Annotated in this window: 106 protein-coding genes and 3 pseudogenes (2 of these 109 only partly in view); 51 read left to right on the top strand and 58 right to left on the bottom strand. The window is 73.0% G+C overall.

Annotated elements, in window-relative coordinates; all coding sequences use genetic code 11:
• Positions 1-490, top strand: partial view of an NAD-dependent epimerase/dehydratase family protein gene (locus tag ACFWFZ_RS02245; RefSeq protein WP_387115265.1) — the final stretch only. 509 nt of this gene lie to the left of the window's left edge; 490 of the gene's 999 nt are visible here — the last part of the coding sequence; its start codon lies beyond the left edge, outside the window; the stop codon is at positions 488-490.
• A gap of 23 nt (positions 491-513) precedes the next feature.
• Here the strand turns inward: ACFWFZ_RS02245 and ACFWFZ_RS02240 are convergent, their stop codons facing one another.
• The 3 genes from ACFWFZ_RS02240 to ACFWFZ_RS02230 all read right to left on the bottom strand — a co-directional run bounded on the left by ACFWFZ_RS02240 (position 514) and on the right by ACFWFZ_RS02230 (position 4,836).
• Positions 514-1,362, bottom strand: coding sequence for a class I SAM-dependent methyltransferase (locus ACFWFZ_RS02240; protein WP_387115262.1), 849 nt, complete (start codon positions 1,360-1,362; stop codon positions 514-516).
• Between the two features lie 389 nt (positions 1,363-1,751).
• A complete protein-coding gene (locus ACFWFZ_RS02235; RefSeq protein WP_387115259.1) occupies positions 1,752-3,779 on the bottom strand; it encodes a prolyl oligopeptidase family protein in 2,028 nt (675 codons plus the stop codon).
• A complete protein-coding gene (locus ACFWFZ_RS02230; protein ID WP_387115256.1) occupies positions 3,769-4,836 on the bottom strand; it encodes an AI-2E family transporter in 1,068 nt (355 codons plus the stop codon). The genes ACFWFZ_RS02235 and ACFWFZ_RS02230 overlap by 11 nt, the downstream gene beginning before the upstream one ends.
• 76 nt (positions 4,837-4,912) lie before the next feature.
• Between ACFWFZ_RS02230 and ACFWFZ_RS02225 the strand changes: the two genes are divergently transcribed.
• Complete coding sequence (locus tag ACFWFZ_RS02225) at positions 4,913-6,193, top strand: MFS transporter (protein ID WP_387115253.1); 1,281 nt, start codon at positions 4,913-4,915, stop codon at positions 6,191-6,193.
• 22 nt (positions 6,194-6,215) lie between these two features.
• On the opposite strand, the gene ACFWFZ_RS02220 is transcribed toward ACFWFZ_RS02225, so the two are convergent.
• From ACFWFZ_RS02220 to ACFWFZ_RS02210, 3 genes are all read right to left on the bottom strand, one after another.
• Positions 6,216-6,389, bottom strand: coding sequence for a hypothetical protein (locus tag ACFWFZ_RS02220; RefSeq protein WP_158879779.1), 174 nt, complete (start codon positions 6,387-6,389; stop codon positions 6,216-6,218).
• A 295-nt stretch (positions 6,390-6,684) separates the two neighbouring features.
• The gene (locus tag ACFWFZ_RS02215) at positions 6,685-7,482 is read right to left on the bottom strand and encodes an MBL fold metallo-hydrolase (RefSeq protein WP_387115249.1); all 798 of its coding nucleotides are present in this window, start codon (positions 7,480-7,482) and stop codon (positions 6,685-6,687) included.
• 107 nt (positions 7,483-7,589) lie between these two features.
• Entirely contained in the window at positions 7,590-8,552 is a 963-nt protein-coding gene (locus ACFWFZ_RS02210; RefSeq protein WP_387115246.1) for an aldo/keto reductase family oxidoreductase, read from the bottom strand.
• Positions 8,553-8,624: 72 nt separating this feature from the next.
• Between ACFWFZ_RS02210 and ACFWFZ_RS02205 the strand changes: the two are divergent.
• Positions 8,625-8,813: pseudogene (locus ACFWFZ_RS02205) on the top strand (MerR family DNA-binding transcriptional regulator); the annotation flags it as partial.
• Between the two features lie 301 nt (positions 8,814-9,114).
• Positions 9,115-10,074 carry an endonuclease/exonuclease/phosphatase family protein gene (locus tag ACFWFZ_RS02200; protein ID WP_387115243.1) on the top strand — a complete coding sequence of 320 codons (960 nt, stop codon included), beginning with the start codon at positions 9,115-9,117 and terminating at the stop codon, positions 10,072-10,074.
• On the opposite strand, the gene ACFWFZ_RS02195 is transcribed toward ACFWFZ_RS02200, so the two are convergent.
• The 5 genes from ACFWFZ_RS02195 to ACFWFZ_RS02175 all read right to left on the bottom strand — a co-directional run bounded on the left by ACFWFZ_RS02195 (position 10,058) and on the right by ACFWFZ_RS02175 (position 17,919).
• A complete protein-coding gene (locus ACFWFZ_RS02195; protein WP_387115240.1) occupies positions 10,058-11,578 on the bottom strand; it encodes a hypothetical protein in 1,521 nt (506 codons plus the stop codon). The two genes, ACFWFZ_RS02200 and ACFWFZ_RS02195, sit on opposite strands and share 17 nt — an antisense overlap.
• Positions 11,571-15,425, bottom strand: a complete 3,855-nt coding sequence (locus ACFWFZ_RS02190) for a CDP-glycerol glycerophosphotransferase family protein (RefSeq protein WP_387116272.1) — start codon at positions 15,423-15,425, stop codon at positions 11,571-11,573. The genes ACFWFZ_RS02195 and ACFWFZ_RS02190 overlap by 8 nt, the downstream gene beginning before the upstream one ends.
• Positions 15,426-15,783: 358 nt before the next feature.
• On the bottom strand, positions 15,784-16,938 hold the full coding sequence (locus tag ACFWFZ_RS02185) for a hypothetical protein (RefSeq protein ID WP_387115237.1): 1,155 nt from the start codon (positions 16,936-16,938) through the stop codon (positions 15,784-15,786).
• A 176-nt stretch (positions 16,939-17,114) separates the two neighbouring features.
• Positions 17,115-17,363: a hypothetical protein gene (locus ACFWFZ_RS02180; protein ID WP_030848285.1), complete on the bottom strand. Its 249-nt coding sequence runs from the start codon at positions 17,361-17,363 to the stop codon at positions 17,115-17,117.
• 43 nt (positions 17,364-17,406) lie between these two features.
• Positions 17,407-17,919: a hypothetical protein gene (locus ACFWFZ_RS02175; protein WP_387115234.1), complete on the bottom strand. Its 513-nt coding sequence runs from the start codon at positions 17,917-17,919 to the stop codon at positions 17,407-17,409.
• A 183-nt stretch (positions 17,920-18,102) separates the two neighbouring features.
• On the opposite strand from ACFWFZ_RS02175, the gene ACFWFZ_RS02170 reads away from it, so the two are divergent.
• The gene (locus ACFWFZ_RS02170; protein ID WP_387115231.1) at positions 18,103-18,477 is read left to right on the top strand and encodes a toxin Doc; all 375 of its coding nucleotides are present in this window, start codon (positions 18,103-18,105) and stop codon (positions 18,475-18,477) included.
• A 30-nt stretch (positions 18,478-18,507) separates the two neighbouring features.
• Here the strand turns inward: ACFWFZ_RS02170 and ACFWFZ_RS02165 are convergent, their stop codons facing one another.
• From ACFWFZ_RS02165 to ACFWFZ_RS02120, 10 genes are all read right to left on the bottom strand, one after another.
• Positions 18,508-18,879: a hypothetical protein gene (locus tag ACFWFZ_RS02165; RefSeq protein ID WP_387115228.1), complete on the bottom strand. Its 372-nt coding sequence runs from the start codon at positions 18,877-18,879 to the stop codon at positions 18,508-18,510.
• A 352-nt stretch (positions 18,880-19,231) separates the two neighbouring features.
• Positions 19,232-20,152 carry a MurR/RpiR family transcriptional regulator gene (locus tag ACFWFZ_RS02160; RefSeq protein ID WP_030029731.1) on the bottom strand — a complete coding sequence of 307 codons (921 nt, stop codon included), beginning with the start codon at positions 20,150-20,152 and terminating at the stop codon, positions 19,232-19,234.
• 64 nt (positions 20,153-20,216) lie between these two features.
• A complete protein-coding gene (locus ACFWFZ_RS02155; RefSeq protein ID WP_387116269.1) occupies positions 20,217-20,849 on the bottom strand; it encodes an NADPH-dependent FMN reductase in 633 nt (210 codons plus the stop codon).
• Positions 20,850-21,080: 231 nt separating this feature from the next.
• Positions 21,081-21,422 (bottom strand): TcmI family type II polyketide cyclase, encoded by a 342-nt coding sequence (locus tag ACFWFZ_RS02150; protein ID WP_387115225.1) that lies wholly within the window; start codon positions 21,420-21,422, stop codon positions 21,081-21,083.
• A gap of 49 nt (positions 21,423-21,471) precedes the next feature.
• Entirely contained in the window at positions 21,472-21,951 is a 480-nt protein-coding gene (locus ACFWFZ_RS02145) for an SRPBCC family protein (protein WP_387115222.1), read from the bottom strand.
• A gap of 1 nt (position 21,952) precedes the next feature.
• A complete protein-coding gene (locus ACFWFZ_RS02140; protein ID WP_387115219.1) occupies positions 21,953-22,207 on the bottom strand; it encodes an acyl carrier protein in 255 nt (84 codons plus the stop codon).
• Between the two features lie 44 nt (positions 22,208-22,251).
• The gene (locus ACFWFZ_RS02135; RefSeq protein ID WP_387115216.1) at positions 22,252-23,490 is read right to left on the bottom strand and encodes a beta-ketoacyl synthase N-terminal-like domain-containing protein; all 1,239 of its coding nucleotides are present in this window, start codon (positions 23,488-23,490) and stop codon (positions 22,252-22,254) included.
• Complete coding sequence (locus ACFWFZ_RS02130) at positions 23,487-24,758, bottom strand: beta-ketoacyl-[acyl-carrier-protein] synthase family protein (protein ID WP_387115213.1); 1,272 nt, start codon at positions 24,756-24,758, stop codon at positions 23,487-23,489. Before ACFWFZ_RS02130 ends, ACFWFZ_RS02135 begins: the two co-directional genes overlap by 4 nt.
• Positions 24,755-25,198, bottom strand: coding sequence for a cupin domain-containing protein (locus tag ACFWFZ_RS02125; RefSeq protein WP_030965476.1), 444 nt, complete (start codon positions 25,196-25,198; stop codon positions 24,755-24,757). The genes ACFWFZ_RS02130 and ACFWFZ_RS02125 overlap by 4 nt, the downstream gene beginning before the upstream one ends.
• Positions 25,199-25,329: 131 nt before the next feature.
• Positions 25,330-26,427: a SchA/CurD-like domain-containing protein gene (locus ACFWFZ_RS02120; RefSeq protein WP_387115210.1), complete on the bottom strand. Its 1,098-nt coding sequence runs from the start codon at positions 26,425-26,427 to the stop codon at positions 25,330-25,332.
• Positions 26,428-26,700: 273 nt separating this feature from the next.
• Here ACFWFZ_RS02120 and ACFWFZ_RS02115 point away from each other — a divergent pair, with 273 nt between their 5' ends.
• Positions 26,701-28,335 carry an FAD-dependent oxidoreductase gene (locus ACFWFZ_RS02115; RefSeq protein WP_387115207.1) on the top strand — a complete coding sequence of 545 codons (1,635 nt, stop codon included), beginning with the start codon at positions 26,701-26,703 and terminating at the stop codon, positions 28,333-28,335.
• Positions 28,336-28,385: 50 nt separating this feature from the next.
• On the opposite strand, the gene ACFWFZ_RS02110 is transcribed toward ACFWFZ_RS02115, so the two are convergent.
• Positions 28,386-28,652 (bottom strand): acyl-CoA carboxylase epsilon subunit, encoded by a 267-nt coding sequence (locus ACFWFZ_RS02110; protein ID WP_387115204.1) that lies wholly within the window; start codon positions 28,650-28,652, stop codon positions 28,386-28,388.
• 260 nt (positions 28,653-28,912) lie between these two features.
• On the opposite strand from ACFWFZ_RS02110, the gene ACFWFZ_RS02105 reads away from it, so the two are divergent.
• Complete coding sequence (locus tag ACFWFZ_RS02105) at positions 28,913-29,131, top strand: hypothetical protein (protein ID WP_031157523.1); 219 nt, start codon at positions 28,913-28,915, stop codon at positions 29,129-29,131.
• A 139-nt stretch (positions 29,132-29,270) separates the two neighbouring features.
• Here the strand turns inward: ACFWFZ_RS02105 and ACFWFZ_RS02100 are convergent, their stop codons facing one another.
• The 4 genes and pseudogenes from ACFWFZ_RS02100 to ACFWFZ_RS02085 all read right to left on the bottom strand — a co-directional run bounded on the left by ACFWFZ_RS02100 (position 29,271) and on the right by ACFWFZ_RS02085 (position 32,386).
• Positions 29,271-29,570 (bottom strand): hypothetical protein, encoded by a 300-nt coding sequence (locus ACFWFZ_RS02100; protein ID WP_387115201.1) that lies wholly within the window; start codon positions 29,568-29,570, stop codon positions 29,271-29,273.
• Between the two features lie 49 nt (positions 29,571-29,619).
• The gene (locus ACFWFZ_RS02095) at positions 29,620-30,204 is read right to left on the bottom strand and encodes a GNAT family N-acetyltransferase (protein ID WP_387115198.1); all 585 of its coding nucleotides are present in this window, start codon (positions 30,202-30,204) and stop codon (positions 29,620-29,622) included.
• A 78-nt stretch (positions 30,205-30,282) separates the two neighbouring features.
• Positions 30,283-30,828, bottom strand: a complete 546-nt coding sequence (locus tag ACFWFZ_RS02090) for a MepB family protein (protein WP_387115196.1) — start codon at positions 30,826-30,828, stop codon at positions 30,283-30,285.
• A gap of 124 nt (positions 30,829-30,952) precedes the next feature.
• Positions 30,953-32,386 (bottom strand): annotated as a pseudogene (locus ACFWFZ_RS02085) (PHP domain-containing protein).
• A 194-nt stretch (positions 32,387-32,580) separates the two neighbouring features.
• Here ACFWFZ_RS02085 and ACFWFZ_RS02080 point away from each other — a divergent pair.
• Positions 32,581-33,123: a hypothetical protein gene (locus tag ACFWFZ_RS02080; RefSeq protein ID WP_387115193.1), complete on the top strand. Its 543-nt coding sequence runs from the start codon at positions 32,581-32,583 to the stop codon at positions 33,121-33,123.
• A 1-nt stretch (position 33,124) separates the two neighbouring features.
• Positions 33,125-33,655, top strand: coding sequence for a hypothetical protein (locus ACFWFZ_RS02075; protein ID WP_387115190.1), 531 nt, complete (start codon positions 33,125-33,127; stop codon positions 33,653-33,655).
• Positions 33,656-33,717: 62 nt separating this feature from the next.
• Here the strand turns inward: ACFWFZ_RS02075 and ACFWFZ_RS02070 are convergent, their stop codons facing one another.
• Positions 33,718-36,162, bottom strand: coding sequence for a SpoIIE family protein phosphatase (locus ACFWFZ_RS02070; protein WP_387115187.1), 2,445 nt, complete (start codon positions 36,160-36,162; stop codon positions 33,718-33,720).
• Positions 36,163-36,287: 125 nt separating this feature from the next.
• On the opposite strand from ACFWFZ_RS02070, the gene ACFWFZ_RS02065 reads away from it, so the two are divergent.
• The 7 genes from ACFWFZ_RS02065 to ACFWFZ_RS02035 all read left to right on the top strand — a co-directional run bounded on the left by ACFWFZ_RS02065 (position 36,288) and on the right by ACFWFZ_RS02035 (position 42,337).
• Positions 36,288-37,124: a class II glutamine amidotransferase gene (locus ACFWFZ_RS02065; protein ID WP_387115184.1), complete on the top strand. Its 837-nt coding sequence runs from the start codon at positions 36,288-36,290 to the stop codon at positions 37,122-37,124.
• Positions 37,125-37,292: 168 nt separating this feature from the next.
• Positions 37,293-38,480, top strand: a complete 1,188-nt coding sequence (locus tag ACFWFZ_RS02060; RefSeq protein WP_387115182.1) for a glutamate--cysteine ligase — start codon at positions 37,293-37,295, stop codon at positions 38,478-38,480.
• Between the two features lie 33 nt (positions 38,481-38,513).
• Positions 38,514-38,759, top strand: a complete 246-nt coding sequence (locus ACFWFZ_RS02055) for a hypothetical protein (protein WP_387115180.1) — start codon at positions 38,514-38,516, stop codon at positions 38,757-38,759.
• A 10-nt stretch (positions 38,760-38,769) separates the two neighbouring features.
• Positions 38,770-39,372 (top strand): hypothetical protein, encoded by a 603-nt coding sequence (locus ACFWFZ_RS02050; RefSeq protein ID WP_387115177.1) that lies wholly within the window; start codon positions 38,770-38,772, stop codon positions 39,370-39,372.
• Positions 39,373-39,827: 455 nt separating this feature from the next.
• Positions 39,828-40,181: a PRC-barrel domain-containing protein gene (locus ACFWFZ_RS02045; RefSeq protein WP_387115174.1), complete on the top strand. Its 354-nt coding sequence runs from the start codon at positions 39,828-39,830 to the stop codon at positions 40,179-40,181.
• A gap of 8 nt (positions 40,182-40,189) precedes the next feature.
• On the top strand, positions 40,190-41,200 hold the full coding sequence (locus ACFWFZ_RS02040) for a glutathione S-transferase family protein (protein ID WP_387115171.1): 1,011 nt from the start codon (positions 40,190-40,192) through the stop codon (positions 41,198-41,200).
• A gap of 93 nt (positions 41,201-41,293) precedes the next feature.
• Entirely contained in the window at positions 41,294-42,337 is a 1,044-nt protein-coding gene (locus ACFWFZ_RS02035; RefSeq protein WP_387115168.1) for a LacI family DNA-binding transcriptional regulator, read from the top strand.
• Between the two features lie 43 nt (positions 42,338-42,380).
• On the opposite strand, the gene ACFWFZ_RS02030 is transcribed toward ACFWFZ_RS02035, so the two are convergent.
• A complete protein-coding gene (locus ACFWFZ_RS02030; protein WP_387115166.1) occupies positions 42,381-43,031 on the bottom strand; it encodes a DUF4360 domain-containing protein in 651 nt (216 codons plus the stop codon).
• Between the two features lie 267 nt (positions 43,032-43,298).
• On the opposite strand from ACFWFZ_RS02030, the gene ACFWFZ_RS02025 reads away from it, so the two are divergent.
• Positions 43,299-45,101, top strand: coding sequence for a galactose oxidase-like domain-containing protein (locus ACFWFZ_RS02025; RefSeq protein WP_387115163.1), 1,803 nt, complete (start codon positions 43,299-43,301; stop codon positions 45,099-45,101).
• Between the two features lie 35 nt (positions 45,102-45,136).
• Here the strand turns inward: ACFWFZ_RS02025 and ACFWFZ_RS02020 are convergent, their stop codons facing one another.
• From ACFWFZ_RS02020 to ACFWFZ_RS02010, 3 genes are all read right to left on the bottom strand, one after another.
• On the bottom strand, positions 45,137-45,517 hold the full coding sequence (locus tag ACFWFZ_RS02020) for a hypothetical protein (RefSeq protein ID WP_387115158.1): 381 nt from the start codon (positions 45,515-45,517) through the stop codon (positions 45,137-45,139).
• Positions 45,518-45,621: 104 nt separating this feature from the next.
• Positions 45,622-46,068 carry a hypothetical protein gene (locus ACFWFZ_RS02015; protein ID WP_387115155.1) on the bottom strand — a complete coding sequence of 149 codons (447 nt, stop codon included), beginning with the start codon at positions 46,066-46,068 and terminating at the stop codon, positions 45,622-45,624.
• A 132-nt stretch (positions 46,069-46,200) separates the two neighbouring features.
• The gene (locus tag ACFWFZ_RS02010; protein ID WP_387116266.1) at positions 46,201-49,404 is read right to left on the bottom strand and encodes a BTAD domain-containing putative transcriptional regulator; all 3,204 of its coding nucleotides are present in this window, start codon (positions 49,402-49,404) and stop codon (positions 46,201-46,203) included.
• Between the two features lie 249 nt (positions 49,405-49,653).
• Between ACFWFZ_RS02010 and ACFWFZ_RS02005 the strand changes: the two genes are divergently transcribed.
• From ACFWFZ_RS02005 to ACFWFZ_RS01975, 7 genes are all read left to right on the top strand, one after another.
• Positions 49,654-50,319: a M15 family metallopeptidase gene (locus ACFWFZ_RS02005; RefSeq protein ID WP_387115151.1), complete on the top strand. Its 666-nt coding sequence runs from the start codon at positions 49,654-49,656 to the stop codon at positions 50,317-50,319.
• 24 nt (positions 50,320-50,343) lie between these two features.
• On the top strand, positions 50,344-50,922 hold the full coding sequence (locus ACFWFZ_RS02000) for an RNA polymerase sigma factor (protein ID WP_387115148.1): 579 nt from the start codon (positions 50,344-50,346) through the stop codon (positions 50,920-50,922).
• 65 nt (positions 50,923-50,987) lie between these two features.
• Positions 50,988-51,860, top strand: a complete 873-nt coding sequence (locus ACFWFZ_RS01995; protein WP_387115145.1) for a C40 family peptidase — start codon at positions 50,988-50,990, stop codon at positions 51,858-51,860.
• Between the two features lie 68 nt (positions 51,861-51,928).
• On the top strand, positions 51,929-52,702 hold the full coding sequence (locus tag ACFWFZ_RS01990; RefSeq protein ID WP_387115142.1) for a M23 family metallopeptidase: 774 nt from the start codon (positions 51,929-51,931) through the stop codon (positions 52,700-52,702).
• Positions 52,696-53,103: a hypothetical protein gene (locus tag ACFWFZ_RS01985; protein ID WP_387115139.1), complete on the top strand. Its 408-nt coding sequence runs from the start codon at positions 52,696-52,698 to the stop codon at positions 53,101-53,103. Before ACFWFZ_RS01990 ends, ACFWFZ_RS01985 begins: the two co-directional genes overlap by 7 nt.
• Before the next feature lie 217 nt (positions 53,104-53,320).
• A complete protein-coding gene (locus tag ACFWFZ_RS01980) occupies positions 53,321-54,508 on the top strand; it encodes a hypothetical protein (protein ID WP_387116263.1) in 1,188 nt (395 codons plus the stop codon).
• Between the two features lie 88 nt (positions 54,509-54,596).
• Entirely contained in the window at positions 54,597-54,968 is a 372-nt protein-coding gene (locus ACFWFZ_RS01975) for a peptidase inhibitor family I36 protein (protein ID WP_387115136.1), read from the top strand.
• Between the two features lie 47 nt (positions 54,969-55,015).
• Here ACFWFZ_RS01975 and ACFWFZ_RS01970 read toward each other — a convergent pair whose 3' ends face one another.
• The 3 genes from ACFWFZ_RS01970 to ACFWFZ_RS01960 are packed head-to-tail and all read right to left on the bottom strand — an operon-like array spanning position 55,016 to position 56,432.
• Positions 55,016-55,591, bottom strand: coding sequence for a HutD family protein (locus tag ACFWFZ_RS01970; protein ID WP_387115133.1), 576 nt, complete (start codon positions 55,589-55,591; stop codon positions 55,016-55,018).
• Positions 55,588-55,983, bottom strand: coding sequence for a DUF4180 domain-containing protein (locus ACFWFZ_RS01965; protein WP_387115130.1), 396 nt, complete (start codon positions 55,981-55,983; stop codon positions 55,588-55,590). Before ACFWFZ_RS01965 ends, ACFWFZ_RS01970 begins: the two co-directional genes overlap by 4 nt.
• 11 nt (positions 55,984-55,994) lie before the next feature.
• On the bottom strand, positions 55,995-56,432 hold the full coding sequence (locus ACFWFZ_RS01960; RefSeq protein ID WP_030654374.1) for a MarR family winged helix-turn-helix transcriptional regulator: 438 nt from the start codon (positions 56,430-56,432) through the stop codon (positions 55,995-55,997).
• Positions 56,433-56,585: 153 nt separating this feature from the next.
• On the opposite strand from ACFWFZ_RS01960, the gene ACFWFZ_RS01955 reads away from it, so the two are divergent.
• Positions 56,586-58,160, top strand: a complete 1,575-nt coding sequence (locus ACFWFZ_RS01955) for an MFS transporter (RefSeq protein ID WP_387115126.1) — start codon at positions 56,586-56,588, stop codon at positions 58,158-58,160.
• Between the two features lie 80 nt (positions 58,161-58,240).
• Positions 58,241-58,759, top strand: a complete 519-nt coding sequence (locus tag ACFWFZ_RS01950) for a DinB family protein (protein WP_387115123.1) — start codon at positions 58,241-58,243, stop codon at positions 58,757-58,759.
• A gap of 77 nt (positions 58,760-58,836) precedes the next feature.
• Here ACFWFZ_RS01950 and ACFWFZ_RS01945 read toward each other — a convergent pair whose 3' ends face one another.
• A complete protein-coding gene (locus tag ACFWFZ_RS01945; protein WP_387115120.1) occupies positions 58,837-60,198 on the bottom strand; it encodes an FAD-dependent oxidoreductase in 1,362 nt (453 codons plus the stop codon).
• 216 nt (positions 60,199-60,414) lie between these two features.
• Here ACFWFZ_RS01945 and ACFWFZ_RS01940 point away from each other — a divergent pair, with 216 nt between their 5' ends.
• The 3 genes from ACFWFZ_RS01940 to ACFWFZ_RS01930 all read left to right on the top strand — a co-directional run bounded on the left by ACFWFZ_RS01940 (position 60,415) and on the right by ACFWFZ_RS01930 (position 62,251).
• Complete coding sequence (locus ACFWFZ_RS01940; RefSeq protein WP_030654357.1) at positions 60,415-60,606, top strand: DUF5302 domain-containing protein; 192 nt, start codon at positions 60,415-60,417, stop codon at positions 60,604-60,606.
• A 178-nt stretch (positions 60,607-60,784) separates the two neighbouring features.
• The gene (locus tag ACFWFZ_RS01935; RefSeq protein WP_387115117.1) at positions 60,785-61,198 is read left to right on the top strand and encodes a rodlin; all 414 of its coding nucleotides are present in this window, start codon (positions 60,785-60,787) and stop codon (positions 61,196-61,198) included.
• Positions 61,199-61,339: 141 nt separating this feature from the next.
• Positions 61,340-62,251 (top strand): glycoside hydrolase family 19 protein, encoded by a 912-nt coding sequence (locus tag ACFWFZ_RS01930; protein WP_387115114.1) that lies wholly within the window; start codon positions 61,340-61,342, stop codon positions 62,249-62,251.
• Between the two features lie 18 nt (positions 62,252-62,269).
• On the opposite strand, the gene ACFWFZ_RS01925 is transcribed toward ACFWFZ_RS01930, so the two are convergent.
• From ACFWFZ_RS01925 to ACFWFZ_RS01915, 3 genes are all read right to left on the bottom strand, one after another.
• Positions 62,270-64,972: an AAA family ATPase gene (locus ACFWFZ_RS01925; protein ID WP_387115111.1), complete on the bottom strand. Its 2,703-nt coding sequence runs from the start codon at positions 64,970-64,972 to the stop codon at positions 62,270-62,272.
• 307 nt (positions 64,973-65,279) lie between these two features.
• A complete protein-coding gene (locus ACFWFZ_RS01920; protein ID WP_387116260.1) occupies positions 65,280-67,043 on the bottom strand; it encodes a S8 family serine peptidase in 1,764 nt (587 codons plus the stop codon).
• Between the two features lie 452 nt (positions 67,044-67,495).
• Complete coding sequence (locus ACFWFZ_RS01915; protein ID WP_387115108.1) at positions 67,496-68,269, bottom strand: DUF1838 family protein; 774 nt, start codon at positions 68,267-68,269, stop codon at positions 67,496-67,498.
• 213 nt (positions 68,270-68,482) lie between these two features.
• Here ACFWFZ_RS01915 and ACFWFZ_RS01910 point away from each other — a divergent pair, with 213 nt between their 5' ends.
• The 3 genes from ACFWFZ_RS01910 (at position 68,483) to ACFWFZ_RS01900 (ending at position 70,924) form a co-directional block, all read left to right on the top strand.
• Positions 68,483-69,490 (top strand): DUF1996 domain-containing protein, encoded by a 1,008-nt coding sequence (locus ACFWFZ_RS01910; RefSeq protein ID WP_387115105.1) that lies wholly within the window; start codon positions 68,483-68,485, stop codon positions 69,488-69,490.
• Positions 69,491-69,590: 100 nt separating this feature from the next.
• Positions 69,591-70,202, top strand: coding sequence for a sigma-70 family RNA polymerase sigma factor (locus ACFWFZ_RS01905; RefSeq protein WP_030032794.1), 612 nt, complete (start codon positions 69,591-69,593; stop codon positions 70,200-70,202).
• Positions 70,199-70,924 carry an anti-sigma factor family protein gene (locus ACFWFZ_RS01900; protein ID WP_387115101.1) on the top strand — a complete coding sequence of 242 codons (726 nt, stop codon included), beginning with the start codon at positions 70,199-70,201 and terminating at the stop codon, positions 70,922-70,924. The genes ACFWFZ_RS01905 and ACFWFZ_RS01900 overlap by 4 nt, the downstream gene beginning before the upstream one ends.
• A gap of 469 nt (positions 70,925-71,393) precedes the next feature.
• Here ACFWFZ_RS01900 and ACFWFZ_RS01895 read toward each other — a convergent pair whose 3' ends face one another.
• Both ACFWFZ_RS01895 and ACFWFZ_RS01890 read right to left on the bottom strand, forming a co-directional pair.
• Positions 71,394-72,125 (bottom strand): hypothetical protein, encoded by a 732-nt coding sequence (locus ACFWFZ_RS01895; protein WP_387115098.1) that lies wholly within the window; start codon positions 72,123-72,125, stop codon positions 71,394-71,396.
• A gap of 9 nt (positions 72,126-72,134) precedes the next feature.
• Complete coding sequence (locus ACFWFZ_RS01890) at positions 72,135-72,566, bottom strand: hypothetical protein (RefSeq protein WP_387115095.1); 432 nt, start codon at positions 72,564-72,566, stop codon at positions 72,135-72,137.
• Positions 72,567-73,040: 474 nt separating this feature from the next.
• On the opposite strand from ACFWFZ_RS01890, the gene ACFWFZ_RS01885 reads away from it, so the two are divergent.
• From ACFWFZ_RS01885 to ACFWFZ_RS01875, 3 genes are all read left to right on the top strand, one after another.
• Complete coding sequence (locus tag ACFWFZ_RS01885; protein ID WP_387115092.1) at positions 73,041-73,970, top strand: RimK family alpha-L-glutamate ligase; 930 nt, start codon at positions 73,041-73,043, stop codon at positions 73,968-73,970.
• Positions 73,967-74,770 carry a RimK family alpha-L-glutamate ligase gene (locus ACFWFZ_RS01880; RefSeq protein WP_387115089.1) on the top strand — a complete coding sequence of 268 codons (804 nt, stop codon included), beginning with the start codon at positions 73,967-73,969 and terminating at the stop codon, positions 74,768-74,770. Before ACFWFZ_RS01885 ends, ACFWFZ_RS01880 begins: the two co-directional genes overlap by 4 nt.
• A gap of 102 nt (positions 74,771-74,872) precedes the next feature.
• Positions 74,873-75,727 carry a DMT family transporter gene (locus ACFWFZ_RS01875; protein WP_387115086.1) on the top strand — a complete coding sequence of 285 codons (855 nt, stop codon included), beginning with the start codon at positions 74,873-74,875 and terminating at the stop codon, positions 75,725-75,727.
• Here ACFWFZ_RS01875 and ACFWFZ_RS01870 read toward each other — a convergent pair whose 3' ends face one another.
• The gene (locus ACFWFZ_RS01870; RefSeq protein ID WP_387115083.1) at positions 75,728-78,079 is read right to left on the bottom strand and encodes a bifunctional polysaccharide deacetylase/glycosyltransferase family 2 protein; all 2,352 of its coding nucleotides are present in this window, start codon (positions 78,077-78,079) and stop codon (positions 75,728-75,730) included.
• 89 nt (positions 78,080-78,168) lie between these two features.
• Positions 78,169-78,708 (bottom strand): hypothetical protein, encoded by a 540-nt coding sequence (locus tag ACFWFZ_RS01865; RefSeq protein ID WP_387115080.1) that lies wholly within the window; start codon positions 78,706-78,708, stop codon positions 78,169-78,171.
• Between the two features lie 241 nt (positions 78,709-78,949).
• On the opposite strand from ACFWFZ_RS01865, the gene ACFWFZ_RS01860 reads away from it, so the two are divergent.
• Positions 78,950-79,348: a hypothetical protein gene (locus ACFWFZ_RS01860; protein ID WP_387115077.1), complete on the top strand. Its 399-nt coding sequence runs from the start codon at positions 78,950-78,952 to the stop codon at positions 79,346-79,348.
• 349 nt (positions 79,349-79,697) lie between these two features.
• Here the strand turns inward: ACFWFZ_RS01860 and ACFWFZ_RS01855 are convergent, their stop codons facing one another.
• Complete coding sequence (locus ACFWFZ_RS01855) at positions 79,698-80,792, bottom strand: DUF2330 domain-containing protein (RefSeq protein ID WP_387115074.1); 1,095 nt, start codon at positions 80,790-80,792, stop codon at positions 79,698-79,700.
• An 85-nt stretch (positions 80,793-80,877) separates the two neighbouring features.
• Between ACFWFZ_RS01855 and ACFWFZ_RS01850 the strand changes: the two genes are divergently transcribed.
• Complete coding sequence (locus tag ACFWFZ_RS01850) at positions 80,878-81,387, top strand: hypothetical protein (protein WP_387115071.1); 510 nt, start codon at positions 80,878-80,880, stop codon at positions 81,385-81,387.
• A gap of 10 nt (positions 81,388-81,397) precedes the next feature.
• Here the strand turns inward: ACFWFZ_RS01850 and ACFWFZ_RS01845 are convergent, their stop codons facing one another.
• Positions 81,398-82,327 carry an NAD-dependent epimerase/dehydratase family protein gene (locus tag ACFWFZ_RS01845; RefSeq protein ID WP_387115069.1) on the bottom strand — a complete coding sequence of 310 codons (930 nt, stop codon included), beginning with the start codon at positions 82,325-82,327 and terminating at the stop codon, positions 81,398-81,400.
• Positions 82,328-82,398: 71 nt separating this feature from the next.
• On the opposite strand from ACFWFZ_RS01845, the gene ACFWFZ_RS01840 reads away from it, so the two are divergent.
• Together ACFWFZ_RS01840 and ACFWFZ_RS01835 are read left to right on the top strand one after the other, a co-directional pair.
• Entirely contained in the window at positions 82,399-83,346 is a 948-nt protein-coding gene (locus ACFWFZ_RS01840; protein WP_387115066.1) for a LysR family transcriptional regulator, read from the top strand.
• A complete protein-coding gene (locus tag ACFWFZ_RS01835; protein ID WP_387115063.1) occupies positions 83,343-83,987 on the top strand; it encodes a hypothetical protein in 645 nt (214 codons plus the stop codon). Before ACFWFZ_RS01840 ends, ACFWFZ_RS01835 begins: the two co-directional genes overlap by 4 nt.
• A 39-nt stretch (positions 83,988-84,026) precedes the next feature.
• Here ACFWFZ_RS01835 and ACFWFZ_RS01830 read toward each other — a convergent pair.
• Positions 84,027-84,338 (bottom strand): annotated as a pseudogene (locus tag ACFWFZ_RS01830) (response regulator transcription factor); the annotation flags it as partial.
• A 302-nt stretch (positions 84,339-84,640) separates the two neighbouring features.
• On the opposite strand from ACFWFZ_RS01830, the gene ACFWFZ_RS01825 reads away from it, so the two are divergent.
• Together ACFWFZ_RS01825 and ACFWFZ_RS01820 are read left to right on the top strand one after the other, a co-directional pair.
• On the top strand, positions 84,641-85,054 hold the full coding sequence (locus ACFWFZ_RS01825) for a hypothetical protein (protein ID WP_387115060.1): 414 nt from the start codon (positions 84,641-84,643) through the stop codon (positions 85,052-85,054).
• 70 nt (positions 85,055-85,124) lie between these two features.
• Entirely contained in the window at positions 85,125-86,621 is a 1,497-nt protein-coding gene (locus ACFWFZ_RS01820) for a condensation domain-containing protein (protein WP_387115057.1), read from the top strand.
• Positions 86,622-86,641: 20 nt separating this feature from the next.
• On the opposite strand, the gene ACFWFZ_RS01815 is transcribed toward ACFWFZ_RS01820, so the two are convergent.
• The 3 genes from ACFWFZ_RS01815 to ACFWFZ_RS01805 all read right to left on the bottom strand — a co-directional run bounded on the left by ACFWFZ_RS01815 (position 86,642) and on the right by ACFWFZ_RS01805 (position 88,744).
• Positions 86,642-87,862, bottom strand: a complete 1,221-nt coding sequence (locus ACFWFZ_RS01815; RefSeq protein ID WP_387116258.1) for an RNA polymerase sigma factor — start codon at positions 87,860-87,862, stop codon at positions 86,642-86,644.
• Between the two features lie 67 nt (positions 87,863-87,929).
• Positions 87,930-88,286, bottom strand: coding sequence for a YciI family protein (locus ACFWFZ_RS01810; protein ID WP_387115054.1), 357 nt, complete (start codon positions 88,284-88,286; stop codon positions 87,930-87,932).
• A gap of 188 nt (positions 88,287-88,474) precedes the next feature.
• Entirely contained in the window at positions 88,475-88,744 is a 270-nt protein-coding gene (locus tag ACFWFZ_RS01805; RefSeq protein ID WP_387115051.1) for a hypothetical protein, read from the bottom strand.
• Positions 88,745-88,859: 115 nt separating this feature from the next.
• On the opposite strand from ACFWFZ_RS01805, the gene ACFWFZ_RS01800 reads away from it, so the two are divergent.
• From ACFWFZ_RS01800 to ACFWFZ_RS01790, 3 genes are all read left to right on the top strand, one after another.
• Entirely contained in the window at positions 88,860-89,198 is a 339-nt protein-coding gene (locus ACFWFZ_RS01800; protein ID WP_387115048.1) for a thioredoxin family protein, read from the top strand.
• Between the two features lie 234 nt (positions 89,199-89,432).
• The gene (locus tag ACFWFZ_RS01795; protein WP_387115045.1) at positions 89,433-89,786 is read left to right on the top strand and encodes a DUF1304 domain-containing protein; all 354 of its coding nucleotides are present in this window, start codon (positions 89,433-89,435) and stop codon (positions 89,784-89,786) included.
• Entirely contained in the window at positions 89,783-90,412 is a 630-nt protein-coding gene (locus ACFWFZ_RS01790; RefSeq protein WP_387115043.1) for a TetR/AcrR family transcriptional regulator, read from the top strand. The genes ACFWFZ_RS01795 and ACFWFZ_RS01790 overlap by 4 nt, the downstream gene beginning before the upstream one ends.
• A gap of 83 nt (positions 90,413-90,495) precedes the next feature.
• On the opposite strand, the gene ACFWFZ_RS01785 is transcribed toward ACFWFZ_RS01790, so the two are convergent.
• Positions 90,496-90,702 carry a cold-shock protein gene (locus ACFWFZ_RS01785; RefSeq protein ID WP_030032248.1) on the bottom strand — a complete coding sequence of 69 codons (207 nt, stop codon included), beginning with the start codon at positions 90,700-90,702 and terminating at the stop codon, positions 90,496-90,498.
• A 346-nt stretch (positions 90,703-91,048) separates the two neighbouring features.
• Here ACFWFZ_RS01785 and ACFWFZ_RS01780 point away from each other — a divergent pair, with 346 nt between their 5' ends.
• Entirely contained in the window at positions 91,049-92,536 is a 1,488-nt protein-coding gene (locus ACFWFZ_RS01780; RefSeq protein ID WP_387115040.1) for a DEAD/DEAH box helicase, read from the top strand.
• Positions 92,537-92,573: 37 nt separating this feature from the next.
• Here ACFWFZ_RS01780 and ACFWFZ_RS01775 read toward each other — a convergent pair whose 3' ends face one another.
• From ACFWFZ_RS01775 to ACFWFZ_RS01760, 4 genes are all read right to left on the bottom strand, one after another.
• Positions 92,574-93,335: a GNAT family N-acetyltransferase gene (locus tag ACFWFZ_RS01775; protein ID WP_387115037.1), complete on the bottom strand. Its 762-nt coding sequence runs from the start codon at positions 93,333-93,335 to the stop codon at positions 92,574-92,576.
• Positions 93,336-93,367: 32 nt separating this feature from the next.
• Positions 93,368-93,856: a hypothetical protein gene (locus ACFWFZ_RS01770; RefSeq protein WP_387115035.1), complete on the bottom strand. Its 489-nt coding sequence runs from the start codon at positions 93,854-93,856 to the stop codon at positions 93,368-93,370.
• 288 nt (positions 93,857-94,144) lie between these two features.
• The gene (locus tag ACFWFZ_RS01765; protein WP_387115032.1) at positions 94,145-94,654 is read right to left on the bottom strand and encodes an SRPBCC domain-containing protein; all 510 of its coding nucleotides are present in this window, start codon (positions 94,652-94,654) and stop codon (positions 94,145-94,147) included.
• 78 nt (positions 94,655-94,732) lie between these two features.
• Positions 94,733-95,758 carry an NUDIX domain-containing protein gene (locus tag ACFWFZ_RS01760; RefSeq protein ID WP_387115029.1) on the bottom strand — a complete coding sequence of 342 codons (1,026 nt, stop codon included), beginning with the start codon at positions 95,756-95,758 and terminating at the stop codon, positions 94,733-94,735.
• A 355-nt stretch (positions 95,759-96,113) separates the two neighbouring features.
• Between ACFWFZ_RS01760 and ACFWFZ_RS01755 the strand changes: the two genes are divergently transcribed.
• The 4 genes from ACFWFZ_RS01755 to ACFWFZ_RS01740 all read left to right on the top strand — a co-directional run bounded on the left by ACFWFZ_RS01755 (position 96,114) and on the right by ACFWFZ_RS01740 (position 104,103).
• Entirely contained in the window at positions 96,114-97,265 is a 1,152-nt protein-coding gene (locus ACFWFZ_RS01755) for a DUF418 domain-containing protein (RefSeq protein WP_387115027.1), read from the top strand.
• 451 nt (positions 97,266-97,716) lie between these two features.
• Positions 97,717-98,754 carry a helix-turn-helix domain-containing protein gene (locus ACFWFZ_RS01750; RefSeq protein WP_387115024.1) on the top strand — a complete coding sequence of 346 codons (1,038 nt, stop codon included), beginning with the start codon at positions 97,717-97,719 and terminating at the stop codon, positions 98,752-98,754.
• A gap of 683 nt (positions 98,755-99,437) precedes the next feature.
• Positions 99,438-101,228 carry an RNA ligase family protein gene (locus tag ACFWFZ_RS01745; RefSeq protein ID WP_387116255.1) on the top strand — a complete coding sequence of 597 codons (1,791 nt, stop codon included), beginning with the start codon at positions 99,438-99,440 and terminating at the stop codon, positions 101,226-101,228.
• A complete protein-coding gene (locus tag ACFWFZ_RS01740) occupies positions 101,215-104,103 on the top strand; it encodes a poly(A) polymerase (protein WP_387115021.1) in 2,889 nt (962 codons plus the stop codon). Before ACFWFZ_RS01745 ends, ACFWFZ_RS01740 begins: the two co-directional genes overlap by 14 nt.
• A gap of 38 nt (positions 104,104-104,141) precedes the next feature.
• Here the strand turns inward: ACFWFZ_RS01740 and ACFWFZ_RS01735 are convergent, their stop codons facing one another.
• From ACFWFZ_RS01735 to ACFWFZ_RS01725, 3 genes are all read right to left on the bottom strand, one after another.
• Positions 104,142-105,059, bottom strand: a complete 918-nt coding sequence (locus tag ACFWFZ_RS01735) for an NADP-dependent oxidoreductase (protein ID WP_387116252.1) — start codon at positions 105,057-105,059, stop codon at positions 104,142-104,144.
• A 437-nt stretch (positions 105,060-105,496) separates the two neighbouring features.
• Positions 105,497-106,573, bottom strand: coding sequence for an RNA ligase (ATP) (locus ACFWFZ_RS01730; RefSeq protein ID WP_387115019.1), 1,077 nt, complete (start codon positions 106,571-106,573; stop codon positions 105,497-105,499).
• A 267-nt stretch (positions 106,574-106,840) separates the two neighbouring features.
• Positions 106,841-107,611 carry a peptidoglycan-binding protein gene (locus ACFWFZ_RS01725; RefSeq protein ID WP_387115016.1) on the bottom strand — a complete coding sequence of 257 codons (771 nt, stop codon included), beginning with the start codon at positions 107,609-107,611 and terminating at the stop codon, positions 106,841-106,843.
• A 656-nt stretch (positions 107,612-108,267) separates the two neighbouring features.
• Here ACFWFZ_RS01725 and ACFWFZ_RS01720 point away from each other — a divergent pair.
• Positions 108,268-108,717 (top strand): hypothetical protein, encoded by a 450-nt coding sequence (locus ACFWFZ_RS01720; protein WP_387115013.1) that lies wholly within the window; start codon positions 108,268-108,270, stop codon positions 108,715-108,717.
• Between the two features lie 2 nt (positions 108,718-108,719).
• On the opposite strand, the gene ACFWFZ_RS01715 is transcribed toward ACFWFZ_RS01720, so the two are convergent.
• The gene (locus tag ACFWFZ_RS01715) at positions 108,720-109,043 is read right to left on the bottom strand and encodes a hypothetical protein (protein WP_387115011.1); all 324 of its coding nucleotides are present in this window, start codon (positions 109,041-109,043) and stop codon (positions 108,720-108,722) included.
• 92 nt (positions 109,044-109,135) lie between these two features.
• Here ACFWFZ_RS01715 and ACFWFZ_RS01710 point away from each other — a divergent pair, with 92 nt between their 5' ends.
• Complete coding sequence (locus ACFWFZ_RS01710) at positions 109,136-109,600, top strand: hypothetical protein (protein ID WP_387115008.1); 465 nt, start codon at positions 109,136-109,138, stop codon at positions 109,598-109,600.
• 108 nt (positions 109,601-109,708) lie between these two features.
• Here ACFWFZ_RS01710 and ACFWFZ_RS01705 read toward each other — a convergent pair whose 3' ends face one another.
• Positions 109,709-110,355, bottom strand: partial view of a helix-turn-helix transcriptional regulator gene (locus tag ACFWFZ_RS01705; protein WP_387115005.1) — the 3' portion only. It continues 319 nt past the right edge of the window; 647 of the gene's 966 nt are visible here — the last part of the coding sequence; the start codon falls outside the window, past its right edge; it ends in the stop codon at positions 109,709-109,711.

Genomic DNA, 110,355 nt, shown 5'->3' with positions numbered 1-110,355 from the left:
CGCCGCCCGGACGGTGGACCAGCCCATGCTCGTACCACACTCCCCCGGCCTGCCGACGCAGGTGGTGGACGTACGGGATCTCGCGGGCTGGCTTCTGGACCTCGCGCGGGCGGGCACGGTCGGGACCTACGACGCCGTGGGGCCCGTGGTGCCGTTCGACGAGTGGGTCAGTATGTCGCGGCGGGTGGCCGGCCACACCGGGGAGGTGGCGGCGGCCGACCCGAAGTGGGTCCTGGACCAGGGGGTGGGGCCCTTCATGGGCCCGGAGTCGATGGCCATGTGGATGCCCGAGCCGGGCTGGGAGGGCTTCTGCGCCCGCAGTGGAGCCGCAGCGCGTGCGGCCGGGCTGCGGCACCGGCCTCGTGCGGAGATGCTCGCGGACCTGCTGGAGTGGGAGCGCGCCGAAGGCCTGGACCGCTCCCGCCGGGCCGGCCTGAGCACCGCCCGCGAACGCGAACTGCTCACCGCGCTCACCCCGCTCGGCGACTGAGGCCCCGGCGCGGCCGGGCGCCGTCAGCGCCGCGGCCTCGTCGCGAGGGCGGCCCCGATCCGCAGGGTCCGGTCGTACGTGCCGCGGGGGTCGTGGTCGAGCAGGGCCCGGCGCAGTTCCGCCCCGAAGGCTGCCATGCGGTCGCCCAGCACGGCCGGGCTGGTGGCGGGGAGGGAGAGCTGGAGGCCGATCACCTCGTCCACGGTACGGCGGACGGGCTGGTCCCACTGGTGGGTCTCGACGCGGGAGAGCGGCGACTTCGCCAGACGCTCGACCAGATCGTCCCAGTCGGCCCCCTCGTCCGCCGGGCGCGCCCCGGTTCCCGGGTCGTGTCCGCTCAGGTCCGTCCGCCCGACGGGACCCGGCGCTCCTTCGCGGACACCTCCCAGGAACCGGGCGCGCACCTCCTCGACGACGGTCAGCCAGGCCGGCCGCGGGTCACCGGGCCGGTGCAGGGAGGTGACGACGGCGATCCCGCCCCGGGGTGCGAGCACCTCGTCCAGGTCGGCCGGTACCCGTCCGCGGTCCATCCGGTGGAAGGACCTGCCCATGACGCAGAGGTCGATCCGGGGCAGGCACAGCCGGGTGACGGCGGCGTCGTCGCCGCGCAGCCACGAGATGTTCGTGAGGCCGCGCTCCTCGGCCAGCCGGATCCCCTCGGCGAGCATCGCCGGCTCCGGGTCGACCGCGTAGACGTGGTCGGCCAGGGGGGCCAGGGGCAGGCTGAGCGTGCCGGGGCCGGCGCCGAGGTCCAGGACGGTCTGTGAGCCGTCGAGCGCGAAGCGGTCCGCGAGCAGGGTGTGGAACTCCCGCGGGTACGGGGGCCGGTAGCGGGCGTAGTAGGGGGCGGCGGACGCGAACGGGGTGCTCATGGGGTCCTCCCTGGCGGTGGTGCACCCGCCGATCGTGGAGCACGGAAGCGGATTCGGCGGCGACTGGCGCCCCGAATCCCCCGAACGGATGTCTGCGCGGCGCCCCCGAGGTGCCTTGCTCCGGCCACCCGGTGTTTCCTCGGCGTTCGTCCGCCGTACCACTGGGCGGGCCCCCCGCGCTGGCAGATGCTCTCTGCTCGCGACATCGCCGGCCGCCGAACGTCGGGCGCGGCAGCACCCGCGGTGCGCCCTGGTCCTGCCGGGCTTCGTCGTGCCGATCGCCGGCGTGGCCCTCCTCCCCGGGGCGGACTCCGGACACCGCCGCCGCGCCGCCGCGCGGACCCGCGTGAGACGGGCCGGGTGCGCCGCGCGCGCACCTGGCCCGCCGCTCACTTCGACGGGGTCAGCCGCTCCCACAGGAAGGTGTGGACGAGGGCCTCGTTGAAGGCCGTCTGCCGGTGGTCGGTGGCACCGGCGTGGCCGCCGCCGATGTGCTCGTGGAAGAGCACGGGATGCCCGGCCTCGCGCAGCCGCGCGGCCATCTTGCGGGCGTGCCCCGGATGGACCCGGTCGTCGCGGGTGGAGGTGAGCAGGAGCAGCGGCGGGTACGCGGGCCCGTCCGTCCGGATCCGGTGGTAGGGGGAGATCTCCTCCAGGTGGGGCCGGTCCGCCGGGTCGTCGGGATCGCCGTACTCGGCGATCCAGCTGGCGCCGGCGAGCAGCTTGTGGAAGCGGAGCATGTCCAGCAGCGGCACGTGCGCGACAACCGCGCCGAACAGTTCCGGTTCGCGGGTGAGCATGGCGCCCATGAGCAGGCCGCCGTTGCTGCCGCCCTCGATGCCCAGCTGGGCCGCGGTGGTGATGTCCCGGGCGACGAGGTCCCGGGCGACGGCCGCGAAGTCCTCGTACGCCCGGACCCGGTTCGCGCCGAGGGCCGCCCGGTGCCAGCCTGGCCCGTACTCGTGGCCGCCCCGGATGCCGGCGACGACGTAGGTGCCGCCGCGCGCGAGCCATGCGCGGCCGGTGACCGCGCTGTAGGAGGGGACCATGGAGATCTCGAAGCCGCCGTACCCGTAGAGCAGGGTGGGTCCGGGGCCGGAGCGCTCCTCGGGTCCGACGACGAAGTAGGGCACCCGGGTGCCGTCGGCGGAGGTCGCGAAGAACTGGCTGACGGTGAGACCGGCGGTGTCGAAGAGCGCCGGGCTCTGCTTGACGGGCTCGCTGTCGTCCTCGCCGCCCGCCGTGCCCCGGTAGAGGGTGGGGGGCTGGAGGAAGCCGGAGACGTGGTGGAAGTACTCGTCGCCGACGTCCGGGTCGGTGCAGGTGACCGAGGCGGTGGACAGGGGCGGCAGGCCCGGCAGCGGCACGCGGCTCCAGCCGTCCGGGCCGGGGGTGAGCAGTTCCATGGCGGAGGAGACGTCGGCGCGGGTGCTGAGGATGAGGTGGTTGCGGGTCCAGCTGTATCCGGCGAGCGCGGTGTGCTCGTCCGGGGTGAAGAGCACTTCGGCGTCCCGCGCCCCCTCCTGGAACGCTGCGAAGTCGAAGGCGAGCAGGCTGCCCGCGGGGTGGCCGAGCCAGGGCGTCTTGGTGGTGACGGTGAGCCACTCCCGGTGGACGCAGGCGTCGGCGTCGTCCGGCACGCCGATCTTCACGGGCGGGCCGGCGGCGTCCTCGGGCAGGAGGAACAGCTGCTGGTTCCAGAAGTCGATCTGCCGGTGGACGAAGTCCCGCTCGAAGCCGGGGGTGTCGTCGTGCCAGCCCGAGGCGGACAGGTCCGAAGGGCGGCCCGCGTAGACGAGCTCGGCGTCTGCGAGGGGCGTACCGCGGCGCCAGCGGCGGACCTGGAGCGGGTAGCCGGAGGTGGACATCGAGCCGGGGCCGAAGTCCGTCCCGATCCAGACCCGGTCGTGGTCGATCCAGCCGATCCGCGTCCTGGCCTCGGCGACCGTGAACCCGTCGGTGACGAACTCCAGGGTCTCCAGGTCGAACTCGCGCACGACGCAGGCGTCGGCGCCGTCCCTGGAGAGCCGGACCAGGGCGCGGTGGTGCTCGGGCGCCAGGACCCTGCTGCCTGCCCAGGCCCACTTCTCCCCTTCGGCTTCGGCCAGCGCGTCGAGGTCCAGGAGGGCCTCCCAGGCCGGGCGGTCCGTGCGGTACTCCTCCAGGGTGGTCCGCCGCCACAGGCCGCGTACGTGGTCGGCGTCCTGCCAGAAGTTGTAGAGGTGGGGGCCGCGGCGGACGACGTACGGGATCCGCCCGTCGTCGTCCAGCACCTCGCGCATCTCCTGTTCGAGCACCTTGAAGCCGGGGTCGCCGGTCAGCGCGTCCACGGTCTCGGCGTTGCGCTCCCGGACCCAGGCGAGGGCGGTCTCGCCGGATACGTCTTCCAGCCACAGATAGGGGTCTTCATCGCTCATCAGGCGATTGTGCAGGAAGCGGCCGGCGGGCGTCGCGCAGGGCCGAGTGGACCGACCAGAGGACGGAGACCAGCGGGACCGCGACCACGGCGCCGACGACTCCGGCGGCGATCGCGCCCGCGACCACCGAGATCGCCACGACGAGCGGGTGCAGGCGGACCGCCCGGCTCATCACCAGCGGGTGCAGCAGATGGCCCTCGATCTGTCCGATGACCACGATCAGCGCGGCGACGATCGCCGCGACGACCGGCCCCTTCGCGGCGAGGGCGACGACCGCGGCCACCCCCAGCGCGACCGGTGATCCGATGAGGGGGACGAAGGCCGCGAAGAACTCCAGCAGCGCCAGGGGTACGGCCAGCGGGACCCCGAGGAAGTACAGCGCCAGCCCGACGAGGACCGCGTTCGTCGCCGCGACCACCACGATGCCGTGGGTGTAGCCGGTGAAGGTGCGCCAGCCCGCGCGCCCGGCGATCGTCACGCGTTCCCGCGCGGTCTGGGGCAGTTGGTCGCAGAACCACGCCCACTGCCGGTCGCCGCCGTGGAGGAAGAAGAAGGAGCAGAAGGCCGCGAGGGCGAGGACGGTGAGGACGTGGACGAGCCGGCCGGCTCCGCTGACCGCCTGGCTGAGGACGGTGGAGCGGTGGCTGCCGAGGTACTCGCCGATGCGGGACTGGACGTCGGAGAGCGCCTGCGGGTTCAGCCGGAAGGGCGGCTTCTCCAGCCACGTCTCGATGCTGGCGAGTCCCTCGCGGAACTCGCGGGCCAGGGTCGTGCTCTCCCCCGCCACGGCCTCGCCGACCAGGGTGAGCACGCCCAGCAGGAGCAGCGCGCTGCCGAGGAGGGTCAGGGCGACGGCGATCGTGCGGGGCACGGCCGTGGCGAGGCGCCGGGTCGGCGTCCAGAGCAGCGCGGTGACGACGAGGCCGAGGAAGACGGCGACGGCGATCTCGTGGAACCGGCCCAGCAGGGCGAAGACGACGTAGACGGCGGCGCCGACGACCAGCAGGCGCCAAGCGTACGACGCGGCCGTACGCAGGAACGGTGACACCGGCGGCATGGTCCATGGGTGCCACGGCGGGCCCTGAAGAAAACCCTTTGCCCGGATCGTCGGCGGCGGCGCACGATGGCCTGCCGTGAGCACCTCCCGGCTGAGCGCCGTACTGCCCGACCTCGCCCCGTGGCGTTCCAGCCGCGACTTCCGGCTCCTCTTCTACCAGGGGACCGTGACGTACTTCGGCTCCTTCATGGCGATGATCGCGCTGCCGCTGCAGATCAAGCACCTGACGGAATCTCCGCTGGCCGTCGGCGCGATGGGCGCGGTGGAGCTGGTCCCTCTGGTGGTCTTCGGGCTGTACGGGGGCGCGCTCGCGGACGCGGTCGACCGGCGGCGGATGATCCTGCTGACCGAGGCGGGGCTCGGAGTGCTGGCCCTGGTGCTCCTGGTGAACGCACTGCTGCCCGACCCGCTGCTGTGGCCGCTGTACGTGGTCGCCGCGGGGGTGTCGGCTCTCGCCGGCCTGCAGCGGCCGGCCCTGGACTCGCTGATGGCGCGGATCGTGCCGCACGACCAGCTGACCGCCGCCGCAGCGCTCAACGGCCTGCGCTACCAGTTCGGCGCGATCGTCGGCCCGGCGCTGGCCGGCCTGGTCGTCGCCTACGCCGGTCACGCCTCGGCCTATGCCGTCACCGTGGCGGGTCTCCTGGGCTCCGTGGTGCTGTGCTCGCGGCTCAGTCCGGCCCCGCCCGTCGAGGGCGCCGAGCGTCCGTCGCTGCGCGGGATCGCCGAGGGCGCGCGCTATGCCTGGAGCCGGCCGGTGCTGCTGGGCACGTACGCCGTGGACCTCGCGGCGATGTTCTTCGCCTTCCCCCACACGATCTTCCCGTTCCTCGCGGACGAGCTGGACGCCGTATGGGCGCTGGGTCTGATGTACGCGGCCGGGGCGGCGGGCTCGATGGTGCTGGGGCTGACCAGCGGCTGGGTGTCCCGGGTACGCCGGCACGGGCTGCTGGTGGTCCTCGGGGCCGCGGTCTGGGGCCTGGCGATCACGGCGGCCGGCGTGTCGCCCGGCATCTGGCTGGTGCTGCTCTGCCTCGCCGTGGCGGGCGCGGCCGACATGCTGAGCGGGCTGGGCCGCTCCACGATCTGGAACCAGACGATCCCCGAGGAGCTGCGCGGCCGGCTCGCGGGCATCGAGGTGCTCTCGTACAGCGTGGGACCGCAGCTCGGTCAGGTCCGGGCGGGCACCATGGCCGGCTGGACGGGAACCCGGCCGGCCTTCTGGAGCGGCGGTCTGGCCTGCGTGGCCTCGGTGGCGGTGCTGGCCGCGCTGCTGCCGAAGCTGATCTCGTACGACGCGGACACCGACGAGGACGCGCTGCGCCGCCGGGCCGCGCGGGAGGCGGAGCCGGTGTGACGCGGGCCGGGTGCGGGCGCGGTCAGCCCTCCTTCTCGGCGAGGATCCGGTCGGCCGCGTAGTGCGGGCAGTTCAGGGCGTGCCAGGTCACCGAGAGGGAGCCCGTGCCCGTCCGCAGCGTGCGCACCGCGCCGTCGGCGGCGGTGGCCTTGCAGAAGGGGCACATGACGGTCTCCGGGCGTAGTAGATCGAACATGCCCTGTCCTTCCCGCAGGTTTCTCACACCGGACCTGTCCAGAACTATCAAATCCGGCGGCATTCGGCCGCAGTACCCGCAAGTACGGATGAATATCGGGTCCGGTGACCACGCGGCGGGAGCGATGGAACCGGGACGGGGCGCCGCCCCCGGGCGGCCCCCGTCACCCCGCGGGGACGCAGGACGTCGTACGGGTTACGCAGGATCGGCGTGCTGACGCGTGCCGACGACAGCCCTGCGTCGGTCGCCCGAAGGGGGCCCGGGCCTGCGACCACCGCCCCGCACACCGCCGGCCTCAGGGTTCGAAGGTGGCGAGCATGTGTTCGAGGGCAGCCTGGTCCGGTCCTGTGAACGGGTCGAGGCCGGGGACCGCGGCGATGGTGTCGAGGAGCTGCGGGGTGAGCCCCACCGCCGGTGGCAGGTGGGTGCACAGGACGGTCTGCGGATCCATCGAGCGCAGCGGATCCACGGTGGCCAGGAAGCGATCCGGGTCCACCAGCTGCACCCAGGGGCTGTCCACGCTCGCCCACAGCCGCTGGGACGCCCGCAGCTCCTCGGCCGGCAGCTGCGCGACGTCGCCGCTCACGGCCATGTCCGCCGTGGGCATCACGCTGCCGAAGCAGTCCGAGCTGAAACAGGTCCGCGAGCGGTCGTCGTAGAAGCCGACGGTGGCCGGGTTGTCGAACAACGGCGGCCGGAACGCGTGGAGCGTACGGTCGCCCACGTCCAGGGTCTGTCCGGGGTTGAGGAAGTACAGCCGGTCCATGGGCAGCGGCCGCTCGGTGGACATGATCCCGGCGCCGAGGAACGTGGTCACCAGGCGGGCCTCGGGAGCGGCGTCGAGCAGGGCGAAGAGTCCCCCGGTGTGGTCGCGGTCGGGATGGGTCAGCCAGATCCACCGCACGTCGGCGGGATCGATCACCGACCCGAGCACGTTGAGGAAGTCCCGGTCGGGCAGACCGAGGCCGGTGTCCACGACCACCGGCTGCTCGGCATGCAGCACGAACGCGTTGACGGGGAGGAATCCGAGTCCCGGAACCTCCAGGCAGTCCGCGAGGACGGTGGTCTCGGGTCCCACCTTGTGCGTGCTCATGGCGATCTCCACAGCTCTGCGGGGTTCGGGTCCTCCTTCCATCGTGGCGCCGTCCTGGCGCCCCCGCGCGCGGGGGCACTGCCGGTCCGCTCCGGGCGGCGTCGGGCTCAGGGCAGGGGGAGACCGCGGGCCGTGCCCCAGAGCTCGTACCACTCCTCGTGCGTGAGGTCGGGTTCACGCACGGCCGCGTCCCGGCAGGCGCGGATCCGGTCGGGGCGGGCCGTGCCGATGACCGGCGCGATCCGCGACGGATGCCGGATCAGCCACCACAGCAGGACCGTCTCCGGCGTCGTCCCCTTGCGCCGGGCCAGCTCGGCCAGCAGCTCGGCCGTGGCCCGCTCGGCCGGCGTCTGCTGTCGGCCCGTGTACCTGCCCTGTGCCAGCGCGCCCCAGGCCTGGAGGCGGATGCCGTGGTCGCGGCAGTGTTCCAGCGTGCCGAACGGGAATCCGTTGGCAGCGGACGCGGCCGTGTTGAGGAGGACCCCGGCCTCGACCCAGTCGCGGCTGTGCAGGCTCATCTCCAGCTGGTTGGCGACGAGCGGCTGGTCCAACCGGGCCTGGAGGTGGGCGATCTGCGCGGCGCCCATGTTGGACACGCCGAAGCGCCGTACGAGGCCCTGCCGGTGCAGGGAGGTCAGCGCCGACGCGACGGAGTCCACGTCCGCCAGCGGGTCGGGGCGGTGCAGCAGCAGTACGTCGATCACGTCGGTCCGCAGCCGGGTGAGGCTCTCCTCCACCCGGCGCGTGATGGTCTGCCCGCGCAGGTCGTACATGCCCGGGCGGTCCTCGTCGCCGAGCCGGATCCCGCACTTGGTCTGGAGCGTGATGCGTTCGCGCAGGCCGGGCGTCCGCGCGAGGACCTCGCCGAAGACGGCCTCGGCCTTGCCGTGCCGGTAGATGTCGGCGTGGTCGAAGACGGTGATCCCGCTGTCGAGGGCGGCCTCGACGGCCGCCTCGGCGGCGTCGATGTCGCCGGCCCCGTACGGTCCGGGGTTCCAGCTCCCACCGAGGCCCATGCACCCGTACAGCACCCGGTCGTCGTCACCGATGCCCACGCCGTCGTTCGTCACCACGCCACCCTACGGGTTCCCGGTTGAGTCTCCCGTGGGGGGAGACACCAAGGTGGGGGCATGGACATCGACATGCCCTATTCCACTCTCTGTTCCATCGGACAGCTATCGCGCCGGACCGGGCTGACCGTGAAGACCATCCGGTTCTACTCCGACCAGGGCATCGTCCCGCCGACCGGGCGGAGCCCTGCCGGTTACCGGCTCTACGGCCCCGACGCACTCGCGCGCCTGGACCTGGCCCGCACCCTGCGCGATCTCGGCTCCTGGCGACGGTCAACGGCTGGCCCGCTTCGCCGACTCTCGCCCCTGTGCGCTTCTGGTTCACCAGCGCCCTCGCCCACAGCGGTGGCGACCGTGGCGAGGGACCGGTGCCATGAAGGCGCGCCGCCGCCTGAGGTTCGATGCGTACGCGGACGAGCGGGGGCCGGCCATTCTGCTGTTCAGCGGCGTTCGTCGGGCGTCTGCCGATGGCGCGCCCTGCATCGTGCTCCGGCGGTGATCCGGAACGGTTGGGACCGGGGGCGGTGGGGCGGCTGACCGGCGGATACCCAATGATGTCGGAATGCAGAAGCACAAGGAGACCGGGTGGCGGTCGATCCGCCGCCGGTTCGGCCGCACGGCGACGGCCCTCGGCCTGTTGACGTCGGTGGCCTGTACGTCCGCCCAGGCGCCGGCCTCGGTCGCCGGTGCGGGCTTGGGTCCCGCGAAGCCGGACGAGGTCTCCGTCGCGACCTGGAACATGTGCGGGGTGCGGCAGTGGAACTGTGAGCGCACGGGCAGCCCGAAGGACAAGTTCCAGCAGCTGCGCGACCTGATCGGCGACTCCGGCGTACGCGTGCTGCTGCTGCAGGAGGTGTGCTCGGACGACCTGTCGTCCTCGGCCCTGCGCCTGGGCCCGGAGTGGCAGTCGGTCTTCGAGCCGTACGCCGAGGTGGACTCCGCAGGCAGGCGTTCCGCCGTCGAGTGCACCGGACAGGGGCGGGGGCGGGCCGGCTTCGCACTGCTGGCCGCCTCCCGGCTGACGGACGTGGAGGTGATCCCGACCGAGCAGCCGACGGTGGGGCTGCACCGGGGGATCCTGTGCGCCCGTGTTCCGGCGCAGGGGCTGCGGGTGTGCAACGCGCACCTCTCGTTGCGGGAGAGCGACAACGAGCACCCCGAGTGGGACTTCCGCGACGACCAGCTGAGCTCGTTGTTCGCCGCCGCCTCGACGGACGAACGTACGGTCGTCGGCGGGGACTTCAACTCCCCGCCGCCGGTGGGCAAGGCGAACACCTCCGCCTGGATCTGGCCGTCGGAGGCATACACCACCTACCGCGAGTGCGACCAGAAGGGCGAGTCCCGGACCGGACGCCCCACCCAGGCCGACAGCTCGAAGATCGACTACCTCTTCACCGCGCTCCCCCGCACCGGCTGCGAGGTGGTGGACACCAAGGCGTCGGACCACCGGCCCCTGGTGATGCGGGTAAGCCGCCCCGCGGAGACGGCCCCTGCGACGCCCGGGGTCAGTACGCCGAGTTGAAGTAGACGTCCTGGGCGGGCACGGGGTACCCGCCCAGCTTGGTGAAAGGGACCGCCGCCCAGGGGGACACGTTGCCGACGGCGTCCACGGCGATGGCTTCGACGAAGTGGTCGCCGTCGTTCCAGGGCCATCCCGGCTCCCACATCCAGCTGCCGTCGGGCCGCACCTCGCACGCGCCCAGGGCCGCTCCGCCCTCGTGGAAGTCCACGCGGACGGCGCCGGGAGCGTACCCGGCGAAGCCGACGGCGGGACCGGGCACCTGCTGGTGCGGGGCGGGTGCGGTCACCGTCAGCACGAGGTGCTGCGCCGGCATCGACAGCTGGGGGGCCGGCTCGTACTCGGGCGTGGCCGCGTACTCGGGCGTGGCCGCGTACACGTGCTCGACGGCCGTGAAGGCGACTTCGGAGCGCTTGGTCTGGTAGTTGTTCGCGTCAGCGGCGAAGAGCCGGATGGTGTGCTTCCCCTTGGGCCAGGGGTCGGTGCGCTCCCAGATCCATGTGCCGTCGGGAGCGACGGGCGCGGTGCCGCGGTACTTGCCTTCCTCCCAGAAGCTGACACGCACGGCGCCGACGGCGGTGCCGCTGAAGCGGACGGTGTTCGCCGGTAGCCGTTCCCCAGGTGCGGGTGTGTGGACGACCGGCTTGGGGAAGGAGTCGCCCCGCACCTGCGAGGTCCGCGTGAGGTAGGTGTCAATGGCGGACGTGTCCCGCTTCGGCTGCTCGTAGCCGTTGCGCACCATGCCGATCCGTGGGGCGATTCCGTCGACGAGGAGGTTCAGCAGCCCCATGAGGGCCGGGAGGTTGTGCCGTGTGACCTTCCCGGCGTCGGTGATGAGGGGTGACTCGTTGTAGACGAAGTTGAAGTTCTCGCGTCCCTGGAAGTGCCCGAGGAAAGGTTCCATCTGCTGCTGGTACTGCGTGTCGCGGGGGGATGTGAGGACGTAGATGTTGGCCGACGGGTTGACCCCGCTGCCCACGAGGTCGGGCAGGACGGAGTCGAGGATGCGGACGTTCTGGTCCGTCGGCTCGCCCATCATCACTCGGGCCGCGTCGGGGTTGCTCTCCCTGACACGGCTGCCGATGCGGAACTGCGGCGTGCCGGCCACGATGTTCCGGAAGCCGTACTTCAGTCCGAAGAACAGTGCCGCGCTGCCGCCCTCGGATGTGCCGAACACGGTCACCTGGTCCGGCGAGAGGGCCAGTGCGTTCATGACGTGCGAGACGAGGCCGGCGACGGACTGCTCCAGGGAGAAGTCCATCCCCCTGCACAGGTGATAGGTGTTGGCACCGTCGACCAGGTCCCGCACCCAGAGGATGTTCGACCGGAGGTCCTCCAGCTGTCCGTTCGCCCAGCCGTACCCGCCGGGCGCATGACGGTGCGAGAGGACGACAACCAGGTGGCGGTTGCCGTTCCGTGCGTGGGAGAACCTGTACTCGACGGGCACCGGCCCGGAGCAGTCCACGCCGCTGAAGACGCGGCGCGCTTTCTGAGCTGCCTCAGACATGCTCGGAATCCATCCTTCTCACCGGCTGGCGCGGCACCTGGCCGAGGGCGCCTCGGTTCCAGGTCCCGGCCTGGCCGGCGGGGTGGCCCGCCTGGCCCGGGTGCCCTCCCTGGCCATGACCCGGGTGGCCTGTGTGGTCTGTGTGACCCGGGTGGCCTGTGTGACCCAGGCGGCCTGCGTGATCCGGCGCGCGGCCGCCGACCGTGCCCACGGCGGGTGCCTGGGCCCGTGCCGGGTCGAGGTCTCCTCCGGCGATGAGGATGCGGTCGGCCAGCCGGGCCGAGGCGTATCCGTCGTCGAGGTCGCAGAACTCCTGCTGGAACCAGCGGTAGCGGGCGGCGTAGCCGTGCTGGATGCTGTCGATGTTGCGGATCGCCCCGATCAGTTCGGGGGACGTGAAGACCAGCGGACCCGGCGCGGACTGCTCAAAGTCGAAGTAGAAACCGCGCAGGGTGTCCCGGTAGTGGTCCAGGTCGTAGGTGAAGAAGAGGATCGGGCGCCCGGTGTTGACGAAGTCGAACATCAGGGAGGAGTAGTCCGTGATCATCACGTCGGCGATGAGGGACAGGTCCGCCATGTCCGGGTAGTCGGACACGTCGAAGACGAAGCCGTCGCCTGCTCCGGGCACCGGGTCCACCACGTTGGGGTGGCGCCGGACGAGCAGGACGTGGTCGTTGCCAAGGCGGGCCCGGGCGTCGTCGAGGTCGATGCGGAAGTCGAGCTTGTACTTGCCGGGCGCGTAGAACTGGTCGTCGCGCCAGGTCGGCGCGTACATGATGACCTTCTTGCCCGGTGGCAGGCCGATGCGCCGGCGCACTTCCGCCGCGCGTCCCGGCTCCGCGCGGCGCAGGATGTCGTTGCGCGGGTAGCCGCTCTCGACCATCTCGCCCGGGAACTGGAAGGCCCGCTTGAGGATCGGGGTGCTGAAGCTGTTCGGGGACACCAGCATGTCCCAGTTCTGCACCTCCTTCTCCACGCGCTCCAGGTACCGCTTGTCGGCGAAGTGCACGGCCTCGATGTCGTGTCCGATGCGCTTGAGCGGGGTGCCGTGCCAGGTCTGTACGACCACCTGCCCGTCGCGCTTCTCGAACCAGTCGGGCAGGTGGTTGTTGGCGACGATGTACTTCGCCCGGCCCATGGCCTCGTACCAGTCGGGGGACCACATGCGGACGGGGCGGGCGGTGGGCGGGACGGCGACCTGGTCGTCGCGCACCACCCACAGGTGCTCCAGGTCCGTGCCGCGGCGGACCATCTCCTCGTGCAGGGCGCGCGGGCTGTCGGAGTACTGGGTGCCCTTGAACGCGTCGAAGAGCACGGCGGCGGTGACCGGCTTGCGCCGGGCGTCGGGGTAGGTCTTGGTGCGCATCAGCTTCTGCCGGTACGGGCCGCGGGCCTCGTCCGGCATCGCCGAGTGCACCAGGAGCGAGAGCCGGTCGTAGGCCTCCGCCTGGAGTTCGTAGCGCCGCTCGTCACTGGTCATGTCGCGGGGCAGGGTGGGGATCAGGTCCTGCGTCATCTTGACCATGAGGTCGCCGGAGCGGTTCTCGGGGTCGACGGCCGAGGGGTCCTGGCGGCGCAGGAAGAAGTCCCAGCGGCCGGCAGCGAGCGGTATGTCGCCTGCCAGGGTGCGCATCGCGGCGGGGGTGACGACGAAGCTGAAGTCGTCCCCGTGCCAGGTGATCGGGACGGTGCGCTCCGCACCGTGGGCGCGGGAGCGTACGACGACGTGCGCCGTGGCGTACTCGGACGCGTCGAGCTTGTCCTGCGCGGCGTAGCCGACGACGACTTCGAGGGAGCCGTCCTGGTGCCAGGTCGCGGTCTTGGCCAGCGGCAGGGTGTCGCGCTCGAACAGCACCACGTAGCCGGAGCCGTTGCGGTGCACGAAGACCTCGCGGTCCCCGCCCTCGGTCTGCAGCACGGCCGGCAGCCGGTAGTGGCCATCGGCGGCCTCTTCCGCCATGACGGGGTAGATGGGGGCCTTGCGTCCCTCGACGTGCAGGGTGGTCTTCCAGCCGTTGGCGCCGGTGTTCCAGGTCTCCGGAACCCCGTCGGAGGAGTTCGTGCGGTGGCCGGGGACGAGGGCCTTGGCTGGGATGCGGGTCACGAAGCCGTACCAGCCCTCGCCGCCCTGCTTGAACTGGACCCAGGCGTCGTGCCGACCGGCCCCTCCCATGCTGGCCACACGGAACTTGCCCCATTCTGGGAGCTTGGGACCGAGGTAGACACCGCGGAGTTCGAGGTGGTCGCCGACCATGCGGTGCTGGGTGATGCGGCAACGGACCCGCTCGACACGGAGTTTGAGCTTCCCCTGGATGAAGAGGGGCACCACACGGGTGTTCTTGTCCACGTAGCGGTAGGGCGGGTTGGCCGCGCTTCCAGCTCCGCCTCTGACGATCCCCTTGTAGCGGAACAGGCCGCGGCTCAGCACGCCGGCCGCCACGTCCCAGGTCCCCTCGACCCATTCCCCCTTGCGCTTGAGACGGGTCGTGTCGAAGCGGACCTGGAATCCGGACCAGTCGTAGCAGTACCGGCTCTGGTTGGAGTACTCGGTAGCCTGCGGATAGTAGGTGGTCTTCGCCTTGGCGACGACCACACGGCCCTGCTTCTTGTTGCGCAGCGCGATCGCCTTCATCGACATGTGCCGCTTGTGCACGTTGATGAAGCGGACGTAGGCGGATCCTTCGAGGATCAGATGGTCGGAGTCGTCCCACTGCGCGCCGCTCAGCGAGCCGTGCAGCGACAGCTCCTTGTCCAGTCGGTAGGCGCTCTTGTCAATGCCTACCGAACGGTCCCCGAGATAGGGGTAGTTGAGGTAGCGGTGGAAGCGGCGCTGGACGGGCATCGGCCCACCCTTGCGCTCGAACTCGACGACGTCGAGCAGTTCCTTGAGGCGGCCTTCGCGTACGAGCAGCCACTTGACGCGGGCGTCGGCGGGCAGTTCGTGGATGATGTCGGCGTCGGCCTCGTCCAGGAAGTCGTTCGCCCACCGCATGAAGGCGTCCCGGTACTCCTCGTCGGCGTCGGGGAGCACCTTGAGGTGCAGCATCAGGTCCGACTTCAGGCAGGCGAGATCGTACTTGCGCTTGTGGTCGGAGTAGGACCTCGCCCGGTGGCCGGCGAGGAAGCGGCTGACCGACTGCACGGCGGCGACGCGGTCCTGGAGGTTGCTGAACTCGGTGTGCCGCTGGGTGATGGAGGGTGCGGCGCCGCCCTCGCGCCGGCGCCAGAAGTAGACGATGTCCGTGAGGATGTCGACTTTGGCTGCCCGGAAGTGGGCGAACATGTTGACCCAGGAGTCCTCGTACATGACGCCTTCGGGGAAGGCGATGTAGTGGTAGTCCCAGAAGGACCGCCGGAACAGCTTGTTCCACACCGTGCGGTCGTAGATGAGGTCGGGCAGCTTGGTGATGTGCGTGCCGCGCTTGCTGGCACGCATGGGCGCCTTGTGCAGCGGGGACTGCCACTTTTTGGTGGAGTTCATCATCTGCACGTTGCCGGAGACGAAGTCGGAGCCGGAGGCTTCGAGGGTCTGGACGAGCAACTCGTAGGCGTATTCCGGTATGACGTCGTCGCCGTCGACGAACGCGAGGAACTCCGCCTGGGGGTGGGCGGCACGGATGCCGACGTTGCGGGCGTGGCCCGGACCCCTCGCCTCCTGGCGCAACAGCCGGAAGCGCGGGTCCCGGCGGGCGAAGTCGGCGGCGATGGCGGTCGAGGAGTCGGTCGAGCCGTCATCGACCATGATCACTTCAAGGTCGCGGAACGTCTGCCTGGCTATCGATTCCAGGCATTCCTGGAGGTAGATCTCGACGTCCTGGAAGGGCACGACGACGCTCAGGCGGGGCATACCTGCCACTCAGCAAACTCCTCGATAGACACACTTCTCACGGCGTGTTGGGAGTTGCTGCGGCATGCCGCCAGACCCGCCCCAGAATCCGGTCACCACCGCTCCCCGCACGCTCGACCCTCCCCCACCGCCTGTGAGCGCACACTTATGCGACCTTCACAGGAGTGTGCGCAGCGTAGGCCAACTGTTCAGCGCCGAGCAACTATTCACAAGCGCTCAAGCCGCTCAAGCCTTCACGCACGCGAACGAGCGATGACATCCGACATGTGCTGGACGCGTCAACTACCCCCGGGTTGGGGCGGCCTGTGCGGGAGGAGCCCTTCCGACGCCGCAGGGCCCCTGCGCGCGGTGAGGTGGATCACCCCACGTGAGACCAGGGCCCGAAGGAGAGGCCCGCGCCGGTCAGGTCCTGTCGGGCGATCCGCAAGCCGCCGTTCGCGTCGAGCATCGCGATCGTGACCGCGCCCCGGGCGTCACGGGCGATGGCTGGCAGCCCCGCGCAACGGTCCCCCAACGGCGCCCACCACGCGCCGTACTGCTCACCCTCCGTAGGGTATGCGGCGATCTCGGGTTGCCCCTCGGCGCCCCGCTGGAGCAGGACCGTGCAGTCGTAGCCGTTGATGCGGGTACGGGTGACGCCCACGGGGCCGACGCCGCCTGCGCCACCCAATGGCATGAGCATGTTCGCAGCTCCGGCGGGAGCCTGGGGGCGGTAGGCGATGACACCCCCGTCCGCCGGGTGACGCCAGAAGTAGGTGCCGGAGCCAGGGCTCGTCTCGTAGGAGCTGTACGTCCCCTCGACCGCATCGGCGTCCATGCGCCCGAGCCATGTGAAGCCGGTTCCCGGCCCGCCCTGACCCCAGTACGACGCGCCGCCGCGAAAGGGGGCGAGGAATTCGGCACGCCCCTGGGCCGTCACGAGGGGGGCGATAGGCCCTCGCACCCATTTGCCCTGGTAGTCCTGCCAATCGTCCCACATGCCGTCGGTGCGACGCGTGCGACCCCGCACGCCGATTCCGAACCGGGTGGCGAAAACATGGAGGGCGCCGGCGCCGTCGGGCAGCACGACCGGGTCGGCGTGTGGAGGCCGGGACTCTTCCTCCCTCTCCGGGAACGGGTTGCCCACGGCCCGCCACTCTCCGAGCGGCCTGCCGGTCTGGTACTGGGCCGTCAGGACCAGCTCGCGGCCGTTCGGCGCGCCCTCGCGGTGGCGGGTGCCGGCGAACCAGACGAAACCGTTGGCGTCCTGAGTGAGCGTGAACCGGCCGGCCCATCCCTGCACGGGGAAGAGGTCGGGCCCGTGCCACACGTCCGAGCCGGGCGCCGACTCGGTCCAGCGCACCAGACCCTCGGCGCAGCTCGCGTAGGCGGTCAGGCGCCCGTCCCGTCCCAGGCGCAGCCAACCCGGGGCCAGGTGCCCGGCGTCGGCCGCCGCGGCTATCTCGGGGCCGGGGACGGCGGGCTCGACGGAGGTGACTCCCCGGTCCACTCCGCCACGTCCGCGTCGCGCCATGTCCCGGCCACTCCTGCCCACACTCGCCCTGTTTGTCCGTCCCGGCCCTGCGGGCCGTTGGACAATGTACGTCAGTACGCCAAGGCGTCGGCGCCAGGGACGGAATATCCGCTTCCTCCCCCGTCTCCCCGGGGCGAAGGGGCCGATCGATGCCCGTCGACGGCGGGGGGGCGGACTCAGGGGAGGTCTTCGGTCGGCGGGTCGGCCTCGTAGACGTGCGGGGTGTCGGACTCCCACTCCACCAGTTCGGTGCCGCCGAGGACGACGTCGTCGGGGTCCGGCATGCCCGCCCGCCGCAGGAACTCGATGAGGTCCTCGTCCGAGCGGGCCAGGCCGAGGGGCTCCTCCCTGTTGGCGGTCCGCAGGGTCACCTGCCGGCCTCCCGACGGGAAGATCCGGTGCACGACGACGGGCGCATGATGCATACCCCCAGCCTCGCCGGACCGACCCGGTCCGGCATCCCGGGAGTCAGCGCGTTCGGCCGACGGTGGCGGCGCGGTCGGCCGACGCGCGGACACGGAAGGTGGAGGGGTCGGGGTAGGTCGCCTTCTCGGCCCGGACGACCTCTTCTATCTCGGCCTTGAAGGCGGGCTCGAAGAAGTCGACACCGAGGAGCAGGTCGAGTCCCCGCAGCGTGGGGTCCAGCAGCGGACGCGCCATCCGTGCCCCGCCGCCGCTGATCCCGGCGAATCCGGCCCGGGCGACCGCAGGCCGGGCGGCCACGCGGTCCTCGACGCCCGCGGTCGCGAAGCCGAGGATCAGCGCGAGTTCGGCGAGGAACTTGCGGGCGCCCAGGGCCATCTCCTCGGCGCCCTGGAGGGTCTGTACGGTGCCGCCCGCCACCTTGAAATCGTCGCTGGTGCGCTTGAGGCCGCGCGTCTCGTACACGGCGAGCGCCTCCTCGAAGAGCCGCCCCGCCTCGTCGACCGCCTGCATCGCCGTCACCAGCTGGTCGATGTCGATGTCGATCTCGCGCTTCACGCTGCCTCCTGGTCCCGGAACTGTGCTGCACAGACCGTAGGAGGCAAAGTCCCGCTGGGGAACCTCTCTGCGCGGTCATATCTCGCGGGCCGCGCTCCGGTGCGCCCGCACGGGCGGGTCCGCCCTGCGTCGCCCGTCCCGAAAAGCCCCCCGGCCGGGCCCTGGGCGGGGATACTCGGACGCGTGGAACTGCACATCGATCACCGCTGGCTGCTGGAGCGGCAGGAGGCGCTGTTCAAGGACGTGGAGGTGGCCGACCACTCCGCCCTGGTCGCCGCCGTGGCCCGGCACCGGGTCAACACGCCCAGCCTGGAGATGGACGCCCCCGACGCCTACTGGCGGGCGGCCGCCCTGCTCGACGCGATCGTGCTGCTCCGGCCGCTGCCCACCTCGAACGAGTACTTCGCCTACGGGGTCGCCGTCGCCTACATCGAGGCCTCCGGGAAGGCGGTGGAGGCCTCCTACGAGCAGTGGCGCGACCTCGTCACCGACATCCGCATGCTGCGCGTCAGCGTCTTCGACGTCGCAGCCCGGCTGCGCTCGTGGCAGCCGGCCTGAGGGGGACCGCAGCGGTCCCCGTGCCGCCGGTCAGCGCCTGCGCTGGGCGGGGGTGCCCACCAGGAGCGCCTCCGAGACGAGCCGCGCGCCACGGGAGAGGCGGCTCAGCTGCTCCAGCTCCAGGGCGTACATCCTGATCGAGTTCTCGATGACCGACTCGGCTATGCCCATCATGGGCAGCTCGGCGCGGCTGGTCTGCAGGGCCGCCCGTACCGCCCGCATCTCGTGCTGGAGCTGGAGCTGGACGTGCCGGGCGAGGAGTGCGTGGTGACGGGTCAGCGTCAGGTAGCCGCCGTAGCGGGCCGGGAGCAGGTCCCGCAGCCATCGGGTGGCCGTGCGCTCCCAGTCGTGCGTACCCGGCGCCTTGACCTGCATGGGCCAGTCCGGGCTGAGCGTAAACATGGCCGTCTGGGGCATTCTCGTCACTTCCGAGGGGTGTCGAAGCTCTGATCGAGACGTTCTGTCGAGACGTGTGAGGGGCGGCCTCGGCCCAGGGGTTGACCGAGGCCGCCATGGGCGCTCTGCAGGATCCGAAAGCCTGGACTCGACCCGCGGTCGCGACGTGAGGAGGAGGTTCGTCGTACCGCGGTGCGTTCGAGAGGACGTGGGGTCGTCCTCCTTGGCATCTGGTGGATCAGGAGCGCCGTCGTCAGTAAACATATATACCGTCGAGTAAGCAAGGGTATGAAAAATTTCATGCACCTCGAAGGCTGAATATCGCCTGGTGAGGTGGGCGTGGAGCGTTCGGGAAGCGTTACAGGAAGAAGCCGTGCTGGTCCGCCACGTGCTCGTAGTCCTCCAGACGGGCCTGGGTCCGCTCGGGATCCGCGTCCGCCATCGCCTGCAGCAGGGCTGCCGAGAGCATCCCGGGCGCCGCGTAGGAGTCGAACACCAGGCGGGAACCGGTCGCCGCCGTCAGGGCCACGTCGGCCTCGTCCACCAGCGGCCCGAGGGTGGGGTCCGTGATCAGGACCACGCGCAGGCCCGTACTGCGGGCGGCCCGGACGGCGGACAGGGTCTCCTTGGCGTGCCGCGGCATGGCGAAGGCCAGGACCCAGGTCCCGCCGGCCGCCCTGGACTGGAGCAGCGCGTCGAAGGCGACGCTGCCGCCGCGCGTCACCAGGCGCACGTCGGGGTGGATACGCCGGGCGGCGTACGCGAAGTACTCCGCCAGGGAGACCGAGATGCGCAGCCCCAGGATCGTCAGCGGCACGGAGGCGGCCAGCTCGCGGCCGATGTCCAGGACCTGGTTGGTGTCGGCGAGGAGCCGCCGCACGTTCTCCAGGTTCTCGATCTCCGCGTCGACGGCCGCCTGGAGCTCGTTGCGGCGGATCTGCTCGCGGGTGTCGGTCGCGCCGGCCACGGCGCTGAGCGCGATCGGCTGGAGCACGTCGCGCAGGGCCGGGTAGCCGCTGAAGCCGAGGGAGGACGCGAAGCGGGTCACGGAGGGCTGGCTGACGCCCACCCGTTCGGCGAGCTCGGTGATCGAGAGGAAAGCGGCCTCGGTGAGGTGGTCGATCAGGTACTGGGCGATGCGCCGCTGGCCCGGGGACAGGCGGCGGCCGTCGAAGAGCGCGAGGAGCCGGTCGGCCGGAGGCCGGACCGGCTCCTCGGCCGACTGACCGCTCGGCGTGATCGCAGCCGCTTGTGCGCGTGCCTGCTGCCCCGATGACACCGGAGGGCCTCCTTCTCACGTCACTCGCGCTCAAACATAGCTCACCCCTCGTGGCCGATGATGATCAGTCCTGGGCGCGGGAGGTGACCGGGGCATCGGTGCGATCGCCCAGGAACTCGTACCAGCGGCGCTGGAGGCACAGGTAGCGCGTGTCCGCTTCGACCAGGTCGAGGAACGAGCCGATCGTCGCGGTCAGCCGCTCGCCGAGACCCGGGTCGGTGAGGGCGCCGTCCTCGGTGAAGGCGTGGTGGGCGCCCGCCAGGCTGAACATGTCGGGGTAGACGCGGGCGCCGAGGTGTTCAAGGGGGACGCGCAGGGCCCACAGTCCGCGGTTGCCGCCGACCATCGAGGGTGAGGCCGACACCAGCAGGGTCTGCTTGTCCTTGAAGGGCTGCGGCCGGTAGCGGGACACCCAGTCGACGGCGTTCTTCAGGACGCCCGGCACGGAGGCGTTGTACTCGGGCGAGGCGATGATCAGCGCCTGCGCCGCTTCGATCCGCTCGCACAGGGCCCGGGCGCCCTCGGGCAGCCCTTCGCCGGCTTCGGCGTCGCCGTCGTACGGGGGCATGGGGAAGTCGCGGAGGGTGGCGGGTTCCGCCACGGCCCCGGCCTCGCGCACCATCGCGGCGACGAGGGCCGCGAGCCGGACGTTGACCGAGCCCGTGCGGGAGGACCCGGACAGGACGAGCGCGCGCAGCGACGTACGGGGGTGCTCCCCGTCGTGCGGACGGCCTGGGTCCGTCGGGAAGTGGTCGGGGTCTGTCGGGTTCATCCGTCTCCTGCCCTCGCCTCGCGGCTCTCGGCCCTCGGCTATCGGTTCGCAGTTCTTTGCTCTCGGTTCTTTGCTCCGGGACCTGCGGATGCCCGGCGGGCGACGCGCGGCGGGACCCGCACACGCCGGTGTGCGGGTCCCGTCCGGGCCGCCGGGTCACTTCGCGCCGGGGTTCTCCCAGCGGTAGAACTCGTGGGCCATCGCGTCCTTCGGGCTGCGCCAGGTCTCCGGGTTGTGCGGGCTGATGAACGCCTGGAGCCGGTCGCTCAGCCTGCGGAACTCCGGGTGGTCGGTGACCTGGGCGATGGCCGGGCCGGGCGCCCGGTCCGCCTCGATGAAGTGCATGTAGACGTCGCCGAACTGGAAGAGGCTCCGGCGTGTGACCCCTACCAGGTGCGGCAGTTCACCCGCGTCCGAGTCCGCGAACAGCTCGGCGATGTCGGGGCCCGATCCCGGCGCCATGCGGGCGACGATGAGAGCGCGGTGCGTGTCGTTCATCCGACTGCTTGCCTTTCGTTTCACAGAGGTCGTCCGACGTCGTCGGACGTCAGAGACGGCTGACGGCGGGGGCGCGGCTCTCACGTTCGCGCTGCTCGATCTTGTCCCGGATGAGCGCCATCTGGATCGGGGAGTTGCGGTTGATGTTGTCGGTCATCCACGCGTCGTCCACGGGCGCGTCGGGCTTCATCGCGAAGTCCTGGGTCCACTTCATCCGAGTGCCGCCGGGCACCTTGAAGTACTGCCAGTGGATGTCCATGTGGGCGAAGGGGCCCGTCTCCACCCGCCGGGCGCGGACCGTGAGGCCCTTGCGGTCGACGGTCCGCTCCGAGACCCAGCTCCACACCTTGCCGTTCTCGTCGGGGTGCATGGTCAGGCGGAAGGTGGTCGTGTCCCCCTTCTGCTCGAGGATCTCCAGCGAGGCGTACTCGCTGAACAGCTGGGGCCAGCTGGGGAGGTCGTTGGTCATCTCCCAGACGAGCTCCACGGGCGCGTTGACGGTGATCTCGTTCTCGGTGTGTCCTGGCATGTCAGGCTCCTGTCATCAGGCTGTTGTTGACGAGGTCGAGGAATTCCCCGGGGGTCTTGCAGCGGTCGGCGTCGGTGGGCAGGGCCCGTCCGCGCCGGTTCTCCAGCTCACCGACGATGCCGAGCAGGCCCAGCGAATCGAGGCCGTACTCGTCGAAGGACGAGTCCGGACGGCTCGCCATCTCGGCGGGGTCGACGGTGATACCGGCGGTCTTCATCAGGGCCGCCAGCTCCTCCACGGTCAGTCGGTCGGACATGTGGGTGCTCTTTTCCTTGGGGGGACCGCTCGGGGTCCGGCGGACTAGGAGTCCGTCGGGGAGCCCTTGCGGACGACGAGCGCGGAGTTGGATCCCATCCGGCCGCGGCTGAGCACGAGCGCCGTGCGCAGCTGGGCCGGCCGGGCGCTGCCCGTCACCACGTCGAGGTCGTGGCACACGTCGTAGACGTTCGGGGTCGGCGGGACGACGCCGTGTTCCAGTGCCAGGACCGCGGCCGCGGTGTCGAGGGCGGGAGCGGCGCAGTACGCCCGGCCGGTACCGGACTTGGGCGCCGTGACCGGCACCTTGTGTCCGTGGTCGCCCAGGGCGTGGAGGATCGCGGCCGCTTCGGCCGCGTCGGCCTCCGGGGTCCCGAGGGCGTCGGCGAAGACCACGTCGATGTCCTCGGGGGCGCAGCCGGCTTCCCGGAGGGCGCCGCGGACGGCATGGGCCAGCCCCTCGCCGGCCTCGTCCCGGCGCCGGGTGCCGCTGAACGTCGCGGCGTGGCCCGCCAGTACGGCGCGTACGGTGGCGCCGCGGCGGCGGGCTTCGGCCTCGTCCTCGACGACGAACATGGCGCCGCCCTCGGCGGGGACGTAGCCGCAGGCCTGGTCGGTGAACGGCCGGTAGGCGCGCTCCGGGTCGTCCCGCGTGCTCAGTCCCTCGTACTCCAGCTGACAGACGATGGAGTACGGCGCGAGGGGCGCCTCCGTCGCTCCGACCAGCATGGCCCGGCTGCCCTGGCGGATCGCCCTGACGGCGTGCGCGAAGGCGTCGAGCCCGCCCGCCTCGTCGCTGCAGACGACGCCGCAAGGCCCCTTCAGCCCGCGGCGGATGGAGATCTGGCCGGTGCTCGCGGCGTAGAACCAGGCGATCGACTGGTACGGGCCCACGAAGCGCGGCCCCTGTTCCCAGAGGTGCTGCAGTTCGCGCTGGCCGAACTCGCCGCCGCCGGAGCCGGCGGCGGTGACGACGCCGAAGGAGAAGGGGTCGCCCTCGTAGTCGGCGCGGCCCAGCCGGGCGTCCTCCAGGGCGAGGTCGGCCGCGGCGAGGGCGTGGTGGGTGAACCGGTCGGTCTGGACGAGGAAGCGGTCCTCGACCAGCGCGCCGGGGTCGAAGCCCCTGACCTCGCCCGCGACGCGCAGCGGCAGGTGCTCGCAGCCCGGCCTGGTGACGCGGTCGAGGACGCTGACGCCGGACTGGGTCGCCTTCCAGAAGGCGTCGGCGCCGACGCCGTTGGGGGCGACGACCCCGATGCCCGTGATGACCGTACGGCTGGTCACGAGACCTCCTCCTTCGGCCGGGTCATGACCACGGCGGACTGGAAGCCGCCGAAGCCGCTGCCCACGGAGAGCACGCTGCGCAGCTTCCGGTCCCGGGCGGTCTTGGGCACGTAGTCCAGGTCGCATTCGGGGTCGGGCGTCTCGTAGTTGGCGGTCGGCGGGACCACCTGGTGGACCATGGCGAGGACGCAGGCGGCGAGTTCGATGGCCCCGATGGCGCCGAGGGAGTGCCCCACCATGGATTTGATGGAGGTCATCGGCGTCCTGTAGGCGTGCTCGCCCAGGACCTTCTTGACCGCCGCGGTCTCGTGGCGGTCGTTCTGCTTGGTGCCGGAGCCGTGCGCGTTGACGTAGTCGATCTCGTCGGCGGCGATTCCGGCCTGGGCGAGGGCGGTTTCGATGGCCCGGGCCATCTCCAGGCCCTCGGTGGTCAGCCCGGTCATGTGGTGGGCGTTGCCGAAGGTGGCGTAGCCGCCGATCTCGCAGTAGACGGTCGCGCCGCGGGCGCGGGCGCGTTCCAGCTCTTCGAGCACGAGGACGGCGCCGCCCTCGCCGAGGACGAATCCGTCCCGGTCGGCGTCGAACGGCCGGGAGGCGTGGGCGGGGTCGTCGTTGTTCGGCGAGGTCGCCTTGATGGCGTCGAAGCAGGCCACGGTGATCGGCGATATCGGGGAGTCCGAGGCTCCGGCGATGCACGCGTCCATCCGGCCCTCGGCGATGGCGTGCACGGCGTACCCGATGGCGTCGAGGCCCGAGGTGCAGCCGGTGGAGACGGTCTGGACGGGTCCGCGTGCTCCCGTCTGCTCCGCGACGGCGGAGGCGAGGGTGGCCGGCGTGAACGCCCGGTGCAGGTGCGGGCCGGCCAGCTTGTGGTCGACGTCCCACCAGGAGCCGGACTGGCTCACGGCGACGTAGTCGTGCTCCAGACGGGTGGTGCCGCCGACGGCGGTGCCGAGGGAGACACCGGTCCGCCAGGCCTCGTCCGCGGTGAGGTCGAGTCCGGCGTCGCGCACCGCCTCGCGGGCGGCGACCAGGGCGAACTGGATGTACCGGTCCGCGCGCGCCGCCTCCTCCTCGTCGAGGCCGTGCTCGGCGGGGTCGAAGTCGACCTCGGCGGCTATCCGCGAGCGGAATCCCGTCGGGTCGAAGAGGCTGATGCCCCGTGTCGCCGTGCGCCCGTTGGACAGCAGGTCCCAGAAGTCGCGGACGCCGATGCCGCCGGGCGCGACGACGCCCACTCCGGTGACGGCCACCCGCCGGCGGGTCACGAGACCGCTCCTGTGCGGTCCGGCGGCTGCTCCCATGCGGTTCCCTCCGGGTTCGGGGCCTGCTCGGTGTCCACGTGGCCCAGTTCGGGGCGCGGGGCGAGGGGGCCGAGGTGGAAGACCATGCGGGCTTCGGTGTCCCCGACGTTGCGGAAGCGGTGGCGTGTGTTCAGGGGGACGAGCAGCCCCTGGTCCGTGCGCAGCGGGTGGGGTTCCCCGTCGAGGTCGACCTCCAGCCGGCCGCTGACGACGTACACGAACTCCTCGGAGTACGGGTGGTAGTGCTCGGCGATCGACTCTCCGGGGGCCATGATGGCCAGGCCCATGAAGCCGCTGGTCGAACCCACCGATGTCGGGGTGAGAACGGCCCGCAGGTCGCCACCGCGCCGGCGGTTGGGCGGCGTCTCGCTCAGGTCCACGATGCGTGGGCGCTGTTGGGTCATGGTGGGTGCCTCCTGGCGTGTGGGGAGAGCCTCGACGGAGATCGGGGTGGGGGGTGGGGTCGGTGGGGGCCGGGGTGGGGCGGGCCGGTGGGGCCGGAGCGGGAGCGGTCGAAGCACGGCCCCGGTGCGGATCAGGACTGCGCGGGTGCCCGGCGGTCGGTGATCAGGTCCATGGTCCGGTGCGCGGCGCGGTCCCGCCCGCCGGGCGCGAGCGTCAGCCGGTCGAGCACCGCGGCCTTGCGCGGACCCGAGATGCCGTAGACGGTCTCGGGGTCGGCCTCCAGTGGGCCGCGTACGTCGATCAGCCGTACGACGATGTCGTCGCGCTGGAAGATGCTGCTGCTGAGAACGGGGTTCGCGGGCCGGTGTGCGGCCGCCTCGTCCTGCCGGGCCAGGAACCTGGCGAGTGCCTGGCCGCAGCCGGGCTTCGCCGGGTAGAAGACCGCGTGCCGCTGCACCTCGGCGGACTCGGGTTCCGGTGCGGCGATGTGGTGGACGGCCGGTACGGCGGCACGCATGAAGAACATGCGGGCCGATTCCGGGTCGCCGAGGTCGCGGTCCTGTTCGAGGTAGGGGTTGATGGCCTCCTCGACGGCGCGTACCTCGGGCTGTTCCGAGACGTGCCGCAGGGCCGCCATCAGGTCGCCCTGGACCTCGACCGTCCGTACCACCCGGTTGCCGTGCATGAACAGCGAGGTGCGGCACAGGCGGGTGTGGTCGTCGACGCGGGCCGCCGGGGAGGCGTAGCTGGAGAGGATGGACGCGACCTCCTTCTCGCTGCCCGGCTTGACCGTGAAGGTGAGGGCGTGGCGCACGATGCCGGCGCCCAGGCGGGGCGTCGCCTGCAGGCGCGCCGTGGACGGGCGGGCCGCCTGGTCGTAGCCCCGTCCGGTCTCGCGCAGGACGGTGAACTTGAGCGGGCGCATGGAGCGCGCGCACGCGCCCAGCGGCCGCACCTGCTCGGCGTGGTGCTCGCTGTTGACCCAGGCGAGGTACTGCGGGGCGCTCTCCCACTCGCTCGTGATCAGCCACTGCGAGGGGTTCTCGAAGGACTGGCACAGCTGGTCGCTGATGTGGCCCGGGACCGACGCGATGTCGTTGCGGAGCTTTTCGTACGCCTCGAAGAACTGCTGCTGGGTCCCCTCGTGGAGATCCATCAGAAGGACGACCCGGAGCATGGAGCCGTCGAAGGCTGACTGCGACACCCGTTCGGACAGGGTGGTTGTCATCTACTCACTCCTTCATGAGGGGGTGGAGATCCATCGCGTACGGACCCCTCGTCCGTCACCGGTGGCGTCCGCCCGGGCCGGCGGCCGCCTCTGGGGAACGGCAGGCCGGCGCGTCTCAGGGGGAGCCGCTGTCGCTCATCGTCATCCGGGGAGGGGCGTACCGCTACATGTCGGGATCAAGCGGGTGACAACGGGCGAATCAACTGGGCCTCATCGCGGATCGGGGGCATAAAGAGTCCACTCCCCCACACAGAAAACAGGAGCCCGCAGCTGATGGAAGACAACGCCGATGTTCGCGTACCGGTTCTCGTCGTGGGCGGCTCCCTCGTGGGCCTGTCCACCTCGCTTTTCCTGAGCCGCCACGGAGTAAGGCACCTGCTGGTCGAGAAGCACTCCGGTACCTCCGCGCACCCGCGCGGCCGAGGCATCAACGCCCGGACGATGGAGCTGTTCCGCACGGCAGGGGCGGAGCACGCGATCCGCCGGGCGGCGTCCGTACTGGAGGGCATTCAGGGCATTCTGCAGGCGCACTCACTGACCGACACCGCCGACCACAACTGGCTGATCAAGTCGATCGACCCGTCCGGCGCGCTGGCGCGTTTCAGCCCGACGGAGTGGTGCCTGTGCAGCCAGAACAACATCGAGCCCGTGCTGGCCGAACAGAGCCGGGCTCAGGGCGCCGACATCCGCTTCGGCAACGAGCTGATGAGCTTCGACCAGGACTCCACCGGGGTGAACGCCGTGGTGAAGGACCGCACGACGGGTGAGCACATCACGGTGCGCGCGGACTTCCTGATCGCGGCGGACGGACCGCGCAGCCCCGTCCGCGAGCAGCTGCGGATCCCCCAGACGGGCAACGGCGAGCTGTTCCACAACGTGAGCGTCACCTTCCGCTCGGAACGGCTCGTGAAGGTGCTGGGCGACCTGCGCTTCATCGTCTGCTACCTGATGCGCCCGGGTGCCGACGGGGCGCTGCTGCCCGTGGACAACGACACGCAGTGGGTCTTCCACGCCCCCTGGCACCCCGACCAGGGCGAAACCCTGGAGGACTTCACCGACGAGCGGTGCGTGGACCAGATCCGCGAGGCGGTGGGCGTCCCCGACCTGGACGTGGAGATCGGCGGCAAGGCGCCGTGGCACGCGGCCGAACGGGTGGCGGAGCGGTATTCGGCCGGTCGGGTGTTCCTGGCCGGGGACGCCGCCCACGAGATGTCGCCCACCGGGGCCTTCGGCTCCAACACGGGTATCCAGGACGCGCACAACCTGGCGTGGAAGATCGCCGCGGTGCTGGAGGGGTCGGCGGGCATCGAGCTGCTCGACACCTACCAGGCCGAGCGGCTTCCGGTGGCCAGGGCCACGAGCGAGCGGGCGTCCGCCCGTTCGGCCGAACACAGCCACCCGGGGTACGTGCCTCCGCCCACGATGGGCGGCGGACCGGGCAGCGGTGTCCTGACGACGGCGATGGCCTACTGCTACACGCAGGGCGCGCTCGTCGGAGGCGACCCGGCGCGGCCCGTCATCCCGGAGACGCTGCGGTCGATGGGCGACACCGGGACCCGGGCCCCGCACATGTGGCTGACCAGGGCCGGTGAGCGGATCTCCACCCTGGACCTGTACGAGCGTTCCTTCGTGCTGCTCAGCGGCGCGGGTACGCCGTGGCAGGCGGCCGCGCAGGAGGCGGCCCGGCAGCTGGGGGTGCGGCTGGACGCGTACACGATCGGCTCCGGGCCGGGCGCGGACCTGGTCCCGGAGGGCGGCGCGCCGTGGACCGAGGTCCACCGGCTGGGCGCCGACGGCGCCGTGCTCGTCCGCCCTGACGGGTTCGTGGCCTGGCGCTCGGAAGGCGCCGTGGCCGACCCCGCGTCGGTGCTGCGCGAGGTCCTCTCGACGGTGCTGCGCCGGGCGTGACCACCCACTCCTCCCGTCCGCCGGCCGTGCGCGCGGCCGGCGGACGGGGTTCAGCGGCAGGTCCAGCAGCCTGCCCAGCAGCCGGCGTGGGGCTGGACGGTACGGCGGCGGCCGAAGCCGCTGCCGGCCGTCTTCCCGGCGCCGCCCGTCGCGCGGCGGCCACGCTCATCACGGTCACGGTCACGGTCGCGGTCGCGGTCCAGGGAGGTCCGGTGGGCGTAACAGGCGATGACGACCGCGATCGCGGCCACTTCCTCCGGGGCGGCGACGCCCTTCTCCACACGCAGCAGGCTCGCTATCGGAACATCGTTCGACATCGGCACGGCCTCTCTCACGGGGGCTGCGCGTGCGCCCTGTCGCGTCGCGAGGGGCGGACCGGCTCGGCGTCGGCGCGGGCGGCACACGGGTGGCTCGGCGCGCTGACGGGACGTGTTCCGCATGCGCGAACCGGCCTGTGGGGTCCTGTCGAATCTCCAGGACTCCTGTCGCGACCGACGGTACAAGCGCCCGGCGGCCGCGGCACGCCGGGACGCCGGCACCCCGAGGGCTGCCCGGCGGGCTGCCCGGCGGGGCGCTCGTGAAGGGCCACCAGCCCCTGCTCTGCCGGGGGTGCGCCGGCCACCTGTACGCCGTCTGCACGACGGACCACACCGGCGGGAACAAGGTCGGGCAGTGGGAGGTCGACCACGAGATGCCCGTGTCGTGCCCGCTCGCGGGCCTGCTGCCGCTGACCGGCCGGGGCGTCTGCGTCCACGACCTGCCCGGCGCCGAGGAGGTGCTCGGCCCGCCGCGCTGAAACGGACGGCGCGTTGGGCCGACCGGGTGAGCCCGTCCGCCACGTGAGCCGCCGCGGCGGACGGGGCCGTGTCGCGCGCATCGCGTCGTATCTCGTGTCGGGTCGTGTCGTGGAACGGCCCGCCGCCCTCAGGGGCGGGCTACGCGCGAAACGGTCCCGGCACGGTCCGGAGGTCGTAGAGGTAGGAGCGGTCGTTCTTGAAACTGCGCCAGACGGTGGCCGGGGGTACGGGACCGTCGGCGCGGCCGTCGACGGGGTGCGCGGTGACGAGACCGCCGGAGATCTCGCAGTGCCAGCCCTCGGCCGCCGACCAGACACACCGCACGTTCCCGTCCGTCCGGCGGTAGGCCGGGCGCCCGTTGTGCTCGCCGTCGCGTTCGAAGTGGTGGCGGAGCCCGTCGCAATGGCGCACGAAGGTGAAGGATGCGAGTGCCGTCATGGTCGCAAGGGCGTGGTGCGGGACGCGGAAACGCGCCCGTCCGCGCCGCTCATCCCGCCCGCCGGGCGGCGGTCCCGGTCGGCCTGGTCCGCCACTGGTCCGCCGTCATCCGCCGGATGACGGTGATCCCCGATTCGCCGGGGGCGACCGGGCCTTCGGGTGGCCGTACGCGCTCGACCTCGGTGAATCCCAGGCGTCGGGCGACGGCCCCGCTGGCGTGGTTGGCGGCGTCGTGGTGGATCTCGATCCGGTCGATGCCCGGCAGTTGGAAACCCTGGGCGACGAGAGCCGTGCAGGCCATGGTGGCCAGGCCCCGTCCGGTCCAGGCCGGGTGGAGCCAGTAGCCGATTTCGAGACCGCCCGCTCCGATCCTGCGCATGAGGACGCAGGTGCCGATCACTTCGGCGTCCGAGGTGATCGCGTAGCCGTAGGCCTCCCCGGACTCCCACTTCTGCTGCATCTTGGTGAGGAAATCCGCGGTCTGCTGTCGGCCGGGGTCGGCCGCCCAGGGCATCCACGGCACCAGATGGTCGAGCGACTCGTAGATCGCCCGTTCCAGGGCGTCGAGATGACTCGTGCGCCATCGGTGCAGGTCAACCTGGTCTGAACTGAGGCTTTCGGCGGGTGGTTGCATACACTGCATGCTCTCTCGGCCCGGCCGCCGGCGACAACGCATTAACAATGCGGTCCGGCCCGGGACGCCGAGACCCGATCAGCGCTGCGCGGGGTGGTAGAGCGCGTGCACACGGGCCATGTCCACCGGCTCGTCCCCGGACAGCCGGAGGAAGTGTTCCACCTGCCAGGCCTGCGTACTGCCCGCCTGGCGGCTGGTGGTGGCCACCCACGGCGGATAGACGCGGAACGCCCGCTTCCCGCCCGAGCCGTTCGTCGACACGACACCCCGTTCGCGGAGCACGTCCCGCGGGAACACGAATTGCCCGAACCGCTCGCCCTCGCAGGTACTGATCACGAACAGGTCGACGGCATCCGCGGCGTCGAAGGGCCGGATCGGTCCGCCCGCGGACCTCTTCCACACCGTGACGAACTGGCCCGCCTTCGTCGGGGTCGTCCGCGCCACCCGGAACCTGACGGCGAGGCCGTCCACGGTGAATCCGCACGCCCCGTAGTCGGCGCTCTCCGCCTCGGGCACCGGCCGTGAGCACGTGAACCCACCCGGGTCGTACGCCAGTGTCTTCGCCCGCAACAGGTCACCGGGGATCCCCGGCTCGCACGGCCACGCTTCACGTTCCATCGCCATGCACCCATCCTGCCAGATTTCGAACGTGCGACCGAATTCATCCGGGGGGTCCGATCGCAGGGCGTCAGGCGGCCCGCCCGCGAGCAGGCGGTCGGGCCGCGGTCGGGTCGCGGTCGGGTCGCGGTCAGGCCGTCTTCCCGGCCAGGAAGCGGCGCAGCCTCGCCAGCGGCCAGGCGTTGACGACGTCGTCCGCCGTCAGCCAGCCGCGCTGCGCCGTCCCCACCCCGTAGCGCATGTAGGGCAGGTGCGTGGTGGCGTGGGCGTCGGAGTTCACCGCGAACTTCACGCCGTACCGCTTCGCCCGCAGGATGTCCTCGTCGCACAGGTCGAGCCGCTCGGGGTGGGCGTTGATCTCCAGAGCGGTGCCCGACCGTGCGCACGCCTCGAACACGGCGTCGAAGTCGGCGTCGATGCCCGGGCGTTTGCCGATCAGGCGGGTCGTCGGATGGCCGATCACGGCGACGTGCGGGTTCTCGCAGGCACGGATCAGGCGGCGGGTCAGTTCCCGCCGGCTCTGGTTGAAGCGCGGGTGGACCGAGGCCACGCAGAGGTCGAAGCCGGCGAGGAACTCGTCTGGCCAGTCCAGCGAGCCGTCCGGGCCGATGTTGAGTTCCGTTCCGTGCAGCAGCCGCATCCCGCGCTGCCTGCCGTCGAGTTCGCGCACCCGCTCGCGCTGGGCGAGGATCTTCTCTCTGGTCATGCGCTGCATGGAGAGGTCCGGCGCGTGGTCGGTGACCGCGTAGCAGGCGTATCCCCGGGCGGCAGCGGCGGCGACCATGTCCTCCAGCGGGGCGAGCCCGTCCGTGAGGTCGGTGTGGGTGTGGAGGTCGCCGCGGATGTCCTTCTCCGTGAGGAGGTCCGGCCGCGATCTCGCCGCGGTCCTCGCGCAGGGTCGGGGGTATCCAGGGCAGGCCGAGCCGTGCGTAGACGGCCTCCTCGGTCTCGGAGGTGACGCTCTCGCCGCTCTCGGCGTCGAAGAGCCCGTACTCGGAGAGCTTCAGACCCTGGCGCACGGCGAGTTCGCGGGTGCGGATGTTGTGCTCCTTGGACCCGGTGAAGTACTGCAGGCCCGCGCCCCAGGAGGCGGGTGGGAGGACCCTGAGGTCCACCTGGAGGCCCGTGGTGGTGCGTACGGAGGTCTTCTTCTCGCCGCGCGCGATGACCTCGGCGCTGTACGGGAGGGAGGTGAGGGTCTCCATGAACGGCGCCGACCGGCGCGCGGCCACCAGGATGTCGACGTCGCCGATGGTCTCCCGCATGCGGCGCAGGGATCCCGCGTACGTGCACCGGACGCAGCCGCGGACGGCGGACAGATCGGCGACGAGCTGTCGGCGGCGTCCATGGCGGCGCCGACGAGGATCCGGCCGGTCCGCAGGTATTCGAGGATCTTGTCGGCGACCGACCGGCCGACGCCCGGTATCTCGCGCAACCCCTCGGCGTCCAGGGTGGCGACGTCCTGCGGGTGGCCCCCGACGGCGCGGGCGGCCTTTTCGTAGGCGCGGGCCTTGAAGGCCTCCCCGCCCCGGATCGCGATGAGGTCCGCGTACTCCTGGAGCATCGCCTCGACCTGGTCGTTGGCTCGGACCGTGCCTCCAGGGTGCCCCGCGGGCTCCGGACGGGCACTCCGGACCGCCGCGCGGAGGCGGGCCCGGACCCTGCCCGGGCCGCGCCATGGCGGCCCCTGGTTTGGCCGACGGCAGCGGGGGCAGCCGCGTGACACACAGGCGAAGGCCCCGGAAATGGAGTGCGGACATGTCTACAACCACACTCGTAGTGGTGATCGTCATCGCGGCGGTCGTGGTGCTCGCGCTCATCGCGACGCTGTGGCTGTCGGCCCGGCGACGGCACCTGCGCGAACGGTTCGGCCCGGAGTACGAGCGCACCGTGCGGGAGGAGGGCGGCGCGAGGGCCGCCGAGCGCGACCTGCGGGCCCGCGAGCAGCGGCACGACCAGCTCGACATCAAGGAACTCCCCGCCAAGCGCCGGCGCGAGTACGCCGAGGCCTGGAGCGACGTCCAGGAGCACTTCGTGGACCGTCCGGAGAACTCCGTGGCGGAAGCGGACGAACTGGTCTCCAGGCTGCTGGACGAGCGCGGATACCCCACGGCGGGGTACGAGGACCGGCTGCGCGACCTCTCCGTCGAGCACGGGCGCACCCTCGACCACTACCGGGCCGCGCACGACGTCAAGGTGCGCAGCGGCGGTGGCGGGGCGACGACGGAGGAACTGCGCGGGGCGATGGTGCACTACCGCGCCCTGTTCGAAGAGCTTCTGACGGACCAGAGGAGTCGTTGACATGCGTATACGTGGAGACAAGGAGGCCCGGGACACCGAATCCGGTCCGACCACGGAAGACATCATGCATTCGGGTGAGGCCGAGGAACGGCAGGCGCCGGTATACCCGGGTGAGGCAACGTCCGAGCGGACGGCGGGCCTGGGGACCGAGGACCCGGCCGGGACGGCTCGGACGGCCGAGACGGCAGAGACGGCCGACAGGGCCGGGACGGACGGGCCGGCCGCCCGGGCCGACGCCCCGGGCCAGGTCGGCGCCGACACGGAGGAGCCGCTGCTCGGCACGACGGAGACCGAGGAGTACCGCAGGAAGTGGAGCGAGATCCAGGGCCGGTTCGTCGACGATCCGCAGGACGCCGTGAGGTCCGCGGACACCCTGGTGGCGGAGGTCATGCAGGCCCTGGCCGGCAGCTTCTCCACGCGCAAGCAGGGGCTGGAGGGCCAGTGGAGCCGTGGTGAGCAGGTGGCGACGGAGGACCTGCGCGTCTCGCTGCAGCACTACCGCTCGTTCTTCAACCGGCTCCTCAACACCTGAACCAACCCCGCATCACCGTCTGCACCACCAGGTGAGCACCACGTCCCGGACGACGCCGCACGTCACTCGGCGTCGTCCGGGACGTGTATGTCCAGCACGCACATGTCGTCGAAGTTGCTCGCCCGCTGCGCCGCCAGCGTGCGGGCGAGCTCGCCGCCCACACCGTCCCGCAGCAGCTGCAGAGCGGTGTTCGCGAGTCTGCCCAGTCCCAGGTCGATGTCCTCACCCGGCTGCTCCACGAGCCCGTCGGTGTAGAGCAGGAGATGGTCGCCGGGCTGGAGGTCGATGACGGCCTGCCCGTACACGGAGTCGCGGGCGGCGCCCAGGAGGCAGCCGTCGGGCTGAGCCAGGAAGTCGGCCCGGCCCCCTCGGATCAGCAGCGGCGGCAGGTGTCCGGCCCGCGCCCAGGTCAGGCGGCGGACATCCGGCTGATAGCGGCCGATGAACATGGTCGCCGTGGCGGACGGTTCCGAATCGGTGTGCAGCAGGAGGTTGTTGAGCCGGCGCAGGACGTCGAGGAGGGCCGAGCCGGTGGTGGCCATGCCCTTGGCGGTGAACCTCAGCTGTGCCATGGTGCCGACGGCGGCCAGGCCGTGGCCGGCCACGTCCCCGACGACGAAGAGGGCGCTCCTGTCGGGCAGTTCGACGGCGCTGTACCAGTCGCCCCCGACGTTCACCCCGCTGTCGGAGGGCACGTAGGCCACCTCGACGCACAGCCCCGCGAGTTCCACGGACTGTTCGGGGATCGGCAGCAGGGTCGCCTGGAGGCGGGCGGCGAGCGCGCGTTCGGCTTGCAGCATGCCGGACTGGACCAGGACGGCCCGCTCGCTCTCGCGCCGGGCGTGTTCGGCGTCGCGCAGCGCGGTGACGTCCTGGAAGAACCCGTGCACCTCGACGGGCGTGCCGTTGGCGTCCGCCTGGGACTCGACGACGATCCGCAGGTGCCGTACGCCGTCGGCGGTGCTGATCCGGAACTGCTGGTCGACGGCCCGTTGTCCCAGTCGCAGCAGCCGGTGGACGGCGGCGGCCATGCGCGGCTGGTCGTCGGGCAGGACGTGGCGGGGCAGCTCCTCCAGCTCGATCGGCCCCAGCGCGGGATCCCGGTCGAAGATGGCGTAGACGTGGTCGGACCACGTGATGCGGTCCGTCGTCAGCTGCCAGCCGACCCAGCCGAGGTTGCCCAGGCGCTGCATGTCGGTCAGCCTGCGGGCCTCGCGCTCGCTGATGTCGTGGCGGATCCAGGAGACGACCAGGCGCTCTCCGAGCCGCGTCGCCCGGACCGAGTACACGGTCTCCTGGGGGAACCCGGCGCCCACCTCCTGGTAGGTGAAGGGCTCGCCCTCGTACACGGTTCCGGTGGCGAGGGTGTCCTCGTAGCCCTCCCACAGCGCGGTGCCCGCCACGGTGGGGTACGTCTCCAGGACCCGTCGGCCCACGAGTTCCTTGCCCCGGCGTCCCCGCACGTCGACGGATTCCGGCGCGGCCGCGTCGATCCGGTAGTCCTCGATCCCCCCGGTCGCCGAACGCAGGGGGGTGAGCAGGACGGCGGGCCCGGACAGCACGTCCAGGATCGCCTGGACGGACGCGACGTCGTCGGGGACGGTGGTCTCCGCGGCGCCGTCGCCGCGTTGCCCGCCGTTGCGCAGCTGGGCGGCGCACAGCCGGACGGCCTGGCACAGCACCGTACGGGTGTCCTTGGCGAAGGGGCCCGGACGGCTCCGCATGAAGCCGATGGCGCTGCGCACGCGTCCACCGGACGGTACGGGGATCCAGGCGCGGGACGGCCACTGTCCGGGGTGATCGCCGATCAGCAGGTAGCGGCGGGCGTCCGTCGCCGGGTCCTCAAGCCATACGGCCTGTCTCGCGGCGACGGCTTCGAGGGCGGCGACACCGCTGAGCGGGGGTACGTGGCTCCACTGGTCGGCCAGCGACTCGGCGATGCCGGCGTGGCCCGTCAGCTCCAGGCTGCCGGCGGGCGTCACGCTGTAGATCATCACGGCGTCGACGCCCACCGGCTCGCCCAGCACGACACGCAGCAGTTCCGCGATGTCCGCCTCGTGGTCGGCCTCGGCGAGGCCTTCGGCCAGCCGGGGCAGCAGTGCCCGCAGGCTTTCGTCGGCCGGCGCGGCGACGGCGTCGCTCCCGGTCCGGGCGGCCGGCTGCGCCGGTTGCCGCCGCTGCCCGGTCCCGCCCGGCGCGGACGCCGTCGCGGGCGGCACGGCGGCTCTGGGCGTCGGCCTGGACCGGACCTGGCCCAGGGTGAGCCAGCACTCCTCCATGAGGGTCCTGCCCCACCGGGTGCCGCGCGCGAGCAGCGTCTCGTAGGCCTCCTCGGCGGAGACCCCCGTCTGGGCCATCAGCACGCCCTTGGCGCGCTCCACGACGGCGGTGGCCGCGGCGATGCCCTGCAGGTCCGCGATCTCCGACCGCAGCCTGGCCACCACCTTGGCCAACGCGAGCACCTCGGGTGAGGCGCCTTCGTCGGGAGGCACGACGTCGTGCGTCATACCTTGAGGATGGCACGCCGGTGCCGGGGTACGCGCCCGCCTACGGGCCTCGGCGCCCGCGGCCCCGCGGGAAGGGCGCGGCCCGCCGAGTTACCCTCGGAGAAGCCGTGAAAGGGATGGTGCGCATGTGTCGGTGGCTCGCCTACTCGGGTACGCCTGTCCTGCTCGACACCGTGCTCTACCGCCCCGAGCACTCGCTGATCAACCAGAGCCTGAAGTCCCGGATGGGTGTGGAATCGACCAACGGCGACGGGTTCGGTCTGGGCTGGTACAGCGCGGACGGCAACGGCACGCCCGCGGTCTTCCGTGACATCGGCCCCGCCTGGAACAACCGGAACCTCCAGGAACTGGCCGCACACGTCCGCTCGCCGCTGTTCTTCGCACATGTCCGCGCTTCGACCGGTTCGGCCATCCAGCAGACGAACTGCCACCCGTTCCGCCACGGTCGCTGGCTGTGGATGCACAACGGGGCGATCGGGGACTTCGCCCGGCTCCAGCGCGATCTGTGCATGGCCGTCGACCCGGCCCTCTTCTCGAGCATCGAGGGGTCCACGGACTCCGAGGTGATGTTCTATCTCGCGGTCACCTTCGGGCTCGACCAGGACGTTCCCGGCGCGGTGGCGCGGATGGCGGGCCTCGTGGAACGGCTCGGCAAGGAGCACGGCGTGGCGGAGCCGCTGCAGATGACGGTGGCGGTGAGCGACGGCGAGACCGTATGGGCCTTCCGGTACTCCAGCCAGGGGAAGTCCCGGTCGCTCTACTACAGCAGCAGGGCCGACACGGTCCGGGACCTCTACCCGGAGCTGGACTACCTCAGGGAGGTCTCCGACGACACGCGCATCGTGGTCTCCGAACCGCTGGGAGACCTGCCGGGCGTGTGGAACGAGCTCCCCGAGAGCAGCTACGCGGTCATCCCGTCCGGTCCGGACGCGGACTACCTCCCCTTCATCCCGGAGTTCTAGTGCGGTGAGCCTCGGCGGTCACAGCCAGCGGGCCCGGGCCCCCGAGTGAGAGGGGATCCGGCGGGTAGGCGAAGCACAGGAGGAGGGCCTGAAGGACGGCAACACCGCCTCGGGCGGCCGGTCGCAACCGGTCGCCGGCGGCGCCCACCCTCACCGAAAGGACCCCAGATGTCACTGGCCGTGTCCACATCGGCGCCCCACCCCGGGAGCCGGACCCTCGCGCCCCTCGGATCGGGAGGCAGCCATCTCGCCGCGGCCGTCGTGCCGACCATGGGCGTGGAGGAGGAGTTCCTGCTCGTCGACCGCCGCAGCAGGGCCCCGGTGGGGCGCGCGGCAGAGGTCATCGGGGCCGCTTCGGGCAGACTCGGACCGCTGGTCCAGCCGGAGCTCTTCACCGCCCAGGTCGAGTCGTGCACGAGCCCCACGTCGAGCACGGCCGTGCTGCGGGCCGAGCTGGCGTGGCTGCGGGCCGAACTGGTCCGGGCGGCGGATGCGCACGACTGCCTGCTCGTCGGGACCGGCACCGCGGTGATACCGCCGGAGCATCCGCTGGCCCTCACCCCGGACGAGCGCTACCGGCGCATGGCGGTCCGCTTCGCGTCCGCCATGGGAGGCTACGACCAGCCGGTCTGCGGATGCCATGTCCACATCGGCGTGTCCTCCCGGGCGGAGGCCCTGGACCTGGCCAACCGGATCCGGCCCTGGCTGCCCACCCTGCAGGCCCTCAGCGCCAACTCCCCCTTCGACCGCGGCAGGGACAGCGGCCATGCCAGCTGGCGGGCGGTCGAACACGCCCGCTGGCCCACGGTGGGGCCCGCTCCCTTCCTCGACGAGGCCTCGTACGAGCGCATCGCCCACGACCTGGTGCAGTGCGGGGCCCTGCTGGACCGGCGGATGATCTACTGGTACGCCCGCCCGTCCGAGCACGTGCCGACGCTGGAGATCCGCGTCGCCGACGTGAACGCCCGCCTCGACACCGTCGTCCTGCTGGCCGCGCTCGTCCGCGGGCTGGCCGGCGTACTGCTGCCGGAGGGCGACGAGGGCAGGCCGCCGCCGTACCTGGAGTGCGGGCGGCTACGGGAAGCGCACCGGCTCGCCGCCGTGCACGGGCTGTGCGGCGAAGGCCTCGATCCGGTCGGCGGGGCCCGCGTCCCGGTGTGGGACATGCTGGACCGGCTGCGCGAGCGGGCCGCTCCGGGACTGGCCGCGGCCGGCGACCTCCTCCTGGTGGACACCCTGCTCGACCGGCTGCGCGCGGAGGGCGGCGGGGCGGCCCGGCAGCGCGCCGCCCATGCCCGGCGCGGAAGGCTGAGCGACGTGGTGGACAGCCTGGCGAGGACGACCGCGGCCGTGTGAGAAGACGTGTGAGACGAGAGGGAAGGAACTGTCATGGACGACCAGGGCGGCGCAGGCGGAGTACCGCTGCACCACGACGACGACGAAGCCCGGCGCCGGGCTCCGCACGCAAGGCCGCATGCCCGGAAGCCGCGCAAGGACGACGGCACCACCCGGGCCGCGGACACGGACGAGGCGAGCCGCCTCGACCGGCCGGTGGAGTCCGGCGGGCCCGGCGCGGCCACCCGCTGGACGGGGCCGGACGACGACCGGCCGGCCACTCCCCGACGAGCGCCCTGAGGAGGCCGGAGTGAACCGGAGCCACAGGCCGCCCACGGGCCGCGCGCCCACCTTCCTGGCCATCTACCTCAACGACCACCTGACCGGCGCGAACGGCGGCGTCGAGTTGCTCCGCCGGGCCGCCGCGGCCCATCAGGGGGGCGTCCTGGGCACCTCGCTGCGGTCGCTGGGCGAGCAGGTGGCACAGGACCGGCAGAGCCTGCTCACCCTGATGGCCGATCTCGACGTCCCCGTCATGCGGGCCAGGGCCGCCCTCGGCCGGATCGCCGAGAGGATGGGCCGGCTCAAACTGAACGGCCGGGTCCTGTCCCGGTCCCCGCTGAGCGACGTCCTGGAGCTCGAAGCGATGCGCCTGGGCGTGGAGGGCAAGGCGGCCTGCTGGCGTTCCCTGCGGAGCCTGGCGCGCACCGACCCGCGGATCGACGTCGCCCAGATCGAGGAGCTCATCGGCCGGGCCGAGCAGCAGATCCGCGCCCTGGAGGCCATGCGCAGCGCCTGCGCGTCACAGCTCTTCGCCCGGGAGGCGCGCGGCCGGGCCGCGACCCCACACGCCGCGGAGGCCGTGTGGCGCCGCGGCCACCTGCGCGGCCTGCCGGGGACCGGCCCGACCTGACCGCCCTCGGGCCCGGCCCTCCGACCCGGCCACCCACCTGCGCCGCCTCAGATCCGCCCCCGGGACCGCGCGAAGCGGCGGGCGGCCTTCGGGTCCGAGGCGAGTGGGGCGGTGTCCATGCCCGCGCCTCTCGCCCGCCGGTGCCCGCTGCGTCGTCATCGTGTCGGCTCCTCTTGCGCAGGACGGTCATGGAGGCGTGTCCCGCCGGTCGTGCCGGGCCAGGGGGTCCTGCCCGATCGACACGGCCCGCCCGGGCTCGCAGAGCGCCTACCCGTGCCGCCGCACCGCATGCGCGGGCCGGGGCGGCCGGGCCGGGCCCGCGCGGGAGCGCGAACGCTCCGGCATGCTGGGCGTGAGCCGGTCTTTTGTGGGGAGGTGCCTGAGTGCCCCTCCCGCCCGGCTCCCGGGGCGGGCGCAGGCACTGGCACACGTACGGGTACAGAGAGGCGAGAGCCGTGACCGAGAAGGACATCTGGGCCTACCACGAGGACTCCGGCCACCACAGCGGCATCGATCTCGTCGGCTACAAGGTCGAAGCCACCGACGGCCACATCGGGAAGGTCGACGAGCACTCCGCCGACTTCCGGGCCTCCCACATCGTCGTCGACACGGGCGTCTGGATCTTCGGCAAGCACGTCCTCCTGCCGGCGGGCACCATCGAACGCATCGACACGGCCGAGGAGAAGGTCTACCTCGGCCTGACCAAGGAACAGATCAAGAACGCGCCCGACTACGACGCGGCCAAGTACGCGGGCGAGCCCAACTTCATGGACCGGTTCGGCCACTACTACGGCCAGTCCCACATGTAGGGGCGCGCATGAGGTACGTGAGTCCTGGCAGGGAGTACGCGCGGGACAGCCGCTATCTCACCACCCGGATCACCGCCGACGGGCGCGACGGCTTCCCCGTGGAGCCCGGCCGTTACCGGCTGGTGGTGGCCCGGGCCTGCCCCTGGGCGAGCCGGGCCGTCATCGTACGGCGGCTCCTCGGGCTGGAGGGGGCGCTGCCTATGGCCGTGGCGGGTCCGACGCACGACGACCGCAGCTGGACCTTTGAGCTGGACCCTGGCGGACGCGACCCCGTGCTCGGCATCGAGCGGCTCCAGGAGGCCTACCTCGCCCGCGATCCCGGCTACGACCGGGGTATCACGGTGCCGGCGATCGTCGACGTGCCGACCGGGCAGGTGGTCACCAACGACTTCGCGCGGATCACGCTCGACCTGTCGCTGGAGTGGTCGGCGCACCACCGTGCGGGTGCCCCCTACCCCTACTCGCGGGCGCTGCGGCCGGAGATCGACGCCGTGAACGAGGTGGTCTACGAGGAGGTCAACAACGGTGTCTACCGGGCCGGTTTCGCCGGGTCCCAGCAGGCCTACGCGTCGGCGTACGAGCGCCTGTTCGCGCGCCTGGACCTGCTCGCCGAGCGGCTCGCGGCGTCCCGCTACCTGGTGGGCGACACCATCACCGAGGCGGACGTCCGGCTGTTCACCACCCTCGTACGCTTCGACGCCGTCTACCACGGACACTTCAAGTGCAACCGGCGCAAGCTCTCGGAGACTCCGGTCCTGTGGGCGTACGCGCGGGACCTCTTCCAGACGCCCGGCTTCGGCGACACCGTGGACTTCGACCACATCAAGCGGCACTACTACCTGGTCCACGACGACATCAACCCGACCGGGATCGTGCCGGCCGGCCCGGACCTGTCCGGCTGGCTCACGCCCCACGGCCGGGAGGCGCTCGGCGGGCGCCCCTTCGGCGACGGAAGCCCGCCCGCGCCGGTGAGCGCCGAGGAGAGCGTGCCGGCCGACCACACACCGATGCCCTCCTGACGCCTTACGGTGATCACCCGTTACCCTTCTGTTCGACCTGGCCGTCCCTTTCGATCTTGCCGGGCCCGCCTGTGGACCATGGAGGAAAGTCACGTGCCCGAACCGCGTTCCGGCAGCCGCCCCACTCTGGAGGCCGTCGCGGCGCTCGCGGGCGTGTCGAGGGCCACGGTCTCCCGCGTGGTCAACGGCGGCGACGGGGTCCGCCCGCATCTGGCCGACCGGGTGCAGACGGCGATCCAGGAGCTGGGCTACATCCCGAACCACGCGGCGCGCACGCTGGTCACCCGGCGCACCGGCGCCGTCGCGGTGATCATCCCCGAGCCCGAGGCCCGGGTCTTCTCGGATCCCTTCTTCTCCCGTCAGATACGCGGCATCAGCAAGGAGTTGACCGCGCACGACACCCAGCTGGTGCTGCTGCTGGTGGAGGACCACGGCGACTACGACCGCATCGAGCGGTACCTGGCCGGCGGCCACGTCGACGGGGCGCTCGCCTTCTCCCTGCACACCGACGATCCGCTGCCCGCCATCGCCGGCCGCCTCGGCATGCCCACGGTCTACGGCGGCCGTCCCGGCTGGACCGCCGGGCCCGGGGAGCGGGACAGGGTGACGTACGTCGACGCGGACAACCGCGAGGGCGCCCGGGAGGCCGTACGGCACCTGCTGGCGCAGGGGCGGCGGCGGATCGCGCACATCTGCGGCCCGCTCGACCAGACTTCGGCGGCCGACCGGCTGAGCGGCTACCACGACGTGCTGCCCGCCGCCGGGCCCGAGCTGGTCGCCGTGGGGGACTTCACCGCGGCGGGCGGGGCGCACGCGATGGCCGAACTGCTGGACCGGGACCCCTCGATCGACGCGGTGTTCGCCGGCAACGACCTGATGGCGACCGGTGCGCTGCGCGTGCTGCGGGAGCGCGGCCGGACGGTCCCCGGTGACGTGGCGGTGGTGGGCTTCGACGACGCCGAGCCGGTGGCGGAGAGTGCCGACCCGCCGCTGACGACGGTGCGCCAGGACATCGAGGGCATGGGGCGGATGATGGCGCGGCTGCTGATGGAACGGCTGGGCGACGGCCGCGAGGGCCGCAACGCGCCGAGCCCGGTGATAACCGAGACGGCTCTGGTGCGGCGCGCGTCGGCCTGACGCGGGGCCCGCGCGGCGGGCGCGGGCCCCGGGTCCCGTCCGGTCAGCGCGCGGGGCACTGCTTCCAGGAGAAGTGGTAGACGCTGTTGATGCTCCCGTCCGTGGAGTCGAGTGCCATGAAGCTGGTCTTCGACGGGTCGGAGGTGCCCACCTCCGCACGCAGTTCGGTGTTGATGTTGAAGTTGCGCTGCTCGCCGCAGGGCGACCAGGCCAGGGCCTCGATGCCGGTGGTGTCGGTGGCCTGCCAGTTGTCGTCGAGGGCGCCGTCGAACCGGTGGGTCCGGTAGGCGGTCTGGCTCATGCCCTGGAAGTAGTAGCTGGCCTTCTGCGTGCCGATCGCGCCCGGCTGGAGGCTGCCGAAGCCCCGGTAGTCGACCTGCGCGATGGCGTAGGTGTAGCCCTGCGGGACGTGCACGACGAGGGACAGCAGACAGTTCTTGCGGCCCTCGACGGCGGGGGCGCCGCCGCCGGCCTGGGCCAGGTACTCGCTGTAGGTGACGGTGAAGGCCGAGTTGTCGGGTGACACGGCGACGGTGGCGCTGCCGGGGCGGCAGCCCGATCCGTTGACCGTGGCGACGTCGACGGTCACCTGGTCGAGGGGGGCCGAGGCGGAGGCCCCGGCGGAGGGGCTGAGCGTGACGAGCGTCGCGGTCACGGCGGCTGCGGTGAATCCGGTACGGAGCGATTTGATCACACCGATATGGATAGCCGTCCGCCGCGGGCGGGGCCGGCCGACGGGTACGCGGTCTCACCTCGACGGCCGAAACGATTCACCGCAGAAACGATAAATCGCCAGATATCGACCGGCCGAACGGCCCCAAGGCGCCGCCGGAAAGGACCGATCGGGCCCGGTCGCACCTGTTCCACCATGCGCTCTGTCCTAATATCACCGGGTTCCTTCAGGTCATCAGCGGGCTCCGGCGTCGGCCTCGGCGCGGGCCCTCCTGCGGTGAGGAGTCCCATGTCCCGCGCATCCCGGTCCGCCGTCCTGTCGGTGCTTGCCCTCGCCGCAGCCCTGGCCGTACCGGCGGCCGGGACCGCACCTGCCCGTGCGATGGTCCACCACGCCGGCGACGAGGCCGTCGTTCTCGGCGAGGACCACGCCCGCGCCCACGCCCGGCTGCGCCAGGCCGCCCAGGGCACCCGGGGATATCCGCAGTCGAAGCGGACGGCCGGCCTGGCCGCGCTGGAGAAGTCCCAGCGCGAAGCCAACGCCCGCTTCGACCCGGCCCGGTTCGGCCGCTTCGCGCAGTTCTTCCCGTCACCCGACTTCGGCGTCCACGTGGCCCTGCTGCCCACGGGCAAGGTGCTGCTGTTCTCCTTCGAACGCGTCGAGGCCGACCCCACGAAGGAGACCGGGCCGACGAACACCGTCGGCCGGACCAACGCCGGCCGCGCCTGGCTCTGGGACCCCGCCAGGGGGACCGGGGCCCGCGCCTTCAAGAACGTGCCGCCCCCGGTGGTGCTGATGCCCGACGGCACCTACGCCCCCCGCCCGGCGCCGTTCTTCTGCGCCGGGCACTCGTACCTGCCCAACGGGATGGTCGGCGTCTTCGGCGGCAACGTCGGCGGCAAGGGCGGCAGCGGCGCCAAGCTGTCCTTCGTCTTCGACCCGTGGACCGAGACGTGGTTCCGCAACCGCGACATGTCCGTCGGCCGCTGGTACCCCTCCGTCGTGACCGGGGCCGACGGCCGGCAGATCATCATGTCCGGCCAGTCCGAACGCGGCACGGGCACCCCCACCCCGGTGGTGGAGCGCTTCCCCGCGCTCGGGCACCGCGTGCCCTGGCGGCCGTACGACATCCCGGCCGGTGTCCCCGCCGAGCGGCTCCGCGCGGACGCCCCCTTCCGCAACGACTATCCGCACCTCTTCTCGCTGCGCGACGGGATGATCTACGGCCTCGGCCGCGACGCCGACCAGCAGTGGCTCTTCGACCCGGTCAGGGACGTACGCAGCGACCTGCCGCGGCGGCCCGCCGACTTCCGCGGCTACGGCTCGGCCGTGCCGCTGCCGGCCGGCTTCCGGGGACCGGACTCCGTGCTGGTCCTCGGCGGCGACCCGCGCGACCCGCACACGTACCGGCTGTCCGGCGGGCGCTGGACCACCGAGGAGCCGAGGGCCTTCGGACGCACCCAGGACGGCACCCTGATCCTGCCGGACGGCACGCTGATCACCGTGAACGGGGCCCTGGACACCCGGGACTACGGCCATGGCCCGTTCAATCCGAAGGCGGACCTGAAGTACCGGCAGATCGAGCTGCGCGACACGCGGGGCCACTGGAGGCTGGGGCCCGCCCAACGGCTGCCGCGCGGCTACCACTCCAACGCCCTCGTCCTGCCGGACGGCCGGATGATGGTCACCGGCGACGAACTCCAGCAGATCGCCAACGACCCCGACATCAAGGACGGGATGGACGGCAGCATCGAGCTGTACGAGCCGGCCTACCTGCACCGGGGCGCCCGGCCGGCCCTCGACCGGGTCCCGGCGGGCGACCTGCGGTACGACGCGGCCTTCCACGTGTCCAGCTCGACGGCGAAGGACGTCAGGCGCGCCGTCCTGCTGGCGCCGACCACCGTCACCCACTCGGTGAACACCAGCCAGCGCCACCTGGACCTGCGCCTCACCGGCGTGCAGGGCGACCGGATCGGGCTGCGGACCCCGCCGGGCGCGGCCGATGCCCCGCCCGGCCACTACATGCTCTTCCTGCTCGACGCGAAGGGCGTGCCCAGCACCGCGAAGTGGATCAAGATCGGCGTCCGCTGAGCCGCGCCCGGCGGGCACCCGGCGGGGTGGGTCGGTCAGCAGCGGGGGATGCCGGGGGCCGGGTCGGCGCCCACGTTCACGTTGCCGCCCCACATCCACACGTTGCTGTAGATGTGGCCGATGTCGTAGTCGATGACGGTGCCGAAGTACCAGACGTCCGTGGTGTATCCGCCCGCGGTGACGCGCTGACCGCGGGTGTAGCACGCGACGCCGGCCTCGGTCACCTCTGTCGTGGTGCCCCAGATCCGGCTGCTGGTGTTGGGGGCGTCGCGCAGATTGCTGTGGGCCTGCACGGTCGTCGCGTAGCCGCTGGTACCGGAAGGCGCCGCCCCGGCCGTCCCGGCGGTGCCGAGGAGGGAGAGAGCCGCGCCGAGCGCCAGTCCCGTCGCCGCCAGCCTGGTGGATCGCTGCGCCATTGTTTTCCCCTCTGTCATGAACGCTTGCCGTTCGTCTCTACGACGGGAGGGGCGGTGCGTCCGTATGACCGTGTCGCGGGCCACCTCCACGGATTCCTTTCCGGTCAGAACGTGCAGTCGCTGACGTGCGCCAGGTGCTCGTCCCCCGTGATGTACACGTTGTTCACCCAGCCCCACGGTCCGCTCGGTGACTTCACGTACGTCCACCACCGGCTGCTGTAGCCCGAGTCGCTGATGGGCTCTCCCTGCTTCTGGCAGTAGGCGGTCACGGTGGTCCGGGACACCGTTGCCACGACCTGGCAGTTCTGTCGGGAGGGAAAGGTCTTGCACGTTTCGAAGGGGACTCCCGAGTCGGCGTTGCGGACGTTGACTCCGGTCGCCCACACGTGGACCTCCGTGAAGTCCATCGCCGCGGCCCCGGCCGCGGCGGGCCGCACGGTCGCCGCCGGCTGCCCGGTCGCCGAAGCGGTCGCGGGACCGGCCAGCGCCGCCGCGGCGACGAGGAAGGCCGTGGTCAGCGCTCGGAGCGTGCGTGGTGACGTGTTCGTCATGGTGGGGGCCTCTTCCGGCAGTGGTCGCGGGCGGCGGGTGCCGCGCCGTTCACACCGGCGACGGGGGGTGGTCGCCTCTCGTATGAGTGCCGGTGCCTGGCGGGCCGATTGCCCCGGCGTACGGTGGCTGCCTCAGTGCCCCGGGGCGTCCCCCGGTTCCGGGAGTTCCAGCGCTTCGCGGGTGGCGAGCCGGCGGAAGACCTCGTACGCCTCCTGTTCGAACTCGCGTGCCGTTCCGGTCCGGCCCTGGGCCCGTGCGGCGCCGGCCAGGTCCCGCAGGGTGCGTGCACGCCACAGCGGCAGTTGCAGCTTGTCCCACAGTCCGAGGGCCTGCCGCAGGGTCCCGGTCGCCGTCTCCCAGTCGGACGCGGCGAGATGCCACTCGCCGATGGTGCGCAGGACGAGGGCTTCGCCGAACATGTCCTGCCGCTGGCGGGTGATCTCCAGACACCGGTCGAGCCGCTGACGGGGCTCGGTCATCCGGCCCTGCCGGAACTCGACCTTGGCCAGCGACAGGCTCGCGTACATGACGCCGTAGGCGTCGTCCGTCTCCTCGAAGATGCCGAGGGATTGCCGCAGCAGGACCTCCGCACCCGCCAGATCACCCCGCGCCCGGTGACACAGGCCCAGTGAGCGCAGCGCGAGCGCCTCGCCGTGCCGATCCCGGGCGGTGACGTACAGGCGGTGGGCGCGGGAGAGTGCCTCCCACGCCTCGTCGTCGCGGCCCTGCTCCCGGTGGACGAACCCGATGCCGTACAGCACATGGGCCATGGACGAGATGTCCTCCGGCTCCCGGTACTGTTCGAGCGCCGAGGTCAGCAGGGGCAGCGCCTCGTCGAAACGTCCCTGTTCGCGGCGGGCCGCGCCCATGCCGGCTCGCGCGTCCGCGCAGCCGGTGCGTACGGACCGCTCCTCGAACAGACGCAGTGCCAGGGCGAAGAACGCGTACGCCTCGTCGAAGCGGTCCTGCTCCAGGCGGAGTTGGCCCAGACCGTTCAGCAGCCAGGCCTCGCCCTCGACGTCCCCGCCCCGACGTACCGCCGCCAGGGCCACGTCGTGGGAACGGGACCATGCGTCGAACTGGTTGTAGAGGGCCACGGAGGCGGCCATGAGGGTGGCGGCGAGTTCGCGGGCGGCGTCGAACATCCCCTGGTCCGCGCAGTGGATGACGGCGGCCAGCAGACACGGCTGCTCGGCGGCGAACCATGCGGCCGGCTCGTCCGTCAGGTGGGCCGGCGGCTGCGTCGGCGGGACCGGCCGGGCCGATACCCGTGTCGGCCCGCCCGAGACCCCTGGCGATCCGTCCGCGCCCCCTTCCGACCCGTCCGCGCCCCGCCGCGCACCGCCGGCAGCGCTGACGGGGAGGAGCCGTGACGCGCCGCCCGGGCCGTGTGCCGCGGCGACGCGGGCCATGTTCAGCCAGCGGTCGACCAGTCTGCGAACCGCCGTCTCCCGTTCCTCCCGGGCCTCGTCGGCCAAGCAGCGCTCCCGGGCGTACTCGCGCGCCAGGTCGTGGATCCGGTAGCGCGTCCTGCCCGTCTCGTCGGTGCCCACGACCTCCACGAAGTGGCAGTCCACGAGGCGTTCGACCGCGTCCTCCGCGTCGTCCTCACCCACGTCCAGGAGCGGCCCGGCGACCCACGCGGCGAAGTCGGGCAGGTCCATCAGGGCCAGGCGGCGCAGGGCGCGCTGCTCCTGCCCGTCCAGGTCCGCGTAGCCCATACCGAGGCTCGCCCGCACTTCCAGGTCGCCCGCCTGCAGTTCGTCCAGCCGACGGCGCTCGTCCCTCAGGCGCGCCACGAGTCGCGCCGGTGTCCAGTGGGGGCGGGCGGCGAGGCGGGCACCGGCGATACGGACGGCGAGCGGAAGCCGACCGCACAGCGCGACGATCTCGGCGGCCCGGTCGGGATCCAGCGCGGGCCGGGTCGGCCCGGCCACGCGGGCCAGCAGGTCCAGTGCCTCCGTTTCGGACGGCACCCCCAGATCGAGGTGGGCGGCGCCCTCCAGCGCGACGAGCCGGCGGCGGGCGGTGACCAGCACGGCCGAGCCGCCGCCCGGCGGGAGCAGCGGGCGCAGCAGGGCCTCGCTGACAGCGTTGTCGAGGACGAGCAGGACCCGGCGGCGCGCGATGTGCGTGCGGTACAGCCCGAGGAGGTCCTCCTCGGGCTGTACTGCGGTCTCCGTCCCCACCCCGAGGGCGCGCAGCAGTCTGGCCAGGGCGTCCGGGGTCCGTACCGGCTCGGAGTCCGAGGCACGCAGGTCCACGAAGAGCTGTCCGTCGGGGAAGAGGGCGGCGGCGCGATGGCCCACGTGGACGGCCAGGGCGGTCTTGCCGGTGCCCGACCGGCCGGAGATCACCCCGATGGGCGGCGCGGTGCGCAGCGGGTTGCGCACCTCCTCCAGCAGTGCGGTCGCCCAGGCGGTCTGTTCGCTGCGGCCTATGAAGTCAGCTGCATCGGGGGGAAGTTGGGTGGGCGCGGGATGTCCGGTGCCGCCGTGGGACCGCTCGGCACGGCGGATTGCCGGTGTGTCCCCACCCGAGCGCGGGAGAGCCACCGCCGGTGCGGGGACGGTTCCCTGCCCGGCGCGCGCGGCTCTTCGGGCAGCGGGCGCTCCCAGCACCGTCGTGTCCGCCCGGAGCAGGGCCTGGTGCAGCGCGCGCAGTTCCGGGCCGGGGTCCGCGCCCAGTTCCGTACGGAGCAGCCGGCGGCCCTCGTCGTAGCAGCGCAATGCGTCGGGCATCCGGCCGGTGCGGAACAGGGCGGTCATCAGCTGGCCGCGCGGGCGCTCCCTGAGAGGGTGGGCGGCGACATGGGCGACGAGTTCGGAGACGAGATCCGTACGACGGTCCAGGTCCAGTTCGGCGGAGAAGCGGAACTCCTGTGCCTCCAGTCGGAGTTCCGTCAGGCGCATGGCCTCGACCCGGGCGAAGGACTGACCGAGCCCTTCCAGGGCGTCCCGGCCGCGCCACAGGCGCGACGCCGCTTGCAGGATCTCGACGGCCTCCTCGGCCCGCCCGTCGAGGGCCGCCTTCCGGCCGGCTGCGAACGCCTTCTCGAAACAACGGGCGTCCACGGCGGCGGGCGCGAACTCGGCGACATAACCCGGGGTGCGGGTACGGATGGCCTCCGCGCCCTCCGTACCGGCCAGGGCCCGGCGCAGTCCGGAGACGTGCGACGCGACGACCCCCCGCGCGGTGGCGGGCGGCTCCTCCTCCCAGACCAGATCGACCAGTCGCTCGACGGACAGCACCTCACCGAGATGCACGACGAGAGCCGCGAGGATCGCGGTCGGTTTGGCGCCCTTCAGCGCGATCCGGTGTCCCCCGCTCAACACCTCGACCGGACCCAGAAGGCAAACGTCCACCGTGTCCCCCGATTCCACGTTCCGCATCCGGGGACAACGTGTCGGCCCCCACTGAGGTTTACGCCCGACACCGGACTCCGGTTTCAGGGATGACCGATGTGGCGCACGGGTGACCGAAACCCGTCAGGTCTACCGATGCCGGTGGCCCGTTCCCGGCGTTGCATACGTCCTGCAGAGGATCTGCATCGATCCTGCAACGCCCGCCTCGACGCTGTGAGCGTGACGGACATCATCCTGCTCTCGGACCCCCGGGTCGCCGCCACGCGTGTCACCGACAACGGTGAACCCCTGGTCGACGCCCGGGAGGTCGCCGCACTGCGGGTCGACGCGCGGAAGACCGACCACGACGGCTCGTACGCGCATCTGCGCGCCGACGTGCTGCGCCGGCTCCTGCTCGCACAGGAGGCGCTGCCCCCGGGCATCCGCCTGCTGATGGTGGAGGGCTTCCGGCCGCCCGCCCTGCAGCGCCGCTACTTCGACGAGTACGCGGCGACGCTGCGCACGGCGCATCCGGACGCCGCACCGGACCGGATTCGCGAGCTGGCCAGCGCGTACATCTCGCCCCCGGAGGTCGCCCCGCACGTCAGCGGCGGTGCGGTGGACCTGACGCTGTGCACCGACGACGGCGCCGAACTGCCTCTCGGTACGGAGGTCAACGCCACTCCCGAGGAGAGCGGGGGCGGCTGCCGCACCGCCGCGCTCAATGTCGGCACCGACGCCCGTGCCAACCGGGCGGCGATGGGCCGCGCCATGACGGCCGCGGGGTTCGTCAACTACCCGACCGAGTGGTGGCACTGGTCGTACGGGGACCGGTACTGGGCGCTCCTGACCGATGCGCCGGCGGCCAAGTACGGTCCCGCCTCGCTGAGCCCAACCACAGACTGAGACAGCCGGCCCCGGGGGGACACCGTGGAGAACACCCGCATCGCAACGCCGACGACCACGTCGTCCGAGACTTCCGAGACCACGACGCCGAGCGCGAGCACGACGGCATTCACCGACCACATGACCACCGCCGAGTTCGACGAGGCGTTCACCGCCGTGATGCCGAGGCTGCGGCGCCGACTGCTGGCCCTGACCGGCAATCCGCACGACGCCGACGACCTGCTGCAGGAGACGTACCTGAGACTCTCCCGCCGGGCACGCGCCCACACCCTGACGCGTCAGCAGCAGCCGTACGCCTACACCTGCGCGGCGGCGCAGAACCTGCTGCGCGATCGGTGGCGGCACCCCTCGCGCCAGGAGCGCTGCACCGACCGGCTGCCGGAACGCGGCTGGGACGGCGGCTTCGCCGGCAGGGAGGCCGAGGCGGTGACGGCCGCGCTGCTGCGCGGGCTGTCCCCCAAGGAGGCGGCGGCCGTGATCCTGGTCGACATCGAGGGCCTGACCCACGACATGGCGGGGGAACGGCTCGGCGCACACCGCGGCACGGTGCAGCGCAACCGTATGCGCGGCCTCGCCAAGATCCGCGCCGCGCTCGCCACATAGGAACCGGACGCCGCCGACCCGTACAGCACCTGCGCACATCGCACCGACCACCCGAGGGGGAACCCATGCACCGCTCCAACCGCACACTCGCGACGGCAGGAGGGCTGCTGCTCGCCACCGCGTTGACCTGTACCGGTACGGCGATGGCCGCCTCATCGCCGGTCTCCTCGGCGGCCGCGGCCGCCGCCTGCCGTCCCCTGGCGGACGCGCCCGCCCAGGCACAGGCGATCGTCAACGCCGCGTGCTCACAGATCGGGGTGCCGTACTCATGGGGTGGCGGTTCCGTCCACGGGCCGACGTACGGTCAGGACTATCCCGGCGGCGGCCCCGGCGCCCACGACAGCCAGGTGAGGGGCTTCGACTGCTCGCACCTGGTGCAGTACGCGGCCTGGCAGGGAGCCGGCATCGCCCTGCCCGAGGGGACGTGGAACCAGGCCCGGTGGAGCGGCGCCACCGCCCGGTTCACCGGCGCCCAGGGGACCGCCCCGTTGCAGCCGGGCGATCTGCTGCTGTGGGGGTCGGACCCGGCCAACCTCGGCAGCGTCCACCACATCGCCGTCTACCTCGGCAACGGCAAGATGGTCGAGGCCCGGGAGTCGGGGACGCTCGTGATGGTCAGCGACGTACGGCTGAACTCCCAGTACGCGGGCGCCCTGCGCATCGCCGGCACCGGGCAGCCGCCCGCGGACACCAAGCGGTTCATGACCTGGGGCACCGATGTGAGCCTGCGTCCCGATCCCGGCACCCAGCGGCCTCCCGTCGCCCGGCTGCCCGGCCCCACGGCCGTGGACGTGCTGTGCCAGGTACACGGGGAGATGGTCACCGCCGAGGGCTACTCCAACGACGCCTGGTCGTACCTGCCCCAGTACAAGGCATGGATCTCGAACATCTACATCAACGACCCGGCGGCCTGGCTGCCCGGGGTTCCCAACTGCTGACCCACCGCATCCCTCACGCCTCACCTATCCCTCATATCGCCTATATCGCTCACAGAGGAGATTCCGCCATGCGCGCACTCAAGCGCACCACGTCCATCGGCATGCTCGTCGCCACGGTCGCCGCGGCCGGGCTGGTCCCGCTCGCGGCCGGCCAGGCGGCCGCCGCCCCGCCCGCCAAGGCCGCCGGCTACGCCGGTTCCTGCCCGACGGCCGGCACGGTGACCCAGGGGTGGCACTCCGGCCACGACGGCGTCGACATCGCCAACAGCCTGGGTACGCCGATCCACTCCACCGGGCCCGGCACCGTCATCGTCTCCGGCACCGCCAGCGGCTACGGCCAGTGGATCCGCATCAAGCACGACGACGGCACCGTCACCGAGTACGGCCACATGTACGAGCGTCTCGTCTCCGTGAACCAGCGGGTGAGCAGCGGTCAGCTGATCGCGCGCATGGGCTCCGAGGGCCAGTCCACGGGGCCGCACCTGCACTTCGAGGCGCACGCCTCCACGGCCAGCACCCGGGGCATGGACCCCGTCGCCTATCTGGCCGCGCGCGGTGTGAGCCTGCCGTGCACCCCGGGCAGCGGAACGCCCGGCACGAACTTCACCACCTGGGGCACATCGGTCCGGGTGCGCGCCGACGCCCGGCTGGGCGCGGCGGTCGTGCGCACGCTGACCGGGCCGACGCCGGTCTACGTGCAGTGCCAGAAGCGCGGCGACACGGTCACCGCCGAGGGCTACACCAACGACGCCTGGTCCTACATCCCGGCGCTCGGCGGCTACGTCTCCAACATCTACATCGACCACCCCGCCGCCTGGCTGCCGGGGGTGGGCACATGCTGACCGCCGCTCACGCCGCTACGAGCGGTGCCGCGGCGGTGGCTCTGGCCGCCGCGCTGCTCCTCTCCCCCGGCCTCACCTCGTCCGCGCGGGCCGCCGACTCGGCGCCCTGCACCCCCGACCGGAACTACCCGGGCACGTTCCTGTGCCCGATCTGGGGCTCGAACGTCAATCTGCGTTCCGCCCCCGATCCGCAGGCCCCGGTCACCTCCACGTCGCCCGCCGGCGGCGTCCTCAGGGTGCAGTGCCAGGTCAAGGGCGGCCGTGCGACCTACGGCGGCTACTGGCACACCTGGTGGGTCAAGACCCCGGCGGTGGGCATGGCCCCGTCCGCATACATGAGCGAGATCTTCCTCGTCGGAGGCGGCAACGACGAGCCGGACTCGGGTCTGCCGAACTGCTGAACGACGGCCCGCACCGACCGGATGCCCCCGGGACCATGCCAGGCCCGGGGGCATCCGGCGTTCCGGCTCTCGTTCCGGCTCTCGTTCGGGCTCTCGTTCGGGCTTCATACGGCGCGGGGCGCGCCCCCGTCCTGCGTGGGGGGCGGGCGACGCGTCTCCGGCTCCACCGCCACCACCAGCTCCACTTCCCTCTCCACCGATCCCGAGGACGACCATGATGACCTTGAGCAGCACACGGAGCGCGGTGCGGGCGGCCGGGCTGACCGCCGCCCTCGCCGCGCTCCTGTGCACCACCGCGACCACCGTCTCCGTCGTCGCCGCCGCCGAGGCCCCGTCGGCGCGCCCGGCGGCGGTTCAAGCCGACGTGCCTGCCGGGGTGACGGCGGGCGTCGCCGTCTTCGACCGCCAGACCGGCACCTTCACCGAACAGCTGAACACCGCCGCACAGTTCAGGTCCGCGTCGGTGGTGAAGCTGCTGATCGCCCTGGACGTGCTCTGGAACCGCAGCCCCGACGCCCTGTCGGCCGCCGACCGGGCCCGGATCGACACCATGCTGCGCGGCAGCGACGACACGGCTGCGAGCACGTTCTGGTCGAACAACGGCTCGGGGGCGATCGTCGACCGGATGGTCACCCGGCTCGGCCTGACGGACACCGCCCGGCCGCCGTCCACCCACCCCGGCTACTGGGGCTACACGGCTCTCTCGGCCCGTGACACCGTGAAGATCTACCGCTATCTGCTGGACTCCGCCCCGGCGGCGACACGCGACTACCTCCTCGGTGACCTGCGGCAGTCCACCCGCTGCGCCGCCGACGGCTACGACCAGCACTTCGGCATCGCCGGCTCCTTCAACCGCCCCTGGGCCGTCAAGCAAGGCTGGTCGGGCTTCAGTTCGGGCGGCTGCACGGCACCGACCGCGAAGGCCGCCGAGGCCGCCGGGGAACCGGCGGGAACGGCTGCCCGGACGTCGGCGGGCGCCGAGGTCGTGGACCTCTCCCGTCCGGCACTGCACACGACGGGCGTGGTGGGCGCGGGCGACCGTTCCATCGTGGCGGTCTTCACCCTGCACCCCGGCGGAACGTCCTACGGCAAGGCCTACACGGACATCGGGCGGCTGACCCGTTCGCTGAACGTCCCCGGCGCCTCCCGCCCCGCCGGTACGTGGATCGGCACCTGGGGCAGCGGGGTCCGGGTCCGCACGCAGGCGACGACCACCTCCGGCGCGATCACCACGCTGCCCGCGGGAGTCGAGGTCCTGGTCGGCTGCCAGAAGCGCGGGCAGCAGGTCAGCCAACCGCCCTACGTCAACGACTGGTGGGCGCAACTGCCGCAGTACGGCGGCTACATGACCAACATCTATCTCAGCGTGCCGGAGAACCAGGTGCCCGGAGTGCCGGTCTGCTGACCGGGCGGTGGGAACGGCCCGGGCTCATACGGCTCGTGCCGACCTGCCGTCCCCCGTGGTGAGACAACCCTCGACAAGGAGAACTGTGATGAACAAGCATGCACGTGGAGCCCTGGCCGCGGCGGCGGCGACCGCCTGCGTACTGGGGGCGGCGCCGACGGCCTCGGCCGCGGGGGTTCCGCCGGGCTGTGACAAGGGCTACTTCTGCATCTACTCGGGTGACTACGGGACGGGGCAGCTCGTCCTGAAGTCGGACGGCAACTGGTCGGGCAGGGTGACCGGCCGGTCCATCTTCAACAACGGCGCACCCCTTCCCGGCCTCGACCACATCCAGGTCGAGTGGAAGGGCATCGGTAGCGGCTCGGAGTGTGTCCACTACTACCCCGGCCCGGGCCACTACGGCCTGAACTTCAACCACGACGCCGTCATCAACAAGGTGACGTGGCGCGGAGAGTGCTAGGTCCTGCGTGACGCGCGTGCAAGTTGGTGCGGGCGACCGGACACGACCTACCGCAGGCGGACCACGGCCGCGCGGCCGTCGGTCCGCAGGCGTCCGGTGAACGCACCCCGCGCGAGGGCCGCGTCGTACGGGCCCAGGGTGTGGCCCGGGCCCCACGCGGCTTCGAGCGTCGCCGGGCCGTCGAGGGCGACGACCAGCAGGGTCTCGCCGGGTTCGGCGGCCGCGGTGAGCCGGCCCCGGACGACCGCGGTCTCGGCCGTCGCCGCGCCCCGGCGGTACATCACGTTGAAGTTCACGACGGGGCCGGAGATGAGCCGGCAGTCGGTCGGCTCGTCCCCCGCGAAGTCCTGCGGCGCGAAGCGTTCGTCCACGAGCCGGTGCACGCCGCCCACCACGAGGTCCATGCCCGCGCCCTCGGCGAGCGTGAGGGTGCGGTCGATCCCGGGGAAGGCCGAGAAGGGGCCGTCCGCGGCCACCTCGGCCAGGCTCGCCCGCCAGCGGAAGGAGTCCATGCCCGCGCCCACGGGCCACGCGGCGATCTCCCGGGTGACTCCTCCGCCGTTCTTCCACACGGCGGCGGGGCGGTCGGCCGCGCGCAGGACGCGGACTTCGCCGCCGTTCACGCTCCCGTCCCGGACCCGACCCCGGTACCGGCCCCGGTCAGCCGCTCGCGCAGTTCCTCGGCGTCGGCGAGGAACCACGTCTGCCGCCCCCGGTTGCACTCGCGGACGAAGTCCCGCAGCGCCGCGCTGGCCGCCGTGTGAGGGGAGATGTCGCCGAGGACCACGACGCCCACCCGGTACTGGGCGAACTTCTGGATGATGTCGCCCGCGACCCGGGTGCTCAGCCGGAAGAACGCCTCGTCGAAGCGTTCCACGGGGATGACCGCCCACTCGGCGCCCTGGTACGAGGCGTTGCCGATACAGTCCAGGGCCTCGCGTTCACCCGCGATGGTCTCGCCTTCGGCCCCGCACATCAGGACGGGCACGTCGTTGATCGTCTGAAGAGTGTCCACGGGGGTCGAGACTAGCTCTTCTCCATTGACGGGCGCAGGCGGGCCAGCAGGGCGTAGAGCGTAGCGCTCTCGGCCTCGTCGAGGGTGTCGAGCGCCCCGTGGGCCGCCTGCATCTCCTCGCGTACGCGGCGGATGACCTGTCGGCCCGCCTCCGTCGCCACCACGTTCTTGACGCGCCGGTCGGCGGGGTCCGGCTCGCGGCGCACCAGCTCGCGGGCCTCCAGGCGGTCCACGATGCCCGTCACATTGGACGCGTCACAGACCAGCAGGACGGCGAGGCCCCGCATGGGCACGGGGCCGTCCAGCTGCGCGAGCACCCGGGCCTGGGTGGGAGTGAGGCCGTGCTGGGCCGCGGCCGCGGCGAACTCGCGCCACTGGGCGGTGCCGATGGCGGCGAGCAGCTCCAGCAGCTGGACCTTCGTGGGGGCGTGTGTGGCGGTCTCGCTCATACTCCGAGCCTACTCAGGATGCTTGACATTATCAATTGTTTACTTGACTACATCAAATATCGACCCCTACCTTCGATCAAGTTACTTGATGACATCAATCATCGCCGTTCCGAAGCTCTTCAGCTCCGAAACACGAAGAAGGTCCCCGCAGCCATGAGCACCCCCTTCCCAGCCACCCCGGCCTCCGGACAGCGGGGCGAGACGGTCGTCGTCCTCGCCCTGAGCCTCGCCGCGATGGTCGTGTCGATGATGCAGACCCTGCCGGTCCCCATCCTCGGCCTGATCCGCGACGACCTGGGCACCTCGACGGCCGGCGTGAGCTGGGTGACCACCGCCACCCTGCTGTCGGCGGCCGTCTTCACCCCGCTCCTCGGCCGGTTCGGCGACCAGCACGGCAAGAAGCCCACGCTGGTGGCCGTCCTCGGCGTGATGGTCGCCGGCTCCGTCCTCACGGCGCTGGCCTCCTCGCTCCCGCTGCTGATCGTGGGCCGCGTCCTCCAGGGCGCCGCCACCGCGATCTTCCCGCTGGCGCTCTCGGTACTGCGCGAGGAAGTCCGCCCGCAGAAGCTGCCCGGTGCGATGGCGTTGGTCAGCGGCACGCTCGCGTTCGGCAGCGGCCTTGCGCTCGTCGCGACCGGACTGCTCACCTCCGGCCCCGGCTCGGACTACCGCAACGCCTTCTGGATGGCGACCGGCCTCGCGGTCCTCGCCCTGCTCGCGGTGGTCGTACTCGTTCCCGCCACCCGCACCAAGACGGGCGGCCGCACCGACGTCCTCGGCGCGCTGACCCTCGGTGCCGCGCTGCTGCTGCTCCTGCTGGCGATCTCGCAGGGCCACGAGTGGGGCTGGACCTCCGGCCGCACGCTGGGCAGCTTCGCCGGCGCCGCCGTCATGGCCGCCGTGTGGGTCGTCACCGAGCTCAGGGTCCGCGAGCCCCTGGTCGACATGAAGATGTTCGTGCACCGCCCCGTCCTCATGGCCAACCTGTCCGGTCTCCTCGTCGGCTTCGGCATGTTCGCGAGCTTCCTCGGCGTCTCGTACCTCGTACAGATGCCCGAGGCGCTCACCGGCTACGGCTTCGACGCGTCGATCCTGCGCGCCTCCGTGGAGTTCCTGCTGCCCAGCGCGATCGTCTCGCTGCTCGCCTCGCCCGTCGGCGGCCGGATCGTGCGGCACCGCGGGCCGCGCGTGGCGCTGGGCATGGCCGCCGCGCTGGGCGCGGTCGGCTTCGCCTGGCTCGTCGTCGACCACAGCCACGCCTTCTCGGTGATCGGCTCCGGCCTGGTCGTCGGTGCGGCCGTCAGCTTCGGCTACGCCGCCATGCCCGCCGTGATCATGTCGAGCGTCCCGCCGCACCAGAGCGGCATCGCCAACGGCATCAACTCGATCTCCCGCTCGACGGGCAGTGCGATCGGCAGTGCCGTCGTGACCACGATCCTGGCGTCCAAGAGCATCGAGCACCTGCCCGCGGGGGTTCCCCCGCTGCCCGCCGAGTCGGGCTTCACCCTCACCTTCGCGGTCGGGGCCGTGGCCTTCGCCCTGGTCGGGGTGATCGGCTGGCTCGGCCTGCGCGACGGCCACAAGCCCGTCGGTGCGACCCCCGAGCGGCTCGCCGCATCCGAACCGGCCGCATCCGAACCGGCCGCGACCGAAGCTGCAGCGACCGGCGCCGCGGCAACCGAGGCGGCAGCGACCGCCGCGCCCCCGAAGGCCGACGCCGTCGGCTGACCCCGTGACCGCCGGCCCGGCGGCCCGCCCCCGCGTGTCGTTCGCGCCGGGCGGGCCGCCGGGCCTTGCATGGTGGGTGCATGAAGGCTACGGACGTCATCGCGGACGGGTTCGGTCGGATCCGGGAGGTCGTGCACGAGGCGGTGGACGGGGTGCCGGCGGAGCTCCTGGACGCCCGCGTCGACCCGGAGGCGAACTCGATCACCTGGCTGGTCTGGCACCTGACCCGGATCCAGGACGACCACATCGCGGCCGCCGCGGGCCTGGAACAGGTGTGGCTGACCGGGGGCTGGGCGGACCGGTTCGGCCTGCCGCTGCCCGCCGCGGCCACCGGCTACGGCCAGTCCGCGCAGCAGGCGGGCACCGTCCGGGTGGACTCGGGCGAACTGCTCCTGGGCTACTTCGACGAGGTTCACGAACAGACCCTCGGGTTCGTCCGGGGGCTCTCGGCCGCCGACCTGGACCGGGTGGTCGACGAGCGCTGGGACCCCCCGGTCACTCTCGGGGTGCGCCTGGTCAGCGTGCTCGCCGACGACCTCCAGCATGCCGGTCAGGCGGCCTACGTACGCGGCGTACTGGAGCGGCGCCGCGGATCCTGAACCGCCCGCGGGTCCCGTCCCACCCCTCGGCACGCGAAGGGGGCGGTCACCCGTTCGGGCGGCCGCCCCCTCGTGGGTCAGGCCCCGCTCGCGTCGAGCATCTCCTCGCGCTCCACGATCTTCACGCGCGCACGGCCCTGGGGCTCGCCGAGGGCCTTCTCGGCCGCGTCCAGCCGGTACCAGCCCTCCCACGTCGTGTAGCGGACGCTGCGCTCGGCGAGGAAGTCCTCCACCGCGGCCGGCTCGGGCGACGCCGGCGTGCCCAGGCGGCCCTCCGCGTGGTCGGCGAGCAGGTTCGCGACGGTCTCGTTCGCGTCGCCCTTGGTGTGGCCGATCAGGCCGATCGGGCCGCGCCGGATCCAGCCGGTGACGTACGTCGACTGCATGGGGCCGCCGGCGTCGATGACGCGGCCGCCCTCGTCCGGGACCGTGCCGGACTCGACGTCCCAGGGAAGCTTGGGCAGCTCGTCGGAGAGGTAGCCGACCGCGCGGTACACGGACTGCACGTCCCAGTCGGTGAACCGGCCGGTGCCCTTGACGTTGCCGGTGCCGTCCAGCTCGGTGCGCTCGGTCCGCAGACCCACGACCTTGCCGTCCTCGCCGAGGATCTCGGAGGGCGACTCGAAGAAGTGCAGGAACAGCTTGTGCGGCCGGTCGCCGATGTCGCGGATCGCCCAGTTCTCCAGGGTCTTGGCGACCATGTCGGTCTGCTTGTTCCCGCGCCGCTCGGCAATCGAGCCGTCGTCGTAGTCGATGTCCTCGGGGTTGACGATGACCTCGATGTTGGGCGAGTGGTCCAGTTCGCGCAGCTCCATGGGGCTGAACTTGGCCTGGGCCGGACCGCGGCGGCCGAAGACGTGCACCTCAAGGGCCTTGTTGGCCTTGAGGCCGTCGTAGACGTTGGCCGGGATCTCGGTGGGCAGCAGTTCGTCGGCCGTCTTCGCGAGGATGCGCGCGACGTCCAGGGCCACGTTGCCGACGCCGAGCACGGCGACCTTCTCGGCCTCCAGCGGCCAGGTGCGCGGCACGTCCGGGTGGCCGTCGTACCAGGAGACGAAGTCGGCGGCACCGTAGGAGCCGTCGAGGTCGACGCCGGGGATGTCGAGGGAGCGGTCGGCCGTGGCGCCCGTGGAGAAGATCACGGCGTCGTAGAAGGACCGCAGCTCGTCAAGGCTGATGTCGCCCGGGTAGTCGACGTTGCCGAAGAGGCGGACCTGCGGCTTGTCGAGCACCTGGTGCAGGGCCGTGATGATGCCCTTGATGCGCGGGTGGTCGGGGGCGACGCCGTAGCGGATCAGGCCGAAGGGGGCGGGCATGCGCTCGAAGATGTCTATGGACACACCGGGATCGACGGCGGCCTCGGACTTCAGCAGCGCGTCGGCGGCGTAGATGCCGGCCGGGCCGGCTCCGACGATTGCTACCCGCAGAGGGCGAGGCATGGCAGGGGTTCCCTTCGAGCGACGGCAAGGTGGATCAAGGCGGATCAAAGGGAACCCTAAACGAAGGTAAACCTAACCCGGCACCCGGTGTCGCTTTATGACCCCATAATCCAATCTTATGACCTCCCCAAGTCATCCTTGGGTCTCAAGGAACTCGCTGGTCAGCACGTACAGCGGCTGACAGACTGGGGCGGCTTGATCACTCCAGGAGGACGAATGGCTGACGAAGCAGGCACCCCGCAGGACGAGTCCCCGGCCGAAGCGGCCAAGCGCCGGTTCCGGGAGGCCCTGGAGCGCAACGCCGCGAAGGCGCACTCACAGCAGTCCCATCAGAACCGGGCCAAGGTCCAGGGCTCCAGCAGCGCCGCGAGCGGCAAGAACAAGAAGGTCCGCCGCAAGAGCGGCTGAGCCCCCGAACGCCGGGAGCCCGGCCCGGCCCGCCCGCGGCGGCGGGGCCGGGTCGGCCCGGCGGACCACTGGGCCACTCGGGTGAGGGGGCATAACCCCGGGCACCGTCAGCAGTTGATCAGCACGTCCCGCCGTGGGCAGCTATCTCACGCGACAGTGCGACCGAAGGATCCCCCAGATGCTCAAGAAGTTCATGGCCACCGCCGCCGCCACCGCCGCCGTGCTCGGCGCGGGTGCCGCCGTCGCCTCGCCCGCGATGGCGATCGGCAACGACAACGGCGTCAACACCGTGAACGGCAACGACGCGGCGCAGATCTACGGCAACCAGGAGACCCGCGGCAACATGAGCCCGCAGCTCGGTGCGATCCAGGGCTCCCTCAACAAGCTCTGCGTCGGCCTGCCGGCCAAGGTCAACGCCCAGTCCCTGCTCGCGATCATCGCCAACGTCGGCGTCCAGGACGTCAACGTCCTGTCCAACCCGCAGAACCAGCAGTGCGCCGAGAACTCCACCCAGGCCAAGGGCGACGAGTCCCTCTCGCACATCGCCAGCAACATCCCGGTCCTCTCCGGCAACCTCTCCGCCGGCAGCTGATCGGATCATCCGCGCCGGTGTCACGCGTGACGCGTGACACCGGCGCTTTCCTTTGGTCTAGACCTTGACAGGTTCAGACCATTCCGTTTCAGTGGGCGTCATTGCCTCTCCCCCAAGTCCCCCCACTGAAGGAGCAGTTACGTGATACGTGCGCTTCGCCGCCGCGCCCTCAGCCTGGTCGCCGCCGCGGCTGTCACGGCTGGTCTCGCCATCGCCCTCCCCGCCTCCCACGCCGCCGCCGCGGCCCCCTGCTCCTCCCCCTGGGCCTCGTCGGCCGTCTACACGAACGGCATGAGCGCCTCGTACGGCGGCCACAACTGGCAGGCCAAGTGGTGGACCCAGGGCGAGACCCCCGGCACCACCGGCCAGTGGGGCGTCTGGTCGGACCAGGGCGTCTGCGGCGGCGGGGGCCAGGACCCGGACCCCGATCCGTCCGGATTCGTGGTCTCCGAGGCCCAGTTCCACCAGATGTTCCCGAACCGGAACCCCTTCTACACCTACAACGGCCTGGTCGCGGCACTGTCCGCCTACCCCGGCTTCGCCAAGACCGGCGACGACACCGTGAAGCGGCGCGAGGCCGCCGCGTTCCTCGCGAACGTCTCCCACGAGACCGGCGGCCTCGTCCACATCGTGGAGCAGAACACCGCCAACTACCCCCACTACTGCGACGCGACCCAGCCGTACGGCTGTCCTGCCGGTCAGGCCGCCTACTACGGCCGCGGCCCCATCCAGCTCAGCTGGAACTTCAACTACAAGGCGGCCGGTGACGCCCTCGGCATCAACCTCCTGGCCAACCCCTACCTCGTGGAGCAGGACCCGGCCGTCGCCATGAAGACGGCGCTCTGGTACTGGAACACCCAGAACGGCCCGGGCACGATGACCGCCCACGCCGCCATGGTGAACGGCGCGGGCTTCGGCGAGACGATCCGCTCGATCAACGGCTCCCTGGAGTGCAACGGCGGCAACCCCTCCCAGGTCCAGAGCCGGATCTCGAAGTACCAGAGCTTCACCCAGCTGCTCGGCGTCACCCCGGGCGACAACCTCAGCTGCTGACGGGCGGCCCGGCCGCGGTCACCGCGTGCGCAGCGCGGTGGCCAGCTGGGCCCGCGACCGTACGTCGAGCTTCTGGTAGATGCGGGTGAGCCGGGCCTCCACGGTCTTGACGCTGAGGAACAGCTTGGCCGCGGCCTCCTGGTTGCTGGCGCCCTGGCTGACGAGCAGCGCGAGGCGCGTCTCGGCGTCGGTCAGGGCCGCGGCCGTGGCCGCGGAGGCCAGGGCGCCGGCCCCGTCGCCCGGGGCGGGCTCCCGCGCCAGTTCGCTCCAGGGGCCGGCTCCGGCTCTCTCGAACACCTCGGCCGCGGCCCGGAGCGCCGCGCGGGCCGGTGCCCGGCGCCGGCGGCGGCGCTCCACCCGGGCGAGGGCGAGCAGGGTGCGGCCCCGTTCCAGCGGCAGCCGGAGGGCTTCGAAACGCTCCGCCGTGTCCTCCAGGAGCCGGACGGCGGCGTCCGCGTCGCCCTGGGCGGACAGCCGGAGGGCGTCGGCCCGGTCGAGGGCGGCGACGACACCGGTACGGCCGAGCCCGACGGCGACCCTGCGGACGGACTCGATCAGTTCGGCCGCCTCGCCGGGCGCGTCGGCGGCGATCAGGGCCTCGGCGAGTTCACCGTGCCAGCGCAGGATCGACGGGTCCACCACCTGCTGGGCGGCCTCCAGTTCGGCGACACGGCGCAGGGTGGCGACCGCCTTCGCCGCCTCCCCCGTGGCCAGTTCGACGAGTCCGAGCGCGTGCAGGCTGCGGGAGAGGAAGACCTGGTCCTGTTCCTCCTGGGAGGCCTGGATGCCGCGGCGCGCGTAGCCCTCGGCGCGTGCGAAGCTGCCGCCCATGGTCTCGGCCGTCGCCGCGACGTACCAGGCGGGGCCGGGTGAGAGGCCCGCCTCGATGGTCAGATCCAGGGCGCGGCGGGCGTGCACCGAGGCGGATTCGCACCGGCCGCTGCGCAGTTCCACCTCGGTGAGGCTGCGCAGGACCTCGAAGACGTCCTCGGCGGAACCGGTGCGCTGGACGGCCGGCAGCAGCACCATCAGCTGGCGGCGGGCGTCGTCGAGGCGGTCGTCGAAGAGGGCGTGCCGGACGGCGAGGTACTGCGGCGCGTTGCGCATGCCGAGCGGCACCTGGGGGGCGGGCAGGGCGAGCGCCTCGGCGAGGATCTTCTCGGCTCCGGCGTCTCCGAGGATGCGGCCCATGCGGGCCCGTACGGTCAGGGCCATGGCCTCGGCGGTCTGGTCGCCGCCGAGTGCCGCGAGGGCGCCCGCCGCGGCCGCGGCATCCCGGGAGCGCACGGGGTCGCCGTCGCTGAGGTTGTGCTTCCAGGCGACCCGGAGCTGGACGGCGGCCTGCAGGGCGGGGTCCCCGGCCGCCTCGTCCATGGCGTACGCGAAGGTCTCGTCGAGGGCTCCGAGGGCCTGGCCGGCGGCGTCGATGACGGCGAGCCGGGCCCGTACCCGGTCGGCGGGCGAGGCGTCGCGGGCCAGGACGGCCCGGGTGGCGCGGCGGGCGAGGTCGGCGCGGCCGGCCCAGCCGGCGTCCTCGGCGGCGGTGACGAGGCGGGCCAGTTCCTCGCCGGGCAGCGAGGACGGTGTGCGTTCGGCGGCGAGCAGGCCCAGTTCGGCGGCGAGGGCCCGCTGGCCGCGACTGCGGCAGACCGCGGCGGCCTCGGTGATCTCCGCCGCGAGCCACTGGTCGGGGGTGTCGACGGCCAGCGCCCGGTGGCGTACGGCCTGGACGGGGTCGTCTACGGCGGCGGCCAGTGCCGCGTGCCCGGCGGCGCGTTCGGGCCAGCCGGCGTCGGCGGCGAGCGCGGTGGGCAGGGCTCCGGCGGTGAACTCGACGGTGCCGTCCTCGCCGACCCGGACGAGTGCGGCCCGCTCCGCTTCCGCCAGCTCGGCCTCGGCGTCGGGGCGGCCGGCCCGCCGCAGCAGGGAGATGGTGGGGCGGGAGGCGAGGGCGGCGAGCAGCAGGGTGCGGCGGGCCTGGGCAGGGGCTCCGGCCAGGAGCCGGCGGGCGACCTCGCGGGCCTGTCCGGAAATGGGCAGGGGGTCGGCGTGGTGGGCGTTGCTGTCGCGGGCCTCGGCGGCTTCGGCGAGGGAGTGGCCGAGGGCGAGCGCGAGGCGCGGGTTCCCGCCGCTGGCCTGGTGGATGCGGCCGGCGAGGCGGGCGGGCAGGCCGTGGCGCAGGAGGAGCTCGGCGACCTCGTCGGCGCCGAGCGGGGGCACCCGTACGGCGGGGACGCCGGGGCCGCAGAGGGGTTCGCCGACCGGTGCTCCGCCTTGGACGTGCTCGGCGGCCAGGACCCGCACGCGGGGCGGGGTGAGGCGCAGCGCGAAGCGGAGCAGGTCGGTGCTCTCGGCGTCGAGCCACTGGGCGTTGTCGATCACGAGCAGGACGGGCTGGCGGGCGGCGAGGGTACGGAGCACCTCGACGACGGCCAGGCGCAGCGCGACGTGGTCACGCCCGGCGCGGGGTGCGTCGGCCTCGCGGCGCAGGAGGGCGATGGCGGTGCGCTGGGGGCCGGAGAGCTGTTCCAGGGCGGTGGCGGGCACGGAGGCGAGGAGGGCCGCGGCGGAGGCCTCGGATATCCATTGGTCGGCGGCCTCGGGAGCCAGGCGCAGTACGGTCTCGCGGCGGGATTCGGCCGCGGCCGCGACGGCGCGGACCACCTCGGTCTTGCCCGCGCCGGCGGGTCCGGTCAGGAGGGCCCGTCCGTGCGTGGTCAACGCGCGGTCGACCGCCTTGATCAGTTCTCCGTGTCCGACACTTGTGTCAGCGTGCCCCGTCGCCGCCACCACGCACAGCCACCAGCCTTCCAGTCCCCAGCTCCTGTGCCCTTCCTGTGAGAGGCGAGAATACGAGGTCGGGCGGCTGATGGACCCGCATTGTGACGCAGAATTCAGTCACAGGACACGGAAAACCCGGCGGACCTGCCGATACCCGGAGTATCGGCAGGCCCGGGGATTCAATTGGTCCGTACTATCGCTCCGTCAGGCGGAGTTGGTGCCGGACCCCGAGTCGGCGGAAGCCGTCTCAGAAGGTGAGATTCCAGGAGTCGATCCTGCCGGTGTCGCCGCCGGCGTTGTCGTTGACCCGGAGCTTCCAGGTGCCGTTCGCGACCTCGGAGGAGGCGTTGACGGTGTAGACCTGGTTGATGTTGTCGGCGCTGCCGCCCGAGCGGTTGTGCAGCGTGTAGACGGAGCCGTCCGGGGCGACCAGGTCGACCTTCAGGTCACCGATGTAGGTGTGCACGATGTTCACGCCGACCTTGAGGGCGGACGGGGCGTTGCCGGTCTTCCCGGTGACGGTGATCGGGCTCTCCACGGTGGTGTTGTCACCGATGGCGAAGTCCGTGGTGTTCTCGAAGGCCGGGGTGGGCGGGGTCGAGGTCACGGCGGCGACGGTCGCGGCGGCGTCGGCGAGACCGGCGCCGCAGCCACCGGTGCAGGTGCCGGCGAGCGGACGGGCGTTGTTCTTGATCGCCGACTCGATCTGGGCCGGGGTCAGCGCGGAGTTCGCCGACTTCAGCAGCGCGGCGAGGCCCGCCACGTGCGGGGCGGCCATGCTGGTGCCCTGGTAGGGCTTGTAGATCTCGGCGCCCGGGGTGGTGGTGCCCGCGTTCAGGGTCGAGAGGATCGCGTTCTCGGGGGTGGTGACGGTGCCGGGCGTGTCGGTGGCGCGGCGGGTCTCACCGCCCGGGGCGGCGATGTCGATGATCGCGCCGTAGTTGGAGTAGTACGAGCGGTCGCCGGCGCGGTTGCTGGCGGCGACGTTGATCACGTTGTTGCAGCTGGCGGGCGAGTAGCCGGCGGCGTCGGCGTTGCTGTTGCCGGCGGCGACGACGACGGTCGTGCCGCGGGCGACGGCCGCGTTGATCGCGTTCTGGTAGCTGGTGCCGCAGGCGCCCGGGCCGCCGAGGCTCATGTTGATGACCTTGGCCGGGGTGGCGTTGGCCGGCACGCCGGCGACGGAGCCGCCGGAGGCCCAGGTGATGGCGTCGACGATGTCCGAGGTGGAACCGCCGCACTTGCCGAGGACGCGGACGTGCTGGACCTTCGCACCGTAGGCGATGCCCGCGATGCCCTTGGAGTTGTTCGTGGCCGCGGCGATGGTGCCCGCGACGTGGGTGCCGTGCCAGGACGAGTTGCTCGCCTTGGAGCCGACGCCGCACTCGCCGTCGGTGGCGTTCCAGTCGCCCTCGTCGGCGGGGTTGCTGTCGCGGCCGCCGCCGTCACGGGCGTAGGTGGCGCTGCTGATGAAGTCGTAGCCGGCGACCGTGTTGGACGCGAGGTCGGAGTGGGCGACGTAGCCGGTGTCGATCACGGCGACGGTGACGCCGGAGCCGGTGGTCTTGTCCCAGGCGGCCGGGACGTTCATGCCCGCGGTGGACTCGAAGAGGTCCCACTGCTTGGCGTACTCGGTGTCGTTCGGGGTCACGGCCGTGGCGTAGGCGCGGGTGTCGGGCTCGACGTAGGCGACGTCCGGGTCGGCGCGGAACTGGGCCATCACGTCGGCGGCCTCGGCGGGAGCGACGGTTCCGCCGAGGTTGACCAGCGCGGCACCGGTGCCCAGGCGGCGGTCGAACTTCGCCTTCTTGCCGGCCTTCTTGCCCTTGGCGGCGGCGTCGTCGGCGGCCGCGGTGTTCGAGCTGGCCTCGGTGGCGGACGACTTGTAGCCGACGATGAGGTTCTCGACGGGCGCGGTCGGGGCGAGCGCGGCGGCCGGGGCCGCGGCGGGGCCCTCGGAGGCCACGGCCACGGAGGCGGTGGCGGTGCCGGCGAGCAGGGTGACGGACATGGCCACGACGGATATGAGCCTGCGTCTCGTTGCGTGCACGTGATCCCTTTCGAGGGCCGGTTCCGGGCAGGCCGGAGCGGCCGGTCGGTGCAGTGTGGGGGTGGTCGGCGGCCGCGGGGCCGGAAGCGAGTTGGTCGGTCTCGCCCCGGCTGCCGCCGCACGCCACGTTGTCCCGGCCGCAACGGCGAGGCAGGGGCAACGGCGGTCCCGGCGCGCTTCCCCCGGCCGGTCGGCCTACACGCCATGTGGGGTTGGCGTGTGAACCGCCCGGCCTGGGGAAGATCGCCGGTGGGCAGACAGTAGGCAACGCGGGGGTGAACCGGATACGGGGAAAACCCTTGTCCACCCCCTGCGACTCCCCCCGCAGGTCCCTCAGCAGACGGTGTGACCAGGGCGTTCGCCGCACATGCCAGGCAACGGCGGCGAGGGTGCGGCCCGAGGGGCGGGGGTGCTCAGGACTCGCTCCGGTCCGGCGGGAAGAGCCTGCGGAAGTACGTCCAGCTCGTCTCGTTCGGTTCGCTCCACTTCTCCGGTGCGTGGGCGAATTCGGGGTGGTGGCCGGCGATGTACGCGCGGGTGCGTTCGGGAACCTGCTCGTAGGCGTCGAGCTTGCGGCCGCGGCAGTGGAAGGTGAGGCCACCGGGGCGCGCGCCCTGCTCCATCCACGGCAGCCACGGGGACATACGGGTCCAGGACATCGTCGCCGGGACGCTCGCCCGGTCGGTGCTCAGCGCGGTCGCGGGTGCGAAGAACTGGAAGAGTTCCAGCGCCCGGTAGGTGTCGTCGGCCGAGTGGTGCGGGTACTCCTCGACCGGCAGCGGCGAGGGGTAGGCGAGCGGGATCTCCAGGCTGAAGCAGATCTGGTCGCCCAGTTCGGTCACGGGGACGGGGAAGGGGCGCCACTTCTGGTTGGCCGGGTCGTTCCAGACGTGGACCACGGGCTTGTCCTGCCAGGTCTCCATGATCTCCCGGGTCACCGGGTCCAGGTAGAACGCGGCCTCCCGGGACAGCAACTGGTAGCCGCCGCTCTCCTCGTCCGCCACGAGGCGGGCGACGTTGAGCCCTTCGAAGCCGAAGAGCCGCCGGTAGGGCTCGCCCGGCGCCCAGGAGTGGACGTCGCCGGTCCACCAGTAGGTGACCTCGCCGCCGTCGAGTCGGGCGCGGGTGCGGGCGAACGCGTCCAGGAGCTCGGCGGGTGTCACGGCGGGCGGCACGGCGGGTGTCATACGCCCACTGTGTCCGGTCGGCACGCGGGCGGACAAGCCGCCCGACGGACAACCCCGGCCACTTCACGGCCGGTTGTGACGCCCGGCCGGCGCTCGGGCCCCTGCCCGCCCGCCGGACCCGCCCGGACCCGTCCGGACGCCCGCACGCGGTCCCGCGACCGTCATGCGGATGCCGGGTTGACGGCGGGGTCGCCACCGGTAACCGTGACCGCCATGGGGAAAGAACGCCGACTGCTGACTCTGGTCATCTGCCTGGTCCTGGGTGGTGGACTGGCCGCCGCGGTGCTCGGCGCCACGCGCGCCGCCGGCCCGCACGCGGGAGCGACGGCCGGGGCCCCGGCGCCGTCCGACTACGTGGACATACGCGATGTTCCGCCCGTCCCCGCCGCCGCTGAGGCCCGGCCCGCCGAGGCGGGCGACGGATCGCCGGGGTCGATGGCGGTGGATTGCGGCCGCAACGAGGGGCGGCACCACAACGAGGACAACCTCGTGGTCTCGCCCGGCCTGCCGGCCGGCGCCCACCACACGCACTCCTACGTCGGCAACCTGTCCACGGACGCCATGTCCACCGAAGCCTCGCTGGCCGCCGCCGCCACGAGCTGTACGGGCGGCGACCGGTCGGCGTACTACTGGCCCGTCCTGCGCCGCCTGGACCGGCCGGGCATGCGCCCGCACGAGAGGTCCGCTGGGCACGGGAACAGCGGCGAGATCGTGCCCGAGTCCTCGGTCCGCCTGGAGTTCCGCGGCAACCCGGTCAGCAAGGTCGTGGCGATGCCGCCCTTCCTGCACGCGCTGACGGGCGACGCGGTCGCCCGCACCGCGGGCAGCGACGCCCACGTCCGGGCCCGCTGGGGGTGCTCCGGCTCCCCCGACCGCTCCACCACCAGCTACCCGCGCTGCCCCGAGGGCGACCGCGTCACCCGCAGCCTGGTCTTCCCCAGCTGCTGGAACGGCCTCGACACCGCGAGCCCGGGGCACCGCTCGCACCTGCTGTTCCCCGGCGGCAACGGAGTCTGCCCCACGAACACCTTCCCCGTACCCGAACTGCGCGTCTCGCTCGCCTACGAGGTCCCCGCCGGGGTGCCCGTGGCCGTCGACTCCTTCCCCGAGCAGCGGCACAGCCCCAGGACGGACCACGCGATGTTCGTGAACGCGATGACCGAGCGCCAGATGGCCGCGGTCGTCGCATGCCTCAACGAGGGCCGCACCTGCCGGACTTGAGCGCCCACCGGCCCGAGTGACGCAGGTCACGTGAACCGGATCGGCCCTGCCGGCGTGTTCCGACCGCACCACGCAAGCGAGGGAAGACGGAGAGGGTGAGATGGCCGGACCACTGTGGCCCCGAACTCGGCGGGGCTCGACCGATGAGGCACTGATCAAGTCGGTGTACGAGGAGCACGGCCAAGCCCTGCTCGCGTACGCCACCCGGCTGACCGGGGACCGGGCCACCGCCGAGGACGTCGTACAGGAGACGCTGATCCGTGCCTGGCGGCACTCCGAGGTCCTGGTCAACGGAAAGGGTTCGGTGCGCGGCTGGCTGCTCACCGTGGCCCGGAACATCATCACCGACCGCTATCGGGCCAGGGCCGCCCGGCCGCCGGAGGTCTCCGGTTCGTCGGCCGCTCCCCCGGTGGAGGCGGACCACGCCGACTCGGTGGTGGACAGCATGACGGTGCTGGGCGCCCTCGACCGGCTGTCCCCGGAACACCGGGACGTATTGAAGGAGTTGTACTACCGGCAGCTCAGCGTGGCGGAGGCCGCCGACACGCTCGGCATCCCGGCGGGTACGGTCAAGTCGCGCTCGCACTACGCGCTCAAGGCCCTGCGCGACGTGTTCAGGGACGACGGCTTCCGGGAGAGCGGCACAAGAGACGGAAAACGATCGGGCAGGCCGCCCCAGCAGCCGGCCGGACTGCGTGAGGTGGTGGCATGAACCGGCAGCGGCACGAGGAGGAACTGCTCGGCCCCTACGTGCTCGGCGTCCTGGACGCCGAGGAGGTCCGCCGGGTCGAGGGACACATGAGCGGATGTGTGCAGTGCCGGGAGGAGGTGGCCGCGTTGCGCGAGATGGAGGCGGCGCTGGGCGAGGTGCCCGAAGAGGCGTTCCTCGACGGACCGCCGCAGGGCGGTGACCTGCTGCTCCAGCGCACCCTGCGGCAGATGCGGGGCGAGCGGGCCGGTGCGGCGCGCCGACGCGCGGGGTTCACGGGCCTGGCCGTCGCGGCGTCCCTGGCCGCCGTCTTCTGGGCCGGCACCCAGCTGGGCCCGGGCGACCCGGCAGGCGTCGCGCTGCCTGCTCCCCCGTCCCCGACCGCTTCGGCGGACCCCTCGCCCCCGCCCAAGGGGACCACGCTGCACTCGGCGACCGACACGGGCACGGGCGCCCGGATGACGGTGCAGATGACGCCTGCCACGAAGTGGGTGCGGTTGCGGGCGGCGGTCACGGGCCTGCCGCCGGGCGAGCGCTGCCGCCTGATCGTGGTCTCCAAGGACGGTACGCGCACCACGGCGGGCAGCTGGGTCGTGGGCAGCCAGGAGAACGGCGAGGCCAAGGGCGCCGGGCTGGACGGCTCGGCGGCCGTCGACCGGTCGGACGTCAAGGCCGTCATGGTCGAGAACGAGGCCGGCCGGAGGTTCGTGTCCGTGCCCGTGTGACGGTCCCCGCGGGACGGTCTCGGGTGAAGTGACCGATGACCGTGCCCGGGTCACCGTGCCCGGGTGACCGCGGGGCGAACGTGACGGAGCCCGGGAGCATATCCAGCTCCCGGGCTCCTGTTTGCCACCCAATTGCGCACACCGGCACGTTTAAGAGTCGCGGATCATTCTGAGATCGACGTGTTCTACCTTTGAACTACCGTGCCATGAAAGAGGCACAGGAGGGACTTGAACCCCCGTCCATCGATGGTCGTCCACGCTCGGTCGATCCGGTGTTCGGCGGCGAATACTGAGACTGGAGCGAGAATCTGAGATTCAAGGGGCCGCCTCTACCAGCTTGGGCCACCCCGGCACGCAATGCCGGGGGAGGGATTCGAACCCCCAACTGACACCCCTGTTCAGCTTCAACATCAGTTTCAGCTTGCGCTCTCGCGCACCCCCTGCAGACATACAGGAGGGGTTCTGTGGGCTACCCGAACAGGTAGCCGAACACCGCGTCCCCGACCCGCTGGTCGGTGACCTCGGCGCTGTTGGCCTCCTCGCGGGCGAACTTGACGGCCTGCTGGAGCTTCTCGACGCGGTCGAGCAGCTCGTTCACCCGGCGGGCGGGCAGCGCGCCGGAGAACTTCACGGTCGTCCAGTACCCGACCGGCACGTCCTCGTAGTACACCTCGACCTGGGCCGGGTGCTTCTCGGTGGCCTCGGCCTTGACGTGGTTGCGCGGCACCTTCTTGGTGCGGATCGTGCGCACCGGGTCCGTCTTCCAGGAGTCCGTCGACGGGTCCAGGTTCCAGGACTCGGAGGCGTCCAGCACCGGCAGCTTCCGCACGAAGGTGTGCAGGTCCGTGAGCTGCTTCTCCAGGAAGAGCAGGTACGGCACGGGCACCTGCGCCAGCAGGACCGTTCCGTCCACGACCACGTCCGCGGCCGCGCTGCGGTTCGCCCAGTCCTTGGTGGCGGTCACGTCGAAGAGCCGCGTGAGCGTCCCGGCCGTCGCACGCAGCACGTCCTCCGCCTTGACCTGCACCCGGGTGGACTCGGGCGGCAACTGCTCGCCCTCCTCGTCCTTGGGCTGGTACGTCCGCGAGATACCGGCCAGCAGGGCGGGCTTCTGCACGTCGTGGTGGGCCTGGGTGAGTTCCTGGAGCGACTTGGACTTGACGCCCTTTTCGACTGCGATGATCTGATTCAGCTTCGGCACGTGATCAACCTAGCAGCCGCTTGTCCGATCATTCACCCGGATTTCCGGCACGCCGGCCCTGTCCAGGAGCCGGTGCATGTCCTCGGGCGGGAGCGAGGGGTTGGCGGCGATCGTCGCGAGCCGTTCGCCCTCGGCGACCAGGCGTCCGGCGAGTTCCCGGGTGAGCCCGCCGGTCTGCAGGACGTCGACGGGCCGCCAGGAGCCGTCCCGTTTCCCGATGAGCCAGGCGGTCCGTTCCTCGTCCTCGTCGCGGACCTGTTCGGCGGCCGCCAGCCGCACCTCGCGGTCGTCGTCGTGGAGGAGGCGCCGACGCGCTTCGTCCGAGAACTCCTGCCAGGCGCCCTGGCAGGCGGCCTGACGGAACAGCGGGTCCTCGTGGTCCGCGAGGCCCGCCAGGATGTGGGCCGGCGGCACATCCCCGTTGAACACTTCCTGGCGCACCAGGGCCTGTATCGAGTTGCCCCGTGGAGCAAGGAGCGGCGTTCGGTGCGTGCCCTCGGCGTACGGGACGAATGTCCTCGTAGCGGAGCTACCAGGGCATCTGGCTCGTGCGCCGAGGGTGCGTGCCGGGCGTCGCGACGCCGCGGGGCAACTCGATACAGACCCTAGGGCCTCGGGGTGGTTCAGCAGCCCCTCGTACGCCCGGTCGGGCAACGGGGGCACCGGCTCCCGGTAGGGCATGGGACCGGTCGCGACACGCGCTTTCCCCCCGGCGAGCCGAAACGGGAAGCCTGACAAGCAAAGCCGTGCGAGGGGCCGTAGAGAGGTCCGGACGGTTGGTCGGTCGGCCGGAAGGCCGGAAGGCCACACGAAGCCCACACGCGGACTGATCATCACATTGCGGTCCATGACATCCTGTGATGTCACAACTCGCCGGGCGGATTCGGCGGACGTCCGGGATTTTGGGGAAGGTCGATGAGGCTCTGCTTCCTGGTGGAGGAGCACTACCGCCACGACGGTATGCCGAACGAGGTGATCGGACAGCTGACCGCGTGGGGCCACCGTGTGGACGTCGTGCGGCCGGGCGGCTCGCTGCTGCGCATGACCGAGGCGGTCGACGCGGGGGCCCACGACGCCTGGGTGCTCAAGACGGTGTCGGGCGGCCCCGGGCTGACCCTCCTCGAAGCCGCCGCCGCGGCCGGGTTGACCACCGTCAACGACGCCCGGTCGATCCGCGGAGTACGGGACAAGGCGCTGGCCGCCGCCCTCGGGCGCGGGCGCGGACTCCCGCTGCCGCCCACGTACGCGGTCGCCCGCCCCGAACTGCTCCGGGAGGTGCCGGCGGCCGAGTTCCCCCTCGTCGTCAAGCCCGCCGACGGCAGCTCCGGGCGGGCCGTGCACCTGGTGTCCTCGCCCGACCGGCTGGAGGCACTGCTGCCCGCGCTCGCCGGCGAGGGCATGCTCATCGCCCAGCCGTACGTGCCCAACTCGGGTACGGACATCAAGGTGTACGCGGTCGGCGGGGAGCTGTTCGCGACCGAGCGCTGCTCCCCGCTGCACCCGGATCCCTCGGTCCGCGAGCGCCGGGTGCCGCTGTCGGCGGAGGTGGCGGCGATCGCCGCCCAGGTGGGCGAGGTCTACGGGCTGGACCTGTACGGGGCGGATGTGCTGCTCGGTCCCGACGGGCCGGTGGTCGTCGACGTCAACGACTTCCCGAGCTTCCGCCAGGTGCCGGACGCGGCGGCGCGGGTGGCCCGCGCCGTCCTGGGGCTGGCCCGGGCCGGCGGCCCCGCGCCGGTGGCGGCGCCCGTGGCGCTCCCCTGCACGCTCCCCCTGGCGATCCCGTCCCAGACGCCGGCGCAGATCACGGCGCAGTTCGCCGCCCCTGCGGGTGACGCCCTGTGAAGATCGGCCTGATCACCCCGCAACCGGAACATCCGCTGCTGGCGGACACCACTGCCCTGCTCGCTTCGGAGCACGAGGTGGAAGTGCTCGATCCGGGCACCCTCGGGGACGTACCCCTGCCCCTGGCCGGGGTGTACCTGCTGAAGTCGCGGACGCCGCACGCACTGGGACTCGCGCGGTACCTGGAGCGGCAGGGGGCGCCGGTGGTCAACTCCGCTGCGGCCACCGCCCTGTGCCAGGACCGGACCACGATGGCGGAAGTCGCCCTGCGGGCCGGGCTGCCGTTCGCGGCGACCCGTACCGTCGGCGCCCTGGGGGTGTGGGCGCGGGAGGCACGGCCGTCGGCCCCCCTGGTGGTCAAGAGCAGGCGCAGCCGGCGCGGCGACCTGGTCGCGCGCGCCGACGACACCGCACGACTGCGGGAGTTGGCCCGGGAATGGCCGCAGGAGCCCGTCGTGGTGCAGGAGTACGCGCCCAACAACGGCTGGGACCACAAGCTGTGGGCCATCGGCGACCGGGTCTTCTCGGCTCTGCGCCGGTCCGAGCTCTCCCCCGGGGGGCGCGGCCCCACCCGCCCTCTGGCACCGGACGAACTGCCCGCCGGATGGGCCGATCTGGTGCGCCGGGTCGGGACGGTGTTCGCCCTGGACGTCTACGGCGTGGACATCATCGACACCGGCGGCGGAACGCCCCTGATCGTGGACGTCAACGCCTTCCCCGGCATCCGCGGCCAGGCCGGCGCCCCGGAGGCCCTCGCGGCCCTGGCCCTGCACCGGGCGGCGGCCGCGGCGCGCCGCTGAGGAGGCTCTCCGGCAGGTCCGCACGGGGGAATGCGGGCGCCGCGACGCCCGCGGCCCGGTGTCGCGGCGCGGCCGGGCGGCGGGCGCGGTGAGGATCGGGGCATGGGCGTCGTCCTACCGGTCCTCTTCGCGCTGTTCGCGGCCCTCAGCAACGCGCTGGCCACCGTGCTCCAGCGGCGGGCCGCGCTCACCGTGCCACAGAGCGAGGGCTTCCGCCTCGGTCTGGTCCTGGACCTGCTGCGCCGGCCCGTCTGGGTCGTGGGCATCCTGGCGGTGATCGCCGCCGGGGTCGGGCAGGCCGCGGCCCTGGCCACGGGCGCGCTGGCCCTCGTACAGCCCTTGTTCGTGCTGGAGCTGCCGCTGGCCCTGCTGATCGCCTCCCTGCTGACGCGGCGGCGGCTGCCGGGGGCGCTGTGGCTGGCCGTGGCGGGGGTGGTGGCGGGGCTCGGGCTCGCGCTGGTGGCCGCCTCACCCGCGGGCAACCGCACCGACGTGCCGACCGAACGGTGGGTGGTGGCGCTGCCGGCCTGCGCGGTGGTCGTCGCACTGCTCGCCGTGGCGGGCCTGCGGCGTCCGCCCGGCCGTTCGCGGGCCGGCTGCCTGGGCGCCGCCACCGCCGTCTGCTACGCGCTCACCGCCGCCCTGATGAAGTCCTCCGTGCACGTCCTCGACGACGACGGCCTCGGCGGGTTCCTCACCACCTGGGAGACGTACGCCTTCGGTGCGAGCGGCATCTGCGCCCTGCTGCTGCTCGAACACGCCATGCAGGGCGGTCCACTCGTCGCCTCGCAGCCCGCGCTGACCCTCGGCGACGCGAGCATCAGCATCGCGCTGGGGGTGGTCCTGTACGAGGAACACCTCCGGTCGGGCTGGTGGCTGCTCCCCCAACTGCTGGGCGTGGCCCTGGTGTGCGCCGGGGTGCTCACCCTGGCCCGGGCGGGCGAGGGCGCGCCGTGACTACGGGCCCTGGTGCCACTGCTGCGAGGGCCAGATGTGGTTCTGCGGGCCCGGCGCCGCGGGGTGCGACGCCCAGGAGGGGTCCGTGTCGTAGCCGCCGTACGGGGGTGCGGCAGGCTCGGCCGAGGGTTCGCCCCAGGGCTCGGCGGCCGGCCGGGCCCCGGGCACGTACTGCGGCTCGGCGTGGGGCTCGGCAAGGGGTCCGGCAGGGGTCTCGGAGGTGGTGACGGGCACCTGGAGACTGCCGTATCGCTCCATCCGCTGCCAGCGCAGGCGCGAGCCGGCGACCGCGGTGAAGACGGACTGGATCACGACCAGGTACATGAGCTGGCGGTAGACGAACTGCTGGAGCGGCAGGCTCCACAGCGGCCCGGGACGCTCACCGTCCAGGCGGAAGGCGTACAGGCCCATCAGGACCTGGAGCAGCAGGAAGGCCGTCCACAAGCCGACGATGCGCAACGGGTCGAGGAAGACCAGGCCGTAGACGGCGAAGACGTCCACGACGGGCGCGAGCAGCGGCAGCAGGACCTGGAACATCAGCAGGTAGACCAGGCCGCGTCGGCCGAGCTTGCCGGCCTGCCCGCGCTGGGCGAGGGCTCCGCGGTGCTTCCACATGGCCTGGAGGGTGCCGTAGCACCACCGGTAGCGCTGCTTCCACAGGGCGCCGAGGGAGGCGGGGGCTTCCGTCCACGCCTTGGCGCGCTCCTCGTAGACCACGCGCCAGCCGTCCCGGCACAGGGCCATGGTGAGATCGGTGTCCTCGGCCAGGGTGGTGTCGCTGACACCGCCGACCCTCAGCAGGGCTTCGCGGCGGAACGCGCCGACGGCCCCGGGGACGGTGGGCATGCACTCGGCGAGGTCGAACAGACGGCGGTCGAGGTTGAATCCGACGACGTACTCGATGTGCTGCCAGCGGCCGAGCAGACCGCCCCGGTTGACCACCTTGGCGTTGCCGGAGACCGCGCCCACACGGCGGTGGGCGAAAGGCTGGACGATCATGCGGACGGCGTCGGGTTCGAAGACGGTGTCACCGTCGACCATGACGAGCAGGTCACAGGAGGCCGCGGCGATCCCGGTGTTGAGCGCGGCGGGCTTTCCGGCGTTCTGCTGCCGGATGACCCGTACGCCGGGCAGCCGGAGCGCCTCGACGATGTCGGCCGTTCCGTCGGTGGAGCCGTCGTCGACCACGATGACCTCGACGGGGTGGTCGGACGCCAGCAGTGAGCGGACGGCCGCCTCGATTCCGGCGCTCTCGTTGTAGGCGGGGACGATCACGCTCACCGGCTGGGTGACCGGAGCGCCCCAGGGCTTGCGCCGCATCCGCACGTGTCGCCGGGCGGCCACGAACACGGCGACCGCACGGAGCAGGCTGATCGCGCCCGCCGCCCACAGCAGCCACGACAGCACGTCGAGGATCCAGCCGCTGGAGCGGATCGCGGTGATCAACGCCATCCCCTGCCACCGGTCGGCGGTGCCGGCGCTCTGCACGGCGGCCGGGAGGGCGACCGCGTCGCCCACGGTGGCGAACGTCCAACCGGACGCCTTCAGTCGAGGGACGAGTTGTTCGAGGGCGGCGACCGTCTGCGTGCGGTCCCCTCCCGCGTCGTGCAGCAGCACGATCTGCCCGGCGGAGTCCGAGGGGGTGGAGGCGGCGACGATCGCTTCGACGCCGGGGCGCCGCCAGTCCTGGCTGTCCAGGGTCGTCAGGACGGTCAGGTATCCCTCCTGTCCGGCCTGGACGACCGCGTTCCAGTCGGAGTCGCCGAGCGCCTTGCTGGTGGAGGAGTACGGCGGGCGCAGCAGGGGCGTGGTGACCCCGGTGGCGCCGGCGATGACGAGCTGGGTCTCGCGCAGTTCGAGGGAGCGGCGCCAGGCGGACGCGGTGCCGAGGTCGGTATGGGTGAAGCTGTGCAGCCCGATCTGGTGGCCCTCGGCGACGATCCGGCGGGCCAGGTCCGGGTTCTCGGCGACGCGGGTGCCGACGGTGAAGAAGGTCGCGCGCACGTCGTTGCGGCGCAGTACGTCGAGGATCTTCGGGGTCCAGACGGGGTCGGGGCCGTCGTCGAAGGTGAGGGCGATCGTGCGGGGCGCCGGGGAGGCGGTGCGGCCGGCCGCACCCTCGATCACCGGGCCGCCGGAGCTGATAGCGGCCGGTACGGACGTGCCGGCCCGCTGCTCGCGGACCGCCCCGTCGGGGCGGGAGTCGAACAGGTGCTGGGTGTAGCCCTCAAGGAGCAGCGCCGCCGAGAGGGTGAGCACGAGGGTGGTGAGCAGCAGCCAGTGGGTGCGCAGAGGGACGTTGCGTACGGAGGTGTGCCTGCCCTGCGAGCGGCGACGGCGGTTCTTCGACACGGGGGTGGGGCTTCCTGCCTGCTGCGTCGGGTGGTGCGGTACGTGTGGTGCGCGGTACGTGTGGTGCGGACGGTGCCGGCCGACGGGGCTCAGGGGCGGCTGGTGGGCTTGCCGGCGCCCTGGCCGGGCGGAGTGGAGAAGCGGCCGCGGCCGCCGCCGGGCGGCGACGGGGCCGGGTCCGCCGGTCCGCCGGTGGCCTTGGTCGCGCCGGTGACGGGTGCGGTGCTGCCGGTCCCGGGGGTGGCCGCCGGGGCGGGCGCGCTGGTTCGTGCGGCTGCCGGAGTGGCCCGGGGGACTCCGCTCTCCGTGCCGCGGGGCGACGGGCCGGTCGGTGCGGCCCTGGACGGCTCGCCGGGCGTCGGGGTCTGCGGGGCCTGGGCGGAGGGGAGGAACGGCGATCGGAAGGTGGGTCCGCCCATCAGCGTGCTCAGGAGCAGGATGACGTAGGCGGCGGCTGGTATCACCAGCAGGAGGCCCCATCGGCGTACGCGACGCTGCCTGCGCCCCGAGCTGTCCACGAAAACGGGTGCCTCGGCCCTGGGAGGGGCCTTCGGCCCCTGTGCCGCGCTGATGTCACCGAGGAAGAGCTCCACCGTGTCCTGGTCGGACGTGCCGGGCGATGGGTGCATGCGTCGTGGCCTCTGGGGGATCGGGCGACGGGTGTCGGAGGTCGGGCAGATCGTGGCCGCCGGGAGACGACCCGTGCCCTTCAGCGCTGGAGCCGCCGCTGGTGTCACTCCCGGCAGGGCGAATCGGGCCCTTTCCACACGTTGCGGTACGCCCGGGGGCGCGCGGCCCCGTCCGGTGCGCCCGCCTGAGCTACGATCGCCCGCATCGAACGCACTGACCGTGCGGGAGCGGGCGGTGGGCATGGGATCGAGAGCCGGAGTGGCCGCTGTCGTGGCGCTGGGCGGCGTGCTGGCGCTGGGCGGCTGCTCGGGCGGACCGGACGGGGCGGAGCCGGCCGGGCCGGTTCCCGCCTCCACGCCGGCCGGCGCGCCGCAGACCCCCTCCCCCTCGGAGCCGGCGGCCGGGCAGCCGTCCGCTGCGCCCTCGACTCCGGCCGCCGAGCCGAGGCCTGCGGCCACCGGCGGACCGGCCCCGCAGCGGACCCCCGAGGGCCCGTCGGCCGTCCCGCAGAACCCCGACCGGGGCCCCAACCCGCCGCCGGCGCCCGACCGGCCGCCGCTGCCGACCTGGAAGCCGAGCCCCTTCGACCCGAAGGACCCGTCGATCCCGAACTACACGGTGCCGCCGCCGATGCGGTAGCCCGCCCCGTGGGGTGCTCCGGCCGCGGGGTCCGCGCGTAGGCGCCGGAGAGCAGGTGGCCCTGGGCGGCGGCGTCCGCGTCGGAGTACGCCGGCGCCCGTGCCAGGCCGGCCGGCGGGCCGGGTCGTGGGCGGCGATGTCGGTTGTCCGGGTCTCCAGGGCCTCGTAGTCGACCACCTCGATGCCCTCGTGGGTGAGGTAGTCCACGACGGTCCGTGTCAGCGGCCCAATGGACGGCGTGAGCAGGGCGATCTTGCGGGCGCCGATGGTGTGCACGCATCGGACGCCGCTCCTGAGGGGCAAACGCTGCCTGGCGCGGCACTGGTTGTAGAGCCGTGACCGCAGAGGTTCACCGGGCCGCGGCGGCCGGACTGCGACGACTACGCCGGCGGCGGGTCATGGTGCAGGCGGTGGCGGCGAGGGCCACGGCGGCTGCCGAGACCGTCAGGAGCCATACCGGAATGCCGTCCCCCACCGTGAGCAGCTCGTTGCGGTAGACGGCCCGGCGGTAGGGGGTGTCCTTCGCCGTCGCGCGCAGTTCGTGGTCGGAGTCGATCCGGCCGGGGTGCGGGAACTCCTGGTCGATCGCCGTGAGGAACACCGGCTTTCCGCCGGCGAGGGCGGCGAGCGGGCCGTCCTTCGGCTCGATGGTGCCCGCGAAGGTCACCTCGGGGGCGGAGCCGCCGATGGCGGTGGCGGGTTCCATGCGGTGGTCCGCCAGGACGTACAGGCCGAGCGACTGCGGGGTCCTGGCCATGCGCGAGAGCCGCATCGGATAGACCAGCCGGTCGCTGTCGAAGCGGATCTTCAGCGGGTCCAGGTCGCCGCGGAGCACCTCGCCCTTTCCGCCGTCGCGCGGGGCGAGGCGTACCGCCACGTACTCCCAGTGCTGGTCGACGTACGGCTTGACCTCGGTGGCGAGACGGTCGGGGAACTCGAAGCCGTTGCTCTCCAGCCAGTTCCTGAGGGCGTCGGGGTCGGTGGCGGTCAGCCGGGCCACGTCGAAGTCGCCGAGCTGCTCGCGGCCGACGACCCCGACGGGCGGCGCGGCACCGGGCGCCGGGGCGCCCGCACCGGCGCCGTCGACCTGGGAGAAGGGCCAGTCGCCGGCCCGCGGCCAGAAGTGGGTGCGGGTCTTGCGTTCCGGCCGGGTCAGCTCGCGCAGTTCGTCGAACAAGTCGCCGTCGCCCAGCTCCACCGTGGCACGTCCCGGTACCGGCATGATCCAGGCGGCCCGCTGTGCGTTCCCGCCGACGGTGAAGCGCATGACGATCTGTTCCGTACGGCCGTCCCAGCGCACGACGGAAGTCTCCCGGTTGACGCCGATGGCGGTCTTGCCGTCGGGGATCATCGCCCCGCAGCCGCAGGCGTAGGCGGGGTTGACGAGCGAGCCCACCTGGGTCGCGAGCAGGGCGAACAGCAGAAAAAGTACTCTTCGTTTCATCCACACGGGGTCTCAGACGGCCGTCCGTGTGATCCGGTTCCGCCCCCTCTCGCTGCGCGATCCGGCCTGGCTCATACTGTGGCGCATGAGGGGGAGTGAGAAGCCGCATGCTCTGCGGCGCCAGAGCGCGCTACCGCGCAGCCCGATGGTTCCGGACTCCGTGGTGGCGGAGATCGCGCGGCACGACTGGGAGGGCATCGAGTGCGGCTGCGGCCGGTCCGCGGGCCATCTCGTGGACGCCGTGTACGACGCCGCGGAGGGGCATCCCGCCGCGTTCCACGCGCTGGAGGGCCATGCCTTCTTCGCGCAGCACCTGAAGCCGCCGGCACCGGCGGTGTGCGCCGTGCTGATGGCGGTGTGGTCGGCGCGGCCGCCCCGGCGGGCGACCCGCGAGGCGCTGCTGTGGAGCCTGCTGGCCCTGCTGTGCACGGTGGACGACGGCGGCACCCACGAGGCCGGGCTGCACGGGCAGTGTGCCGCCTTCATCCGTACCGGCGTGGACGGTTTCCGCCGGGAACTGGCCGCCGTCCCGGGCTCCGGTACGGCGGCGTACGCGGAGGGCATCCTGGAGATCCTCGGCCTGCCCGCGTCCTGACACCCCGCCGTCACACGGTCTCGTCGACGGCCCCGGGCAGCCAGTCGGAGACCCGGCCGAAGGCGAAGCCCAGGGCCTCGGCCCGGCCGTTGTCCATGGCGTAGGCGCGGTCGAAGGAGAAGGGCGAGGCGTCGGCGCCCGCCTCGACGACCCGGTACCGGGGCCGCCGTCCGAGACGTTCCGCGACCACCGCACAGAGCGCGAGCACGTCCGGGGCGCCGTGCGAGGCGGCGTTGACGGGCCCGGTGAAGGTCTGCCGCGAGGTCCAGTCGAGGAAGTCGGCCATCTCCAGGTGGTGGATGAACGAGGTGCCGTACGGGGCTTGGTGGACGTCGACCGGTTGCCCGGCGCCGATCCGCTCGACGTAGTGGGCGAGGCGCCCGGTGAACTCCGCCCGGCCGCCTCCGAGGACGTGCGCGGTGCGCACGCAGACGTACGGGAAGGGCGGCTCGCGCAGGAAGACGGCCTCGGCCCGCCGCTTGCCCTCCGCGTACGCGTAGGCGTCGCTGTGCGCGGGGCCGGGCCCCTGCCGGTGCGGAAGGGGCGGCGCGAGCGGCGGGCGCGCGGGGTCCAGGGCCTCCTCGGTCACAGGCACGGTGTGCGGCGCGGAGCCGACGGCGAGGGTGGCCGGGTCGTACACCTCCATCGTCGAGGTCATCACGTAGCGCCCGGTCCGCGCGGTGAACACCCGGCGGGCGACGGCGGCCTGGAGCGGCGTGTAGCAGACCTGGTCGACGACCACGTCGAAGTCGCGTCGGCCCAGTGCCTGCCGTAGGCCGGTTTCGTCGTCGCGGTCGGCGAGGAGACGGCCGACGCCGGCCGGGGGCGGGGGGCTGGAGCCCCGGTTGAGGACCGTGACCTCGTCGCCCGCGTCGCGCATCCGCGTGACCAGGGACTTCCCGAAGTACCGGCTGCCGCCGATGACAAGAATCCGCTTCATGCGTCCGACTCTGGCGTTGTATCGTCCCCAGCGGAACTGACCATCTGCTGAACGGGTCGTAAGGAATACTGATGATCGATGTGCAGCGGTTGCGGGTCCTGCGGGCGGTGGCCGAGCACGGCAGCTTCAACAAGGCGGCCGGGGCCCTGCTGCTGACCCCGTCGGCCGTCTCCCAGCACATCGCCGTGCTGGAGCGCACCCTCGGCCACCCCGTGGCGGTCCGCAGCACGCGCGGTGTCACGCTCACGGAGCCGGGGCGGCTGCTCGTGGAGGCGGCGGAGACGATCTCCGCCGAGTTGGACCAGGTGCGCCGTGCGATCGACCGGTTGGCACAGGAGCGGCCGCGGCTGGCCGTCGCCACGTTCACCAGTGGCGGCCGGCATCTGCTGCCGGCGGCGCTCTCCCGGTTCGTACAGGCGCATCCGGAGGTGGAGCTGACGGTGCTGGAGAGCGAACCGGAAGAGGCCGTGCCGATGGTGCGCGGCGGCGCCGCGGATCTCGCGCTGGCCTATCACTTCGACGGCCCGCCCCCGGTGGGCCCGGGCGGGAGCCGGGACCTTGCCTGGCAGCCGCTGATGGAGGATCCGCTGTGGGTGGTGCTGCCGCGCGGCCACCGCTTGGCCGGCCGGTCCTCGGTGGGCCTCGGCGAGCTGGCCGCCGACCGGTGGGTGCTGGGCTGTCTCAAGACGGAGGCGTTCCTGCGCCGCTACGCGGAGCTCGCCGGTTTCGACCTGCGCGTGGGAGCCTCCACCACCGACTACTTCTTCGCCCAGACACTCGTCGCGGCGGAGGTCGGGGTGTCACTCGTCCCCCAGGTCGCGCTCGCCGGCCCCGCGGGGGCGGTGTCGGTCCGTGTCGAACCTCCGCGTCCCGCCCGGCACATCGGCCTGGTCCTGCCGGGCCGGCGCCGCATGAACCCCTGTACCGCGGCGCTGGCCGAAGCCCTGGCGGCCGCTGCCACCGCCGCCTCCACCTCCACCCCCACACAGATCGGAACCCGGGCAGCGGCCCCGAGGTGAGCCGTGTCCTGGCCACCGACCCGGGCGTCAAGGTACGGCGGGCCGTCGCGCACCATCCCCGGGTGCCGTTCGACGCGCTGGCGCGGCTGACCCCCACGACCCGGCTGGGCCCGGCTCCGCTGCCGCGGATCCGCGCCGCCACCGGAGAGGAGCTCACGGAGGCGGCCGCGTCGGCGCACGCGCGCGTACGGATGCTCGTTGGCCGGCGGCGCGATCTGCCGCCGGAACTGCGCGACGCGCTGGCCGCCGATCCGGACGCCTCGGTGGCCAAGGCCGTGGCCCCGCATCCGGGACTGTCGCCGGAGCGGCTGCGGGCCATGGTCGCGCGGCACGGCGTACAGGTCCTCGCGGCGGTCGCGGCCAACCCGGACGCGCCCGGGGACCTGCTGGCCGAGCTGGCCCGGCACGAGCCGCCGGGACGGCGGGCGCTGCGGGAGATCGCCTCGCATCCGAACGCGACCGCCGAGGCGCTGCTGCCGTGCACGGCCGACGGGAAGTCGCGGGTGCGTGCCGCCTCCCATCCGGCGCTCCCGCCGACGGTGGTCGTGGAACTGCTCGCCGATCCGGACCCGGCGGTGGTGGAGGCTGCGGCCGGCAACCCCGCACTGCCGCCGGCCGTGCTGGCCGACCTGGTGCCGTGACGGCCGGTCAGCCTCCCGCTTGCGAGCCCTGCAGCTTCCCGAGCCCGGCGTCACAAGGCCGCTCTCGTAGGCGAGGACCACGGCCTGGGCCCGGTCGCGCAGCGACAACTTCGCGAAGATGCGGGCCACATGGGTCTTCACCGTGGCTTCGCTGAGCGTCAGCTCCCGTGCCAGTTCGGAGTTGGAGCGGCCGTGGCCCATCAGGGTCAGCACCTCGCGCTCGCGCGGCGTCAGGGCGGCCAGTCCGCGGCGGGTGTCGGCGGTCGTGACCCGGTCCCGGGCGCCGGCCCCCGGGGCGCAGCGCTCCACCAGGCGGCGGGTGATCGACGGGGCGAGCAGTGCGTCGCCGGCATATGGGACGTGCCCCAGTTGTCCGGCCTGCTGCTCGCGGGCTCGTGATCGCCGTCATGGGTGCGCTGGTTCCGGCCCGGTCGGCGGCTCGGATGACGATCGCGGCGGCCCTGCACACCGAGTAGCACGGCGAATCCCGGATGCGCCGGGCGCACAGGGCTTCGTAGGCTCTCCCCCGGCGCGTGATCGCACAACGATCCCGACGCCCGGCCACCCCGGCACCCCGGCACCCCGGCACCCTGCCCCCGGCACAGGGAGACCCGGACTCCCCGCCACCCGGACACCTCAGGAAGGAGCCTCGGATGCCTCGCAACCCGAGGAAGGCCCGACGCCTCGTCGTGGACGGGGACACCTACACACGGTCGGTGCGGCACTCCCACAGCAGACCGGGCGGCGGTGCAGGCGACTGCCGCGAGTCCCTGACCCTCCACCTGGCCGGGGCGCGGGGGCACCTGCGCATCGTGTTCCGGGAGGGGCCCGGAAGGCTCGTCCCGCAGGGCTACCCGATGGTCTCCGGGGAGGTGTCCCTCACCGCAACCAAGTCCCTCTACCTGCACGAACCCGGCACGGTCCGGGCCCTGTTGGAAGAGGCCCGGACCCACGGGTGGCGTCCCGACGGCCCGTCGGGCATGGAGATCGACGGCTGGACCCTCTTCGAGGCCGCCCTGCGCAGGCGGAACGCCGGCGCCCCTCGCCGTCCCGCCCCGCAGGAGTGATTCCGTCACCTCCCCGGGCCGGGGGTCGTTAGGGCCTGGGGGTTGACTCGGGGGGCGAAGGGATGGCGGTATGCGGCAGTTTCCTCTGGAGATGCACCACGTGGCACCCGGCAGGGTGGTCGAGTGGCGGCTCAGGTCCACGGCGGCGGAGGCCGGCGGGCCGGATACCGACGCTCCGGCTGACCCGGCGAGCCGGAAAGCGTCCTTCAACCAGGACAAGCACTTCACCGTCGCCGAGGAGAGCCGGGCCGCCGACGACCCCGTCGCGTCCTGGGTCGCGGTCACCTTCGAGGTGAGGGGCCCGCTGGACGAGCAGGCGCTGGCCCGGGCCCTGCTCTCCTTCGTCCAGCGGCACGAGGTCCTGCGCTGCGCGTTCCGCAGGCTGGCGGGTGAGCTGGCCTGCGAGCCGTTCGACCCGGCCGCCCTCACCCTCGATCCCGGGCTCGTGGGCACCTTCGACGACGCCGAGGCGCTGTCCGACTTCCTCGTCGAACGGTTCAAGCGGAGCATCGACACCCTGTCCTGGCCGCTGTTCATCATGGGCGCGGTGGTCCGCGAGGACTCGGCGACGGTGTACCTCGCCTTCGACCACATCGTCTGCGACGGCATGTCGATGCCCATCGTCGCCCGCGAGGTGCTGACCGCCTACGAAGGCCTGTGCCGCGGCGAGGCAGCCGAACTGGCGCCCGCGCCCAGCTATCTCGACTTCGCCGACGAGCAGCGCCGCCGCTACCTGTCCATCGACGCCCGCGACAGCCGGCTGGACCACTGGAAGGCCTTCATGGGGCCCGCCGGCGAGTTCTTCCCGCGCTTCCCCCTCGACCTCGGCGTCGAGCCGGGACACATGTACCCCATCGTCAACGAGGCCTCCATGCTGCTGGACGCCGGTGAGGCGGAGGTCTTCGAGAAGACCTGCCTGGCGGTCGGCGGCAAGCCGTTCATGGGCGTGCTCGGCTCGGTGGCCGTGTGTCTGCGCGATGCCGGGGGTCCGGGCGTCTACCGGGGCCTGATGCCGGTCAGCGAGCGCGGCCGGGGCACCTGGACGAACTCGGTGGGCTGGTTCGTCAACACCCTGCCGATCGAGTTCGACGCCTCACCCGGCCGGGACTTCGCCCAGGTGATGGCCTCCGTCCGGGCCGGGTTCGCCGAGATGATCGCCCATTGCGATGTGCCGTTCGTCCGGGCGTGGGAGCTGCTGGCACCAGAGGAGTTCGCCGCCCGCTCCTGGCCGTACCCGGTGAACTTCTTCTCGTACATCGACATGCGCAAGTGCCCGGGCGCCGAGCGCCACGACGAGTGGCGGCCCACCACCCACGTGTGGTCGGCGCGCGCCAACGGTGCCTGCTCGTGGTTCCAGCGCGACACGGACGGCCTGCACATGAACTCCATCTACGTCGACACCCGCGCGGCCCGCCGGACCATGGGCGACTTCCAGGAGGCACTGCGCCTGACGGTCCAGGAGGTCGCCCGCTCCGGCGGTTTCCGCCGGCCCGTCGCCCTCACGCCGCAGCGCCGGCCGGTACGGGGGATCCCGCTGGACGTGGCCGCGTTCGCACGGCGCGGCTGAGCGGGGCTCCGGGGCGCGGCTCAGAGGCGGGCCGCGCGCCGCAGGAGCAGGGTGCGTTCCTGCTCGTTGCGGGTGAGCGAGGCCGCTCGTTCGAACTCCGCCCGGGCCTCGCGCGGCCGGCCGAGGCGCTCCAGCAGGTCGCCCCGTACGCTCGACAGCAAGTGGTAGGCGCTCAGGGCCGGTTCCCGCGCCAGGGCGTCGACGAGCGGCAGGGCGGCCGCCGGTCCCTCGGCCATCGAGACCGCCACCGCCCGGTTGAGCTCCACCACCGGTGAGGGGGTCAGCTGGACCAGCCGCCCGTAGAGGGTGGAGATCGCGGCCCAGTCCGTGTCCTCGTAGCGGACGGCCGCCGCGTGGCAGCCGGCGATGGCCGCCTGGAGGGCGTACGGGCCGCTGCCGGCGCGGCTCATCGCCCTGGCGCCCCTGGCGATGAGCATGCGGTTCCACCTGGCCCGGTTCTGGTCGGCGAGCAGCACCGGTTCGCCGTCGGGGCCGGTGCGGGTGGCGATCCGGGACGCCTGGAACTCCAGCAGAGCGGCGAGGCCGTGCGCCTCGCCCTCCTCGGGCATGAGGGCCGCCAGCACGCGGGCCAGGCGCAGAGCGTCCTCGCAGAGGGCGGGTCGGACCAGGTCGTCCCCGGAGGTGGCCGAGTAGCCCTCGTTGAAGACCAGGTAGATGACCTCCAGGACCGAGGAGAGCCGTGCCTCCCGGTCCGCTCCGTACGGGACCTCGAAGGGCACCGCGGCCTTGGCCAGGGTCCGCTTCGCACGCACGATGCGCTGGGCGACCGTGCTCTCGGAGGCGAGGAAGGCGCGGGCGATCTCCTGGGTCGTCAGTCCGCCGATCAGGCGCAGGGTGAGCGCGATGCGGGCTTCGGTGGCGAGGACGGGGTGGCAGGCCGTGAAGACCAGGCGCAGCAGGTCGTCGTCGATGTCGTCGGGTCCGGCCGGTTCGGCGGGTGGCGGCTCGTCCTCCAGGGTCCGGCCGACCTCGGCGAGCTTGCGCGCGTACGTCTCCCTGCGGCGGACGAGGTCGATCGCGCGGTGCTTGGCCGTCGCCGTGAGCCAGGCGCCCGGGCGGTCCGGGACACCCGACTCGGGCCATTGCTCCAGTGCGGTGACGAGGGCGTCCTGTGCGATCTCCTCGGCGATGCCGACGTCCCGCACGATGCGGGTGACGCCGGCGATGATCCGCGCCGACTCGATCCTGAACACCGCTTCGACCGCCTGGGCCGTATCCACTGCCGTCACGGCCACCCATCAGAGCAGCCGTGACGAGGCAGGGCAAACACCACGCGAGCGAGCGGGATCACATCTCCTGGATCTCACGGACCTCGGCGCTGACGTTCCACTCCGCCGGGTGGATCTCCAGGAACCGCCGGGTCCACTCGATGGCCTCGGCCTTGTCCTTGCACTGGCTGAGGGAGTAGCCGCCGACGACCTCCTTGGTCTCGGTGAAGGGGCCGTCGGTGTAGCTGATCTTCCCCCCGGACCAGCTGAGACGGGTCGCTTCGGAGGTGGGGAGCAGTCCTGCGGTGTCGAGCATGACGCCCGCCTTGGTGATCTCCTCCAACAGGGCGCCCATGCGCTGCTCGAACTCCGGCGGGAACTCGTCGGGGGGAAGGTCCTGCTCGTTGATGCGGATCATCGTCAGGAAGCGCGGCATGGTGACTCCTCGGTCGCGGGGCGGGGTCCTTCCCCGCCTCTCACCCTTGCGTCGAACGGGAGGCGCCCGGATCGACAGCTCTGCGGAAATACTTCGAGGAACTTTTCGCGGCGGCCATTGGGGGCTCCGGCGGCCGTCCGGCAGGCGGTGCACGGGGCTGCGGCTCCGCCGGTCAGCGGGGCAGCAGGTCAGCGGCTGTCGCCGGTCCAGTCCCAGTGCCCCGGGTCCCCCGCCCTACGGCGGTAGTGGGCCCGGCCGCCCGCTCCGTAGCGTCCTATCTCGGTGGGGAGGCGGGCCTCCTCGTCGAGCTGGGACACGCTCCAGCCCGTGATGTCCAGGAGGAGCCCGTCGAGCGGGCCCCCGACCAGTTCGCCGTAGACGTGGCCGGAGCGCGGGCCGGGGTCGGGGTCCTCGTGGTCGGCGCCGTAGACCCGGCGCCGGAGCATCCTGTCGTCCATGCTGATCAGCTTCACAGGCGGCACTGACAACGGCCCGGCGGCCGCCCGCCCCGGCGGCGGCGATGATGGGTGCCGCGCTCCCGGCGGAGGGGCGCACGAGCGAGGAGCGACACGCATGGCACGTGGGGTGCACCGGCCACAGGAGGACGAGGAGTTCGACTTCGTCCTGTCGATGACGGCGGGACCCGTTCTCGCCTACTTCTGCGGCACCTGGCCCAAGGCGGTGGAGGCCTGCCGTGCGATGGACGCGGTCGTCGGCGAGCTGGCACGGGAGTACGGGGCCCGGTTCACGGCCGTCCGCACCGACATGACCCGCTGCCCCGGGGCGACGAAGCGCTTCGGCGTGACGGGCGCGCCGACCGCCGTACTCATCGAGGAGGGCGAGGCGGTCGCGAGCCAGGCGGGCCCGATGAGCCACGAGGAGTTCAGGGCGTTCCTCGACGCCCATCTCTGACATCGCGGACTGAGCGGACTGGGCGTCGAGGACGGCGTGTACGCGGTCCCGGCGCGGCCTGGCGCCGGGACCGCCTCGTAGGTGGATGGCACCCCGGGCCGAAGCCCTCGTACACCAGCATGCGCATCACGGTGGTGGCATGGCGGCGTGGCGGGGCCCGTACGGCGACTTCCTGTACAGTTGTCCAGGAAGTTGCCTCCCCCTTGACCCTGTCCTTGAGAAGTGGAGACGGCCATGCAGACGGTCGCTCAGATCCTGGTCGGCCTGGTGGCCGCGCTGCACGCGTACATCCTGATCCTGGAGATGTTCCTGTGGCAGCGACCGCCGGGCCGGGCTCTGTCGGGCTTCGACGCGGACACCGCCCGGCTGACCGCGCCGCTCGCCGCCAACCAGGGCCTGTACAACGGCTTCCTCGCCGCCGGCCTGGTCTGGGGGCTGGTCACCGGCGCGCTCGCCACGCAGGTCTTCTTCCTCGTCTGCGTGATCGTGGCCGGCGTGTTCGGGGCCGCGACCGCCAACCGCCGGATCCTCGTCGCCCAGGCCGTGCCGGGGGCCCTCGCGCTCGGCGCCGCGCTGCTGGCCGCGTGAGCCCGCAGGCACCGGACCCACAGGCACCGGACCCACGGGAACCGGACCCGCGAACCCGTCCGGAGGACCCCCGCACGGCCCGGACCAGGGCGCGGCTGCGCGAGAGCCTGCTGGCGGAGTGCGCCGGACGGCCGCTCGCCGAGGTCAGCGTCTCGGCGGTGGTCCGCCGGGCCGGCGTCGGCCGCGCCACCTTCTACCTGCACTACGAGGACCTCACCGCGCTCGCCGTCGACGCGTGCGCGGACGTCGTGCACGCGGCGGTCGACGCCCTGCACGCCTGGCAGACCGGCCCCTCCCCCCTCCCCCCGGTCCGACCTCCGGCGGCGCTGGCCGAGTTCCTGACGGGGGCGGCGGAGCGGGCGCCGCTCTACCGGACCCTGCTGCTGCCGGGCGGCAGCGGCCCCCTCGGCGACCGCCTGCACCGGGAGCTGCGCGCCCGCGCCCGCGCCGAACGCGCGGCGGTGGGCGCTCCTCAGCCCGAGCTCGTCGCCTCGGCGGTCGCCGCAGCCTTCACCGGGGTGCTCGCGGACTGGCTGCACGGGGAGGTCCCGGCGGATCCGGCCGCGCTGGCCGACCACCTGTGGCCGCTGCTCCTGGCGCTGCACCGGGCGGTCGGGCCGCAGTAGGCCCGGACGCGACAGTGCCGCGAAACGCAGCCCCGTCGGCGGACCGGCGGGGCTGCGTTTCGCGGCACGGCTCGTGGTGGTGGCTACCCGATGGGGACCACGTTCTCGGCCTGGGGGCCCTTGGGACCCTGGGTGACGGTGTAGTCGACCCGCGCGTTCTCCTCCAGCGACTTGAACCCTGTCGTCTGGATCGCGGAGAAGTGCACGAACACATCAGGACCGCCGTCGTCCTGCTGGATGAAGCCGAACCCCTTCTCCGAGTTGAACCACTTCACGACACCTGTTGCCATCTTGCTGATCCTTCACAACGGTCCACTGCGGGCCGCACACGCGGCCGTCTCGATCCTGCCCAAGGGTCCCTCACAGCACACGCCGAACGCGGCCAACCGGGGCGCGTCGCATATTCGAACTTGCGATCACCTTGTCCGCGAAACGGGTGATCCGCCTCGCCTGTACGGCTTCAGGCCCCCTCTTCGGCACCGAGGCCGATCAGGATCCCGGGCGGCCGGGCCGCACACAGGGCGGCCCCCGGTGCGCTCGGCGAACGGGACGCCTCGATGGGTCCGCCCCCCGCTGGTACCATGGGCGGTTGACCATCTTCTTTCCTTCTTCTCTCCGTACTTCGAAAGGTCCTGCATGAGGAACCCGTCAGCTCATGGGCGCTTCGGTGTGAAGGGCGGTGCCAAGGCCGGTTCCAAGACCGCCGCCAAGGCCCCCCGGAGCCTCGGGCCGCAGGGTGAGTTCGCGATGCCCGAGCCGAAGTCGCCGGCGCTGGCGCCGGTGGAGTCGTTCTCCGAGCTCGACCTGCCCGTGGAGCTGACGGAGACCATGGCCTCCCTGTCGGTGACGCAGCCGTTCCCGATCCAGGCCGCGACCCTCCCGAACGCCCTCGCCGGGCGTGACGTCCTGGGGCGCGGTCGGACCGGTTCCGGCAAGACCCTCGCCTTCGGCCTGGCGCTGCTCGCGCGGACGGCGGGCCGGCAGGCCGATCCGAAGCGACCGCTGGCGCTGGTCCTCGTACCGACGCGCGAGCTGGCGCAGCAGGTGACCGAGGCGCTGGAGCCGTACGCGGCGGCCCTGCGGCTGCGGATGGCCACCGTGGTCGGCGGGCTGTCCATCGGCCGCCAGGTGAGCGCCCTGCGGGCCGGTGCCGAGGTCGTCGTGGCCACCCCGGGGCGGCTGAGCGACCTGGTCGGACGGCGGGACGTGCACCTGGAGCGGGTACGGATCACCGTGCTCGACGAGGCCGACCAGATGTGCGACATGGGGTTCATGCCGCAGGTCACGGAGATCCTGGACCAGGTGCACCACGCGGGGCAGCGGATGCTGTTCTCGGCGACCCTGGACCGCAATGTCGACCAGCTGGTGCGCAGGTACCTGAAGGACCCGGTCTCCTCGTCCGTGGACCCGCAGGCGGGCGCGGTGACCACGATGGACCACCACGTGCTGCACATCCACGCGGCCGACAAGGTCTCGGCGGCGACCGAGATCGCGGCGCGCGACAACCGGGTGCTGATGTTCCTCGACACCAAGCACGGGGTCGACCAGTTCGTGAAGCACCTGCGCGCCATGGGCGTACGGGCGGAGGGGCTGCACAGCGGAAAGTCGCAGCCTCAGCGCACCCGCACCCTGGCCCAGTTCAAGGCCGGGGCCGTCACCGTGCTGGTCGCGACGAACGTCGCGGCGCGCGGCATCCACATCGACGACCTCGATCTCGTGGTCAACGTCGACCCGCCGGCCGACCACAAGGACTACCTGCACCGCGGCGGACGTACCGCCCGGGCCGGGGAGTCGGGCCGGGTCGTCACCCTCGTCACGCCGAACCAGCGCCGGGACATGGTCCGGCTGCTGTCCGACGCCCGGATCCGGCCGACGATCACACAGGTGCGCTCCGGTGAGGCGGCGCTCAGCAGGATCACCGGCGCGAAGGCCCCCTCCGGGGTGCCGCTGTCCGGCTCGGCGCCGACCGACGCCAAGGGCAGGCCGTCGGGGACGGAGCTCGGCTTCCGTGGCATCGGCACCCGGCCGGGCCGGCCCGGGAAGGGCAAGGAGTCCCGCAAGACGCTGGAGGCCCGTCAGCAGGCCGAGGCCCGCCGCGCCGCCAGGGTCCGCCGCGGCATCTGAGCCCCCGGCGGGCCCGTCGGCCCGCCCCGGCCCGCGGTCACTCGCGTTCGAAGGCGTGGGAGTGGCCGATGACGCGGAAGCCGCGGCGCTCGTACCAGTGGCGCGGCCAGTCCGTCGCGTCGGCGGTCAGGAAGCGGGTGTCGCAGCCCGCCTCGGCGGCCAGGTGCAGGGCGGTGGCCACGACGGCGTCGGCGTGGCCGCGGCGGAAGTGGGCCTCAGAGGTCATCAGGTCCTCTATCTGGGCCGTTCCGGCCGCGGGGTCGAGATAGAGGTCGGCCCAGGAGGCGACCTCGCCGTCCTGCGTGCGGGAGCCGATGAAGCGGACGTGGTCGGCGCCGCGCAGGCGGGCCTCGCGCCGGTCGACGAGCTGGCGCACGACCTCGTCGTCGACGTCCGGGAGGATGCCGCGCCAGCGGGTGGTCAGCGGGCCGCGCAGGGCGTCGAGGCCGACCTCCTGCGCGGCCGCACGGGACGGCACCGGCCCGGTGTGGAGCATCACCAGATAGGTGGAGTGGGTGTAGCCGGCGCGGACCAGCGGTCCGGCACACGCCCGCGCGGTCTCGTCGTCGAGCACGGAGACCAGGCGGTGCGGCAGGTGGCCGAGGGCCTGCTCCGCGAGGGCGGGGAGCGCCTCGGGATCGACCTCCCCGTCGATGACGACCTGGTTGTTCGCGCGGGACTGCGCGAAGGTGTCGTCGTAGGCGGCGAACCCGCCGGGCAGCCCGACGGTACGGGCCGCCTGGCGGCGGGCGAAGGCCGCCATGAAGCGGTTGATGCGGGAGAGCTGCGTGCTGGGCATCCGGGCAGCCTAAGCCGACGGCGGGCGGCGGGTCACTCGGATTGCGGGGCGGCGGGCCGTCTGCGCAGGCGCTCGGCTGCGGCGTTGCGGACGCGGCGGGTGCGGGCGTCTGCGGCGAGCAGCTCCAGGGCCTGGTACGAGTCGAGCAGCCGGACCGCGGTGCGCTGGCACCAGTCGGACGCGCCGGTCAGCTCGTCGGCGGACCAGGGCTCGCCGCGCGTGACGGCCTTGAGCAGGCTCCACTCCCGCAGTCGGCGCTCGGGGAAGACCCGGCCGGCGAGCACGCCTGACATGGCCCGCGCCCAGGCGGTGAACCCGTCGTCGGCGAGCAGGCCCGCCGCCCGGCGGTCGAGGTGGGTGACGACCGCGCTCTCGGCCATCACGCGGTCGGGGTCGTGCAGGACGGCCGCCACGGCTTCGGCCTCGGCGCTCTCGCCGGGTGTCGCGGCCAGGGCTTGGAGGTGGCGGGCGTAGCGCCAGTGCTCGGGGGGCGTGTCCGAGGCGGAGTCGGGCACGCTCATGGGGCGGCGTCCGCGGCCTGGACGGCCTCGCCGGCAGACGGGTCGGGTCGGCCGCAGCCGACACCCGTGATCGACGCCGCCCAGCCGCCGGCGACCGGTGGGGCCGGCGCCCTCGGCGGCATGCCTATGGCGGGTCGCCGTTGTCCTGTGCCTCTCCGCATGGCGCTTATTCCACACGACCGCAGTTGAGGGCCGGTGGCCAGGGTGCCGTCAGGGGTGTCTCGCCGATCGGGAGGCGCGATCGGGGCCTTGTGCTCCGGCCGGCCGGCAGCCGGCCACGGGCCCGGGTCAGGCCTTGCGAACGCCGGGCGGCCGCTCGGGTTCGGGGAGCGGCGCGCCGGTCTCCAACAGGGTCTTCAGGCTCGACGCGAGCATCGGCCAGGCCTGCCCGCACATGCCGATCAGGGTGCCGCCCGGCGCGAAGCCCTCGTGGCGGATCGTCAGCCGGGAGAGGGTTTCGCCGACCGGCTCGATCTCGTACGTCACCTTCGTACGGGGCTCCTTCGCCAGCTCGGAGCGGAGCTCCTCGTCGATCCCGGCCGCGGCCGCCCACTGCGGGGTGAAGGTGTGCCAGGTGTAGGACAGCAGGCGGTCCGGGACGCAGCCGAGGACGAGCTGGCCGGGGTCGCTGGTACGGGCCCCCCGTTCGACCCAGTCCATCGCCGAGCCGACCGCCCAGTCGGTCTCGAAGCTCAGCCCCCAGTACCGGCGGGTGACGGCGGGGTCGGTGAGGGCCTGCCAGACCCGGGACGGATCGGCCTGGATGTAAAGGGTGTAGGTGATCGCGCTGTCGCTCATGGCCCCATGCTGCGGGACCGCGGACCGCGCACGACGGATTTCACGGCCACGGCGCCGGCGGGCGGTCCCGCCGGCCGGTCACCAGCGCAGGCCCTCCTCGGGGAGCTCCGTGAGCGGGGTGCGGGCCGGCGCGGGCAGTCCCAGACGGGCACGGGCCGCGTGGACCGCGGCGAGCTCGTCCTCGCCGGCCGGGCCCCAGTCGCTCAGTTCGCGGACCTGTTCCGGGGTGGCCAGCAGGCGGGCGTACGCCGGGTCCGCGGCGGGCGGGAGGCCGGTGAGGCGGGCCGCGACACGGGCGTACGCGCCGTCCTCGCCGTAGCGGTAGCCGAGCGGGGCGGATCCCGTGGCGGTCGCGGCGTCCGGGGGCGGGAGGTGGGCGGCGCCGCTGGCCCGGGCGATCAGGAGCAGGACCCGGCCGTCGGGGGCGAACAGCCAGCCGGTGAGGTCGCGTACGGGCCGCTGCGCGGGGACCGGCCCCCCGTGCCAGGCACCGCGCTGCGGGATCCGGCGGGCGCGCAGGACGCCGAGGCGGTCGAGGGCGGTCGGTGCGGTGGGTCGGCCGCCTTCCAGGAGGGCGGCGCCGGAGCCGTTGATGCGGGCGCGCAGCGCGGACAGGGCACGGCGGGCGTCGCCGGGGTCCATCAGGGCGGGCAGGTCGGCCGGCTCGGCGAAGTGGATGCCGGTGATCTCCTGTGCCGGAAGACGGACGGCGTCGATCCGGTCCGCTGTCCAGGTCCCGCCGTCGTAGACGTGCAGGATCTCGCCGGGGAAGCGCATCTCCGGGGGGAAGCCGGGGGTGTCGGCGGGAATCCAGTCCACGGCCAGGCCGCGCGGGTAGCGGCCGTCGACGCCGAGCTCCTCGCGCAGCTCGCGGGCGGCCGCCGCGGACGGCGCCTCGCCGGCGTCGACCGCCCCGCCGGGCAGCAGCCGATCGGCGCGGTAGTCGACGCTCTGGACGAGGATCCGCCCGTCGGTGTCGGTGACGAGGACGACGGCCGCGGTCCAGACGGCGGCCCGGGAGGCGCCGTACTCCTCCGGGGCCATCCAGGTCCCGGCGCCGCACTCACGGTCGTCGGTCGCGCTGTGGTCGGTCAGCTGCGGCATCGGGACTCCGTTCGCCTGGGTGGACCCGTGTGGACCCGTGTGGACCCGCCGCCTGTGCAACAGCGCGGACGGCCCGCGGGTTACGGCGGGCCGTGCAGCCGGCGGCGAGCAGGCGCTTTGCCACCGCAATACCTCCTTATTACTTGGTTATGCCGCCGTTGGTACCGTGCGGGAGCGGGCTGGCGGCCTGAACACCGCTGGTCCGACCAACTTCAGAGCGGGAACAGCAGTGGCGGGGACAGCGGTGGGAACAAGGGCTGGGGCAGGGGCGGGGACGGGGGCGGAAGCCGGGACGAAAGCGACGGCGGGCAGGCGGATCGGCGGCGGCTCCGGCCGGCTGGCCGGGGTGGACGCCGTGCGCGGCATCGCCGTCCTCGGCATGTTCGCCGTGCACGTGGGCCCGAGCCCCCAGCCCGAGGGCGCCGGCTACCTGCTCCTCGCCGCCGACGGGCGGGCCCCGGCCCTCTTCACCCTCCTCGCGGGCTTCTCCCTCGTTCTCGCGCAGCGCGGCACCGACCCGGCGCGGCGTCCCGAGGGCTGGGCGGCGCGGTGGCGTCCGCTTCTGATCCGCTGCGCCGTCCTGGCCGTACTCGGTCTGTCCCTGGCCTCGTTGTGGCCCGGGATCCTGGTGATCCTGGCCTTCTTCGCCGTGTACTTCCTGGCCGCGGAGCCCTTCACCCGGCTCTCCACGCCGGTGCTCACCGCGGTGGCGGGCGCCTCGGTGGTGGTGGGGCCGCTGCTGTCGTTCCTGCTGGGACCGCTGTTCGGGTACGGGTCGTCCGGGCGCGGCCTGGTCCCCGAGGCCGCGGATCTGACCAGCTGGCCGGGGCTGGCGGCGGCGGTGTGCGAGCTGCTGCTGACCGGGGCGTATCCGCTGGCCACGTACTTCCCGTACGTCCTGGTCGGGATGGCCCTCGCCCGCCTGTGCGACGTGCGGGAGCGGGCGATGGCCCGGCGGATGGCCGTGTGGGGAACGGCCGCCGCGACCGCCGGCTACGGCTCCGCCTGGCTGGCCGGCCACGCTTTCGGGACCCGGCAGCGCCTGCTGGAGGCGATAGCGGTCCACCACCCGGAGGCGATGGCCGCCGCCGACCCCGTACGGGAGGTGTTGAACAGCCAGTTCGGCGCCGTGCCGAGCACCTCCTGGGACTGGCTGCTGCTGGCCGACCCCTACAGCCAGACCCCGCTGGAGACCCTGGGCAACGCGGGGGTGGGGTGCGCCCTCATCGGCCTGTGCGCACTGGCCGCACGGCACGCGGTGGGCGCCCGCCTGCTGCGGCCGCTCACGGTGCTGGGGGCGATGGCACTGAGCGCGTACGTCGTCCACGCGCTGGTCCTGGCCGGTCCGGCGCACGGCGCAGCCTCCTGGTCGGCGTGGATCGCCTTCAGCGGCGCGGCGCTGGCGCTGACCTGGGTCTGGCAGCAGGTCTGGGCGGACAGCCCGCTGCGCCGCGGCCCGCTGGAGCACGCCCTGCGGCTGGCCACGCAGGTGGGCGCCCGGGCATAGCGCCGGGGCCGACGCGGGTGTCAGCCGTCCAGGAGGACGGACATCAGGATCGAGACGGTCTCATCGGTGTCGGTGCGGCGGATGGCCGGCGGCGCCGTACCGATGCTGCGCATCCCGTTCTCCACACCCGGAACTCTGCGCCCTCCACCAGGTCGGGGCTCGAACGGCGGTCCGGACCCGGGAGGTGGGTCCCGGCGGCGGATCCCGAGCCCCCCACCCCCGTGGGGGAGCTCCGATCCGGCCGTGACCTCCCGTGCGCCTGCGGGCGCCGGGGCACCCTGCGAGAACGATCACAACGCTAGGGCCGGACGGCCTCTTTCACCCATGGCAGCAGACGTCAGCAAGGGGACCGAACGCGCCACGGGGGGACCCTCGACGCCGTATGGGGGACATCAGGACCCGGACTGCGGCGAAGGGCTGGCCTTTCACGCTGCGTCTATGCTCACCCCCTGTGGTCTCGCATGCGCACCAGGGGACAACGTCCTCCGCCCTCACCCGCCTGAACGTCAATGCCGCACGTGCACTCGACATACCCCCCACCGGGTACGCGCACCTGCTGGGCACGGCACCCGAGCACCTCAACGACGACCTGTGCCGGCCCCCCGTCGTCACGAGCGTCCGCATCGCCGAACTCGCGACCGTCCACGCCCCCTGGACCGAGGTGTCCCTGCTGCTCGCGCAGCAGGCACCCGTCGGGAGCCTCGGGGTCTGGGACTACCTGATCACCTCCGCGCCCACTCCCCTCGAAGGGATCCGGGACGCCGGGGTCTACCTCGGCACCGTCCTCGACACCAGCACGGACGACCTCCGGATCACCGAGGACGGCGACCTCGTCACCCTCAGCCACCTCAACCAGGGCGACCTGGCGCACGAGGCGGCCTGCGCCGTCCTCGCCTGCGCGCTCGGCCTGTACCTGCGCCGCCTGAGCGAAGCCGCGCAGCGGCGCCTCGTTCCCCTCCACGTGGCGCTGGCCGCCGAGGCACCCCGCCGGCACGACGCGTTGATCGAGCTCTACGGCACCCGCAGCATCGAGTTCGAGGCCCCGGTCAGCTCCCTCACCTTCCGTACCGCCGACCTGACCGCGGCGGCGCCGCACGCCCAGCCCGGGCTGTCGGCCGTGCTGCGACGGCACGCCGACCAGACCCTCGCGGCCGCGGTTCCACTGCGCGACTGGCTGGACCTGTTCCGCGGCGTCCTGGCCTCCGTCCAGGACGAAGCCGCCCCGGCCCTCGCCACCGTGGCGCGGCGCATGGCCGTCAGCCCGCGAACCCTCCAGCGCCGCCTCGACGAACACGGCACGACGTGGAGCGCCGAGGTCGAGACGGTACGCCGGGACCACATCTCGCGGCTGCTGTACACCACCGGTCTGAGCATCGAGGCCATCGCCGCCCGCAGCGGCTACGCCGACGCCCGCGCCCTGCGCCGGGCCGTCCAGCGCTGGTACGGAATGACACCTGCGGCCCTGCGCCGCGCCCCCAGCCTCCGCTGACGCCGTCGGCGGGGACCGCCGCTCAGCAGATCCGCTCCGGCTCGCCGCGGAGCGTGCGCCCGCCCTCCGCGTCACCCGACCGTGTGATCGGCGCGGCCGACGCGGCGGCGGTACGGCAGGGTGGTCGGATGCAGCTGCGCCGGGCCCTTCCCCTGACACTTGCCGCGCTCGTCATGGCCTCCGGATGCGTGACGGTCCGTCCCGCTCCCGCACCGGACGCACCGCAGCCGGCGCCCGCGCCGGCCGGGGAGCCGGGGCAGCCGCGTGAACCCACAACCGACGCGCGGCCGTTGGTGCGGCTGCCGACCGTGGGCGCCGAAGCAGGGGCGGCGGAGCCGACCGGGCCCGGGTCCGTACCCGCGCCGGCGCCCCGCCGGGCGGCGGCTGCCGGCGTACAGCCGCACCGGCCGGCGCTCCCTCCGCGCAGGGCCAAGCCGCCCAGGGCCGTGAAACCGGCGCAGCGGGCGAAGCCCGCGCCCCGGGCGAAGGCGCGCCGGCAGGCGGCGGCACCGGCGAAGTCCCGCCCCGCACCCGGGCGTTCGTACGACATGGCTCCCCTGTGCGAGGCGGCCAAGGGCACGGTGTCGCCGGCCATCGTGGCCCTCTGCCGCTGAATTGGGTGGATCCGCCCGCTCCGCGTACCTACAGTGACGGCTTACCCCGTCGTCGAGCCGGAGCGGATCATGCGCACCCACTACCCCCGTACGCCCCACCTGCCCTGGTCGCCCGGGGCGTCGGCGGACGACGTGCGGGCCGTCGGCCTGGCCGGGCTGACCGGACGCGAGGTCGTGGTCACCGAGAAGCTCGACGGGGAGAACACCACCCTGTACGCGGACGGGCTGCACGCCCGCTCGCTCGACTCCGGGCACCACCCCTCACGGGCCTGGGTCAAGGGCCTCCAGGGACGGATCGGCCCCGGCATCCCGGCCGGGTGGCGGGTGTGCGGGGAGAACCTCTACGCCCGGCACTCGATCCCGTACGAGGACCTGGACAGCTGGTTCTACGGGTTCTCGGTGTGGGACGGGGAGCACTGCCTCGACTGGGACCGGACGGTGCCGTTCCTGCGGGGCCTGGGGGTGCCCGCCCCGCGTGTGCTGTGGCGGGGCACCTTCGACGAGCGGGCGCTGCGCAAGCTGAGGCTCGACACCGCCCGGCAGGAGGGCTATGTCGTGCGGACGGCCGCCGGTTTCTCCCGTGCGGACTTCGGGCGGTGCGTGGCCAAGTGGGTGCGGGGCGGCCACGTGCAGACCGACACGCACTGGATGTACACGGAGGTCGTGCCCAACGGGCTCGGTCCGGCAGCCCCGTTGTGGGCGGTGCGCTCGGGGGCGCAGCCCGATGCCGCCGCCCTGTCGGCCGCCGTGGGCGAGGACGTGGACGCGTCGACGGGCGCGTCCGCGGGCGCCGAGCCGGACGGGCACGAGGTCGCCGAGGTCACCGCCCGGATCGACGCGACGGGGCGGACCGGCGACGACAGGCTGGCCGGGGTGCTCGCCGCCGTGCTGCGCCGCGCACCGCGGGGCCGGGTCGCCGCGCGGCTCGCGGCGGGGCCGGCCGGGATGGGCCTCGCACGGCGGGTCGGCGACCTGCTGGGACTGTACCCGTACCTCCAGCGACCGTTCCCCGACACGGACCGGCGGGCCGGGCTCGTCCGGATGGCCGCCGCGGCCGATCTCGGGGTGCTGCACGCGCTCGCCGGGGCGCTGGCCGACGGCCCCGAGGCTCGGGAGTACGTCGAGTGGTCCGCACTGTGGGCCGAGGAGGCGGGGCTGCTCGGCGGCCCCGATCCGCTGGAGTCTCTGCGCGGCGCGCTGCGCGAGCCCCTCGCCGGGCTGGACGCGGCCGCGGCCGACCGCTGCTGGGCGGAGGCCCGGCGCGCGTTCGCGCACGGCCGGATCTCCGGATCCTCGGTGGAGGAGGCGGTGGCGGCCACGTGGCAGTGGCGCGACGGATCGTTTCCCCGGCTGGTGCAGCTGTGCGGGCCCTCGGGCAGCGGGAAGAGCACCTTCGGCCGCGGGCTGCCCGGCGTGGACACGTACATCGGTCTTGACGACCTGCGCACCGCCCGGGGTTCGCGTACGGACCAGAGGGCCAACGCGGAGGTGCTCGGCGAGGGCCTGGAGCGGCTCGACGCCGCCCTGGCCCGTGGCGGGACGGTGGTGTGGGACGCCACCTCTCTCACCGACCAGCAGCGAGGGCTGGCCGGTTCGGTCGCGCGCCGCCGCGACGCGCTGGTCACGCACGCCGTGGTGCTGGTGGAGGAGGCGGAGCTGGTGCGCCGCAACGCTGTGCGCCCGCACCCGGTGCCGCCGCAGGTGCTGGCCTCGCAGCTGCACCGGTTCAGCCCGCCGTACGCGGGCCGGGCGCACCGTACGTGGTACGTCGGCGCGGGCGGGCACGTGGAGGACACGGCGGGCGCCCTCGCGCCCGGCACGGTGACGGCAGGCGCAGGCGGCGGCGATGCGCACCAGTGAGCAGCTCTACCACCAGGTCCGCTGGGACCCACGGTTCGATCCGGCGCGGTTCGTCCTCGGCCTGCTCCAGCGCGGGGCAGCGCCCAAGCGGGTTCCGCTGCCCTCCTTCGTACCGGGCGGGGACATCCCCTGGCACCGGGTGCTGTTCGTCGAGGCCGACGGCGAGCTCGTGTGGGACCGGGCCACCGGCGTGGACCTGATCGACGTGACGGCGGCAGGCCGGGTCCGTGATCCGCGCCTGCTGCGGGCCCCGTTCTTCACCGCGCGGACCCCGTACGCGTGGGATCCCGCGGGCGGCGCATGGCGTCCCGCGCAGGCCGGCCCCGTGGACGCGGCGGCGGCGCCGTCCTCGGTGCGGCTGTTGACCTGGAACACGCTCTGGGACCGCTACGACGCCCCGCGCATCGCCACCGCCCGGCGCAGGCCGCTCCTGCTGGACGATCTGGCCGTCGCGGACGCCGACGTCATCGCGCTGCAGGAGGTCGAGCCGGAGCTGCTGGGCATGCTGCTGGCGGCGCCGTGGGTGCGGGGCGGGTACACCCTGGGCACGGATCCCGGCGGCCGGGACGTCGCCGAGTGCGGGCTGCTGGTGCTGAGCCGGCTGCCGGTGCGGGAGGCGGGCCTGCACATGTTCCGCGCGCACAAGGCGGTCACGGCCGTGACGGTGGACACCACGGCCGGGCCGCTGGTCGTCGCCGCCACCCACCTGACCAGCGACCACACCGAGAACGGGCACGAGCGGCGGGAGGCCGAACTGGCCCGGCTCGCGGAGGGTCTGGGCGGCGTCGAGGCCGGTGTGGCCCTGCTGGGCGACTTCAACGACGGCCGGCACGGGGCCGAGGGGCCCGCGCCCGCGCTCGGTATGCGGGACGCCTGGTGCGAGGTGCACGGGGCGGCGGACACCACGCCGACCTTCGACCCGGCGTCCAACCCGCTGGCCGCGGTGGGTTCGCTGACGGGGCGCGCCGCCCGGCTGGACCGGATCCTGCTGGGCTCCACCCCCGCCCGGGTGACGAGGGCGGCGCTGCGCGGCGACTCCCCGGCTCCCGACGGCCTGTTCGTCTCCGACCACTTCGGGGTGGAGGCGACGGTGGAGTTCGGGCCGCTCGGCGCGGGGCCGACGCGGCTGGACGTGCCGGCGACGGTACGGACGGCGGTGGCGTGGCTGCCGCCGCGGCTGCCGGACGCGGTGGGGGAACTGCGCCGCGCACACGACCCGGCGCACGGGCGCTGGCCCGCGCACGTGAACCTGCTCTTCGGCTTCGTGCCGGAGTCCTCCTTCGCCGAGGCCGTCCCGCTGCTGGCCGAAGTGGCCGCCGGGACGGCGCCGTTCGAGGCCCGGCTGGAGGGTGTGTACAGCTTCGGGCACCGCGAGGAGGCCACGCTCTGGCTGGACCCGGCGGCGGCCGGTGAGGCGCCGTGGCAGGAACTGCGGCGCGCGCTGGCGGAGCGGTTCCCCGGATGCCGGGGGCGTTCCGGCGAGCACCGGGGCTACACGCCTCATCTGACGCTGGGGCGCAGCGGCGACCCGCAGCGGGCGGCCAGCGCGTTCACGGCGCGCCTCGGTGGGCCGGCGTCCGCGCGGGTCGGGGAACTCGCCGTGCTCTCGCGGCGCGGGGACGGGCCGATGCGGGTCCGTGCGACGGTGGCGCTGGGCACGGGCGAGGTGCGCTGGGTACCCGAACCCCTGCTCGAAGCCCCGCAGGGGCCCGGGGACGGTCACGCCGAGTCGGTCACCGCGCTCATTCGCGCCGCGCTGCCCGGCGCGCACGTACATGTGGTCGGCTCGCGCCGGATGGGCTGCGCGCTGCCGGGCGCCGATCTGGACCTGGTGGCGGCGGTCCCGGGGACGGTGGACGTCGGCCGGGTACGCGACCGGGTGGCGGCCGCGCTGGCGCAGGCGGGACTGTGCGGCCACGACCTGGGCGTGCGCGAGGTGTCGGGGGCCCGTGTTCCGGGCCTGCGCTTCCGTGTCGGGGCGCTGTCCGTGGACCTGGTGGTGGTCGCCACCGGCGAACTGGATCCGGCGCGGGCGGTGGAGCGGCGGGCCGAGCTGGGTGAGGCGGCCGCCGTGGCGCTGAGCGCGGTGAGCGACGCCGACGCCGTACGGGAGGCGGTGGGCGCGGAGCATGCCGCGTTCGCCGGGCTCGCGCGGCGGGTGAAGGCGTGGGCCCGGGCCAGGGGGCTGGACTCGGCGCCGTTCGGGGGCCTGCCGGGAGTGGCCTGGTCGGTCCTCGCGGCGCGTACGGTCCGGGAGGCGGGGGCGCTGCCGCCCGACGCCCTGGTGCGGGAGTTCTTCGGGCGGTGGGCCGCCTGGGACTGGCGCGAGCCGGTCGCGCTGACGGCCCCCGGTCCGGGTCCTGGGCCGGAGACGGGGCCGGAGACGGGGCCGGATCCGGTCACGGTCCTCACCCCTTCGGAGCCGGTGCGCAGTTGCACCGCCCAGGTGACACCGGGCCTGCGGGACCTGCTGGTGCAGGAGCTGTACGGGGCGTGGGAGCTGCTGGAGCCGGGGCTCGCGGCGGACGTTCTGGCGGCGGCCGCGGCCGCGCCGGCGCCGCACCGGCGGCACGCCGCCTGGGCGGTGGTGACCGTACGGGCGGCCGAGGCGGAGTTCGAGGAGGTACGGAGCCGGGTGCGCGGGCGGCTGCGGGCGCTGCTCGGCGCGCTGGAGGAGGCCGGTGTCACCGACGCGCACGCCTGGCCCCGCCCGTTCGAGTCGGCACCGGGCCTCGCCCGGTACGCGATCGGCCTGGGGGCCGCGCCGCCGGACGCGGCGCGGCCGGCCGCGGCGGCCGACCGGTGGCGAGCCGGCCTGCGGGGCGTCGAGGTGTCCTGGGCGGCGGGCGGTGAGGTGCCGGACCTCGGCGCCTGAACCGCCGGCCGGCCGGAGGGGCAGCGGGGTGTGACGGGTCAGACCTCGATGATGATCTTTCCGGCGGTGTGGCCGCCCTGGCTGAGCTCGAAGGCCGCCGCCAGCTCGGCCAGCGGGAAGGTCTTGGCGACGGGCACCTTCAGCCGGCCGCTGTCGGCGAGCCGGCCCAGTTCGGCCAGGTCGCTGCCGACGGGGCGGACCCAAATCCATTCACCGCCCGAGCCGAGGACGCTGGGGTCGGCGATGGACGCGTGCCGCCCGTCGTCGTGGAGGACCTCCCGGGTGACGCCGCCGACTCCGCCGACGAAGTCCGCGACGACGGTGGGCCCGTCGGGCACGAGGGCGCGGACGCGTTCGGCGAGCCCGTCGCCGTATGCGACGGGCTCGGCGCCGAGTTCACGCACCCGGTCGTGGTTGCGGGGTGACGCCGTGCCGATGACGCGGGCGCCCAGCGCGCGGGCGATCTGCACGCCGAGGGAGCCGACGCCGCCGGCGGCGCCGTGGATGAGGACGGTGTCGTCCTTGCCGGTGCCCAGGCGGGTGAGCAGCTGGTAGGCGGTGAGACCGGCGAGCGGGAGCCCGGCGGCCTCGGCCCAGCTCAGCGAAGCGGGCTTGTGCGCGAGGGCGCGTACGGGCACCGTGACGAACTCGGCGAAGGTCCCGCCGTGCACGTAGTCCTTGCGGGCGTAGGCGATGACCTCGTCGCCTTCGGCGTACTCGGGCACGTCGATGCCGACCTTCTCGACGGTGCCGGCGACGTCCCAGCCGGGGACGACGGGATAGACGACGTCCATCAGGGAGTCGAGCCCGCCCGCCATGATCTTCCAGTCGACGGGATTGACAGCGGCGCACTTCACCCTGACGAGGACCTCGCCGGGGCCGAATTTGGGCAGCGGGAGCCGGGTCTCGGAGAGCACCTCCGTCCCGCCGTACGTCTCGTACGCCATCGCCCGCATGGTTTCCTGGCTGCCCCGGCCCGACTCGGACATGTCCCCGACCTCTCCGTGTGCTGTGCTGATGGAATCCACCTGCCCTCCATCCCACCACGCACACGGCGCCCCGGCCGTTCGGACACGACCGGCCGGGCCGCGACCGCCCGGTCAGGGGTGCACGGGAACGGCGGCCCGGAAGGCCGGCCGGCCAGCCGCCCCTTCGGCGATCCGCCCGAGCACACCGCCGAGCTCCAGGTACGCGGCCCAGCGCCCGGTACCGGTACCGAGGCCGGCCGGCCCGCCGACAGGCCCTCCGGATCCGGGACCCGCCTGCCCTTCCACGCTGTGTCAGCGGCGCTGACCAGCAGCTCCTCGACGCTCACGCAGTCCCCGCGCCCCGGGGGCAGGGCACCGGTGGCCGCCATCGGACCACCCTACGCCGCCTCCTCCGCAGGGGATGATCACTCGTACTCCGTGCCGCCCTTGCGGGTCAGGTAGGCCGGGCTGACCGCCTTGGCGATGGCGCGGCCGCCCACGACGGGGCTGTACCGCTCGGAGGCGGGGCGGATGACCACGCCCTCCCGCAGGTGGACGGCGCGCCCGGACACCGTCTCGCGGCCGCTCGCGTGCTCCAGCACCGTGTCCAGGTCGTACGGGCCCTCGTACAGCCTTGGCACCAGGGGGAGTTCGCCGTCCGGCAGGACGTCGGACGGGTCCAGCCAGCGGACCTGGCCGCCGATCTCCGCGCAGACGTCGAAGACGGCGTATCCGGGCGGCGTGTCGGCGGTGCGTACGTCGGTTCCGTAGGCCAGGTCCTGGACGCCGGCGCCGTACACCTCGGCGAAGATCCCGATCCGGGTCGCGCCGAGACGGCCGGCCAGCGCCTCGGCGACGGCCGGTACACCGTGGCCGCGCACCGCGCGCCAGTAGAGGTTGCGCTCGTCCTCCTTGAGGGCGAGTCCCTTCGCGCCGAAGCCCTTGGAGGAGACGATGGAGCGTCCGCCCTCGACGACGTACGTGTACAGGCTGGCCGTTCCGTGCAGCTTCTCGGTGAGGACGACGGGCTCGCCGGGCTCGAAGATGTGCGGATAGCGCTGGAGGTTCTCGATGTCCACCCACGGCAACAGGTCGGCGGCCGCCTCGACGTCGCCGCTCATGGTGGTGGGGACGGGCGGGGCCCATTTGGTGATGCCGAGGAGCCCGGCGAAGTCCGTGCCCTCCTTGGCGGCCTGTACGAGGTCGACGTCGGCCAGCGCGCGGGGCCGGCACACCAGGCCCTGGGAGAGTTCGCCGCGCAGCCGCACCGCCTTGACCCGGTCGGCGGAGCCGCCGGCGAGCCGCCCGGTGAGGCCCAGCTCCTCGATCAGCGCGGCGGGCAGCACGGCCTGTTCGGGTATGTAGAGCGCGACGTCACCGGTGCGGTATGCACCCTTGGCGATCACCGCGCGGTAGAGGCCCACCTGGGCCAGCTCCAACGCATCGGCGTTCGGGTGTTCATGGACGGTCAGCTCTTCGGCTGTGACGCGCAAGGTCGACATGGTGGGCTCCAACGGGTCGTCATGGACAGGCCCGACACGCGCACTTGCGGCCGCCAAGTCGTGCGGCGCATCGGTCACGCCACTGTCCGTCTCGGCATTTGCGCTGGTCCAGCGATTATCCCGGTGTTAGCCTGCCCCACCGTGCGACGCGTCGGCCGCCCACACGCCCCCACTCCGCGTCCGCGTCCGCGTCCCACAGGAGGTCCGCATGTCACGCCGTCCGGTCACCGGCGGCAGCAGGGGCACGGCGCGGGGCGCGGGGTGTCTCTACCCCATGGCCGCCTGGGTGTTCGGCCCGTAGACGCCCTGGGGGTCGCCCGTGATGGACCGGTCGCGCTGGAGCTGGCCGACACCGCGCTTGGTCTGGCCGTCGTAGACACCGGTGACGGAGACATAGGTGAACCCCTGCCGGTAGAGCATCTCCTGGAGGGCGCGCACCTCGGGCCCTCTGTCGCCCATGCGCAGGGTCACGTACGCGTTCGACGGCCGCGGGGCCGACGCGCTCGGGGTGGTGGGCGGTTTCGGCCCGGGGCTCGTCGGCGCGGCGGTGGCCGAGGCCCGGGCCGACGGGTCGGCGGACCGGGCGGACGGCGTGGCACCGGGTGATTCGGTAACGGCGTGCGCGCCGCCCGGGAGCGCCGGCACGGACAGGTCGGCCGGCGGCTCGGCCCGGGGCGGCTGCGGGTCGGGCCCGGTCAGCAGGAGCACCAGGGCGCCGACGGCCGTGAGCGCGAGCACAGTGGCCACGGTCAGCGGGAGCCGGCTGCGGCGGCCGGCCGCGCCGGACGGCCCGACTCCGCGCGTGGCGGCCGCGGGAGCCGCGGCGGGCACGGTCACCGGTGCGGCAACACCGCCGTCCAGGCCCTGCGACGGGCTGCGCGACGGGCCGTGCGCCGGGCCGGGGAAGGCGAAGGGCCCGCTCTGCGGCCAGGGGGGAGCCGCCGCGCGGGGCGGCGGACCCGAGGGGCCGACGTACGGGCGTACGAACAGGGCGTCGTCGGCGGCGACGAGCCCGCTCTCATCAGGATCCTGGGACATGGCGGTCTCCGGGCGGGGACGGGAGCCAGCGCAGCGGTGCGCTGCCGGCCTCCGCCCGGCCGGTCAGGCTCTGCGCCGCCGGGCGGCGGGAGCCTGGGCCGCGCCGCCGTGGGCGCGGGGCGTGCCGAGTGCCGGAGAACCGCCGATCGCGGGCGGGGCGAGCGGTGAGCGAACCGGTATGGACATCTGAGGTATCTCCAGGGTGCGGCTCGAACGGTGGTTCTGATCGGGCGCACTCTCGCCGTCCGGGCCGGGCCGGGTCAAGCCGGATGCCCGATCTGCTCCTTAACCGCCCGGTCTGTCGGGTGCGATCCGTCAGCCCAGGCGGTCGGGCCGGCGGCGGATCGCAATGGCCCGGACGGTGACGGCGGACAGCAGCACCAGGGCGGCTCCGCCGAGCGGGGCCGGCGGGGACGCGGACTCCGTCGACCGCGAGGCCGCCGGACAGCGCGCTCCGGCCGCTTTGGATCGGTACTCCGTAAGGGTCGATCGGCGGGCAGGACTCGGCCGCACGGGGCGCCGGAGGTCGCGCCTCCCGCGCCGCCCGTACGTGCGGGCCGGTCTTCCCCACGCCGCGGCCGTTCCCGGCGGCGCCCGGGTCACCCGGACGCGAGGCGGGGACCGGGACTGGGCGGGCCGTACGGCAAGGTGGTCGGATGCAGTTACGCCGGGCCCTGCCCCTCTCCCTCGTCGCGCTCCTGGCGAGCGCCGGCTGTGTCTCCGTCGCCCCGCAGGACCCGGCCCAGGCCGCGGCCCCGTCCCCCGTACGAGGATCCGTGCCGTCCGCCGACGCATCCGCGCGGCCGGTGCAGCCGGCGCTCCCCCTGGGGGAACTGCCCGCGCCCGCCGCGCCCGAGCCGGCCCCGGCCGCCGGCCGCGGACCGGCCGCGGACTCCGGCCGGGCCCCGACCACGGCCCCACCCCGGGACCGGGCGCACGCGAAGCAGGCGGCCCCGCCCCGGCGGACGCGGCTGCCCGGATCCGCGACCGCCCACCCGCGCCGGCGCCCGATGGCGCCGCCCCGCGTGGACGAGCTGTGCGCGGCCGCCGACGGCGTCGTACCGCCGTCCATCGTCGACCTGTGCCTGCGGCAGTACGGCCGCTGACCTCACGCGCCGTGGACTCGCCCCCGGGGGCGAGTCCGGGAGACGCAGGCGCGGGCGCAGCGGCGGGCCGTGTCACGGCGGGCGGTGCGCAGCCGGTGCAGGGTGTTGTGGCCGCGCCGCTTCCACTCGCCGCGCGGCAGCGCGGCCCGCTGGCCGCCGCCCGCGATGAGGGCGTTGACGGGGGTCATCGGATCGGCGGCCATCGCCTTGGCGAACAGGACGCCGACCACGAGCGGGACCAGGGCCACGGCAAGGGCCGAGCCGGCGGTGGTCACGTGCTGCATGCGCGGGCGGACGGTCGCGCTGCGCGGGGCGTCGTTGTTCATGGCCCCATTCGACCAGTGGCGGCGCTGCGGGGAATCGGGGCGGATACTCAGGCCGTTGGGTGCGGGGTACTCAGACGGGCGGGTGGTGGGTGATGACGGATCCGGGGCGGGGCTTCGAGCCGGCGACCGGCGACGGTGCCGAGTCGCCGTCCGGGCGGCGGGCGGCCGAGCTGCACACCGCGTACGAGGGGCTGCTGCAGATCCGCCGCCTGGTCAACGGCCCGGCGGGAGCGGCGGTTCCCGCGCCGTGGGAGGTACGGCAGCTGCCGCGCGCGGTGGCCCTCGTACTGGAGGCGGCGGGGATCCCGCCGTCGGCGCTGGACGCGGAGGGGCGCCGTACGCGTACGGGCTACCGGGTGGCCGCCGGGTCGGGACCTGCGGCGGGGGCGGGGCGGGTGGAGGTGACCTGGGTCGGCCCGCCGGGCGGGGGCGCCGCGGCGGAGGAGCAGGAGCGGCTGACGGCCTGCGCGGCCGTGCTGGGGGAGCTGGGCTGGGTGTGTCTGCTGTACCGGGGCCCGCGCCGGCGCCGGTTTTTGGAGGTGGAGCCCCCGCGCTGACCGTGCGTCGGCCGGGGCGTGATGCCGGGACGGCGAGGTCCGCCGGCAGCTCTCCGGTCTCCGGGACGGCGAGGTCCGCCGGCAGTCCTCCGGTCTCCGGGACGGCGCTCAGGCGTAGCGGTCGGCGAGGGCGGTCACCGTCGCGGCGAGGGCGCGGCGCAGCTCGGGCGGGGCGAGCACCTCGGCCTCCGTGCCCAGGCGGAGGAGGTCGCCGACTGCGACGGCTTCGGACTCGACGGCGAGGCTGACCCGGACCCAGCCGTCCTCGTCCGGCGGTCCGGCATCGGCGAGGGCCCTGGTGCCCGCCGCCCCGAACTGCATCGGCAGCAGCTGCCGGCCGCGGGGGGAGAGGCGCAGTTGCGCGGTGTGCCGGTGGAGGGCGGCGTCCAGTCGGCGGGTGGACTCCTGCCAGTACGAGGCGAGTTCGAAGCCGGCGGGCCGTTCGAAGCCCTGCTCGGCGGTGTCCACCGCGAGGAACCGGGCGACGCGGTAGGTCCGTACGGCGTCCTCCTCGACCCCGGCGACCAGATACCAGATGCCGCTCTTGAGGACGAGGCCCAGCGGGTGGAGCTCGCGCCTCACCTCGCCGCGCCAGCGGCGGTAGTGGGCGTGCAGGACCCGCTGGTCCCAGACGGCCTGGGCGATCCGGGCGAGGTGCGGGACGGGGTCGGCGTCCCGGAACCAGGCGGTGGCGTCGAGGTGGAAGCGGTCCTGGATCCGCCGGGCCCGGCCGGCGAGCTGGGTGGGCAGCGCGG

Origin of the sequence: Streptomyces sp. NPDC060232 (assembly GCF_042726555.1) — a bacterium.
Taxonomy (GTDB): Bacteria; Actinomycetota; Actinomycetes; order Streptomycetales; family Streptomycetaceae; genus Streptomyces.
The sequence above is the reverse complement of the archived record's forward strand: the minus strand, read 5'-3'. Positions and strand labels throughout refer to the sequence as shown.

Excerpts from the sequence above, each read along its gene's own strand:
- ACFWFZ_RS02240 (WP_387115262.1), bottom strand. The coding sequence starts at position 1,362 with ATGAGCACCCCGTTCGCGTCCGCCGCCCCCTACTACGCCCGCTACCGG.
- ACFWFZ_RS02235 (WP_387115259.1), bottom strand. The coding sequence starts at position 3,779 with ATGAGCGATGAAGACCCCTATCTGTGGCTGGAAGACGTATCCGGCGAG.
- ACFWFZ_RS02230 (WP_387115256.1), bottom strand. The coding sequence starts at position 4,836 with ATGCCGCCGGTGTCACCGTTCCTGCGTACGGCCGCGTCGTACGCTTGG.
- ACFWFZ_RS02220 (WP_158879779.1), bottom strand. The coding sequence starts at position 6,389 with ATGTTCGATCTACTACGCCCGGAGACCGTCATGTGCCCCTTCTGCAAG.
- ACFWFZ_RS02215 (WP_387115249.1), bottom strand. The coding sequence starts at position 7,482 with ATGAGCACGCACAAGGTGGGACCCGAGACCACCGTCCTCGCGGACTGC.
- ACFWFZ_RS02200 (WP_387115243.1), top strand. The coding sequence starts at position 9,115 with ATGCAGAAGCACAAGGAGACCGGGTGGCGGTCGATCCGCCGCCGGTTC.
- ACFWFZ_RS02195 (WP_387115240.1), bottom strand. The coding sequence starts at position 11,578 with ATGTCTGAGGCAGCTCAGAAAGCGCGCCGCGTCTTCAGCGGCGTGGAC.
- ACFWFZ_RS02190 (WP_387116272.1), bottom strand. The coding sequence starts at position 15,425 with ATGCCCCGCCTGAGCGTCGTCGTGCCCTTCCAGGACGTCGAGATCTAC.
- ACFWFZ_RS02185 (WP_387115237.1), bottom strand. The coding sequence starts at position 16,938 with ATGGCGCGACGCGGACGTGGCGGAGTGGACCGGGGAGTCACCTCCGTC.
- ACFWFZ_RS02180 (WP_030848285.1), bottom strand. The coding sequence starts at position 17,363 with ATGCATCATGCGCCCGTCGTCGTGCACCGGATCTTCCCGTCGGGAGGC.
- ACFWFZ_RS02165 (WP_387115228.1), bottom strand. The coding sequence starts at position 18,879 with ATGTTTACGCTCAGCCCGGACTGGCCCATGCAGGTCAAGGCGCCGGGT.
- ACFWFZ_RS02150 (WP_387115225.1), bottom strand. The coding sequence starts at position 21,422 with ATGAACGACACGCACCGCGCTCTCATCGTCGCCCGCATGGCGCCGGGA.
- ACFWFZ_RS02145 (WP_387115222.1), bottom strand. The coding sequence starts at position 21,951 with ATGCCAGGACACACCGAGAACGAGATCACCGTCAACGCGCCCGTGGAG.
- ACFWFZ_RS02140 (WP_387115219.1), bottom strand. The coding sequence starts at position 22,207 with ATGTCCGACCGACTGACCGTGGAGGAGCTGGCGGCCCTGATGAAGACC.
- ACFWFZ_RS02125 (WP_030965476.1), bottom strand. The coding sequence starts at position 25,198 with ATGACCCAACAGCGCCCACGCATCGTGGACCTGAGCGAGACGCCGCCC.
- ACFWFZ_RS02120 (WP_387115210.1), bottom strand. The coding sequence starts at position 26,427 with ATGACAACCACCCTGTCCGAACGGGTGTCGCAGTCAGCCTTCGACGGC.
- ACFWFZ_RS02115 (WP_387115207.1), top strand. The coding sequence starts at position 26,701 with ATGGAAGACAACGCCGATGTTCGCGTACCGGTTCTCGTCGTGGGCGGC.
- ACFWFZ_RS02110 (WP_387115204.1), bottom strand. The coding sequence starts at position 28,652 with ATGTCGAACGATGTTCCGATAGCGAGCCTGCTGCGTGTGGAGAAGGGC.
- ACFWFZ_RS02100 (WP_387115201.1), bottom strand. The coding sequence starts at position 29,570 with ATGACGGCACTCGCATCCTTCACCTTCGTGCGCCATTGCGACGGGCTC.
- ACFWFZ_RS02095 (WP_387115198.1), bottom strand. The coding sequence starts at position 30,204 with ATGCAACCACCCGCCGAAAGCCTCAGTTCAGACCAGGTTGACCTGCAC.
- ACFWFZ_RS02090 (WP_387115196.1), bottom strand. The coding sequence starts at position 30,828 with ATGGCGATGGAACGTGAAGCGTGGCCGTGCGAGCCGGGGATCCCCGGT.
- ACFWFZ_RS02080 (WP_387115193.1), top strand. The coding sequence starts at position 32,581 with ATGTCTACAACCACACTCGTAGTGGTGATCGTCATCGCGGCGGTCGTG.
- ACFWFZ_RS02075 (WP_387115190.1), top strand. The coding sequence starts at position 33,125 with ATGCGTATACGTGGAGACAAGGAGGCCCGGGACACCGAATCCGGTCCG.
- ACFWFZ_RS02070 (WP_387115187.1), bottom strand. The coding sequence starts at position 36,162 with ATGACGCACGACGTCGTGCCTCCCGACGAAGGCGCCTCACCCGAGGTG.
- ACFWFZ_RS02065 (WP_387115184.1), top strand. The coding sequence starts at position 36,288 with ATGTGTCGGTGGCTCGCCTACTCGGGTACGCCTGTCCTGCTCGACACC.
- ACFWFZ_RS02060 (WP_387115182.1), top strand. The coding sequence starts at position 37,293 with ATGTCACTGGCCGTGTCCACATCGGCGCCCCACCCCGGGAGCCGGACC.
- ACFWFZ_RS02055 (WP_387115180.1), top strand. The coding sequence starts at position 38,514 with ATGGACGACCAGGGCGGCGCAGGCGGAGTACCGCTGCACCACGACGAC.
- ACFWFZ_RS02040 (WP_387115171.1), top strand. The coding sequence starts at position 40,190 with ATGAGGTACGTGAGTCCTGGCAGGGAGTACGCGCGGGACAGCCGCTAT.
- ACFWFZ_RS02025 (WP_387115163.1), top strand. The coding sequence starts at position 43,299 with ATGTCCCGCGCATCCCGGTCCGCCGTCCTGTCGGTGCTTGCCCTCGCC.
- ACFWFZ_RS02020 (WP_387115158.1), bottom strand. The coding sequence starts at position 45,517 with ATGGCGCAGCGATCCACCAGGCTGGCGGCGACGGGACTGGCGCTCGGC.
- ACFWFZ_RS02015 (WP_387115155.1), bottom strand. The coding sequence starts at position 46,068 with ATGACGAACACGTCACCACGCACGCTCCGAGCGCTGACCACGGCCTTC.
- ACFWFZ_RS01995 (WP_387115145.1), top strand. The coding sequence starts at position 50,988 with ATGCACCGCTCCAACCGCACACTCGCGACGGCAGGAGGGCTGCTGCTC.
- ACFWFZ_RS01990 (WP_387115142.1), top strand. The coding sequence starts at position 51,929 with ATGCGCGCACTCAAGCGCACCACGTCCATCGGCATGCTCGTCGCCACG.
- ACFWFZ_RS01985 (WP_387115139.1), top strand. The coding sequence starts at position 52,696 with ATGCTGACCGCCGCTCACGCCGCTACGAGCGGTGCCGCGGCGGTGGCT.
- ACFWFZ_RS01980 (WP_387116263.1), top strand. The coding sequence starts at position 53,321 with ATGACCTTGAGCAGCACACGGAGCGCGGTGCGGGCGGCCGGGCTGACC.
- ACFWFZ_RS01975 (WP_387115136.1), top strand. The coding sequence starts at position 54,597 with ATGAACAAGCATGCACGTGGAGCCCTGGCCGCGGCGGCGGCGACCGCC.
- ACFWFZ_RS01960 (WP_030654374.1), bottom strand. The coding sequence starts at position 56,432 with ATGAGCGAGACCGCCACACACGCCCCCACGAAGGTCCAGCTGCTGGAG.
- ACFWFZ_RS01955 (WP_387115126.1), top strand. The coding sequence starts at position 56,586 with ATGAGCACCCCCTTCCCAGCCACCCCGGCCTCCGGACAGCGGGGCGAG.
- ACFWFZ_RS01950 (WP_387115123.1), top strand. The coding sequence starts at position 58,241 with ATGAAGGCTACGGACGTCATCGCGGACGGGTTCGGTCGGATCCGGGAG.
- ACFWFZ_RS01945 (WP_387115120.1), bottom strand. The coding sequence starts at position 60,198 with ATGCCTCGCCCTCTGCGGGTAGCAATCGTCGGAGCCGGCCCGGCCGGC.
- ACFWFZ_RS01940 (WP_030654357.1), top strand. The coding sequence starts at position 60,415 with ATGGCTGACGAAGCAGGCACCCCGCAGGACGAGTCCCCGGCCGAAGCG.
- ACFWFZ_RS01935 (WP_387115117.1), top strand. The coding sequence starts at position 60,785 with ATGCTCAAGAAGTTCATGGCCACCGCCGCCGCCACCGCCGCCGTGCTC.
- ACFWFZ_RS01920 (WP_387116260.1), bottom strand. The coding sequence starts at position 67,043 with ATGTCCGTCACCCTGCTCGCCGGCACCGCCACCGCCTCCGTGGCCGTG.
- ACFWFZ_RS01915 (WP_387115108.1), bottom strand. The coding sequence starts at position 68,269 with ATGACACCCGCCGTGCCGCCCGCCGTGACACCCGCCGAGCTCCTGGAC.
- ACFWFZ_RS01910 (WP_387115105.1), top strand. The coding sequence starts at position 68,483 with ATGGGGAAAGAACGCCGACTGCTGACTCTGGTCATCTGCCTGGTCCTG.
- ACFWFZ_RS01905 (WP_030032794.1), top strand. The coding sequence starts at position 69,591 with ATGGCCGGACCACTGTGGCCCCGAACTCGGCGGGGCTCGACCGATGAG.
- ACFWFZ_RS01900 (WP_387115101.1), top strand. The coding sequence starts at position 70,199 with ATGAACCGGCAGCGGCACGAGGAGGAACTGCTCGGCCCCTACGTGCTC.
- ACFWFZ_RS01885 (WP_387115092.1), top strand. The coding sequence starts at position 73,041 with ATGAGGCTCTGCTTCCTGGTGGAGGAGCACTACCGCCACGACGGTATG.
- ACFWFZ_RS01875 (WP_387115086.1), top strand. The coding sequence starts at position 74,873 with ATGGGCGTCGTCCTACCGGTCCTCTTCGCGCTGTTCGCGGCCCTCAGC.
- ACFWFZ_RS01865 (WP_387115080.1), bottom strand. The coding sequence starts at position 78,708 with ATGCACCCATCGCCCGGCACGTCCGACCAGGACACGGTGGAGCTCTTC.
- ACFWFZ_RS01860 (WP_387115077.1), top strand. The coding sequence starts at position 78,950 with ATGGGATCGAGAGCCGGAGTGGCCGCTGTCGTGGCGCTGGGCGGCGTG.
- ACFWFZ_RS01855 (WP_387115074.1), bottom strand. The coding sequence starts at position 80,792 with ATGAAACGAAGAGTACTTTTTCTGCTGTTCGCCCTGCTCGCGACCCAG.
- ACFWFZ_RS01850 (WP_387115071.1), top strand. The coding sequence starts at position 80,878 with ATGAGGGGGAGTGAGAAGCCGCATGCTCTGCGGCGCCAGAGCGCGCTA.
- ACFWFZ_RS01845 (WP_387115069.1), bottom strand. The coding sequence starts at position 82,327 with ATGAAGCGGATTCTTGTCATCGGCGGCAGCCGGTACTTCGGGAAGTCC.
- ACFWFZ_RS01840 (WP_387115066.1), top strand. The coding sequence starts at position 82,399 with ATGATCGATGTGCAGCGGTTGCGGGTCCTGCGGGCGGTGGCCGAGCAC.
- ACFWFZ_RS01825 (WP_387115060.1), top strand. The coding sequence starts at position 84,641 with ATGCCTCGCAACCCGAGGAAGGCCCGACGCCTCGTCGTGGACGGGGAC.
- ACFWFZ_RS01820 (WP_387115057.1), top strand. The coding sequence starts at position 85,125 with ATGCGGCAGTTTCCTCTGGAGATGCACCACGTGGCACCCGGCAGGGTG.
- ACFWFZ_RS01810 (WP_387115054.1), bottom strand. The coding sequence starts at position 88,286 with ATGCCGCGCTTCCTGACGATGATCCGCATCAACGAGCAGGACCTTCCC.
- ACFWFZ_RS01805 (WP_387115051.1), bottom strand. The coding sequence starts at position 88,744 with ATGGACGACAGGATGCTCCGGCGCCGGGTCTACGGCGCCGACCACGAG.
- ACFWFZ_RS01800 (WP_387115048.1), top strand. The coding sequence starts at position 88,860 with ATGGCACGTGGGGTGCACCGGCCACAGGAGGACGAGGAGTTCGACTTC.
- ACFWFZ_RS01795 (WP_387115045.1), top strand. The coding sequence starts at position 89,433 with ATGCAGACGGTCGCTCAGATCCTGGTCGGCCTGGTGGCCGCGCTGCAC.
- ACFWFZ_RS01785 (WP_030032248.1), bottom strand. The coding sequence starts at position 90,702 with ATGGCAACAGGTGTCGTGAAGTGGTTCAACTCGGAGAAGGGGTTCGGC.
- ACFWFZ_RS01780 (WP_387115040.1), top strand. The coding sequence starts at position 91,049 with ATGAGGAACCCGTCAGCTCATGGGCGCTTCGGTGTGAAGGGCGGTGCC.
- ACFWFZ_RS01775 (WP_387115037.1), bottom strand. The coding sequence starts at position 93,335 with ATGCCCAGCACGCAGCTCTCCCGCATCAACCGCTTCATGGCGGCCTTC.
- ACFWFZ_RS01770 (WP_387115035.1), bottom strand. The coding sequence starts at position 93,856 with ATGAGCGTGCCCGACTCCGCCTCGGACACGCCCCCCGAGCACTGGCGC.
- ACFWFZ_RS01765 (WP_387115032.1), bottom strand. The coding sequence starts at position 94,654 with ATGAGCGACAGCGCGATCACCTACACCCTTTACATCCAGGCCGATCCG.
- ACFWFZ_RS01760 (WP_387115029.1), bottom strand. The coding sequence starts at position 95,758 with ATGCCGCAGCTGACCGACCACAGCGCGACCGACGACCGTGAGTGCGGC.
- ACFWFZ_RS01745 (WP_387116255.1), top strand. The coding sequence starts at position 99,438 with ATGCGCACCCACTACCCCCGTACGCCCCACCTGCCCTGGTCGCCCGGG.
- ACFWFZ_RS01740 (WP_387115021.1), top strand. The coding sequence starts at position 101,215 with ATGCGCACCAGTGAGCAGCTCTACCACCAGGTCCGCTGGGACCCACGG.
- ACFWFZ_RS01735 (WP_387116252.1), bottom strand. The coding sequence starts at position 105,059 with ATGCGGGCGATGGCGTACGAGACGTACGGCGGGACGGAGGTGCTCTCC.
- ACFWFZ_RS01730 (WP_387115019.1), bottom strand. The coding sequence starts at position 106,573 with ATGTCGACCTTGCGCGTCACAGCCGAAGAGCTGACCGTCCATGAACAC.
- ACFWFZ_RS01725 (WP_387115016.1), bottom strand. The coding sequence starts at position 107,611 with ATGTCCCAGGATCCTGATGAGAGCGGGCTCGTCGCCGCCGACGACGCC.
- ACFWFZ_RS01720 (WP_387115013.1), top strand. The coding sequence starts at position 108,268 with ATGCAGTTACGCCGGGCCCTGCCCCTCTCCCTCGTCGCGCTCCTGGCG.
- ACFWFZ_RS01715 (WP_387115011.1), bottom strand. The coding sequence starts at position 109,043 with ATGAACAACGACGCCCCGCGCAGCGCGACCGTCCGCCCGCGCATGCAG.
- ACFWFZ_RS01710 (WP_387115008.1), top strand. The coding sequence starts at position 109,136 with ATGACGGATCCGGGGCGGGGCTTCGAGCCGGCGACCGGCGACGGTGCC.